General features: G+C 47.6%; 107 protein-coding genes, 1 pseudogene and 2 riboswitches (2 of these 110 running past the window's edge). Of the genes and pseudogenes, 27 read left to right on the top strand and 81 right to left on the bottom strand.

Annotated features, from left to right (window positions below):
• Both MHB82_RS22875 and MHB82_RS22880 read right to left on the bottom strand, forming a co-directional pair.
• On the bottom strand, nt 1-736 hold the 5' portion of the coding sequence (locus tag MHB82_RS22875) for an MFS transporter (protein ID WP_110757225.1). 473 nt of this gene lie to the left of the window's left edge; the window shows 736 of its 1,209 coding nt (coding positions 1-736); its start codon is at nt 734-736; the stop codon falls past the left edge of the window.
• A gap of 86 nt (nt 737-822) precedes the next feature.
• Nucleotides 823-1,857 carry an ROK family protein gene (locus MHB82_RS22880; RefSeq protein ID WP_341175921.1) on the bottom strand — a complete coding sequence of 345 codons (1,035 nt, stop codon included), beginning with the start codon at nt 1,855-1,857 and terminating at the stop codon, nt 823-825.
• A gap of 184 nt (nt 1,858-2,041) precedes the next feature.
• On the opposite strand from MHB82_RS22880, the gene MHB82_RS22885 reads away from it, so the two are divergent.
• The 4 genes from MHB82_RS22885 (at nt 2,042) to MHB82_RS22900 (ending at nt 5,278) form a co-directional block, all read left to right on the top strand.
• A complete protein-coding gene (locus tag MHB82_RS22885) occupies nt 2,042-2,383 on the top strand; it encodes a hypothetical protein (RefSeq protein ID WP_110757196.1) in 342 nt (113 codons plus the stop codon).
• A 119-nt stretch (nt 2,384-2,502) separates the two neighbouring features.
• The gene (locus tag MHB82_RS22890) at nt 2,503-3,117 is read left to right on the top strand and encodes a TetR/AcrR family transcriptional regulator (RefSeq protein WP_341175922.1); all 615 of its coding nucleotides are present in this window, start codon (nt 2,503-2,505) and stop codon (nt 3,115-3,117) included.
• 159 nt (nt 3,118-3,276) lie between these two features.
• Nucleotides 3,277-4,602, top strand: a complete 1,326-nt coding sequence (locus tag MHB82_RS22895; RefSeq protein ID WP_095359678.1) for an amidohydrolase family protein — start codon at nt 3,277-3,279, stop codon at nt 4,600-4,602.
• A gap of 16 nt (nt 4,603-4,618) precedes the next feature.
• Nucleotides 4,619-5,278, top strand: a complete 660-nt coding sequence (locus MHB82_RS22900) for a DUF554 family protein (protein ID WP_341175923.1) — start codon at nt 4,619-4,621, stop codon at nt 5,276-5,278.
• A 307-nt stretch (nt 5,279-5,585) separates the two neighbouring features.
• Here the strand turns inward: MHB82_RS22900 and MHB82_RS22905 are convergent, their stop codons facing one another.
• On the bottom strand, nt 5,586-9,116 hold the full coding sequence (locus MHB82_RS22905; RefSeq protein ID WP_341175924.1) for an S-layer homology domain-containing protein: 3,531 nt from the start codon (nt 9,114-9,116) through the stop codon (nt 5,586-5,588).
• A gap of 727 nt (nt 9,117-9,843) precedes the next feature.
• On the opposite strand from MHB82_RS22905, the gene MHB82_RS22910 reads away from it, so the two are divergent.
• Entirely contained in the window at nt 9,844-11,148 is a 1,305-nt protein-coding gene (locus MHB82_RS22910; RefSeq protein WP_341175925.1) for a right-handed parallel beta-helix repeat-containing protein, read from the top strand.
• Nucleotides 11,149-11,267: 119 nt separating this feature from the next.
• On the opposite strand, the gene MHB82_RS22915 is transcribed toward MHB82_RS22910, so the two are convergent.
• Nucleotides 11,268-11,726: a MarR family winged helix-turn-helix transcriptional regulator gene (locus MHB82_RS22915; protein ID WP_341175926.1), complete on the bottom strand. Its 459-nt coding sequence runs from the start codon at nt 11,724-11,726 to the stop codon at nt 11,268-11,270.
• A gap of 147 nt (nt 11,727-11,873) precedes the next feature.
• Between MHB82_RS22915 and MHB82_RS22920 the strand changes: the two genes are divergently transcribed.
• Nucleotides 11,874-12,752 carry an SDR family NAD(P)-dependent oxidoreductase gene (locus MHB82_RS22920; RefSeq protein ID WP_341175927.1) on the top strand — a complete coding sequence of 293 codons (879 nt, stop codon included), beginning with the start codon at nt 11,874-11,876 and terminating at the stop codon, nt 12,750-12,752.
• A 90-nt stretch (nt 12,753-12,842) separates the two neighbouring features.
• On the opposite strand, the gene MHB82_RS22925 is transcribed toward MHB82_RS22920, so the two are convergent.
• Together MHB82_RS22925 and MHB82_RS22930 are read right to left on the bottom strand one after the other, a co-directional pair.
• Entirely contained in the window at nt 12,843-13,373 is a 531-nt protein-coding gene (locus MHB82_RS22925) for a hypothetical protein (RefSeq protein WP_095359683.1), read from the bottom strand.
• Nucleotides 13,374-13,539: 166 nt separating this feature from the next.
• Nucleotides 13,540-14,367: a sugar phosphate isomerase/epimerase family protein gene (locus MHB82_RS22930; protein ID WP_341175928.1), complete on the bottom strand. Its 828-nt coding sequence runs from the start codon at nt 14,365-14,367 to the stop codon at nt 13,540-13,542.
• 196 nt (nt 14,368-14,563) lie between these two features.
• Here MHB82_RS22930 and MHB82_RS22935 point away from each other — a divergent pair, with 196 nt between their 5' ends.
• Entirely contained in the window at nt 14,564-15,268 is a 705-nt protein-coding gene (locus MHB82_RS22935; protein WP_341175929.1) for a hypothetical protein, read from the top strand.
• A gap of 133 nt (nt 15,269-15,401) precedes the next feature.
• On the opposite strand, the gene MHB82_RS22940 is transcribed toward MHB82_RS22935, so the two are convergent.
• The 8 genes from MHB82_RS22940 to MHB82_RS22975 all read right to left on the bottom strand — a co-directional run bounded on the left by MHB82_RS22940 (nt 15,402) and on the right by MHB82_RS22975 (nt 22,867).
• Complete coding sequence (locus tag MHB82_RS22940; protein ID WP_341175930.1) at nt 15,402-16,721, bottom strand: LLM class flavin-dependent oxidoreductase; 1,320 nt, start codon at nt 16,719-16,721, stop codon at nt 15,402-15,404.
• A 2-nt stretch (nt 16,722-16,723) separates the two neighbouring features.
• Entirely contained in the window at nt 16,724-17,956 is a 1,233-nt protein-coding gene (locus tag MHB82_RS22945) for an MFS transporter (RefSeq protein ID WP_341175931.1), read from the bottom strand.
• A gap of 140 nt (nt 17,957-18,096) precedes the next feature.
• On the bottom strand, nt 18,097-18,537 hold the full coding sequence (locus tag MHB82_RS22950) for a GNAT family N-acetyltransferase (RefSeq protein WP_341175932.1): 441 nt from the start codon (nt 18,535-18,537) through the stop codon (nt 18,097-18,099).
• A gap of 69 nt (nt 18,538-18,606) precedes the next feature.
• Nucleotides 18,607-18,936 carry a GRAM domain-containing protein gene (locus tag MHB82_RS22955; RefSeq protein WP_127538729.1) on the bottom strand — a complete coding sequence of 110 codons (330 nt, stop codon included), beginning with the start codon at nt 18,934-18,936 and terminating at the stop codon, nt 18,607-18,609.
• 201 nt (nt 18,937-19,137) lie between these two features.
• Entirely contained in the window at nt 19,138-19,956 is an 819-nt protein-coding gene (locus tag MHB82_RS22960; protein WP_341175933.1) for a purine-nucleoside phosphorylase, read from the bottom strand.
• Nucleotides 19,957-20,083: 127 nt separating this feature from the next.
• A complete protein-coding gene (locus MHB82_RS22965) occupies nt 20,084-20,473 on the bottom strand; it encodes an immunity protein TriTu family protein (protein ID WP_341175934.1) in 390 nt (129 codons plus the stop codon).
• A gap of 62 nt (nt 20,474-20,535) precedes the next feature.
• Nucleotides 20,536-20,706, bottom strand: a complete 171-nt coding sequence (locus tag MHB82_RS22970; protein ID WP_176476059.1) for a hypothetical protein — start codon at nt 20,704-20,706, stop codon at nt 20,536-20,538.
• Nucleotides 20,707-20,797: 91 nt separating this feature from the next.
• A complete protein-coding gene (locus tag MHB82_RS22975) occupies nt 20,798-22,867 on the bottom strand; it encodes a helix-turn-helix domain-containing protein (protein ID WP_341175935.1) in 2,070 nt (689 codons plus the stop codon).
• Between the two features lie 147 nt (nt 22,868-23,014).
• On the opposite strand from MHB82_RS22975, the gene MHB82_RS22980 reads away from it, so the two are divergent.
• The 4 genes from MHB82_RS22980 (at nt 23,015) to sdaAA (ending at nt 27,398) form a co-directional block, all read left to right on the top strand.
• Complete coding sequence (locus MHB82_RS22980; RefSeq protein ID WP_341175936.1) at nt 23,015-24,253, top strand: MFS transporter; 1,239 nt, start codon at nt 23,015-23,017, stop codon at nt 24,251-24,253.
• Nucleotides 24,254-24,356: 103 nt separating this feature from the next.
• Nucleotides 24,357-25,799: a M20 family metallopeptidase gene (locus MHB82_RS22985; RefSeq protein ID WP_341175937.1), complete on the top strand. Its 1,443-nt coding sequence runs from the start codon at nt 24,357-24,359 to the stop codon at nt 25,797-25,799.
• 4 nt (nt 25,800-25,803) lie between these two features.
• Complete coding sequence (sdaAB, locus tag MHB82_RS22990) at nt 25,804-26,472, top strand: L-serine ammonia-lyase, iron-sulfur-dependent subunit beta (RefSeq protein ID WP_095359692.1); 669 nt, start codon at nt 25,804-25,806, stop codon at nt 26,470-26,472.
• Between the two features lie 50 nt (nt 26,473-26,522).
• Nucleotides 26,523-27,398 (top strand): L-serine ammonia-lyase, iron-sulfur-dependent, subunit alpha, encoded by an 876-nt coding sequence (sdaAA, locus tag MHB82_RS22995; RefSeq protein ID WP_095359693.1) that lies wholly within the window; start codon nt 26,523-26,525, stop codon nt 27,396-27,398.
• A 156-nt stretch (nt 27,399-27,554) separates the two neighbouring features.
• Here the strand turns inward: sdaAA and MHB82_RS23000 are convergent, their stop codons facing one another.
• The 21 genes and pseudogenes from MHB82_RS23000 to MHB82_RS23100 all read right to left on the bottom strand — a co-directional run bounded on the left by MHB82_RS23000 (nt 27,555) and on the right by MHB82_RS23100 (nt 40,830).
• Complete coding sequence (locus tag MHB82_RS23000; protein ID WP_341175938.1) at nt 27,555-27,902, bottom strand: hypothetical protein; 348 nt, start codon at nt 27,900-27,902, stop codon at nt 27,555-27,557.
• 46 nt (nt 27,903-27,948) lie between these two features.
• Nucleotides 27,949-28,275 (bottom strand): hypothetical protein, encoded by a 327-nt coding sequence (locus tag MHB82_RS23005; RefSeq protein ID WP_341175939.1) that lies wholly within the window; start codon nt 28,273-28,275, stop codon nt 27,949-27,951.
• A gap of 117 nt (nt 28,276-28,392) precedes the next feature.
• The gene (locus tag MHB82_RS23010) at nt 28,393-29,268 is read right to left on the bottom strand and encodes an aminoglycoside phosphotransferase family protein (protein WP_341175940.1); all 876 of its coding nucleotides are present in this window, start codon (nt 29,266-29,268) and stop codon (nt 28,393-28,395) included.
• Nucleotides 29,269-29,360: 92 nt separating this feature from the next.
• Nucleotides 29,361-29,840: a DinB family protein gene (locus tag MHB82_RS23015; RefSeq protein WP_341175941.1), complete on the bottom strand. Its 480-nt coding sequence runs from the start codon at nt 29,838-29,840 to the stop codon at nt 29,361-29,363.
• 88 nt (nt 29,841-29,928) lie between these two features.
• Nucleotides 29,929-30,381, bottom strand: a complete 453-nt coding sequence (locus MHB82_RS23020) for a GNAT family N-acetyltransferase (RefSeq protein WP_341175942.1) — start codon at nt 30,379-30,381, stop codon at nt 29,929-29,931.
• Between the two features lie 530 nt (nt 30,382-30,911).
• Nucleotides 30,912-31,457, bottom strand: a complete 546-nt coding sequence (locus tag MHB82_RS23025) for a GrpB family protein (protein ID WP_341175943.1) — start codon at nt 31,455-31,457, stop codon at nt 30,912-30,914.
• A 148-nt stretch (nt 31,458-31,605) separates the two neighbouring features.
• Nucleotides 31,606-32,148: a DinB family protein gene (locus MHB82_RS23030; protein ID WP_341175944.1), complete on the bottom strand. Its 543-nt coding sequence runs from the start codon at nt 32,146-32,148 to the stop codon at nt 31,606-31,608.
• 61 nt (nt 32,149-32,209) lie between these two features.
• On the bottom strand, nt 32,210-32,632 hold the full coding sequence (locus MHB82_RS23035; protein ID WP_341175945.1) for a DUF1801 domain-containing protein: 423 nt from the start codon (nt 32,630-32,632) through the stop codon (nt 32,210-32,212).
• A 232-nt stretch (nt 32,633-32,864) separates the two neighbouring features.
• Complete coding sequence (locus MHB82_RS23040; RefSeq protein WP_095359703.1) at nt 32,865-33,347, bottom strand: hypothetical protein; 483 nt, start codon at nt 33,345-33,347, stop codon at nt 32,865-32,867.
• Between the two features lie 34 nt (nt 33,348-33,381).
• Nucleotides 33,382-33,903: a DinB family protein gene (locus MHB82_RS23045; protein WP_437126847.1), complete on the bottom strand. Its 522-nt coding sequence runs from the start codon at nt 33,901-33,903 to the stop codon at nt 33,382-33,384.
• 150 nt (nt 33,904-34,053) lie between these two features.
• Nucleotides 34,054-34,293, bottom strand: coding sequence for a DUF3977 family protein (locus MHB82_RS23050; protein WP_095359705.1), 240 nt, complete (start codon nt 34,291-34,293; stop codon nt 34,054-34,056).
• 101 nt (nt 34,294-34,394) lie between these two features.
• Entirely contained in the window at nt 34,395-35,309 is a 915-nt protein-coding gene (locus MHB82_RS23055) for a GNAT family N-acetyltransferase (protein WP_341175947.1), read from the bottom strand.
• A 45-nt stretch (nt 35,310-35,354) separates the two neighbouring features.
• On the bottom strand, nt 35,355-35,831 hold the full coding sequence (locus tag MHB82_RS23060) for a GNAT family N-acetyltransferase (RefSeq protein WP_341175948.1): 477 nt from the start codon (nt 35,829-35,831) through the stop codon (nt 35,355-35,357).
• Nucleotides 35,832-35,852: 21 nt separating this feature from the next.
• The gene (locus tag MHB82_RS23065) at nt 35,853-36,338 is read right to left on the bottom strand and encodes a DinB family protein (protein WP_095359707.1); all 486 of its coding nucleotides are present in this window, start codon (nt 36,336-36,338) and stop codon (nt 35,853-35,855) included.
• Between the two features lie 29 nt (nt 36,339-36,367).
• On the bottom strand, nt 36,368-36,733 hold the full coding sequence (locus MHB82_RS23070; protein ID WP_146239896.1) for a hypothetical protein: 366 nt from the start codon (nt 36,731-36,733) through the stop codon (nt 36,368-36,370).
• A 107-nt stretch (nt 36,734-36,840) separates the two neighbouring features.
• Nucleotides 36,841-37,368: pseudogene (locus tag MHB82_RS23075) on the bottom strand (histidine phosphatase family protein); the annotation flags it as partial.
• A 51-nt stretch (nt 37,369-37,419) separates the two neighbouring features.
• Nucleotides 37,420-37,863, bottom strand: a complete 444-nt coding sequence (locus MHB82_RS23080) for an oxidoreductase (RefSeq protein WP_341175949.1) — start codon at nt 37,861-37,863, stop codon at nt 37,420-37,422.
• Nucleotides 37,864-37,954: 91 nt separating this feature from the next.
• Nucleotides 37,955-38,398, bottom strand: coding sequence for a GNAT family N-acetyltransferase (locus MHB82_RS23085; RefSeq protein ID WP_341175950.1), 444 nt, complete (start codon nt 38,396-38,398; stop codon nt 37,955-37,957).
• 56 nt (nt 38,399-38,454) lie between these two features.
• Nucleotides 38,455-38,883, bottom strand: coding sequence for a GNAT family N-acetyltransferase (locus MHB82_RS23090; RefSeq protein WP_341175951.1), 429 nt, complete (start codon nt 38,881-38,883; stop codon nt 38,455-38,457).
• 31 nt (nt 38,884-38,914) lie between these two features.
• Entirely contained in the window at nt 38,915-39,370 is a 456-nt protein-coding gene (locus MHB82_RS23095; RefSeq protein ID WP_341175952.1) for a GNAT family N-acetyltransferase, read from the bottom strand.
• A gap of 236 nt (nt 39,371-39,606) precedes the next feature.
• Entirely contained in the window at nt 39,607-40,830 is a 1,224-nt protein-coding gene (locus MHB82_RS23100) for an amidohydrolase family protein (protein ID WP_341175953.1), read from the bottom strand.
• 150 nt (nt 40,831-40,980) lie between these two features.
• Between MHB82_RS23100 and MHB82_RS23105 the strand changes: the two genes are divergently transcribed.
• Nucleotides 40,981-41,172 carry a hypothetical protein gene (locus tag MHB82_RS23105; protein WP_341175954.1) on the top strand — a complete coding sequence of 64 codons (192 nt, stop codon included), beginning with the start codon at nt 40,981-40,983 and terminating at the stop codon, nt 41,170-41,172.
• Nucleotides 41,173-41,209: 37 nt separating this feature from the next.
• On the opposite strand, the gene MHB82_RS23110 is transcribed toward MHB82_RS23105, so the two are convergent.
• Both MHB82_RS23110 and MHB82_RS23115 read right to left on the bottom strand, forming a co-directional pair.
• Entirely contained in the window at nt 41,210-41,764 is a 555-nt protein-coding gene (locus MHB82_RS23110; RefSeq protein ID WP_341175955.1) for a methylated-DNA--[protein]-cysteine S-methyltransferase, read from the bottom strand.
• A 65-nt stretch (nt 41,765-41,829) separates the two neighbouring features.
• Entirely contained in the window at nt 41,830-42,534 is a 705-nt protein-coding gene (locus MHB82_RS23115) for a DNA alkylation repair protein (RefSeq protein WP_341175956.1), read from the bottom strand.
• Nucleotides 42,535-42,734: 200 nt separating this feature from the next.
• On the opposite strand from MHB82_RS23115, the gene mgtE reads away from it, so the two are divergent.
• Nucleotides 42,735-44,111: a magnesium transporter gene (gene mgtE, locus MHB82_RS23120; RefSeq protein WP_341175957.1), complete on the top strand. Its 1,377-nt coding sequence runs from the start codon at nt 42,735-42,737 to the stop codon at nt 44,109-44,111.
• A gap of 152 nt (nt 44,112-44,263) precedes the next feature.
• Here mgtE and mmsB read toward each other — a convergent pair whose 3' ends face one another.
• From mmsB to MHB82_RS23150, 6 genes are all read right to left on the bottom strand, one after another.
• A complete protein-coding gene (gene mmsB / locus MHB82_RS23125) occupies nt 44,264-45,427 on the bottom strand; it encodes a multiple monosaccharide ABC transporter permease (protein ID WP_095359718.1) in 1,164 nt (387 codons plus the stop codon).
• Nucleotides 45,411-46,961 carry a multiple monosaccharide ABC transporter ATP-binding protein gene (mmsA, locus tag MHB82_RS23130; RefSeq protein WP_095359719.1) on the bottom strand — a complete coding sequence of 517 codons (1,551 nt, stop codon included), beginning with the start codon at nt 46,959-46,961 and terminating at the stop codon, nt 45,411-45,413. Before mmsA ends, mmsB begins: the two co-directional genes overlap by 17 nt.
• Before the next feature lie 21 nt (nt 46,962-46,982).
• Nucleotides 46,983-48,068: a multiple monosaccharide ABC transporter substrate-binding protein gene (chvE, locus tag MHB82_RS23135; protein WP_095359720.1), complete on the bottom strand. Its 1,086-nt coding sequence runs from the start codon at nt 48,066-48,068 to the stop codon at nt 46,983-46,985.
• 297 nt (nt 48,069-48,365) lie between these two features.
• A complete protein-coding gene (locus MHB82_RS23140) occupies nt 48,366-49,685 on the bottom strand; it encodes a response regulator transcription factor (protein WP_445671238.1) in 1,320 nt (439 codons plus the stop codon).
• Nucleotides 49,682-51,538, bottom strand: a complete 1,857-nt coding sequence (locus MHB82_RS23145) for a cache domain-containing sensor histidine kinase (RefSeq protein ID WP_095359849.1) — start codon at nt 51,536-51,538, stop codon at nt 49,682-49,684. Before MHB82_RS23145 ends, MHB82_RS23140 begins: the two co-directional genes overlap by 4 nt.
• An 88-nt stretch (nt 51,539-51,626) precedes the next feature.
• On the bottom strand, nt 51,627-52,634 hold the full coding sequence (locus tag MHB82_RS23150; RefSeq protein WP_341175958.1) for a substrate-binding domain-containing protein: 1,008 nt from the start codon (nt 52,632-52,634) through the stop codon (nt 51,627-51,629).
• Between the two features lie 207 nt (nt 52,635-52,841).
• On the opposite strand from MHB82_RS23150, the gene MHB82_RS23155 reads away from it, so the two are divergent.
• The 3 genes from MHB82_RS23155 (at nt 52,842) to MHB82_RS23165 (ending at nt 55,001) form a co-directional block, all read left to right on the top strand.
• Complete coding sequence (locus tag MHB82_RS23155) at nt 52,842-53,423, top strand: LysE family translocator (protein ID WP_341175959.1); 582 nt, start codon at nt 52,842-52,844, stop codon at nt 53,421-53,423.
• Between the two features lie 18 nt (nt 53,424-53,441).
• Complete coding sequence (locus MHB82_RS23160) at nt 53,442-54,218, top strand: AraC family ligand binding domain-containing protein (RefSeq protein ID WP_095359723.1); 777 nt, start codon at nt 53,442-53,444, stop codon at nt 54,216-54,218.
• 114 nt (nt 54,219-54,332) lie between these two features.
• Entirely contained in the window at nt 54,333-55,001 is a 669-nt protein-coding gene (locus MHB82_RS23165) for a phosphatase PAP2 family protein (protein ID WP_445671239.1), read from the top strand.
• A gap of 70 nt (nt 55,002-55,071) precedes the next feature.
• Here MHB82_RS23165 and MHB82_RS23170 read toward each other — a convergent pair whose 3' ends face one another.
• The 4 genes from MHB82_RS23170 to MHB82_RS23185 form a co-directional block, all read right to left on the bottom strand.
• Complete coding sequence (locus MHB82_RS23170) at nt 55,072-56,193, bottom strand: Ger(x)C family spore germination protein (protein WP_341175960.1); 1,122 nt, start codon at nt 56,191-56,193, stop codon at nt 55,072-55,074.
• A gap of 4 nt (nt 56,194-56,197) precedes the next feature.
• Nucleotides 56,198-57,697 (bottom strand): spore germination protein, encoded by a 1,500-nt coding sequence (locus MHB82_RS23175; protein WP_341175961.1) that lies wholly within the window; start codon nt 57,695-57,697, stop codon nt 56,198-56,200.
• A complete protein-coding gene (locus MHB82_RS23180; protein WP_341175962.1) occupies nt 57,694-58,836 on the bottom strand; it encodes a GerAB/ArcD/ProY family transporter in 1,143 nt (380 codons plus the stop codon). Before MHB82_RS23180 ends, MHB82_RS23175 begins: the two co-directional genes overlap by 4 nt.
• A gap of 189 nt (nt 58,837-59,025) precedes the next feature.
• The gene (locus MHB82_RS23185; protein WP_341175963.1) at nt 59,026-60,459 is read right to left on the bottom strand and encodes a glycoside hydrolase family 1 protein; all 1,434 of its coding nucleotides are present in this window, start codon (nt 60,457-60,459) and stop codon (nt 59,026-59,028) included.
• A gap of 90 nt (nt 60,460-60,549) precedes the next feature.
• On the opposite strand from MHB82_RS23185, the gene MHB82_RS23190 reads away from it, so the two are divergent.
• The 3 genes from MHB82_RS23190 to MHB82_RS23200 all read left to right on the top strand — a co-directional run bounded on the left by MHB82_RS23190 (nt 60,550) and on the right by MHB82_RS23200 (nt 63,075).
• Nucleotides 60,550-61,494 carry a helix-turn-helix transcriptional regulator gene (locus MHB82_RS23190; protein WP_341175964.1) on the top strand — a complete coding sequence of 315 codons (945 nt, stop codon included), beginning with the start codon at nt 60,550-60,552 and terminating at the stop codon, nt 61,492-61,494.
• Between the two features lie 72 nt (nt 61,495-61,566).
• On the top strand, nt 61,567-62,382 hold the full coding sequence (locus MHB82_RS23195) for a class I SAM-dependent methyltransferase (RefSeq protein ID WP_341175965.1): 816 nt from the start codon (nt 61,567-61,569) through the stop codon (nt 62,380-62,382).
• 51 nt (nt 62,383-62,433) lie between these two features.
• On the top strand, nt 62,434-63,075 hold the full coding sequence (locus tag MHB82_RS23200; protein WP_341175966.1) for an SMI1/KNR4 family protein: 642 nt from the start codon (nt 62,434-62,436) through the stop codon (nt 63,073-63,075).
• 62 nt (nt 63,076-63,137) lie between these two features.
• On the opposite strand, the gene MHB82_RS23205 is transcribed toward MHB82_RS23200, so the two are convergent.
• The 3 genes from MHB82_RS23205 to MHB82_RS23215 form a co-directional block, all read right to left on the bottom strand.
• Nucleotides 63,138-63,932 carry a hypothetical protein gene (locus MHB82_RS23205; RefSeq protein ID WP_341175967.1) on the bottom strand — a complete coding sequence of 265 codons (795 nt, stop codon included), beginning with the start codon at nt 63,930-63,932 and terminating at the stop codon, nt 63,138-63,140.
• Nucleotides 63,933-64,022: 90 nt separating this feature from the next.
• Nucleotides 64,023-64,439 carry a hypothetical protein gene (locus MHB82_RS23210; RefSeq protein ID WP_095359729.1) on the bottom strand — a complete coding sequence of 139 codons (417 nt, stop codon included), beginning with the start codon at nt 64,437-64,439 and terminating at the stop codon, nt 64,023-64,025.
• 276 nt (nt 64,440-64,715) lie between these two features.
• Nucleotides 64,716-65,996, bottom strand: a complete 1,281-nt coding sequence (locus MHB82_RS23215; protein ID WP_341176686.1) for an XRE family transcriptional regulator — start codon at nt 65,994-65,996, stop codon at nt 64,716-64,718.
• A 200-nt stretch (nt 65,997-66,196) separates the two neighbouring features.
• On the opposite strand from MHB82_RS23215, the gene fabV reads away from it, so the two are divergent.
• Nucleotides 66,197-67,387 (top strand): enoyl-ACP reductase FabV, encoded by a 1,191-nt coding sequence (gene fabV, locus MHB82_RS23220; RefSeq protein WP_095359732.1) that lies wholly within the window; start codon nt 66,197-66,199, stop codon nt 67,385-67,387.
• A 159-nt stretch (nt 67,388-67,546) separates the two neighbouring features.
• Here the strand turns inward: fabV and MHB82_RS23225 are convergent, their stop codons facing one another.
• From MHB82_RS23225 to MHB82_RS23235, 3 genes are all read right to left on the bottom strand, one after another.
• Nucleotides 67,547-68,794 carry a winged helix-turn-helix domain-containing protein gene (locus MHB82_RS23225; RefSeq protein ID WP_341175968.1) on the bottom strand — a complete coding sequence of 416 codons (1,248 nt, stop codon included), beginning with the start codon at nt 68,792-68,794 and terminating at the stop codon, nt 67,547-67,549.
• Between the two features lie 125 nt (nt 68,795-68,919).
• Nucleotides 68,920-69,150, bottom strand: a complete 231-nt coding sequence (locus MHB82_RS23230) for a hypothetical protein (RefSeq protein ID WP_095359734.1) — start codon at nt 69,148-69,150, stop codon at nt 68,920-68,922.
• Between the two features lie 136 nt (nt 69,151-69,286).
• Complete coding sequence (locus MHB82_RS23235; protein ID WP_095359735.1) at nt 69,287-69,883, bottom strand: restriction endonuclease; 597 nt, start codon at nt 69,881-69,883, stop codon at nt 69,287-69,289.
• A 257-nt stretch (nt 69,884-70,140) separates the two neighbouring features.
• On the opposite strand from MHB82_RS23235, the gene MHB82_RS23240 reads away from it, so the two are divergent.
• Nucleotides 70,141-71,391 (top strand): hypothetical protein, encoded by a 1,251-nt coding sequence (locus tag MHB82_RS23240; protein WP_341175969.1) that lies wholly within the window; start codon nt 70,141-70,143, stop codon nt 71,389-71,391.
• 80 nt (nt 71,392-71,471) lie between these two features.
• On the opposite strand, the gene msrA is transcribed toward MHB82_RS23240, so the two are convergent.
• From msrA to MHB82_RS23275, 7 genes are all read right to left on the bottom strand, one after another.
• Nucleotides 71,472-71,987 (bottom strand): peptide-methionine (S)-S-oxide reductase MsrA, encoded by a 516-nt coding sequence (msrA, locus tag MHB82_RS23245; RefSeq protein WP_341175970.1) that lies wholly within the window; start codon nt 71,985-71,987, stop codon nt 71,472-71,474.
• Nucleotides 71,988-72,191: 204 nt separating this feature from the next.
• The gene (locus tag MHB82_RS23250; protein ID WP_095359738.1) at nt 72,192-72,449 is read right to left on the bottom strand and encodes a GlsB/YeaQ/YmgE family stress response membrane protein; all 258 of its coding nucleotides are present in this window, start codon (nt 72,447-72,449) and stop codon (nt 72,192-72,194) included.
• Nucleotides 72,450-72,733: 284 nt separating this feature from the next.
• Nucleotides 72,734-74,038 (bottom strand): AAA family ATPase, encoded by a 1,305-nt coding sequence (locus MHB82_RS23255; protein WP_095359739.1) that lies wholly within the window; start codon nt 74,036-74,038, stop codon nt 72,734-72,736.
• Nucleotides 74,038-75,501, bottom strand: a complete 1,464-nt coding sequence (locus tag MHB82_RS23260; protein ID WP_341175971.1) for an RtcB family protein — start codon at nt 75,499-75,501, stop codon at nt 74,038-74,040. Before MHB82_RS23260 ends, MHB82_RS23255 begins: the two co-directional genes overlap by 1 nt.
• Before the next feature lie 72 nt (nt 75,502-75,573).
• Entirely contained in the window at nt 75,574-75,714 is a 141-nt protein-coding gene (locus MHB82_RS23265; RefSeq protein WP_341175972.1) for a hypothetical protein, read from the bottom strand.
• Nucleotides 75,715-76,046: 332 nt separating this feature from the next.
• Nucleotides 76,047-76,865, bottom strand: a complete 819-nt coding sequence (locus MHB82_RS23270; RefSeq protein ID WP_095359740.1) for a TerC family protein — start codon at nt 76,863-76,865, stop codon at nt 76,047-76,049.
• Between the two features lie 293 nt (nt 76,866-77,158).
• A complete protein-coding gene (locus tag MHB82_RS23275; protein ID WP_181429993.1) occupies nt 77,159-77,473 on the bottom strand; it encodes a DUF3817 domain-containing protein in 315 nt (104 codons plus the stop codon).
• Nucleotides 77,474-77,634: 161 nt separating this feature from the next.
• Between MHB82_RS23275 and MHB82_RS23280 the strand changes: the two genes are divergently transcribed.
• Nucleotides 77,635-78,729, top strand: a complete 1,095-nt coding sequence (locus tag MHB82_RS23280) for a glycosyltransferase family 4 protein (protein ID WP_341175973.1) — start codon at nt 77,635-77,637, stop codon at nt 78,727-78,729.
• Between the two features lie 56 nt (nt 78,730-78,785).
• Here the strand turns inward: MHB82_RS23280 and MHB82_RS23285 are convergent, their stop codons facing one another.
• The 12 genes from MHB82_RS23285 to MHB82_RS23340 all read right to left on the bottom strand — a co-directional run bounded on the left by MHB82_RS23285 (nt 78,786) and on the right by MHB82_RS23340 (nt 96,280).
• Nucleotides 78,786-79,148, bottom strand: coding sequence for a DNA-binding protein (locus MHB82_RS23285; protein ID WP_341175974.1), 363 nt, complete (start codon nt 79,146-79,148; stop codon nt 78,786-78,788).
• Between the two features lie 57 nt (nt 79,149-79,205).
• Nucleotides 79,206-80,171 (bottom strand): helix-turn-helix transcriptional regulator, encoded by a 966-nt coding sequence (locus MHB82_RS23290; protein ID WP_341175975.1) that lies wholly within the window; start codon nt 80,169-80,171, stop codon nt 79,206-79,208.
• 273 nt (nt 80,172-80,444) lie between these two features.
• Nucleotides 80,445-80,963, bottom strand: a complete 519-nt coding sequence (locus MHB82_RS23295) for a hypothetical protein (protein ID WP_341175976.1) — start codon at nt 80,961-80,963, stop codon at nt 80,445-80,447.
• A gap of 175 nt (nt 80,964-81,138) precedes the next feature.
• Nucleotides 81,139-81,774: a 50S ribosomal protein L25 gene (locus tag MHB82_RS23300; RefSeq protein WP_110822875.1), complete on the bottom strand. Its 636-nt coding sequence runs from the start codon at nt 81,772-81,774 to the stop codon at nt 81,139-81,141.
• 283 nt (nt 81,775-82,057) lie between these two features.
• The gene (gene pulA / locus MHB82_RS23305) at nt 82,058-84,934 is read right to left on the bottom strand and encodes a type I pullulanase (protein WP_341175977.1); all 2,877 of its coding nucleotides are present in this window, start codon (nt 84,932-84,934) and stop codon (nt 82,058-82,060) included.
• Between the two features lie 294 nt (nt 84,935-85,228).
• Nucleotides 85,229-87,298 carry a type I pullulanase gene (gene pulA, locus MHB82_RS23310; protein WP_341175978.1) on the bottom strand — a complete coding sequence of 690 codons (2,070 nt, stop codon included), beginning with the start codon at nt 87,296-87,298 and terminating at the stop codon, nt 85,229-85,231.
• A 172-nt stretch (nt 87,299-87,470) separates the two neighbouring features.
• Nucleotides 87,471-88,982 carry an extracellular solute-binding protein gene (locus tag MHB82_RS23315; RefSeq protein WP_095359749.1) on the bottom strand — a complete coding sequence of 504 codons (1,512 nt, stop codon included), beginning with the start codon at nt 88,980-88,982 and terminating at the stop codon, nt 87,471-87,473.
• Between the two features lie 96 nt (nt 88,983-89,078).
• Nucleotides 89,079-90,182, bottom strand: a complete 1,104-nt coding sequence (locus MHB82_RS23320) for a glycoside hydrolase family 88/105 protein (RefSeq protein WP_341175979.1) — start codon at nt 90,180-90,182, stop codon at nt 89,079-89,081.
• Between the two features lie 23 nt (nt 90,183-90,205).
• The gene (locus MHB82_RS23325; RefSeq protein WP_110822928.1) at nt 90,206-91,705 is read right to left on the bottom strand and encodes an extracellular solute-binding protein; all 1,500 of its coding nucleotides are present in this window, start codon (nt 91,703-91,705) and stop codon (nt 90,206-90,208) included.
• An 83-nt stretch (nt 91,706-91,788) separates the two neighbouring features.
• Nucleotides 91,789-92,661 (bottom strand): carbohydrate ABC transporter permease, encoded by an 873-nt coding sequence (locus MHB82_RS23330; protein WP_095359751.1) that lies wholly within the window; start codon nt 92,659-92,661, stop codon nt 91,789-91,791.
• 44 nt (nt 92,662-92,705) lie between these two features.
• On the bottom strand, nt 92,706-93,659 hold the full coding sequence (locus MHB82_RS23335; RefSeq protein ID WP_341175980.1) for an ABC transporter permease: 954 nt from the start codon (nt 93,657-93,659) through the stop codon (nt 92,706-92,708).
• Nucleotides 93,660-93,943: 284 nt separating this feature from the next.
• Nucleotides 93,944-96,280 carry a helix-turn-helix domain-containing protein gene (locus MHB82_RS23340; protein ID WP_341175981.1) on the bottom strand — a complete coding sequence of 779 codons (2,337 nt, stop codon included), beginning with the start codon at nt 96,278-96,280 and terminating at the stop codon, nt 93,944-93,946.
• Nucleotides 96,281-96,838: 558 nt separating this feature from the next.
• Here MHB82_RS23340 and MHB82_RS23345 point away from each other — a divergent pair.
• Nucleotides 96,839-98,848, top strand: coding sequence for an endonuclease MutS2 (locus MHB82_RS23345; RefSeq protein WP_341175982.1), 2,010 nt, complete (start codon nt 96,839-96,841; stop codon nt 98,846-98,848).
• Between the two features lie 53 nt (nt 98,849-98,901).
• Nucleotides 98,902-99,177, top strand: coding sequence for a cysteine-rich CWC family protein (locus MHB82_RS23350; RefSeq protein ID WP_341175983.1), 276 nt, complete (start codon nt 98,902-98,904; stop codon nt 99,175-99,177).
• A gap of 69 nt (nt 99,178-99,246) precedes the next feature.
• Here MHB82_RS23350 and MHB82_RS23355 read toward each other — a convergent pair whose 3' ends face one another.
• From MHB82_RS23355 to gcvH, 5 genes are all read right to left on the bottom strand, one after another.
• A complete protein-coding gene (locus tag MHB82_RS23355) occupies nt 99,247-100,392 on the bottom strand; it encodes a mannitol-1-phosphate 5-dehydrogenase (RefSeq protein WP_341175984.1) in 1,146 nt (381 codons plus the stop codon).
• A complete protein-coding gene (locus MHB82_RS23360; RefSeq protein WP_095359756.1) occupies nt 100,389-100,823 on the bottom strand; it encodes a PTS sugar transporter subunit IIA in 435 nt (144 codons plus the stop codon). Before MHB82_RS23360 ends, MHB82_RS23355 begins: the two co-directional genes overlap by 4 nt.
• Before the next feature lie 5 nt (nt 100,824-100,828).
• Complete coding sequence (locus MHB82_RS23365) at nt 100,829-102,925, bottom strand: BglG family transcription antiterminator (RefSeq protein WP_341175985.1); 2,097 nt, start codon at nt 102,923-102,925, stop codon at nt 100,829-100,831.
• A gap of 39 nt (nt 102,926-102,964) precedes the next feature.
• A complete protein-coding gene (locus MHB82_RS23370) occupies nt 102,965-104,425 on the bottom strand; it encodes a PTS mannitol transporter subunit IICB (RefSeq protein WP_341175986.1) in 1,461 nt (486 codons plus the stop codon).
• A 428-nt stretch (nt 104,426-104,853) separates the two neighbouring features.
• The gene (gene gcvH, locus MHB82_RS23375) at nt 104,854-105,246 is read right to left on the bottom strand and encodes a glycine cleavage system protein GcvH (RefSeq protein ID WP_341175987.1); all 393 of its coding nucleotides are present in this window, start codon (nt 105,244-105,246) and stop codon (nt 104,854-104,856) included.
• A 339-nt stretch (nt 105,247-105,585) separates the two neighbouring features.
• Nucleotides 105,586-105,709: riboswitch (glycine riboswitch) on the top strand.
• A 3-nt stretch (nt 105,710-105,712) separates the two neighbouring features.
• Nucleotides 105,713-105,815: riboswitch (glycine riboswitch) on the top strand.
• Between the two features lie 188 nt (nt 105,816-106,003).
• Between gcvH and gcvT the strand changes: the two genes are divergently transcribed.
• The 3 genes from gcvT (at nt 106,004) to gcvPB (ending at nt 110,042) form a co-directional block, all read left to right on the top strand.
• Nucleotides 106,004-107,140 (top strand): glycine cleavage system aminomethyltransferase GcvT, encoded by a 1,137-nt coding sequence (gene gcvT / locus MHB82_RS23380; RefSeq protein ID WP_341175988.1) that lies wholly within the window; start codon nt 106,004-106,006, stop codon nt 107,138-107,140.
• Nucleotides 107,137-108,492, top strand: a complete 1,356-nt coding sequence (gene gcvPA, locus MHB82_RS23385; protein WP_341175989.1) for an aminomethyl-transferring glycine dehydrogenase subunit GcvPA — start codon at nt 107,137-107,139, stop codon at nt 108,490-108,492. The genes gcvT and gcvPA overlap by 4 nt, the downstream gene beginning before the upstream one ends.
• 74 nt (nt 108,493-108,566) lie before the next feature.
• Nucleotides 108,567-110,042, top strand: coding sequence for an aminomethyl-transferring glycine dehydrogenase subunit GcvPB (gcvPB, locus tag MHB82_RS23390; protein ID WP_341176687.1), 1,476 nt, complete (start codon nt 108,567-108,569; stop codon nt 110,040-110,042).
• A 238-nt stretch (nt 110,043-110,280) separates the two neighbouring features.
• On the opposite strand, the gene ptsP is transcribed toward gcvPB, so the two are convergent.
• From ptsP to glcT, 4 genes are all read right to left on the bottom strand, one after another.
• A complete protein-coding gene (ptsP, locus tag MHB82_RS23395; protein WP_095289546.1) occupies nt 110,281-111,993 on the bottom strand; it encodes a phosphoenolpyruvate--protein phosphotransferase in 1,713 nt (570 codons plus the stop codon).
• On the bottom strand, nt 111,986-112,261 hold the full coding sequence (locus MHB82_RS23400; RefSeq protein ID WP_036617010.1) for an HPr family phosphocarrier protein: 276 nt from the start codon (nt 112,259-112,261) through the stop codon (nt 111,986-111,988). The genes ptsP and MHB82_RS23400 overlap by 8 nt, the downstream gene beginning before the upstream one ends.
• A 78-nt stretch (nt 112,262-112,339) precedes the next feature.
• Nucleotides 112,340-114,394 (bottom strand): glucose-specific PTS transporter subunit IIBC, encoded by a 2,055-nt coding sequence (gene ptsG, locus MHB82_RS23405; RefSeq protein WP_095359763.1) that lies wholly within the window; start codon nt 114,392-114,394, stop codon nt 112,340-112,342.
• Between the two features lie 287 nt (nt 114,395-114,681).
• On the bottom strand, nt 114,682-115,343 hold the 3' portion of the coding sequence (glcT, locus tag MHB82_RS23410) for a glucose PTS transporter transcription antiterminator GlcT (RefSeq protein WP_095359764.1). Its footprint extends 193 nt past the window's final position; 662 of the gene's 855 nt are visible here — the last part of the coding sequence; the start codon falls outside the window, past its right edge — the gene reads right to left on this strand; the stop codon is at nt 114,682-114,684.

Below are 115,343 nucleotides of genomic sequence, written 5' to 3' on the forward strand. Positions count from 1 at the left end.
TCCCCGAAGCTTTCACGGTGTCCCATGTATACGCCTTTTCCAGGAAGTTTACAAGCCAGCCGCCTACGGCCAGTTCAGATACCACGCCAAAAGAAAGAATCAGCACCATCATCCAGATGGCTGGATCACGTGTCAGCATTTTAAGGGAAACCCGGTCTTCATGCGGAAGATCATCTCCCGGAAACGTACTAAGCATTGCCGCAATAATAGGCAGTAGGCAGAGGGATAACATCGCCAGATACATGCCGCGCCAGTCCAGTTCATGCCCAAACACCGTCAGTGACATGACGCCCGTTGCCAGCAGCGGAGCTACGGTTGAACTGAGACCATAGAAGAAATGGGACAGGTTCATCATTGTCCCTGTATTTTTCACAAAAATCCGAGCACCCAGAATCGCGAGCGCAATCTCCAGCATGCCGTTACCGATGTACATGAAGAAATACGATGAAGCAAAGAGCGGATATGTATGGGATAAATAAATGAACACACCCGAGAGAATCATGGAGGCAAAGGAGATAATGCTAACCGCCTTGATGCCCCATTTGCGGACAAGGATAGCCGTGAACGAACATGCGATCAGATACCCCAGAGCGTTCAGGGATAACAACGTTCCGAGCTGCTTCTCGTCCAGATTGAAGTCGAATTGAATGCGCGGAATCGCAGGTCCTTTAATATTTTCCGATATGCCAAACACGATAAAACCAATAAAGATTGTCGCCAGCTGCATGGCATACATCTTATTAAACTTCTTCTTACTCGCTTGCTGCTCCAAAATGAGTACCTCCTGTTGTATAAGACAAATAACGATTCGTCACATATGATCTACCATTTTTTCTCGATTAACTGGATGCGGTAGGTTAAGCTCTCCAACGTGACAGCAACCAGGCCGGTAACATATTCACGCCGTGTGTCATTTTGAATCATGACTTGTGGCATGTGTTCCTGTGGTATGGTTTGCAGGCAACTCTGGATCAGATCGTGCTTCATGCCAGAGTCCATCGTATCTCCTGTAATGACGATCGCTGCCGGGTTAATAATGACAATGATGGATACCAGCGTTTTGACCACAAGCTGATGCAGTCCCTCCGGAGTTTGCAGCAGCTGAAGCTGTTCTTCGGATGTCACCCCAAAAGGCAGGTAGGATACCTCGCCGCTAAAATGCGTGTTCCCTTTCAACGGGTGACCGTCAATGATGAAACCTGCCCCGGGATAATGATTTTTCGGAAAAGTGACCACCGCAAAGTTCTTCTCTTCCTCAAAATGCTGCTCGTTGTACAGTCCGTACACCGTCAGATTCATGTCATTGTCAATGATAACTTCCACGTCATCGAATCGCTCCTTGAGCTTCGGCCCCAGCGGCTGACCTGCCAGGCCTGGCACATCGCAAATACCAATCATTCCGTTGTGTGCCACCCCCGGTATACCAATCCCGACCGCCTGCACATTGTTATACTTTTCAATCAAGGCTGCAATCAGATCCTCAACCGTAGCCACGGTAATCTCATCCAAAATAAGCGTCTGCTCATCCTTTATCTCACCGTTCAGATTAGCCTGAAGATGCGTGATCGAGTGAACACCGCCTTCTGTTCGAATAAACACGCATAGCACGCTGGCATAGTCAGCATTGAATTGATATCTGCTCGCAGGTCTCCCCCCGCTTGATTCGTCCGGGCCCAGATCGATAATCTCTCCCGTCTGGAGCAGCTCGTTCAGAATCGTGCCGCAGGTCGCCACACTGAGTTTTGTCAGGTTCGCAACGGAAGACTTCGTTCCCACGCCCGTTGATCTAAGTGTGTTCTTCACCAGTTCCACATTAATTCGCTTCACCTGCTGGGTGTTGTGTGATGTAGGCTGCATGTAGAATTCAACCCTCCTTTCAATTGATTATCATTCGAAGGAATGTTTTTAAAAGTATTTTAATAATTGAAGTTTAGGGGGACACACCGGGAAAGTCAATGCTTAATTGAAAGTAGGAACAATGTTAATGTTATAAAAGAGAGGGTTGATACACCATAGTATATTGTCAAAGGAGATACGGACTTTGAGGAAAAAGGGACGCTTTATGCTCATGATTATTTTGGTGGGCCTATTATTACTAAGTGAATTATTTATTTGGTCTTCGGGGAGAATCGGATTGATTAATACAGTAAGTAGAATGATTTCAGATGCACCTGTTATAGAAATACAAGGCAAGAGATTATCTTACCAAGGAACAGTGAGTTTTGAAGATACGCATAGTCTTGAACAATATGCATCCAGTGACGAGGGCAACGCCCTGTACAAAGCAATTGGTACTCCCGTACCTCCACCATGGATTTATGTTAAAAAAGATGGAAACGACTTTTTTCGATATAAAATTCCACAGATTCCTTGGCGCATGTGACTTTCCAACCCGATCACCGAACCGTATACTTCATGATTTTTTCGTCCCCATTGACAAACCCTCAAAATAGGAATAGCCTAATAACGAATCACTCATTCATTATTAAGGAGTCGTTCTCAATGGTGCAAGCCAAAAAAGACGAAGTCAGGAAAGAAATTGAATACGCAGCGCTCAAGGTGTTCTACGAGAAAGGCTTTGTGGAGGCCAAGATGAGCGACATTGCGAATGAAATCAATATTTCGGTAGGCAATATCTATACGTATTTCAAAAACAAAAAGGATCTGTTCTACGCGGTCGTGCCGCCCGATCTGGTGGATTATCTGAAAAAAGTGCTGGTTGATACCATTCACTTTGATAACCAAAACTTGTTTGAGGCGGAAACGGACAATGAAAGGAAATCGGCGCTGCTACAGGAACAGGTCGACGTATTACGCAAATACCGGAACCAGATCATCATCATTTTCGAAAAGAACAAAGGAACGATCTACATCAACGCCAAGAACGAGCTCGTTGAGACCATGATCGAAACCAAGAAGGCCTATCTCAAAAAGCAGTACAAGCATTATGAGATCGGAATGGAAGAAAACCTGATCATGCTCGATATCCTTGCACACAATGTGATCGACATGAACCTGGATTTGTTGAAACGGGACATGAGCGAGGACAGCCGCAAGCAGATTTTTGAAGCGTTATATGTATACCGGTTATACGGCATGAAGAGTTTGAGTGAATAAGCTATATGCCTAGCTGGCACAGCGTGCAGATCAGGTCAAAAAACGCACTTGGTCCGCACGCCAAAAAATGCCTAATCCAACCCCTCTTATTTTTTTAATTCAAAAATGAATTAGTAATTCAATTTTAAATTCGATGCTCATTTCAAGGAGGAACACCCAATGACGAAAACAGCTTATGCACTAAAGAACTGCCATCTGATTCATGGAGACCTTAATCACAATCTGGAGAAAAACATGACCGTCCTGGTCAATGAACATGGGCTGATTCAGGAGATTGGAAAATCAATTGAACTGGCCATTCCGAGCCACTATGAGGTTATCGACCTATCGGGAAAATATGTGATGCCTGGCTTGATCAACGCTCACGTCCATCTCTTTGCGGATGGTAAGCCCTTCAGCCTGTCTGTCAGCGAAGGCATGCTGCAATTCGCATATGATCGAATCCTGAACACGAAATTCGGCAAAAACGTTCTGAAAAAGCGAATGAAACGTAATGCGCTGACCGCACTCCACGCGGGTGTAACCACGATGCGTAGTGTCGGTGAATTCTTCTATACCGATGTAAAATTGCGGGATGAGATTAACAACGGTGAGTTCGTTGGCCCCAATTTGCTTGTCTCTGGATTTTTCCTAAGTGTGACGGGAGGACATGGTGCTCCTTTCCTGGCTCTGGTCGGCGACTCCCCTTGGGAAGCTCGCAGGAATGTACGCATCAATGTGAAGAACGGTGTCGATCTCATCAAAATTTGCGTGACGGGCGGCGTTACGGATGCCAAGATGGTCGGCGAAGCAGGCCGTTTGCAGATGACGGTGGAGGAAGTTGCCGCGATCTGCGATGAAGCCCACAAAATCGGATTGCGGGTGGCGGCTCACGTGGAAAGCACGGAAGGTGTCAGAGTCGCGTTAAAAGGCGGCGTCGATACCATTGAGCACGGCTCCGAGATGGATGATGAGATTATCAGCCTGTTCAAAAACAATCCAAGTGCCCTGAATGGCTATACTGCGCTTATTCCTACCTTTCTAGCTGCTTATCCATCTGCTCTGCTCGATACCTGCGTAACGAACGTGAGCGCAACCGTGAAAGAAAACGCCAGACTCGTGTATACATCCATGTTAAAAGGTGCCCAGCAGGCCATCGAAAACGGCATTACCATCGGTCTTGGCACCGATGCCGCCATGTCGTACGTGACTCACTATGACATGTGGAGAGAAATGGACTATTACATCAAACAGGCTAATTTAAGCAACAAGCAGCTGATCGATATGGTGACCCGAACCAACGCGAAGATCCTGGGTATTGAAGAGATTACAGGTACCGTCGATATCGGAAAACAGGCAGATCTGATCGTGCTGGACCAGAGTCCGCTGGAAAACATTGAAGCACTATCCGATGTACGGATGGTCATGGTCAAAGGAAATCTAATTCAAACACCATCTGTGACGAGAATACAGCAAGTAGACGATGTTCTAAACTCGGTTTGGTGAATTCAGGAGTGTAATCATGTTAGGAATATTAGTTAATTGCTTTTCCATTGTATTCGGAAGTACGCTGGGAGCGATAACCAAAAAGTTTGTAAATGACGGATATAAAGCCATCCTGTATCAAGTCATCGGGATCAGTGCAATCATCATTGGCATTAGCACAACCATCAACAGCATCACCACCAGCCAATATCAGGTCATGTTTGTTATTTTTCTTACGGTAGGCGGCATTATCGGTCAACTGATTAATTTCGATCAGATCTTGTCCAGAATCATGACCCGCTTCTCATCCAATGGACTGAATGAAGGATTGACGGTTGCCATCTCTTTACTATGCTTAGGGTCGATACCGATTCTCGGACCGCTGCAAAGTGCACTGCAGGGAGATAACACCTTTTTGCAGATCAACACCATTTTCTCGGGCATTACGGCCTTAATTCTGGCTTCTTACTTCGGCTTTGGCATCATGCTTTCGGCGATTATCTTATTTGTCATTGAAGCTCTGGTCTTCTTCTCGGCTGATTTTATCTCCATATACATGACGGCCAACATCATTAACGAAATCACGCTGATTGGCGGCATTCTGGCGCTCTGTACCGGATTGAACGTCCTGAAGATTACGGATATCAAAGTATTAAATCTGCTGCCGGCCTTATTTATTCCCATATTGGTGTTATAGATTGGTATGTATTATTTGATAGACAGCAGAACTTAAGAGGCTTATCCTGTTGGGTAAGTCTTTAACTGCTATCTAGGAGGAGTTCATAATAAAACTGCTAAAGATCTTATCGTTGTATGTGGCTTGTTTAATTGTGACTTACGTCATCATCGCCATTGGTACTGTTGGCCTTTATTTGGGCTCGGCCCTTGTACTTACTTTGCTTGTTTATATTGTGATTTTGCTCTTAAAGATACAGAAAAAATGAGGAGTACCACGAAAGTGGTATCCTCATTTTAATAAGCGTTCTTTACAGTTAATTTTATTTTTACACGTACATCGCGAGCAGCAATTTGTAAATCATGGCTGTCGCTTCCGCACGGGTCGTCATATTCTCCGCGCGAACCGTATGATCCGTATAACCATTAATAATATTAGCTTGTACAGCTGCATCCATGGCTTCCTGTGCCCAAGCTGGCGTTTGTGCTGCATCGGTGAAGCTTGGTTTGGCATTCTCACCGTTCGTTCCTGCCTGCACATCGCTCAACTTCAGTGCTTTTGCCATCATCACAGCCATCTCCGCACGAGTAATGGTGCGATCCGGCTTGAATGTATTATCACCATTGCCTGTCACTATACCGGCTTGCACGGCAGCTGCAATCTCGGACTTCGCCCATGCAGGTAGAGCTTCTTCATCAGCAAATGAAGTCGTGGACGCTACCGTTTGAAGAGCCAATGCTTTGCTAAGCAATGTCACAAACTCAGCTCTTGTGATCTCCTTGGACGGTTGGAATGTTCCATCTGCATACCCTTGGATGACGTTCATGCCCATCAGACGATCCGCATAATCAGATGCCCAGTGTCCATTCAGATCCGTCAGATCCGCAGGTGTGTAACTGGAGACAACAAAGGTACCCAGGTGATTCACATTCGCCGTAATGATTCCAGCAGCATTCGTTTCCCCGCCGACAAATACCCAGCTCTGACGAGCTTCGTTATAATAATAGATTGCTGGCTTCGTTCCACTTATCAAACCTGCCGGATCATAATTCAGACTCAACTCAGCCGAATGGTTTAACGTCCGTCCACCTGAGCGGCTAATCTGTACCGCCTGACCCAGCACGTTCAGCGAAGCTGTATTCTGCAGTTTGTCCTGTGCGATCACGGACAGCTGTAAAGTATCTTTTTCTCCAATAGCTCCAGCCGGAGCGTTGAATTCTACCACGTTTTTAATCCCCGTTTGGACAGGCTGATTCGCTTCCACCTCTACCTTCACTTCAGTGGATGAATCCGATCCAGTGTCCGGAGTGGTCGGTGTTGTAGGAACGGTAGGCGTTGTCGGTACACTTGGCGTACTTCCTCCGGAATTGCCACCGGAACTACCTCCATTACCGCCACCTGATCCACCGCCATTGTTCGAACTGGCTTGTACCGTAATGGTACGTGTGACTTCTTCTGCTGCATTGCCCGCAATATCTTTTACGTTATAACGAATCGTATAGATTCCGGCTGCTTGCGTGTTCACGGTGCCATCCATCTGCACGGAACCGCTGATGCCCACATTGTCGGATGCCAATGCTCCAGGCTCGTTGTAGCTCTCGCCCACATTCAGTGTCATCTGGCTGCTGCCTTGCAGCGTAATGACCGGAATTTCACGGTCGATTTTGATAACCACGGGTAAAGTATACTCACTGTTCAGATCGTCTGTAGCTCGGAACAACAGGCTGTGTTCTCCAGGCTCAGCAATCTCCAGAGGCGTATTCTCGGTATAAGGGTCATATGTTTGACCTCCATCACGGGACAGCTCAATGGTCGCCGAAGTGGCCGGTGCATATACCGCGCTCGTTACACTTACGTTTACAGACTGATTCGTCCATGTATCCGTATGGTACGACTGTCCGTCCATGGTGGTCATATTGCTTTTCAGTATCAGAACCTGATTATTGGTGCCCTCTACGATGACAGTGAAAATCTTAGTTTGAGTTTCGCTGCCGCGTTGTACAGTTGCCGTCAGTTCTAATCGTTCATTGTTATTCGGTTGTGTCAGCAGCTTGCCTTGATTATCGATCAATGCCGGATTGGAACTGGACCAGCTGATCGTCGTTCCATGCTTCCCTTCAACAGGAAGAGTGAGGTCGGAAGTAACTGCGTTCAGGTCTCCCAGATCAATCGCTTGGAGCGTGTCATTTACCGCCTGCACATCACTATAAGGTGCCGCGTTCACGAAGATCGGATTGGAGTAGAACCACAGATCCCGATAATTGCTGTCATTGATTTCGTTGAAACGCGTTACTGCATCCGCAGTCGTGTTCTTCGGATCCAGCTGTGGTTCGCCATTCACCGTCTCGCCCGGAACGTTCATCTCCAGATTCGTTCCGCGCAAGCGGAAATACTGATCTTGATCTGTCGCTTTAATTTTGTATGTGATGACATTGTAGCCTTCATCATCTGTCGTCCAGTCATTTGATGTGAAGGTAGCCAGCACGCGGGTGGAATCGTTGGTATCCTTGTTATATGCGGCTGTGCCCTTCTCGGCCTTGCCTGTCACATCCCCGGCGATCAGGTCAACGTGATCCACCACAGGTACCTGTCCAGCGGATATACCGCTGTTGATTGGTGTTTCATAGTTGTTGCTCGTGGTTGGGCTCTTGAAGCGGATCTTCAGCTCCACCTCATCACCCTGAGTCACGTTCAGATCCTCACCCATTTCAGCCTGAGCACCTGCTCCGGAAGCGGTGAAATCCAGGGCGTTAATCAGATCACCGAATACGGAAAAGGATTTTCCTGAACGAAGTCCTTCCAGCACAGCCTGCATCCCGCTGCCCTCAATCCACGCGTAAGTCTTGGCATATTCCCCAGGGAAGTAACCACTGGAATTCGTGCCAATCGTCTTGAAATGGTAATCCGAGTTACCATAGTTCCAGAAGTGGCGACCTTCTCCAAGCAGTGCGTCCCACAGTCCGCCTACCTTGGCCACCATGTAGTCTACACCACCATAAGTACGGTATTTGTACCCATCGTCTGCCGTCGGATTAGACACGTTGTAGGTTGTGTTATAACCGCCACGATCCGGTTCCATCTGGTTACCCAGCATACCTTCGATACCGAATACCACCTGTGGTGCCAGATCGTTGAAATCGCGGAAGTCCGCAATCGTATATTTATTTTTGCCACGCGAAGGATGGTTGATCATCGCATAGCTCGTTGTTGGATAGTTGGTTTTTAGCCATTCAATGGCAGTAAGTGCATCCTGATGTGTCGTATAGGCACGTCCACCTTCCTGATCCCAGGCCGCTACGTCTGCTGGATCGAACAGTTTTGGATCACGGTTCGTAAACCGATATTCGAATTCTTTTGCAGCTTCCAGAGCTTCGGTCGAATTCGGCTCATCTGTGAGAATCCCCACCCCAACGTGTTCATGCGTCGGCATGTCCCATTCGAAGCCGGAGAAGATCGTTTTGCCTGCATATTTGCCTTGCTCCTGTAGTGCCTTGATCTGTGGTACCTGATATTCATTCATCCCCACGGACATCGGAATGGAGCCACCTGGAATGTCTACTCCGTTGTGATCCCGCTTGGATAACCGCAAATGATCCGTCAGCGCGATCCAGTCCAGCCCATATTGTGTCAAACCCGCGTCCAGTACTTTCTCCAGCGAATTCTGTGCATCATCCGATTCAAAGGTATGTACGTGCAAATCCCCCGTTTGCCAAGAGCCTGCAGCCGTGCTGTTGACTGGCGTATTATCTCCCGCAGCTGCATGGGTAATCGCCGCAGGAAAAGCTCCCATGACCATCCCTGTAGCCAGGGGTATCAGCGTAAGCATCGCAAGCATTTTCTTTCCTTTTTTGTTGAACAACCTGATCCCTCCACCCGTTCTGTGTTGTTGTGCCGGGAGTAAATATATGAGACTTTGAGGGCAGGGTCAACGCGTTGAGAGCACCTATTAAAAATTTTACATAGAGCTGCATTCGTTTACGTTCTATTAAAGCTTTATTTTGCTGTATGCATATAATGTATGCTCTCTAAATCTCTCATTTTATGAGTCAGACTTGATAAAATGAGGCCAATCCTGCCTCTCGCAACGTTCAAAATTTGTTCACCATTCAGGAAACTTTCACCACTCTTGTGGATGATAGGAAGAGCTTTGTGAGTATTCCATGATAGATGGGATCAAGCTGAAGAATTATGTAAAAATCGTCCTGTGAACAGGATTCCAAACACTGTAATATATACGACCCATTTCAGAAATACTCATGAGCTCTACATCCCAAGGATACTCGGTTAATGCTCCCTTTTGACTTGAATTTTACATCTCCGGTTACGTAAAAAGATTGTTAATGGGATGTTAATTTCAATGGCAAATCTACTACATATGAAGAGGCAAAATTAATTCCAATAGAGGCTGACTTTCCCTATCACAATCTTTTTTATATCGCCATTACTTTATACCTAAAACGTACTGCAAAAGAATTATTTCATGATCGCTTTATAAAAATCCCTATACGGGAGACCGATAAAAATCATGCGCCATGGTTGCTAAGACGTCACCAAACCATTTATTGACCCAAAAGGAGAAAAGCATTGTGAGAAAACTCGGGAGTTTATTCATCATTTATTCCATGCTTACAGCCTTGTTTATGACAAGTTCTGTTATGGCAACTGGAGATACATTGGATTCAGGGAAAGAAGGAGCCATTGCTACAAGTGCGACGAGTTATTACGTCTCTCCGAACGGCAGTGACACCAATGCGGGAACGATACATGAGCCATTGAAGAGCTTGATGCAAGCCCAGTCCATGGCTTCGTCCGGCGATACGGTCTATATCCGCGGCGGAGTTTACGATGATTTTGAAATCGCCAAAACGGATAGTAATTATAATTACGTTCATGCCTTCAACAAAAATGGAATTACCTATGAAGCATACCCTGGTGAAAGACCTGTTTTTGACTTCAGTCATGTACCAACCAATTTACGTGTGGCTGCATTCTTTGTTGAAGACCGTACAACAGGAGTCACTTTCCAGGGATTCGATGTCACTGGTGTTAAAGTAGGTGAGCAGCCTCAATCGGAGGCATTCCGAATCAGAGGGCAAGCCGACTTCGTGAATATGGCCGCTTACGGAAATGAAGCAATTGGTTTTTACTATACGGGGAATGGAACAGGAACCGTTCTTAACTCTGATGCTTATGACAATATTGGCCCAACGGATGTATCTGCCGGGAATACAGATGGATTCGGAGCTCATGGTGGAGCGGTTTCGTTCATTAATTCTCGTGCATGGAATAACAGTGATGATGGATTCGACAGCATCAGTTCAAAGGGACCTGTGATGTACGATCATTGTTGGTCGTTTAACAACAGGGGCAACCAGAATGGCGTAGGCGACCAGAACGGATTCAAAGTCGGAGGATACGCCTATCGGACAACCGACATTCCAGATCCATTACCTGTACATACCGTCAGATATTCACTTGCAGTGAATAACGGAGCAAATGGTTTTTATGCGAATCATCAACCAGGACAATCCGCTAACTGGACCAATAACACGTCATACAGTAACAGCCGGGCCAATTATGATATGCTGGAGCGCGTTAGTCCGACGGATATCACCAACATTCCTGGTTACAGGGAAGTGTTACATAATAACATAGCCTTCATGGGGACAACCATTAAAAACGATAATCACCCTATCGAAAATGTGTCCAATAATTCTTGGACCATTGATGGTGGTCTTCAGCTCACCCCAGAGGATTTTGTAAGTCTGGATACGACTCAATTATCGGCAGCGAGAAAAACAGACGGCAGTTTACCTGATGTCACGTTCATGCTTCCTGTAGATACGAGTCCTTTATTCAAACATGGTTTAGGATACCTTGCCGACAAGTAAAACTCTGTTTTATCCTCGGTAGATCAAAAGGTGATGTCCAGTGGAAATGTGGATATCACCTTTTGATTTTTTTACCATGGCTATGTTTATATCAACACAATTTCACTACATACCCCACACTACCTCTCCAACCCGTTAAACTGCCGAAGCATGGTGGTGAAACGTCCCAGCTCTTCATCATCCCATCTGGATATACGCTCATAAAAGGCCAACTCCTTCTCCTTCAGCGCATTCACCGTCGACTGCTCGCCAAGCTCTGTCAGTGACAAGAGAATGCCGCGCCGATCATCAGGGTCCTGCTCCTTGCTCACATACCCCGATTTTTCAAGCTGCTTAATCAGACGACTTACCGAGCTGCGATCCATAGCAGTCGCTTCTGCCAAAGCTGCGGCACTTGTTGGACCATAAGAATATAACCACCGTACGAGGTGAAAAGCAGCAGGCTGCAGCGTCGCATCAAAACGCTCGGCAGACCGAACATTGAGTGCACGCGAAGCACTAATCAAGGCATGGATCTGCTCACCAAGCGCCAGTTCCAGGGTTTCTCTATCTTTTGTTTTGGCTGCATGTTTACTCATTTTTGTTGTTCCCCTCTCCTTCATTCATTAAAGCAGGCCTTCAGAATATATAGTTGACAAATATCAATTAATATTCAATTAATATATATAGTTGATTTATGTCAATTATATCTACCGACTCTGTTCGTGTCAAAGGGAGACTTCACTATGAAAACAACACAGCCTATTATCGTAATCACCGGAGCAACGAGCGGATTAGGGCAGCTTGCTGCCATCGAACTTGCCAAGCGTGGAGCGTCACTTGTACTCACAGCCCGAAGCGAAGAGCGCGCCGAGGCTACCAGAAACAGAATCAGGACAATCGTGCCCTCTGCCAATATCCACTTTTTCTTCGGAGACTTATCCTTGCTAAGTGATGTAAAACGTATTGGGCTTGAAATGGCAGCTGCGTATCCACGTATCGATGTACTTTTGAATAATGCCGGACTCCATGCGTTTGAGCAGAGAGTGACTTCTGAAGGGTTTGCCGAGATGATAGCCGTGAACTATTTGGCGCCTTGGCTGCTAACGCATACGTTGCGCAATTCCCTGATTCAGTCGGGTCATGCCCGCGTTGTGAACGTTGCATCCGAAGCCTCTCGGAATCACGGTCAACTGGTGCTGCCGGATGACTTGATGAATACCACTCCCTTTACTGCACGTGGTTCCTCTCCGATCTATGGCAAAACCAAACTGCTGAATATTATGTTTACTGGCGAACTAGCCAGACAATGGGTTGGGACCGGAGTTTGTGTGAATGCCTTGAATCCAGGTTTCAATGTCACTGGTCTTGGACGGGAGCTGTGGTTCGCGAATGTACTTGAGCGCATCTTAACGTTTCTGCACATCGGCGACCCGCGCCGGGGGGCGGACATCATGACTCGTTTGGTTGTAGAACCCAAGTTTGGGGAGGTTTCGGGAGGTTATTTCAATGTGGGCAGCGGAGCGGCTATTACGCCTATGGCTCCAGGCGGAGATATCGGAATGCAACACAAATTGTGGGTGGTGACGCATCAATTGATGAAGGAACGCGGCTTGCTTGATTAATATTGGCTCAGTGCTGGAGGAGAGGGGGCCTTGATCAGCCCCTTATCTTTTCGCTCCCTTGTTAATTCACTATCCGATTTTTGGAATTCACTATAGTTTATTTTGCTGTAACACGATCTCAGGGACGTGTTTAATCATGTCGTGGATGAATCCATCGTTTCCGTAAATGGCAATCACGACGTGCTCTTGCCGTGGCATTGGAATAATAATGGCTTGCTTCCCCTTAAAATAGTAACGATCCTTTCGCTCATCCCCATTATCATCTACATAGACCATGTTAACGAAATCCATATCATGACTGAGCGCTTTATCGTGGATCACAATACATACATATCGATCTACCGTTTCTACGGATATGCCCTCTTCGTCTTCATCCCATACATACTCGTTTGGTTGCATTACAAGCTTATTATCCGCTGTTTTGGTGAGGATAGATGCTTTGGCATGCTCTCCTTTTACATCAATTAACAGTGCAGAGTGGTCACTCACTATTTTTGTATCAGCGTATTGCAGATGATGAGTTTTGAGATAGCCTTGAACATCCTCTCTGGTAAGAGGTTCGCCACTCGAACCATTGGTGAGCATTAGCATAGATAACATCAATTCAAACAAAAACTTCATTTTATGTACTCCTTCTATTGTGAATATTCATATTAATTGCTCTAGTTACTAATTTCATCATGGACTGAGTGCTAAAATAAAAATGGACTGACGAATCCATTGATGCAATACTTGTGAATCCGCCAGTTTCTTGCAATACTTCCTACTCTTCATTATTCAAATCTGTTTATAGCGTTGCAAACACCTGATCAAAGCCTGCTTTCGACTTGGCAAACAGCTCGCTTGAATCGAGTGTTGATGCAGGCGCCAGAACTTCCTGGGCTACAACGCCCGTGTAACCAACAGCCTCCAGATTTTTCAGGAAACCCGTCAGATCAATGACTCCCTCGCCTGGATACAGGCGCTCATTATCAAGTAAATCTTCAATCGGCAGATCAGAGGCATCATTGATATGAACGTGAACAATCTGTTCCTTTTTCAATTGCAGCACCTCTTCCATACGCAAACCAAGTGTATGCCAATGATAGGAATCCACCAGCAAGCCTACATTGGGAGCATGAATGGTCTCGATCCAGTCCAGCGTATCCTCTACACTCCAAATAAACGGATTCTTCCACTGGGTCCGCAAATGATGGCAGCCTACAAACTCCAAGCCGAGCCGTATGCCATAAGCGCCCAGGATATCTGCGCAGAGTCTCAATCGTCTGGTAGCCGCCGCCATGAATGAAGCAGCAGGCAGATCAGTCGAGGGAAGAACATAGGTGCAGCAATTGAAACAATTCAGCGAAGCAGAGGCTTCAGCCATTTCAACCAGAGATTTGAGTCCTTCACGAAATTGCTCTTCTGAGTTTCTCCAGTCCACGGTGAAATCCGATGAACCGATGATAATATTGTTGCTTTCCAATAGGTGTGCGGCTTGCTCCTTGCCGTATTGTTGAACTAATGAGAGCGGATTCAAATCTACGGACTGGAAGCCATATTTGGCCGCATTCGTAATAAATTGTTCATCAGACTCGATCTTCCCCAAACCCGCTTTCGTTAATCCTCTAATCATCCCAATCTCCTCCTGTGACTTGTCTAATAGGCAACAACTGCTGCACCCTCTCAAGCTCAAATTCAGGGTATAAATTCATAATAACAGCAGCTCCAAAAAAAGAAACCAGTAAGTCCCATTCTTTTATGGCACAAACCCTACGCAACCCTTTCCCTGAATCAGCGTAATAGAAAAAAGTGGAAAGGGAGGTGATACGATGACGAAATGGCTCAAGAAAATCCAGTCTCCCACCCTCATTTTCTTCTCATGCGTTGTGGTTGCGTCTGTGATCGTTGGCTTCCTATCCAAGCCTTATTTCACGGAACACATATTCTATGCAGACATTAACAAGTATTTATTGGATCGCCAAGAAGAAAACCAGTTGATATATCGCAGTAGAACGGCTGATTCCATTCAGGTGCTAGTGGAGCAGCAGAAGCGCACTGTATTCATCGATGATCAGAAATATATCATTACAGAACTCAGTTCCAAACCTAATGCAAAATATAGCGTGTTATACCCCAAAGGAAACACCTATGAGGTTCAGGACCATGGCGGTGTATTAAGTAGTTTTGATGAAGAAGGCAATATCATTACTTCCATCGCTTTTTACGTTAACAACCAGAGAATACTTGGCGAGGACGAGGAACGATTTTCACCGGATACAATCGTGACTGCTGCTTACCCGGTATACCATCACGCGCAAGGTGAGCCTGTCTACTTTTTTCTCGCATTCGCCTGTTTGATATTTGGATGGTGCAGCTTCTACTACCGGAGGTTTCAGGATATCCTCTTCCTCATCTCCCTTCGTTGGATCTGGGTGAATGACCCCGAACCTAGCGACTTTTACTACTTGATGACCAGTATTGGCGGCATTGTTGTGATGATGGGATCCGTTTGGATTGCTTTCAAAGCATTCTGACCAAGCGGATTTGCATACACAAAAGCGGTGATGACGTTGAAGATACGTCACTACCGCTCTTTTTTATCCCCCCTATTAACGAGACTTCGGTCAAGTTTGTCAAACATGAGTATCTATCATCAAATTACTCCATTTAGTTCACACGTTCCAACGTGTACCGATTACGCGGAATTTTAAGCCCCAAGTTCTCCCGAAGCGTCTCATGCTCATATTCCGTTCTGAACAGTCCTCGTTCCTGCAGAACAGGGACAACCAGATCCACGAAATCCGCCAGTCCATTCGGCACAACCGTACGGATATTGAATCCGTCTGCGGCTCCTTCAAACCACTCCTGGATCTGGTCGGCGATCTGGTCGGGTGTTCCAATGAAAGAGGTTCGCGGCGTTGATGCTCTTAGCGCGACTTGGCGGAGGGTCAGCCCCTCTTCTCTTGCCTGCTGCTTGATCTTGTCCGTTGTACTGCGGAAACTGTTGCTGCCCACGTCACCAATCTCAGGGAAAGGCTCGTCAAGCGGATACTGAGAAAAGTCATAATGGTCAAAATAACGCCCCAAATAATTCAGCGCGTGGTCAATACTGACCAGTCCGGCAATTTCCTGATACTTTTGCTCTGCCTCTTCCGCCGTTCTGCCCACAATTGGACCGATACCCGGGAAGATCAGAATATCTTCAGCCTGACGTCCATATGCTACCGCTCTTGCCTTAACATCCCAGTAAAACTCCCTTGCTTCCTCGAACGTTTCATGTCCCGTATATACAGCATCTGCCGATCTCGCTGCCAGATCTTTGCCGGATTCGGATGAACCTGCCTGAAAAATGACCGGATAACCCTGTTTCGAACGTGCCACATTGAGCGGTCCCTGTACCGAGAAATGGTTCCCTTTGTGATTCAGCGTATGCAGCTTGGAAGGGTCGAAAAAGACACCATTCTCCTTGTCCCCGACAAATGCATCATCCTCCCAGGAATCCCACAGCCCTTTGACCACATTCAGGTGCTCTTCGGCAATTTCATAGCGCAGCGCATGGTTTGGATGTTTGCCTTTGCCGAAGTTAAGTGCCGATCCTTCCAGTGGGGAAGTGACTACGTTCCAGCCCGACCGACCTCCGCTGATCTGATCCAGTGAAGCAAATTGCCTCGCTACCGTAAACGGTTCGCTGTAGGAAGTTGATAATGTCGCAACCAGTCCAATATTGGAAGTGGCTCCTGCCAGCACAGACAACAGGGTCAATGGCTCGAAGCGATTCAGAAAATGAGGATTGGATTTTTCGTTAATATAGAGACCGTCAGCAATAAATAGGAGATCGAACTTGCCTTCCTCCGCTTTACGCGCCTGTTTTTTGTAAAAATCAAGGTTAACACTGGCATTAATCGGAATGTCAGGGTGTCGCCAGAAGGAAATACTATTCCCGACTCCGTTCAGATTGGCACCCAATTTCAATTGTCGTTTCGTCATATTCAAGTCCTCCCTATGTTTTCGTGGATAATCCGATCACTCTTGTTCATTTGCTTCATATCACTTGCCTTTACCACCCAGGCTGCCCCGAGAAGTACGATCCCTGTAAGGAGAAAAATGAAAGGAATACCGGGCCATCCCCCAAGAAAGCCGCCAATCAAAGGACCAAGCACAATACCGAATTGGCTTGCCGTCTGACTGAGACTAACTGCCCTGCCCCGAAAATCATGCTCCGCATATTTGATAATTAATGCATTGAGAGCCGGGTAGACCGCAGCGAAGAACAGACCATAGATAAATCGCAAACTTCCAAAATACACGAGATTATACGCGGTTAGCTGAAGAAGACTGCCAATGCCGCCACCGATCAGCCCGATAAACAAGGTTTTTTCATACCCGATCCTGCCACCAATCTTTCCCCATCTGGGTCCCATAATGACTGTAGCTACGCCGATGGCTGAGAATACGATACCTGCACTGAGTGTCGCATGGCTGACATCTCCGCCGATCTGAACAACATACAGCGTAAGCACCGGTTCGATAATGAGCACGGACGTGGAGACGAGTAAAATAAGTCCATAGATCCGCATTAAACCGGGAGTGGATGCCGCTCTCTTCAGATCTCCCAGAATGCTGGTGGAAGCTACTTTATGGGATCTGCGCGACTCTTTTACGCCAAGAACCAGCAGAGCCGATAACAGTGTAATGATCCCGGAGGCAATGAAGCATCCCCGCAGCCCAATCCATTGACTGAGCACACCTCCAGCAAGAGGCCCAAGAATTCCGCCTGCTGCAGTGGATGTAGAGATGACACCCAGCGCGTAGCCGACATGTTTCTCCGGCGTATTCGTGCCAACCAATGTGATGGAGGCCGGATTGAATCCTGCCATGAGTCCCTGAAAGACCCGAACAGCGATGAAGGTGTAAGGATCCTGAACAAAATAGTTGGCAGAATGGGCAATCGCCAGCCCAACACCTGAACGGATCAGCATCAGCTTGCTGCCGTATTTGTCAGCCAGTGATCCCCAGAAGGGCGCACATAGTCCGCTGATCAGAAAGCTGATCGATATCGAGACACCGGACCAGGCCTCAAGCCCACTCTCAATTCCGAGATCATTTTGCAGAAACAGAGGAAAGAACGGCACGGACAAGGTGTACGACATATGATTGAAAAAAAGCCCCCACCACAGAATATACAGATTACGCTTCCAATCCGGCATATCGGTATTCTCCATAGTATATAATTCCTATAAAATAAGTAGGTTATTATCCATATTAGGATAAGGATGCATGAAAGTATAATAGAAAAGTTCAATAGACCCATTCAAGAATTAAATGAATGGATCTGTTAGATGCTGCTATTTGACCATAACAATTACTGCACTTGAACGGACATGAACACATCCACCTCATCTTCACTGTCCAAAACAAACCCAAAACGTTCATACAATCGCCGAGCCGGACTGCCCTGCAATACATTTAAAGTAACACGCCTGCCCCGGACCTCATCCCGTTTCAGCAGCATGTTCAGCACTTGACTTCCTATTCGCCGACCCTGATAGTCGGGATGGATATAGAAATGTTCCAGTAACATCTCCTCTAACTTGGGCTTCAGCGCTACACACCCCACCAGTTCACCCTCGACCTCGATGATCCATGTATACTCAGGGTCAAATGTGTTCCGGAAACGTTCCCGAACCTTCACCTCATCGTACCTTCCCAATCTGGTCAGATCATCATATAGAACCAAAGCTCGCAACTCAGCAAGCCGCTCCACATCTTCCTGCACAGCTTGATGCATCGTTAGTTGGTTCATTATTGCGACCTCCGTATTCATTACTTCAACTACCTGTTTCTTCGCATATGTACTACCGCTTGCTGACTTCTACATCAATTCATTATCCATTTTCTTGGCACGTATAATCTCGCGAATAATCTTCGAACGGTTCCAAACGACAAATTTGAAGACAAGTCCATCCTCCATCGTAATGGAAATACCATTAGGAATGATTCCCCATGTCTTTCGTTTCTCAATCTTGGTCATGCCCCAGATCTCTAGTTGAAGCCATTCGGTCTGAATATTCAGGCCATGTGGGATAAAGACCAATCGTTCATTGGTAAGGAACAGCTTCCCCCCAACGCCTTCAAATCCCCTTAACCAGTTCGCATTGATGCGTTCAAAAATGACGTATTCCGTTGAACCCAACTCTTCCATTGCTGTCAGTCTCCTTTGATCAGCCGATCTTAATTATTCTACCAGTTTGAATCTCTCTTATTATAGGTCGTTTCTGGCCGTTTAGGAATATTTTTGCACATCATTATGATCAAAAAAAGCATAGTCCACCGGATATCATCCGTCATGAACAATGCTTTTTTCTCTGTTGCTATTGCTATAAAAAGGAGAAGCCTCTCCTCCCTACATCTCTTGCAGAATGCCTTTAACCAGCCCGATAAAGGTCGTCTTCACTTGTGCAGCCACTTCGATGACTTCATCATGACTGAGCGGCTGATCCAGAATGCCGCAGGCCATGTTGGTCAGACAGGAAATGCCGAGCACTTTCATGCCGCCATGAATGGCTACGATCGCTTCAGGAACCGTAGACATTCCTACAGCATCCGCGCCCATTGTCCGAATCATGCGAATCTCGGCTGGTGTCTCATAAGCAGGACCACTCCACCACGCATACACCCCTTGCTGCAGGCTGACCTTCTGCTCTTCTGCAACCTTAATTGCAATACTGCGCAACTCGCGGCTATATACCTGGGACACGTCAGGGAAACGTACACCCAGTTCGGCGTTATTAGGTCCCATCAGGGGATTGTTGCCTACCAGGTTAATGTGATCCGTAATGAGCATCAGCTGACCTGGCTGGAAGCTTGTGTTGATCGCACCGCAGGCATTGGTAATGATCAATTGCTCGACACCCAGCGCCTTCATGATGCGAACCGGAAACGTCACTTCATCCAGCGTGAAACCTTCATAATAATGAAGACGTCCCTTCATGGCTACGACCGTTTGGCCCATTAGTTCACCAATGACCAGCTCGTTAGCGTGACCAACAGCTTCAGATTGTGCAAAATACGGAATATCCGTATAGGGAATAACTGTAGCATTCTCGATCTCGTCCGCAAGTGCTCCAAGTCCGGAACCGAGGATCATGCCTACGGCAGGCTTGGTGTTGATTCGGTTTAATATGTAATCTCTAGCTTCTTGAATATGTTCAGATTGATGCATGAATGGTTTCCTCCTGATAATCTGTATTGGGGATTAGTATAACTATACCTCAAGTGTAATGAACAATGGACATGATGTAAATGGAAGTCAGCAGCCATTACATCTGGACACCCTCACGCTGTATACGTTAAGGATTAACACCCGTCTGTAACACTTGGATATATACTTGCAAAAGCTTACCAAAATCAGGAGTTTCATCTTCAATCCGCTCTATATACTTCCACAAGATCAATTCTTCCGTTTCGATATTTATTACCTCGTATTCCATTTGTCCGGACTCCCAGACGGTTACTTGGCCCATGGCGAACCCTGATTCATGAACAAACCCGGTCGAGGGGTCGGGAATATACTGTTCATTCACATGGCCATGGTTCACTGGTTCGGTGGTAATATGAAGCCTTTGCAGCTGGCCGGCCTTTTGTTCGGCCCATTGTCTGAATTTTTTTTGAAGCAACGTGATATGCACCTCCCAAACGACTGGCATGGCCAAGATTCTACTGGTTTCCTTTCTAGTCATTATGCTTCACCTGTGCACACAAAAAACGACCCCCAGCCAGAGAGTCGGTTGATTCATGGTATTTAATTCAGTGTATGTGTGGTTCTGCTTTTTAAAATATCCATCCCCATCATCAGCAGCAGCATCAGTGTGGCGAACATCAACGGCTTGTTAAGGGTGCCCTCAGCAAAAATAAAATAGGTAAATGTGACATTTCCCATAAATGCAATCAGGTAATTGCGGATGTGATTCATCTTCCCACCCTCATTTCGGGACTTTATTTGAAAAACGCCTAATTCTATGCTTAACGCTATCACATTTTACCAAATAAATCCAGATGCTCATTCAAGATGAGCGGTATGTCTGCCGCAGATAACAGGCCAGCTGCAGATGAAGCAGGTGCTCCTGGTTACTCAAGGACATGCCCAGAATCTCTTCAATTTTGCGAATCCGCTGATACAGTGTATTGATATGAATATGAAGCGTGGCTGCCGTCTGGGCGGCAGATCCTCCGGAAGCCATATATGTCATTAGCGTTTCCTCCAGTCCGCCGGTCTGCCCTTTGGCAGGTCGTAGCGGCTCAAAGATCTCTGCCATAAACGTATTCAGATCCTCCGCAGATTGCCGGATGAACAATCGGTTGACACCAATATCCGTATACCGAATAGTTCCCCGTTCTCCCCTTGTCTTCTGATACGCCAGTGCCTTATCCGCTTCCTGGAATCCCGTATTAATCGCGTCCACGCCTGAACGGATTGAACTTAAGCCTCCGAATAATTTCACCTGATTTCGACTCTCCCAATCCTTCACCAGGGAGCTGAACTGCTGCTCCAGCTTACCGGGTTTAACCGCATCGGTCACGATCAGCAGCAAAGTAATTCGCCTCTCATCCCCAAACGCAACAGGCAGCGTTCCGCTTGGCATTTTCTCTCTCAGATAAGCAATCAGCTGAACGGATAATGGACTATATGTGGATGGGTTCAACCGATCCGCAAACTCCAAAAGGCCCACTACGATGGATGTTGAAGGACCAATCCCGATCTCCCCTGACTTCTGCCAGTAATCCTCCGAGTCCTGACTAAGTCTCAGTTCATTGAAGAATTGCTGTGTTTTCTTGAAGTAAAATTCAGCCAGAGACTGCTTGCGCATCAGTTCAAGAGCCAGAATGGAGCTCCCCTGCTCCAGCGCAATTAACTGCAATGGTTCCAGCGGAGTATTCATTTGCATGATCAGATAACCGAGACATTGATTAGCCGAAGCAATCGGGTACAAATATTGAAATACCTGGCTTTCTTCCCCCTTGATACATGTCAAATAATCAGGATGATGCAAGGATTCATACAGATTGCGCAGTTTCTCCATATCCCAATCATTCAGGACGCTGCTCCGTTTGGGAATCCATTCATTATCAATAAAATCGATAAATACGATTGGCACGCCAATGATACGTGTCAATTCGTTAACGATGGATACCGCACCTTTATTTTGGAGGGACAGCCGCATTAAGGATGAGTGAATCTCGTCTCGTTTGATGAGCGTTTCGTTCCGTTTGCTCAGATCCTCATAGAGCTGGGCATTCGTGATGGCAATGGAAACCTGATCGGCAAAGCTCTGCAGCAGTCGTACATCCGATTCCGTGAATATGGGGACCCTACCTTTTTGATAGACGATTAACACGCAATCCGGCTCGCCTCCCACCTTGATCGGCACCGAAATGATTGACCCGATATTCTGAAAGTCGTATGCCGAATTCAAATGATACTTGTTGTCAGGGGTCATGTTGCCAAAATCATCTTCCACTGTGGAGAAACTGTTGTATAGTTTGGGAGTGCCTCGCTTGAACGTATTTCCAATAATGCCTTCGCCCGGCTTCAGCTTCATTTTCAGCATGTCCTCGCCCATTTCGCCAGCTCTCGCCTTAACCTTCAGTGCATCAATTGCAGGATCGTATCTCCATAACACCCCGATACATTCATAAGGAATGACTGATAGCGCACTCACCAAAATCCTGCCCAACAGCTCATTCAAATCTAACAGCTGAGTCACATCACGGATACTGTTCATGATTTCGTTCAAGGCACGTTCATGCTTGCTGGCCACAGCCTCCGTATAATACGGGTAGAGTAATGAGGATAGCGTAACTAAATCTTCCGCAGAACAGTGCCAGTTCTTAAAAACACGAATTGCCACACATATATTATTGCTATATGGCAGAAAAACTAACACAACGTCATCTGATTCTTGTTCTACTTTGGGGTGTTGAAGAGGGAGACTTTCAGCAAAACAAGGTGGTATACTTTCCTTTTTGCCAATGGCTTCATTCAGCACCCAATCTTCCCAATTACTGCTGATCCAAACCTCATAATCGCATTTCCCCAACCGTTCTCTCAGGATTTCATGTAAGATTCCATTCAACAGAGCCGCCCCCAAGTCAATGTAGGTTTTCACATAAAACTACAATTTATTATACATATATATACATTGTGTTGGTACCCTCTCATCCTGTAACTTTATATCAACACAGAAATCAAGTTAACAATTGATGAGAAAGAAGGTAACACAATGTCCAAAATCATGCAAAGCAAACATTTTAAGTACATTGTTCTCGCTCTCTTGTTTCTCGGCTGGTGCCTAGGCAACCTCGATCGCTTCGTCATCAACTATGCCATTGTGGGAATAACTCAGGACCTGGGTCTGGGTGCTTCCGCACAAGGAATCATCCTCAGCAGCTTTTTCCTCGGGTATGCCATTATGCAAATCCCAGGCGGAGCACTCGCCGACCGTTTCGGCTACCGTAAGGTCATTCTTGTTTCCTTGTTCTCCTGGTCCATATTCACCATTCTGACCGGGTCCGCCTGGTCATTACTTTCTCTTATCTTCGTTCGTTTCCTGTTTGGTATCGGTGAAGGCAGCTTCTTCCCCTCTGGTTCCAAAGCTATCGCCACCAACTTCCCGGTCAATCAGCGAAGTGGAGCCATGTCGATCATGCTGGCGTCCGCTGCAATTATGGGAGTTGTCACTCCTATTATGACTGGACATGCCCTTGTGACCATTGGCTGGCGCAACCTGTTTTACATCATCGGTGCGGCGGGCATCCTCATCACGGCGCTCATGTTCTTTTTATTAAAAGAACCTGCTAAATCGGCTCTTACTGCTTCTGCTTCAGGCCAACAACCGAAAACATCACTTAAAGACGTGCTAAAAACGCCTATGATCTGGAACTTGTTCATCAGCTACTTCAGTATTTATGCCGTCAACTGGGGACTCCAATCCTGGATGCCAACGTACATGGTCAATGTCCGGGGACTGGATATGACGGAAATGGGACTGCTTGCAGCCATCCCGGCGGTCGTCAGCATTTTCACCATGCTCCTCAGTGGCTATGTGCTCGACCGTATCCCGGCTGGCAAAGATCGGATTATCGCTTCCGTATTCGGTGTACTTGTTGCCTTCTTCCTGTACCTCATGGGCTCCTCGGGAAGCATTGCCACATTTATTACGTACATGACAATCGTAACGGCCATGGCTGGGTTTATTTCCACACTCATCATCTCAAAATCCCTTAAAACCATGCCCGAATCTGTAGTCGCAACGGCTAATGGATTCATTAACACAGGTGCACAGCTTGCCGGTTTCCTGACACCGATGCTGATTGGATTTCTGGTAGAGGCTTCAGGAGGATCTTATGCAACGGCCTTCATCATGTTGATCGCCTTCGCCCTCATCTGCTCCCTTTCGTTATTCTTCTCGCGTCGTTCGAAACAAGACAGTAGTTCCGAAATGCAGGCAACGGCCGTTTAAAGATGCAGCTTAGCTTAGTAACCTTTTTCTCGATAAAATATCATGCCATAACAAACAAACCATTTCGTGTTCACCATAAAATACATGTAAAGAGGTGTATCCCATGACAACAACGATAGATCTAACCCAATATATATCCGACGCCATTGAAGGAAAACGCGAGCTGTTTACCCAAGCCAGTGACCGAATCTGGGAATTTGCAGAGACAAGGTTCGATGAATTTCAATCCGCAGAGCTGCTGATCGAATTGCTTGAATCCGAAGGCTTCACGATCGACAAAGGTGTTGCCGGACTGGAGACCGGATTCATCGCCTCCTATGGTTCGGGGCTGCCGGTTATTGCCTTACTGGGCGAATATGACGCACTTGCTGATCTCAGCCAGGAAGCAGGCATCAGCACATATCAGCCCGTTCAGCCGCGTGGTAACGGTCATGGCTGCGGACATAACCTGCTCGGAATAGGCGCTGTGGCTGCAGCAGTCGCAGTCAAAGACTATCTTCAGGAACATCCGGATACCCAAGGAACTGTGCGTTTCTATGGATGCCCGGCCGAGGAAAGCGGGTATGGTAAAACGTATCTTGCTCGCGAGGGCTACTTTAAGGATGTGGATGCTGCACTCTCCTGGCACCCTCACTCCATGAATGCCGTTATGCATGGAAGCTCCAATGCAGTCATTCACGGCACGTTTACGTTTAAAGGCATTAGTGCTCATGCTGCTGCCGCTCCCCACCTGGGTAGAAGCGCTCTCGATGCCGTTGAGCTGATGAACATCGGTTCCAATTATATGCGGGAGCACATGATTGATCAGGCCCGAATTCACTACGCCATTACCAACTCGGGCGGTTTGGCACCCAATGTCGTGCAGGCGGAAGCCGAGGTCACTTATCTCGTACGAGCACCGAAAAGCGCTCAGGTACGGAGTCTGTTTGAACGTCTGGTGAAGGTCGCAGAAGGAGCCGCCCTGATGACGGAAACCACGATGGATTTTAAATATGAAGGCGCATGCGCCAACCTGATTCCGAACAGCACGCTTGAGAAAGTGATGCATCAGCATCTCGTGGCTTTCGGTGCACCCGAATATGCAGAGGAAGAATACCATTATGCCAAAGCCATCTATGATACGCTGCCTCTCCCAAATCAGCAGGAAGCTGGCGCGTTAGTTGGTCCTGAACTGGCCCCTCTTCTGGCTGAACGACCGCTGCCGAACTTTATTGCTCCTTATTCAGATGAGAAGGAGACCTTCATGGGTGGATCAACCGATGTAGCCGATGTCAGCTGGAATGTGCCAACTGCGCAGTGTATTACAACCACGATGGCCTTTGGCACGCCGCTTCATGCCTGGCAAACCGTTGCCCAGGGCAAGAGTAGTTTTGCTCACAAGGGCATGCTGCTCGCTGCCAAAGCGATGGCAGCTACGGCCATTGAATCCATTTTGCATCCAGAGATCGTCAAGGAAGCACAACAGGAGTTGCTGGACAGACTCGGCGGAGAAGTGTACGACTGCCTCGTTCCCGCAGATGTGCGGCCTCCCAAACGGGGAGAATGAGACTGTGAGGTTCAAAGACGTATTTTCCATTATCGGTCCAGCCATGGTTGGACCGTCAAGCTCCCACACTGCAGGAGCAGCACGGATTGGACGCACGGCTAGACAACTGTTTGGCGAATGCCCTTCCCATGCAGAAATCATCATGTTTGGCTCTTTTGCCGCAACGTACAAAGGACATGGTACCGACACCGCCATCGTTGGCGGTCTTCTGGATATGGACACGGATGATCCCGGATTGCCCGAGGCTTTTGCCCATGCAGACATGGCAGGCATGCAAACTGTCATCCGTCCGGGAACAGGTCTGTATCCGCATCCGAACACGACAGAGATTGTACTGACCAACGCAGCGGGAACTCGGACATTAAACATGATCGGTACGTCAATAGGCGGAGGGAATATCGAAATTGTCCGGATTAACGGATACAACTTGAAGCTGACGGCTCTCTATCCTACACTCATCATTCGTCATAGCGATGAACCAGGTGTCATTGCTGTCGTCACCAGCCTGCTTGTAGATAATCGCATTAATATCGGACACATGTCCGTGGATCGTAAGAGCCGGCGAGGTGAAGCCATGATGGTGCTCGAATGTGATGGCCGAATTGCCCCCGCCGTGGTCAGGCAGATTGAGGTGATTCCGGAAGTCCAGGAAGTCACGCTGCTCCATCTTTAATTTGAATATTGGAACTGATTTCCGCTTAATCGATAAAGGAGCCTACGCCAATGAACTTTCGAACACTAAAACAACTTGCCGAACTGGCGGAGACCCGCAATCTTTCCCTCGGCCAGCTTATGCTGGAAGAGCAATGTCATGAATCAGGCGAAGACACGGGTACCGTCTTCGGCCAGATGCAAGAGTATTATGAGATTATGAAAAGTGCCGTGCATCAAGGTCTTCACACCGATACCACTTCCAAAAGCGGCTTAACTGGAGGAGACGCCCGTAAATTGATGGCTTTTCGTGCAGATGGACAGTCCATGCTCGGTGACCATGCCAGTCTGTCGATGAGTTACGCACTTGCGGTATCCGAGGTCAATGCCTCGATGGGTCGAATTATTGCTACACCGACAGCGGGTTCCTGCGGCATTATTCCCGGGGTATTTATCAGCAGCCAGGAGCGATTCGGCTGGACCGATGAACAGATGGTCTACGGCCTATTCGCCTCCGGGGCAATCGGCTATGTCATTGCCAACAATTCGTTCATCTCTGGTGCGGAAGGCGGGTGTCAGGCGGAAGTGGGGTCAGCCATCGGGATGGCAGCTGGAGCGCTGGTGGATATCCGGGGCGGGTCCCCTTCCCAGGCCATCCACGCCGTTGGGCTTGCGCTGAAGAATACCCTTGGTCTGATCTGCGATCCGGTAGCAGGGCTTGTCGAGATTCCGTGCATCGTACGGAACGGGTTTGGTGCCATTACTGCTCTCGGAGCCGCCGATATGGCGCTGGCCGGAGTCCGCAGTGTAATCCCTTCCGATGAGGTGGTACAGGTCATGCTTGAGGTTGGATCGGCCATGCCTGAATCATTACGCGAAACGGCAGGCGGCGGCCTTGCCCAAACGCCAACAGGCCGCAAAATCACACGGGATTTGCAGCATAAATAAAGATCAGGCATGTCATTTACACTCAGAGAGACGGTCAGAACGCCTCTCAAGGTAAATGCATGCCTGTTTTTTTGTTTGACGTATATGATGTATTTCAACCAATGAACAGCTCGTACATTCTTCAGTTAAGTTCTGTTGAACTAAAGGGGGCTACAGCTATAGCTTGTCCACCTGCAGCAGCGTAACCTGTTTTACGGTACACGCAGGACTGATTTGCTCTTCGGATAACACGTTCAGCTTGATCAAGCTTTTCAGCTTATGACTATCTACCTTGGACAGCAGTCGCCAAATATCCGGATCAGGCAGTGCGGCATACAGCTTCTGGTCATCATATTCCTTGCGGTGCTGAAGCACCGTTTTCACCGTATAACCGCCAACCTGTGTCTCATATACCCCTTGTTCGGCACAATATGCCACAATCTCATCTCGAAGTACAGATAATTGCTGCTCAATTTCTTTTTGCTGCTGTTTCAGTTGAAAATAGGTTTGCACCTTATGTTCCATGACCTATCACGCTCCTCTATACCATAGATATGCAGGAAACGATCGTTTAGGACAGGCTATTCATGATTAGCCGCCACGGTGTATCTCCATTTTCTTGAGGATGCATATAAATAACAATCGCGATATGTAAGGTAATAACGATTACCCAAATAGAACGTTTAAGCACCCATGCAAATTTCCTTTTTGCACCAATCAATCTTGTAACGAAGATGGCAACCATTAATATGATTGAGTTCACTATATAAGTGAAAGGGATGGTTATTATTCTCCCCAAACCTGTAGCAGGAAAATAATGAATCATGATTTGAATGGAGATTACCGTCGGTAGTATTCCAGCCATAAAAATAAGCATGGATTTCATCTGTTTACTCATGCATTTTTCCAAACACGTGCATACTTATTCATAGATTTTGAATCTTCTGTAGACAAGTTTAAGTCACCAAAATGTTTGTGCATGTCTGTATCCGTTCTATCAACTTCCTTTGGCATCTTATCTCCATTGCAATAGTTCCTCATGCAAATATGGATTATGGATGGAAATCCTATGAACTCGCTGCATTACCTTCGGTCCCAGGGGCACATCGCCGACGCGGCTTAACAGAATCCAACGTAGACAAGCAATGGCCTCAAATACTTTCTCATCCTCCAACGAGTAACTGGCTATGCGCCTGAATTCAGCACAATACGACTCGCCATAACTCTCGCCACTGTAGATCGTAATAAGGAAAACAGACCATGCAACATCGTACCTCGGGTCGCCCAGCTGTCCGTTCGTCCAGTCGATAATGGTGTAGTCGTCCTCCATTTCAAGAATGTTACCCAGATTATAATCCCCATGGATTAAGCAATCCTGCCTGAGCTGGACGCGTTGAAGAAGGTGCGACAGATGAGTGTTTATGTCTTCGTAGAGCTCTATGGAAGGAAAGAAATAACCAACAAAATCATACCTGGATATGTACGCTCCATTTTCTCCTGTACCTGCTTCATTCAACGGATAACGATGGACCTCCATTAAATTTTGAGCCAAATGTGCCAACTTGGAAGATGTTAATTCAGTCACAGGCACGCCATCATAGCTCGTTAACAGTACTTGATTATGCTCCTCATCCCTGCCCCAGCCATAAGGTGTGGAGACACGGATACCATTATGGAGTAGTTTGGATAACAGCTTATATTGGTTGCCGACATTCGGTTTGGAATCCTTGTTCCATATCTTCAGAACATACGGCTGATCATCAAGTACGATTTTCATCACATCTGCTTCCAGTCCAGGTGACAAAGGAATAACCTCGTATCCCCCTTTCATCATAAGCCTTAGACTTTCATCCAATTGGATCCAATTCATACGGCTAAGTTCGATGGTCATCACTTCCTCCTCTTCAGAACATGGCCCTATCCCCAGTAAAATAGATCGTTCTCATCATTTTTTAGTCGGTCATCGGTCTACCCGATCCGGGGTCAGTCAGGGGTAATCAGACCTTTACCAATCACATTGGCAGACACCGGTTCCTTGCCCAATTCTCTGGCCCATACCGACAATTGTCCCATATGGTGAATTTCATGAGCGATGACGTGGCGCATCACTTCTCCCCATGAATCAATTACAACTTTTCCATTTGGTAGATGATCGATATGAGCTTTCTTTTCCATGCTCGTGTCCCACCCCAAAACAAATGCCTCTACATCGGGACGCAGCTTGCGATCGAATTGTCGCACCGCTTCAAGGCTCTTGTAGTGTTCAAAATCTTCCGCTCCATCCGGCTTACCCTGCAGAATCTGAAGCCAACTCCATTCCACATCAATGATGTGAAAAAATGTCTGCAAGATGCTCCCTACCCCGCCTGTACGAGTCCGCAGCAATTCTTCAAGCGGTAGGTCCTCACACCACGCATACCACTGTTCGCGCACCATCCAGTTATAACGAAAAAAAGTTTCCATTTCCATTCCTCCTTTTTCGGTTGTGTTCTTTATCTACTCTTCTGAACGGCTCAATCTCTTTTCATACTGATTTATTACATAATTTCCATTAATTCAAACTCTTCCTAAACGTAACGCGCGAATAGCCTGCTTGAAAATAATCCTTCTCAAACTTCGATACCGAGTAACCAATCGATTTATAAAATACTAGTGTATCTTCATTATCAGGATGGCCGAGGGTGTGCAGCATAACTTCAGTTACTCCTTTTTCTTGAATCGCTTCACATACATGGTCCAGAAGAGTTTTCCCGATTCCCTTTCTCAGATGCCTGGGTGATACAACAACACCTACGATTTCATACGATTTTTCATCATTGTTATACATAAACCCGGCATGTCCTACAATCTGGTTCATCTCAACTGCAACCCAGTATTCCGAATTACTGGAATGATTGAAATAGCTCGCCCATCGTTCTGGATAGAGGTTAATGATAAAAGCGGGAAACTGTAACGCATATTCCTCCATTAATCGCTTAACAAATTCCGGATCCTGTGGTTCCAACCGTCGGTAAGATATCACAACCATCACCCTTTTATAAAATGGATCAATTCCTAATACCATGTTGACTACAGCTGCTTTTTACGAGCCTTGAAAAGAGCCTCCAAAGCAAGATCGACCAGCACAAAGATAATCGCTGCAAGTACACCAAACAAGGTTAAGATAATAGTTTCTCTATACCTCAAAATATCTTCTCCAGCACCCATCAACAGATAAAATATTTACATGCCAACGAACCCAGCGCATGCGTAACTCAGTAATTTTACAATTAGGTAGAGTACATGATTAGTAAATCTGATTTTGTTCACCAAGAAGTCTACTACGATCGACAAAGGTAAGCCTATCAAAAAGATCAACGGAGCTGCATATATAGGGTACACTGCAATATAAAAACCAAAATCATAGGTTTCACTCATGGATAACAAGCTTGCAGCTAAACTAAACAAGATTACGGTTAAAAGTGAAGTTAACAGCTTTCTACCCAGGTTCATTTCACCACTCCAATATGGGTATCCACAATTAATACAAGGTACTTATACGTCCGAATCCGCCGGTTTCCAGCCTACTTCCTGAGACCACAGATGGGCTTCCTGCAAGATCTCCCACACTACAGGCCCTTTGCCCTCCACATACTTCGAACGTTGTTCCTTGTATAAACTCATGAGCCTGTGCTTTTCCTCCGCATACTTCAGGCAATCCAGTGGATGTTCTCGTAAATAATCCCTAAACAGCAATGTCATCTGCTCCGAAAAACTCCCTGCTTGCCTAACGTGTACATGCGTTCGTCTATTCCCAGGTGCTTCGCGAAAATATCTTTTGCTCTGATCCGGATTATCCTCCCTAAATACAAAGCCGACCCTTTCAATATCCAACTGGAAATCCGGTAAGTTATCAAGATGCAACACCGAAATTTGAATGTCAATAATGGGTTTGGCGTCTAAACCGGTGATAGAAGTTGATCCGACGTGGTCGATGCGAAGAGCTTTTTCTCCTAATGCCTCCCTCAATCTGGATCCCGTCTCTAGAAACAACGACCTCCATGCCGGGTCATGCGTTGCAATTCTCCATTGCTCTTCCATACAGGACCTCAACCTCGTTTCGATATGTATTGGCTATATCATAAATAACAATTTCTATCGCCCTTTTGTTGTTCATTATCGAGTGTTTCTTGTTCCTTCATGTAATGAGATTGAGAGTGCTTCTTCCCAATTACGTTTATCAATAGCTTCAATAGAAATTGGTATCATTTAAGGTCCTTCCCTTAAACCACTTTCTTAGTTGATTAATATGAGCTTGATGGTAACGATTATGGTCAGCCATATGCCATATTCCCCAGCGTAGTGTGGCTTGTTTTTCATGGTCATGTCCAAAAGTAACAACACGGTCCAAATCAGTATCTGTTAATTGCTCACATGTCTCTTTCAGCTCAGTTATTACTCCCTCATATTGAGAGATAAGCCTGTCCCTTGACACTCCACTCACCATCGGAAGGTTATTATTTTCATCGATCATCGGGCCGTATTGTTCTCTCAATGATTGGGGCAGTGGTACTCCCTTGAACCTGTAAACCCAGTTTAGATCAACGTATAGGATATGTTTTATTAACTGAGCCGTACTGTTGAGGTTATGATCGGGTCCCTTGTAGTCTACTTCCTCCTGTGACATTCCTTCTGTAATGGTTTGAAGTCGCTGGCTATTCTCTCTCACTGCTGAATATAGCATCCCAACTACAGGTGACATATTGGCTTGGCTTTGCAGGTCATGCAGCATATTATTTTTCCTCCTTGCCTTGTTCATAGCAGCATGTTGTAGGTAATTCCATGGAATATAACTACGGATTCGGATAGGTCTCTTGTAAGAACTTAACCGACTGGTTGATTAGAGCTTTCAAAATATCCACATGAATGTCTGCGACTTTATTAATATACACGCATGCTTTACCTGTCGTATGTTTCCCCAGGTCCTTTAATAGTGATTCTCGTTCTGTATCTCCGGTTGCAAAATATAAGCTGATTTTCGCTTTTCGGGGTGAGAAACCTACCAGCGGGGCATCGCCTTCATGTCCTGAATCATATTTATAATGATACGCACCAAATCCAATAATGCTCGGTCCCCACATCTTGGCTTCATAACCTGTTGTTTCAGCAAAAATATCCAGCAACGTATAAGCATCCTCACGTTTCTTTGGATGATCCACGCTCTCAATAAACTCAATAACGCTATTGTCTGTCTCTTTTGTTTTTTGCTTGTACATCATGATTCACTCCTTTTCAACCTGATTGGCAGATTGGATCTGTCCAGCTTCTCGCAGCTGATGATTCAGTTCATCCAATGATTTTTGCAGTGATTCCATTCTCCTCAACCCTGCGTATTGATTACTAATTATGCCTGCAAAACCAATAACCACGACTATAATGAGATAAAGCAATGGAATCCCTCCGTAGTGAATTATCGTTAATAGAACTATCAATGAGTTCAATAGATCATTAATTCGTTAAGTCTTTTATTTTCATTGAAAGACTCTCCCAGTCACTACTATATCCAACATTTGTCCCCCAACCTGCTGACCTTAGATCATCTCCTAATTGGATTAGCTCGTTAATTCCGTCATTGTCCAACTTGGTATTTGGAAATCCTGTAAATGTGGGGAATTTAGCAAAGTACTTATACAATGTCCACAAGTCATTTTCTTGGGATTCCGTAATCAATCCAGCATTCTTACCTGTAACCATTAGTTGATTGATACCTTCTGTAACATCCTCAATCTTCTCAAGAACTGTATTTTCGTCGTTCCACTTATTATCAACTTGGTAATCAATTGTACTCTCCAATTGAACTAAATCACCCTGAAGTCCAAAGGATAAACCCGAATAGATTTCTCTCAGGTGACTTTCCTTCCAAAATACATACGTGATCAAAATAATGTTGAATATGATGGAAACAACAATAATGATATTTTTGGTCTTCATTGATTCCCCTCTCAATTAAAAATACTTAGCTACCTTAAGCATCAAGAGTTCTCTTTCTGATCATTCTGATTTGGCCTCTGTGATTGATCTCATCCTCGAAAACATGAAACCACATAAAATAATAATTGGCCGATTTGTTATACCAAAATTCCTCTTCCTTGCTTAACCAGTCGTCATCTACGCTCTGAAAGAATTGAAGTGTTCTCCTTCTTACCTGGTCCATTTTCGTAAAATAAAAGGTGATATCATTGCCTTTGATCTTTTCCTGTCCTTCCTTCCCTAACTGAAGCGCCGGGCCCCATACCAATAATTCCTCTTCGTTCAGCTGCCGATTCTCAAACGTCGCCACCTGATAAGCGTATTCGACCCCCGCAAAGTGCAGCAGCAATGCTCCAATCGAGTTACTTTCCGAATCCAGCAAAAAATCCAGTTGATCGATGGATAGATCTTTGACTTCTTCAATCGTTGTATATCTGGCATAGTTCATCATTGAAATCAAGCGACTAATCTGAGGAGAATAACCCGGTATGTCACTTATCAGATAAATGTTATCCATGTTCATGATTTATGTTCCCTCCACTTTAGGTATGTACGACTTGGCTCATGATAAAATTCACAGCATCTTTCAAATGATCTGCAATATACCGTCTCTGTCACAGCCTATTACCATTTATCAGGGTTAAACTTTCTGTACATGGTTCCCGAATCAATATCCAAAAAAGCCAAGAATGATTTTTACCTTCTTCACCTTTTTATTCATAAATTTAATTCCCTCTTTTGTATCAATGATCATTACCTTTTTTCCGATCCATACTCTAACGTACACTGACTTAAGACTGAAGGGTTTAGTAAATCCCTTGACCTCGTTTTCCGTACCGTCTTCGTGTTCGAATTCCGTTCGGATGAACCAACGGTTTCCATATCCGATCTCTCTAAACTTTTTCACTGCATGCTCCTTTTCTAGACCACTCAGTTTAATCTTTGATTACAACCGCAGCTGCCGAAACAATATGTTTAGGTGGGGTCATCTTCTCCAGACCTTTCATTTTAATTTGATTCCGCAGGAATAATCATCTGTTGTACTTCTTGTACTCCAGGAATAAACCCGAGGTTATAATACACGGATTCCGCATCGTTTCCTTCCATGACATACAACCGAAGGATGGGATATTTTCCTTTCAGGATTGTCAAGGCTCTCTGCAGCATGTATGTTGCAATCCCTCTCCCTCTATGCGATGGGATGACACCAATACTATAGACTGCTGCCTCCGTGTCCTGTAAACAAATCCGGCAATTGGCGACAAGCTTCCCCGTATTTTTGTCATAAACAAGTGTAGACGCTTCCGTAAGGGTCTCATTGGTTAGAGCCGGATCTTCATCAGGTATGAACTGTTCCAACGAAGACTTATTTCTTCTTAACGCCTCAAAACCTCCTACAAAGCTTGCGAAGTCGCAATGAGCTATTTCATTTTCATTTGTAAATCGCTTGGTGCCTGTTTCATCTTCTATAATTTGAGGACTCTGGATGATCAGATCGTCGTCCCAACTCACGTCGTATAGTTCAGTGGGACGCTGCATCCAGCGGCATCTGAACTCCACTGGCCAAAATCCGGCTTTGGCAAATAAATGAACCTGGTCCGGAAGAATCTCAAAAGCTTTAATGGCCTGGGTTCGATCAGACCAGCTGACAAGAATCTTTTTCAGAAGCTTCAGTACCTCAAATGATTGATTAAACGGTGGAATGAAAAATAAGTGATATATATTATTGGGTTCCATCCGTACCCCGCCAATTTTTGATTCTCCCTGGTAGATCCAATACGCATTATTTCGGTTAGCATTGAATCGCTCTTCTCTAAAAAAACCAACAAAGCGCATATTATAATAGACCGAGCAATATACTCCCCACTCTTCCGGGTCAGCCTTACGAATAGAATATTCACTGGATAAATCATACGTTTCCATGTTTTCAGACCATTCAGCTACCTGCACTCGTCATTCCCCCACTTTCTATGCCTTGAATTCTTGTATTCTTCTGCCGTCATGCACTCGATCTGAGAAGTTTCCTTGTGTGAACTCGTGTATGACCTTATTCCAAAAGTGCTGTGCGGGCACATTGCTTTCAAGCTGGTGTACTTCCCAGTGCCCCTTATGCATATCAAATAGTTGTTTAGCTACCGCCGTGCCTATGCCTTCTTTTCTGTATTTCTTCATAATAAAAAACTCCGCAATGGAGAAGTACTTTCGCTCTGATTCTATGCATCTGACTAACACAAAACCGATATAGTTATCCTCTTGTTTGATGATATATGGAAATCGATGATCCACTTCGACCCAATAGTCTTCCAAATAAGGATAGGGCCTAAATAGACCATCATCTTCCACATCACAATCGATAAATTCAGAGAAATCATAAATATAGAATTGCATGAGATTTTGTATGATACCCTTATATTCCTTGGATGCTTGAATTAATTCATAATTCATATCGTGGTTACCACCTCACCTTTACTTAGCTATGTGCAGCGTCTTCTTAAAGGCTTCAATCTGCTTTTTATGATGTTTATCATGCGATATGAATGCCCTTACATACTTCTTAATACTGAATTTCTTCTTGTCTCCATCCTTATATTCTCGTGTATATTCTTCTTCGTTCAATCCCGTAATATCATGGATTATGTTCATTCGCTTTTCTACAAATTCTTCAACAATCGTATTCTTCGATCTGGTCTTTGAGTATTCCATCGCATTTGCATTAAATTCATCAAAGTTCAGATGCTTTACGGTCAATGGTTCGCCCTGTTTGATTTTATAGATAGCTTCCTCATAGAAATATTGATCCCACATCATCATATGCGCGATAACGTCTTTCAAAGTCCATTTGCCTTCAGCTATTGGCGTATTCCAAACCTGCTCAGATAGACTTTCCAACTCTCTCACATAAGAAGTAAACGACTTGAATTCCTCAATCATTTCATCCGTAGTTTTAGCCATGATTATATCGCTCCTATAAATGATTTTGTTCACCTTACTTTAAGATCGAATTCCTCGGTTTGACCGTTCCATTCTACGCGAAAGCTCACACTGGAATCTGTCTGAGGGATTGCTCCGTTACCTGCTGTATAGCCAACAAAATATACGTCCTCTGCATTCTTATTAGCAGATGTCGTTCCCCATCCCGATCCAGCAGTGGTATCGTAACTGTATTTGATTTCTCCATACGGCTTCGTACCGTCTCCAATATATTTGAAAACCAGTTGTCTTTTATGATTGTCTTCCCCTATTTTTTGGAGAGATATAAGGTTTGCTGCCCAATTGTCAGCTGAGCCCTTGTATTCATTTAGAAACTCCAGCTCGGAGACCTCTATATCATAAATATCATTAGCCATTAATCCAGAATAGACAGAAGACTTCGAGTAACCGCCACTGAGCAAAATGCCCAATAACGCCAAAATTATAGTTGCATTTTTCAGGCTGCATTACTCCTTCCTTGCTTTTAAGCATTTGATCTAAAGTTGTATACGTTGTACCTTCCATTATCGGAAGAGTATTTTAATAGATTCCCATCCTCGGGTTCACCTATGAAATAGGCTCCGATACAACCTGTAGTACATCTGTGTCCAGAAATTAGTATGTTTACATCACTCGTCCTGTGTTCCGCCTCAAGTTCAATCATGAATTGATACACTCTCTTCATAAAACCGTTTATATCCTCGATACCCTCATATACTTCAGGGTCAGGTATAGGACCAGCCATGCTCACTTCCTCTCTATGCCGGAGATCTGCTTCACCGAGATCAAAAACATCAAGTCTTGGGTCAATCACAGCCTTCATACCACTTACAATCTCTGCAGTTTGAATAGCCCTTTCTTGGGGAGAGGAAAAAATATAATCAAACTTTACATTCATCATTTCATCTCTCAAACTCTCAGCTTGCTGGATTCCGTAATGGTTTAATGGCAAACCTCGTCTGCCTTGGAGTCTCCCTTCCTTATTCAGATCGGTCTGCCCATGCCTAAGAACTTAGATCATGTCACCAAGCCTCCTTTGCCACCATTGAATCAAACTATATCTTCACATTTCTACCATTCCAAATGTATTCTGAATAGCTCTCTCATAGTTTTCCCACACAAAATAAAATGGACCTATGTTTAGTGGTTGGTTCTTGTGCTCCAGAATAAAGTCCTTCCAAATAACTACATCCTCATCCCGATCCACTTTCACAGAGATATAACCGCACTCTTCGTCCCCGCACAAAGGGCATACTAAAATGGGATATCTATAATACAGATACTCATGGGGTTCCTTTAACAAAAAGTATTGAATCATTTGTCTTTGATTTTCTTCAGTTCCCCATCCCAGTGCTGGTACCAGATCGTGCCTCTTAAGCATCTGATATAGAGACTTTCCATCGATAATCAGATCTGCGAATGTTGTGTTTTTATTCCCATCCTGAGATGGATCTAATTCATCATACCGACTGGAAGGTTGAGTTTCTAAAACATTTATTGTAGTCATTACTAGATTCTCCTTGTTGTTTATCCTGCTGATAACTTATAAATAAAATAACGCTTTTCCAATTGTAATAGTTATTACATTCCCAAAAAATCTACAGCCTTTTCTTCAGAAAATACTGAACGATGCCCTCTGGATATTCATCGATGACTCCAAACACTTCATAGCCCATCTTCTGATAGAACTCTGGAGCCTGGTAGGAAAACGTGCTGGTGTGAGCAAGTTTGCACCCCATACTTGAGGCTATGCTTTCCGCTTGCAAGAGGAGAGACTTCCCACTCCCGTGATTTCTATATTCCTCGTCGATCCAAAAGTTATCAATATATAATGTCTCGCAGTATGTAGCACAGAAGATTCCACCTACAGCCTGGCCTTCCATATCCCTCAGAAATAGATTGATTCTTTTGCCTGGCTTCTTTAATAAACCTTTCGTTTCTCTTACATTGTAGTTATATAAACGATCACAAATGGCTTTGTAGTCTTCCTCATGCTCTTCATATACAATCTGTAATTCAACATCTTGCTTCGGGCTATTCATCGATCTATAACCTCATTTCATTCGTTAGATTTGTTTGCTCACTGGGTTCGTTCATCTTATAGGTATTTCTTAAATGCTTTGCTTGACCCTCCATCGTACCCTAGTTTTTCATAAAAATGATGTGCCTCGATTCTGGATGCTCCACTGGTTAGAAATATTTTCAAACAATTTTTCTGTATACATATATTTTCGATAGCCTTCATCAGTTCTGAACCGTATCCCCTGCTCTGAACATGCTCTGTAATAATGACTCGTTCGACTACTCCAAACGGTCTATTCTCTACCAGGGCATCCAGACAAATATGTAAGTGCGCTGTACCCATGACCTTTTGATCAATTTCACATACAAGCAAGAAACTGTTAGGATTATTTTGAATCTCCTCAATCCGTTCTCCCAACACTTTTGTATTCAAGTTGTTTGGCAATAATTCTTTGTACAAACATTCAATAGCCTGCGCATCTCTTGGTTCTGCTTCTCTGATCATCACGCTCACGCTCCTTATGTTCTAAAAATAATTAATTCAGCTGATAACTCAATATAATGTCTCCATTGTCTTCAACTTCGCCTGTGTCCAGGAATCCAGAAGCTTTATATAGCGTGTTAGCCACAACGTTATGCGGTACATGAGACACTCTGATCTGTTGACAATCAGCTCTGCTTTTTAGTTTGTTAATCACTTCTCTAATAGCTTGTTTGGCATAGCCTCTTCCTTGGTATCTCTCATCAATCATAAATCGCAAAATCCAGTAATATCCATCACTATAGATTTCATTGTCAAATAGAATGAAACCCACCATCTGATCCTCCGCATAGATTCCGTATGGCTTGGAAGTAGTCTCCTTGATTGCATGAATGAGCGAGTCCGAATTCGTAGCGACCAGGTTCATTTGCTCATCCCGTGGTTTAAGGTTAATGCATTCCAATTCGTTTTCTTTCGTTATCAACCTTAGCGTGATGTTCTCTACTGACATGAGGGCCTCCCCTTAATCATTTATCATCGTTTTACCATAATCCATATGTATACTTGAACTTGAACGAGCCAGTCCTATAATTTATCCAATGCATATACATCTGGAAAACTAAATCCATCATAACCCAAATCATGGTATATGCGAATAATTACTTCCTTTTTCAAAAGAATCTAATTTCTTTTAACATCACGAAAAACCACGGTTTCCCGTGGCTTCACATGATTTCTGCATTTCCCTTATACAGTTCCACTTACCCTCTGCCCCTTGTACCAAACCGCCTGCCGGGCAGATTTGCGGGCAACGGCTTCCGCCGAGCAGCTTGCCTGAACCAGTACAAAGCTCGCCGCATCGCCTACTTTAGGCCAGACTTGATTCCCTTCCGAATCCAGCGGTGTAACTCCACCCGTGATGAATCCAAGAGACTGGGACAACGAACGTTCATCATTGTATCCATACAATTCGGCGAAGCGCCCTGCTTTCTCCAGTTGATCCCCACTGCCAAAAGGTGACCAATGATCGGTCAGGCTGTCTGTGGCCAGCTTCACGTTGACCCCCACGCGATGCAGCATCGGAAGGGGCATAACCATTTTGCCGATGGGTACCGTTGAAGCCACGCTCATGCCGAGAGAGGACATACGCTTCGCCATATCCTCCGCCTCCTGCTGCTCCGCTTGAGCGAACCAGAACGCATGACTCACCGTGACCTTCCCTTGAAGTCCTGCCTCTTCCGTCAGGTCAGCGAGTCGCTGCAGCGTTTGCTTGCCCGGCTCATTGCGATCATGCAGATGGATATCAATCCCCGCCTGATGCTGCACAGCCAGATCTACCATGGCATGCAGCGATTTCTCGATATGCTCGTCCACTGTATGAGGATCAAGTCCACCCACAATTGTAGCCCCTTCTTGCATGGCTTGGCGCATTAACTCCACCGAATTGGAGCGAATCAGCCCATGCTGCGGAAATGCCACAATCTCCGAGGAGAGTTTGCCTGAGAAAGTTTCCAGTGCCTGTCTGGTGGCCTCAAGCCGTTTCAATCCACTGACGGGCTCAATGTTGCAATGGCTGCGTACATGAGTGGACCCATAGCCCTGAATCAGATGCAGTATACTCTCCGCTTGACGTTTCGCATCCGGCAGCAGCTTGGGCAGCAGCACCTTCTCTTCTTCAATCCGTTCGAAAATGCTGGATATGCGCCTTACGGCTTGCCAAGGTCCATCGTAATACGTTTTATCCAGGTGGATATGTGCTTCTTCGAACGATGGCAGCAGCAGCTGCCCTTTACCATCATATTGAGGCAGATCCGTCTGAAGTTCCGCTCCCTCATCCTTAATCTCAGTAATGATTCCGTTCTCCACCCGGAGATGAGCCTTCTTCGTCTGTGTTCCCGTTACCTGGCCCTCTTCCGTAACATAACCTTGCTCCATCGTTACGTTGGTCAACCAATATGCCTGATTTAACATGTCATCCCTCTTTCCACGAAGTGTGCCGTGCATGGTATCGATCATCTGCTCTATGGTACCATAGGGGTGAACGAGGCAAAAATATGTAAAACGTTGGTGTTCCATACGAGGATCGTTTGGATCTGACTAGCGGAAAGGTGTACACTCAACATGCGCAAATGGCTTCATATCCTTGCAAGTGCAATCGCAATCACACTTTTTATGATGCTGTACTATTCAGTAACCGGAACGTCCCTTTCAAAAGTGCATTGGGGTTCGTACACGGTGATCCTCCTACTTGTTCTAGTTATTCCACAGACGCTCGGAACGATAATCAGAGAACGCAAAAACAGGCACAACTAAGTGCCTGCACCCTATCCATCGACAAAACCACTGCTCTTCAAAAATGAAACCTCTCATGCCCGCCATCCGTCACGCCTTCAATCCGCTCTAAGTCTAGCAGTCTGCGCTTCAACTCCAAGCCTCCGCGGAATCCGGTCAGTTTGCGGTTGGCACCGATAATGCGGTGACATGGTAACAGAAGGGGAATGGGATTCGCACCGTTCGCCGCCCCAACTGCACGAACCGCCGTAGGTCTGCCGATTGCAACCGCAATGTCGCCGTATGTGCGAACTTCACCATAAGGGACACGTCCCAGCTCCTTCCACACCTGCTGCTGGAATGCTGTGCCAATCAGATCAAGTGGAATCTCATCCGTATAACGAATTTGCTCCCCTGCAAAGTAAGCTTGCAGCCAGTCCACCATGCCTGTCCCCTTTATGGCTTGTTCATCTTCTGCCAGCTCTGCTCCCGGGGCAATCCGGGCAATCCAGCTGCTCCAGTCCTCTAACGTTTCATTCGGCATGACAATACGGCAGATCCCTAGTTCCGTAGCGATCAACACCCACGGACGTCCGTCCAGCTCCAAGGCAGACCATATGATCTTTTTTCGCATGTGTCCACGCTCCTCCCTATTGAGTATTTCATTTCGTTTCTTTCTATATAAAGAAGGTTCCGCTGCTAAACACGAACAGATCTCTTGGTCTTCCGCTTCATGCTGCGAATCATCTGCTTGGTCTCCGGATCCACGCGATAGGACTCCGTTATTTTCTGCAGAGCTTTATTGTAGGTGAAATCATCGAGCGTATTGTTTTTCAAATAGTGCATCGTCACTTCCGGCTGCTTCACATAGGCCATCGATATTGCCCATGCTACCGCCATTTTGACGTAGTACGCTTCATGTTTAATCTGATCCAATGAGACCAGAACCCGATCAATGTATGTCTCATCCAGATAAAAGTTCAATAGCATGACCACGCCAAAACGTATCTCGTACTCCTGATCCGACTTCAGATAAGGTTGCAGGAAATTCCACACGGATTCTGCATGTGCCCTCGTATATTTCAATCCGGCGCAGAAGCTGTCACATATCGACCAGTTATCAATCTTGGGAACAAAAGCGGCGACATGCTCCAGCCATTCATCCAGATCCGCCTGGACATGACCAATAACCATAGCCTGCAGCATCACTTCTTCGAAATAGTCATCGTCAGCCGTCTTCAGGTACGCACGCCAGTCCCCTGCAGCGAGCTTTTTCGCCATCTTTCGTAACGTAGGCAATCGAACACCCATCAGATTCGTAATATTGGGAATCAATGCAGCCGAGAATTTTTGGTACTCCGGTTCGGCCAGACTGAGCAGCTGTGTTCTGATCTCTGTTTCCACTCGTGCAAGTCCTCCTCATCAGTTACTTGTACAACTTGTACAACCAGTATATCTCCGCAGCGCCTATTTGTAAGCCCGTTCCGAATGGTTGAGCAAGATTTCAATAGCGCAGTTCATGCTTCACTCATCCCATTTGCTGTTTACCTCGCTTACATTGCGTTTAAAAATACGGAGCCCCGCCTCTAGAAAGGAGTCTTGATATGAACAAGAACGGACCTCAATCGCCTAACAATAATTCAATCGAAGAAATTACCGAGCTGCTGGTTCAATATGTACAAACCCAAGACCTCCCCGAATTTTATAAAGCGATAAAAGAACTGCATCCCTACGATCTTACGCTCATCTACCAAAAGTTTCCTGAACAGGAAACGAAGCGGTTGCTGCTGCTGTTCAAGCCAGATGTTCTCGCCGATATGGCCGAGTCGCTCAAGCTTCATGACCAGATTAAGCTGTTCGAACAGCTAGGGCCGGAACGTACGCTTGAGGTCATGCAGCAGATGGACAAGAGTGATCTGATCAAGTTCCTGCATGATTTGCCTGCCAAACGCAGGGAACACCTGTTGTCGAACATGCATCTCGACCATTCTGCCATTATCCGCTCCGTGCTGAACTATCCGCCGGAGACGGCTGGCCGGATCATGACCGACCGTTACCGCACTCTTCTGGCGCATGAGACTGCGAAGGAAGCGATAAGGGAATCCCAGGGCACTCCTCCTATACCGACTGCGAGCTATCTGTACGTTACGGATGATGAAGGCAAACTCGTTGGAGTGGTCAGTCACCGATCCCTGCTTCAGGCGGGCGACAAGACCCGGGTAGAGGAGCTGATGACCAAGCGCGTCATTTATGCGACTGTGGACATGGACCAGGAAGAAGCGGCGCAGCTGCTGCAGCGTTATGAATTTATCGCCTTACCCGTCGTTGATGAGAACCACAGACTCTGTGGGGTCATTCAGATGGATGATGTCATTGATATCATCATGCATGAAGCCAGTGAAGACTTGGCCAAGATGGGTGGCGGCGGCAAGGATATTGATTTTGATACCAAACCACTCGTGGCGGTCAAGCGCAGACTCCCCTGGCTCATCCTGTTACTATTCATCGGACTCATCTCAGGCAGCATTGTGGACTTTTTCGAGGATACGCTGAATCAGGTGGTTGCTCTCGCATTTTTCATGCCCATGATCGCCGGTATGACCGGAAATACGGGAACACAGTCCCTGGCTGTCGTCGTTCGCGGTCTCATTGGTCGCAAGCTTGACAAATCCACCGTACTGGCGTTGATTGGCCGGGAAATCAAGGTAGGTACCCTGATTGGACTCGTATGCGGAGTCATGATTACAGTCATCGCCTACTTCTGGCAGGGGGACTGGCTGCTCGGCACAATTATTGGCGTGTCACTCTTCTTTACACTCGTGATCGGTACACTGACAGGTACATGTATCCCCCTATTGTTAAGTCGCTTCAAGGTTGATCCCGCCGTTGCCTCCGGACCCTTGATCACTACGCTTAACGATATATTGTCGCTGTTTATTTACTTCGGTATCGCAACCCGGTTTTTGGATGCACTCATGTAAAAACGGCTGTGCCTGACATACGGAAAACAGACCCACTATGAAGGATAGCGGGTCTGTTTATGTCTTTCCAAATGAATGAACATTTTGCATCTAATCATAAGTGACATCCAAGCTTTAAGATATCGATTGAAATGATCTATTTTTCTATCAATCTAAGCCGATCTCTTATTTTTGTTATAGATATCGAAGGCTACGGCAAGCAGAAGCACCAGACCTTTAATTCCCTGCTGCCAGTCAATGCCCAGTCCAATGAGGGACATCCCGTTATTCAGTACCCCCATAACCAAGCCGCCGATGATCGCTCCAAACACGGTTCCAATACCTCCGGAAGCTGAAGCTCCACCGATAAAGCAGGCAGCAATTGCATCCAGTTCGAAGTTGGTACCCGCTCTTGGGGTAGCCGCATTCAGACGAGCAGCGAAGATGAGACCGGATACAGCAGCGAGCACACCCATGTTTACAAATACCCAGAACGTTACTTTTTTAGTTTTGACTCCGGATAGTCCTGCGGCCTTTTCATTTCCACCAAGTGCGTACACATGACGTCCCATTACCGTACGGTTCATGACAAAGGAGTAAACGACGATCAGCACAAACAGCAGGATCAGGATATTCGGAATTCCGGCGTAACTAGCGAGTACGAATGTGAACAGGTTCGTTACCGCAGCCACCACAATTAGTTTGAGCAGGAAAAGTCCCTGCGACACTACCGCGAATCCGTATTTCCGCTGGGAGCGGCGTTCCCGCAGTTCATTTACGATATACCAGATTGTAAGTGCAATCCCTACAAGGATCGAGATGAGACCGAAACCTGAGAATTGGATATCAGGCAGGAATCCGGAGCTTATCTTTTGGAATCCCCCCGGAAAAGGAGAGATGGACTGACCCTCCAGCACAATCATCGTCAAGCCGCGGAAGAGCAGCATGCCCGCAAGGGTTACGATAAAGGCCGGAATCCGCACATACGCGATCCAGAAGCCCTGCCAGGCCCCGATTAACGCCCCCACCAGCAAAGAAGCGATCACCGCCAGCCAGGCTGGAAGCTGCCAGTCAACCATCATAATGGCCGCCACTGCACCGACAAAGGCTGCAACAGATCCGACCGACAGATCAATATGTCCGGTAATGATGACCAGTACCATCCCGATGGCGAGCACCAGGATATAGCTGTTCTGCAGAATTAGATTCGTAATATTGATCGGCTTCAGCAAGAGTCCGCCAGTCAGCACCTCGAACAATATCATAATGACAACCAGTGCGATAATCATGCCGTATTGGCGTATATTGTTTTTGAACAGTTTAGTTAGCATTTCCATGCTTCTCGCCTCCAGACTTCGTCATATATCTCATCAACGTTTCCTGCGTCGCTTCCTCGCGGCTGACTTCACCCGTGATGCGCCCGGCATTCATGACATAAATCCGGTCACACAGGCCCAGAACCTCAGGAAGCTCGGATGAGATGACCAGCACGCCCTTGCCCTCAGCAGCAAGCCGGTGAATAATCGTATAGATCTCGAATTTCGCGCCCACATCGATTCCGCGGGTCGGTTCATCCAGAATGAGAATATCCGGTCCGGCAAATATCCATTTGCTCAGCACCACTTTCTGCTGGTTCCCCCCGCTCAGATTGCCGGTTTTCTGAAGGATGCTTGGGGCCTTGATATTCATGCTTTTCTTCATCTCTTCGGCAACCAGCACTTCTTCACGTTCATTCACAACGGCGTTTTTGGTCAGCTTGCCCAGGCCGGTCAGTGAGATATTGCGTTTGATATCATCCATAAGAATGAGCCCGTATTCCTTCCGATCCTCTGTCACGTAGGCAAAACCATTCTGAATCGCCTCCGTAACACTGTTGTTCTGAATCGGTTGACCATCCTTGATGAGCTGGCCCGATATGTTGCGTCCATAGGATTTGCCAAATATGCTCATGGCCAGCTCTGTACGTCCCGCACCCATCAGACCGGCTATGCCGACGATTTCACCACGCCGAATGTTCATGTTGACCCGGTCCAGCACTTTGCGATCAGCATGATGCTCGTGATAAACCGTCCAGTCCTTCACTTCCAAAATGACGTTACCAATATCCGCATGACGCTCGGGATAGCGGCTTGTCAGATCACGGCCCACCATACCGCTGATAATCCGGTCCTCGGTGACGTTATCCTTCCTCATGTCCAGCGTCTCGATGGTCTTGCCATCCCTCAATATCGTGACGGAATCCGATACCTTGGACACCTCGTTCAGCTTATGGGAAATCAGGATGCACGCAATTCCCTGCTTCTTGAACTCCAGCATTAATTGGAGCAGGTTCTCACTATCGTCCTCATTCAGCGCTGCGGTCGGTTCATCCAGGATGAGCAGACGAACCTTTTTGGAGAGTGCTTTTGCAATTTCAACCAGCTGCTGCTTCCCTACACCGATGTTGGATACAAGGGTGTTCGGATTTTCACTCAGGCCCACTTTGGAGAGCAACTCACGTGTGCCGACCAATGTTTCTTTCCAGTCAATGATGCCTTTGCTGGCACGCTCGTTGCCCAGGTAGATGTTCTCGGCAATGGATAGGTAAGGGATCAGTGCGAGCTCCTGATGGATAATGACGATTCCCAGATCCTCGCTCTGCTTGATGCTTTTGAACTCGCATGTTTTCCCTTGGAACAAAATATCCCCTTCGTACGTTCCATGTGGATATACACCGCTAAGCACTTTCATCAGTGTGGATTTACCTGCACCGTTCTCACCGCACAGGGAATGAATTTCACCTTCCCGGATCTTGAGATTGACGTTTTCCAGTGCTTTGACGCCAGGAAAGGTTTTGGTGATGCCCTTCATTTCCAATATGATTCCGGTCATGGGACTTGCTCCTTTCCATTATTATTTCAGTCCGATTTCTTCTTTGGTGTAATAATTGGTGCCGACAATGTCCTTCTCCACATTGGTCCGGTCCACGGAGATCGGATCCAGCAAATAGGCCGGAATTATTTTAATACCGTTGTTATATGATTTTTCGTCATTCACTTCTGCTTGTTTCCCTTGTAAAATGCTATTGGCCATCTCTACCGTCTGCTCCGCGAGCTTGCGTGTATCCTTGAATACCGTCTGTGTCTGCTCACCGGCAACAATGGATTTGATGGAGGCCAGCTCCGCGTCCTGCCCAGTAATAACAGGCAGAGGCTTACTCTCTGATCCGTATCCGACACCTTTCAGCGACGAGATGATGCCGATGCTGATTCCGTCGTACGGGGACAACACTGCATCCAGGTTATCTCCGGAGTAATAGGCACTTAGCAAGTTATCCATCCTCGACTGGGCGAGTGCTCCATCCCAGCGCAAGGTCGCAATCTGTGCCATTGTGGTTTGGTTGCTCCGTACCACAAGCTTGCCGGAATCAATATAGGGTTTCAGTACAGACATTGCACCGTCGAAGAAGAAATACGCATTGTTGTCATCGGGTGAGCCGCCAAACAGCTCGATGTTGAATGGTCCTTTGCCTTCCTTGAGGCCAAGCTTCTGCTCAATGTAGGAAGCCTGCAGCACCCCAACCTTGAAGTTGTCGAACGTCGCATAATACGTGAGATAGGGTGTATTCCGGATAAGGCGGTCGTATGATATAACTTGAATGCCCTCATCGTGAGCCTTCTTGATTACATCCGTCAGTGTATTGCCATCCACGGATGCAATGACCATCACATCCACTCCCTTGGTAATCATGTTCTCAATCTGTGAAATCTGATTTTCGACCACGTCCTCAGCGTACTGCAGATCCGTCTTATACCCTTGTTCCTGAAATAGACGGACCATGTTCTCTCCGTCGCCGACCCAGCGCTCGGACGATTTCGTTGGCATGGAGATGCCTACATATCCTTTTTCCTTGCTGCCTGTTCCGCTCTCAGCCAGATTGCAGGCCGATAACATCAAGGTCATCACCAGAAGCCAGATCATCACTGCTCCTTTTTTCATATCAAGTTCCCCTTTCCTCAAATCATGCGCATCTGGATGAATTATAAGATAACGCTTACAATGTTGAAATGAACTTCTATTGCCTTCTGTTTTTGCCTGATCCCATCGTAGCATTGTGAGGTTTGAACGGTCTTTGCAGCTTTTAAACCTTTTTTATAAAAATTTAACTTTTGTCTAATCAGGAGGAGTGCAGCATCCCTTTCTTTGAATCCCGTTCATCACTGGACAAAAAAAAGAGCTGATCCGCTTCTCCGAAAGAAGCAGAGCAACTCCGTGGTATTGGTCATACTAATGATGCTACACCCGGTCTGCGGAGGCACTCTGCCCTGTGCCCCCATCCTTCCGATACTGTGCGGGTGAAATGCCCATCACTTTCTTGAACGCCGTGCTGAAATAGTGCTGGGTATCGTAACCGACCCGTTCTGCAATGCTGTGGATAGGCAGTGCCGTTGAATCCAGCAGCTGTACTGCTTTGCGGATGCGGGCATGTGTGACCAGGGTTACGAATGTATCGTTTAACTCTTTCTTGAGCACCCGGCTGAGATATACCGAGGAGACTTGCAGACGCGAAGCGAGCGATTCCAGTGTCAATTCCCGATCCGCGTACCCTTCATGAATGATCTGCCGAGCTCTGCGCACCAGCGGAGATAAGCGGGCTTCCCCATAGATAAGCTCACGGCATAACCGGTAAGCACTCGGGACTTCCTCCAATGCACCTGTATTCTGCTCCACATGAGCATGAACAGCAATATTCAGACAGGTACTAATTTGCTGTTCAATGGTGCAATCCAGTTCTTCCGGAGCTGTCTGCCATAGACAGAAGCCAATTAATCCATTCGGGTCCCGGAAGAGGACATGGGGAAGATCTCCCAGCAGCTCACCGATAATATTTTCTACGGCAAAAAGAAACAATTGACGATCATTCTCTCGCATAAGGGACTGCCGTGCTTCGGCCGCAGGCCAGCGGACGACCCCGATCTGAACAGGCGGATCCGATGGCAGGCGCAGGAACGCAAGCTGCTCTGTCAGATCTTTTCCTTCCGCCCGTCCTTCCAGCCACTCCAGACAAAAACGCTGCCGCAGCAGCGGAATATTGCGTTCGATCTGGTCGGCAGCCTGCTTGACGTAGGCCGTACGTCTGCGTTCTTCATCCATCCGCTGTTTCAGGCGCATAAGTGCAGTGTGCAGCCGCTCTGCATCTACCGGCTTAAGAATGTAATCCTCCACGCCAAGCCGCACAGCCTCTTGGGCATAAGCGAATTCATCATGCCCGGAGATGATGAGGCAGCGGCAATCCGGACACTCGTCCTGAAGGCGACGGATCAGATCAATGCCGTTCAGAAATGGCATGTTCATATCCACTAGAATGATATCAATACCGAACTGGACAGCCAGCTCCAGTGCTTCCTCGCCGTCCTCCGCTTCACAGACAACCTCCATGCCAAGCGCTTCCCAGTCAATGGCATCCCGAATGCCTTCGCGAATAATCGGTTCATCATCTGCGATCAGCACTTGGTAACGCGGGGCCGACTGCAATGTCTGGGCTGCAGCCACTGATGCTGCTGTACTCTCCGTCTCTGGTTCTGTCCAAGCTGCTTGGATCATTGCTTCCTTCATTGACTATCCCGCCTTCCTTCAGTATCGAATTGCAACGCTTGTGGAAGTTCTTTCATCAACGGCTGAGTGATGGTCACACAAGTCCCTTCACCTTCCCGACTATTCAAACTGATCCCATATTCTTCTCCAAAAGAAAGCCGAAGGCGTGCCTGTACATTCAGCATGCCATAGCTTTTGCCGCCCTGACCGGCTTCCTGTGTTTCCATGCTTTCCAGGGGCGTACCGAGCAGTTGCGCCATCTCGTGCAGCCGCTCGCTGGACATCCCGGCGCCATCATCCTGTACCGTCAGATACAGCTTATGATCTTGTACTTTGGCTTCAATTCGAATCTTACCCGGACCTCGTCTGCCCTTAATCCCGTGATAAATGGCATTTTCCACAATAGGCTGCAGCACCAGCTTAAGCACGAACAGCTCCTTCAGCTCCTCCGGAATCACCAACTCACATTGAAGTCGGTTCCGATACCGCGTTTGCTGAATTTGCAGATAACTGGATATATGTTCCACCTCGGATTGCAAGGGAATGAAATCATTGCCTTTGCTTAGCCCGATACGAAACAGTCTAGACAGGGCACCTACCATCTCGGATACATCGTCCACACCTTTCCTCTGTGCCATCCAATGGATCGTATCCAGGGTGTTATATAAAAAATGAGGTTTAATATGCTCCTGCAGGCTTCGCATTTCAGCATCCCGTTTTTGCCGCTCCCGTAATTCATTAAGGGACATGAGCTGCCTGATCTGTGCCAGCATTCGGTTAAAACTTCTGCCCAGCATGCCGATTTCATCAGCCCGGTCGCTCCAGCGGCCGGATCTGAGATTTCCCGTTTCCGCCCTGCGCATATAAGACATTAACCGGAAAATCGGTTGAGCGATGGAACTGGAGAACCGAAGGGAAGCGCTCAGACCAAAGAGACAGACCACGAACACAAAACTGACGACGTAAAACTGAATCTGGCGGACTTCAGCTATCGATTCCCTTGCCGGGAATACCCCTACAGTTCTCCATCCTGTGAACGAGGAAGACTGGTACATGAACAACAATTCCTTCCCCTCTGCTTCAGCGTTAAATATTCCGCTATCCCCGGATGGGAACCAGGCTGATGGAATCTGCTCAACAAGTGGGTTGTCCGGCATATAGACACTTCGCCCTTCTGCATCGGTCACCATCACATATCCGGATTTCCCCAGCGTCACATCCCTGGCGGCCTGAGATACGGTACGCAGTTTCAGGTCGATCATAATGACACCGAGCACACGTCCTGATGTTTCATCCGTGATGGAACGTGCAACAGACACAATTTCACTATCCTTATACCGAACATGTGTCGTGATGTTACGCTGTCTCGGTTGACCCAGAACCGTAAAAATGCCGGCATTCCGGGATGCACCTTGGTACCATTCCTCCTGAACCAGGCTCTGATTGGTTTTCGGGTACATCTCGTTGCTAATGTAGTCTCCATTTCCATTCACGAGGACAATTCCTGCTATCTCCGGATACAATGTCGTGAATCCCTGCAAAAACTGCTTGATCCCATACAGTTGATCCTGATCTGTGGACTGGTTCGAATCGCCACTGGATACGGCTGCTCCTGTATGACCGTCAAACTCCGTTTTCCCTTCCATGAACGCACGGATATCCGGGTCAAACGCGATCAGATAGGTCATGTTTTGCAAATTCTCCATCTTGCTGTCAAGTGCTTCATTGACTTTGCCGATCAGCTGCATCGTGTGTCCCTCAACCTGTCTTTCAACAATCTTTTCCACAGTCCAGTTCACCAGCAGTCCGAGTCCCACTGAAGGAACGATCGCAAAGAGCAAAAAGAGCAGCATCAGCTGATAGCGCAGCGGCATATTACGCAAACGCAGCCTCTGCAATCCGCTCTTCATTCGGAAACGAATTTTCTTCCAGCCGAGGGGCATTCGAGAACGATGTTCTGTTTTATTTGGCATAGTAATCATCTACATTCGATCGTGTCACGACAGAGATTCCGGTATCCACCCTAACCGGCAGCGGTGCATTTTCATCGGAAGAAGACGGTGCAGGTACGGTCAGTTGGTGGTGTAAATGAAACAGGTATTGAAGGGACCAGTAGCCCATGTTCCAGGTTCCCTGTGCGATCGTTGCAGAGATTGTGCCGCTCTTGATCATGTCCAATGTAGCTTTATTGGTATCAAAGGATATGATCTGCAGTGGGTAACCTGCATCCCCATTCTGAACCGCTTCACCAACGCCAGCTGCTCCTGTCGCTTCGGTTACAAAAATACCACCGAGCTCCGGATATGTCTTCATCATTCTAAGAGCTTCATCTCTCGATTTCATTGCATCTCCGTGCCCGTCCGCGACTTCCACAACCTTCATGGAAGGGTATCGATCACGGATGGTATCGCGGAACCCTTCCGTTCGTTCCTCATGATTTTGCTGTCCCGGCATGGTCAGAACGGCGACTTCTCCCTCCCGGCCCAGAAGCTCGGCCATTTTGTCCGCAGCAGTCACCCCTGCTTGGTAATTGTCCGTGCCGAGAAAAGAATATGCCCTGCTGTCCGGGGCATCCGCATCAAACAAAACCACCGGAATACCTGCACCCAATGCTTTGTTAATCACAGGAATAAGCGATTGCGGGTCAATGGCGGAGATAGCGATGCCTGCCGGTTTCCTTGCAATCGCTTGCTCAATGATCGTCGTCTGTTCCTTCGGGTCATATCGGGTAGCTCCACGATACTCCACAGTTACTCCGAGCGCATCCCCCGCATCCTCGAAGCCTTTGAGCACACTTTTCCAATATTCCAAGCCCGACTGAAATGTGATCATGATGTATGTTTCACCAATATCTCCACGCAGTCCCTTGGCTTCCCAAGAGCCATTCGCTTCGCTTGAGTATTCATACCTGAGTACGTACAGTGCAAAAGCCGAGATAAGCAAAATGTAGACCAGCAATGTCTTTTTCAACTTCGTTTTCACATCCTTGAGATCTGTCCACTTGCGTTTCGCTTAAATTGTAAACGCAAACACGCAAAAAAGAAACCGCTTTCCTCTCCAACCAAAGTATCTTCATATTTTCGATCTCAGGTTGTGCTGCTGCAATAATGTACTATCGGTTCAACCATCCCCGCAGTATGATCATGAAACTACAACCCGGGGAGGCACTATGAAACGATGAATCTTACATCTTTTTTAATTTATTGCATTGTGGTTACCTTTACGCCAGGACCCAGCAATATAGTCATTTTATCTTCCGTCCAGCACGCGGGAGCACGCAAAACCATGCATTATGTTTGGGGAGCCACCGTGGCATTTGGGTTGCTGCTTACCGCATCGGCTTTCCTCAATCATCTCCTTGCCGGTATCTTGCCCAGTCTTCTTCATGTGATGCAGATCGTTGGCAGCCTGTATATGCTGTACCTCGCCTATCAGATCTACAAGATGGGATCTTCCGAGGAGGCACCGAAGCAAGCAACCGGCTTTGTGAGCGGTTTAATCATGCAGTTTGTGAATCCGAAGGTAATTCTGTTCACGTTCACCGTCATCCCCAGCTATGTGCTGCCCTATTATGACACCTCGCTGTCAACAGTGCTGTTTGTCTGTCTCATCACATTGATTGGATTTTTGGCCTTTACCAGCTGGGTTGTTTTTGGCTCTGTGTTCAGGCAATTTTTGCATGATCATCAAAAAGCTTTTAGTATCGTGATGGCTCTCTTTTTGGTATACTCAGCCATTATGGTATCGGGAATCATCTAGATTGGAGGTATGCATGGAGTGGAGCTATTTAATTATAAGAAGTCGTCTGATGTCCTGGCCCTTTCGGCCAGTTTTACGGATTTTACGTATAAGAAGCACTGTCACGAGGAATATGCGGTTGGTGTGACGCTGCGCGGTATCCAGCAGTACCATCTGGACGGTCATTATCAGGCTTCTCACCAGAACGGTGTTATGCTGTTTAATCGGGAGCAGTCCCATGATGGCAGTTCTTACGACAAGGCTGGCATCGACTACGTCATGTTGTATCTGAAGCCAGATGTGGTAGAAGACATTCTGGGCAAAAAGGAATTGCGCTTCTCCACTCCCATTGTCTATGATCCTCAGCTGGCACGAAGTATTCTCATGCTGAACCATGCCGTTCAGAGCGGGCAGGATGAAGCCAAATGCAGTGAACTGCTCTTCAGCCTCGTACATCTGCTGTCCCGGTCGGAAATCGATACTCCCATTCCCGGACCTGGTGACGGGCTTGTCCGAAAGGCCAAAGAAATGATGTTCAGCAGGTTTGATGATGTGCTGAAACTAGATGATCTCTGTACCGAGTTTAATATGTCCAAGTTTCAGTTTATCCGTGAATTCAAGTCACATGCCGGCATATCACCCTACCAGTTCTTCCTGAACTGCAAGGTTGAACATGCCCGGCAGGCCATAGAGAAGCATAAGGATGTCTACTCCGCGGTAGCCGAATGCGGATTCGTCGATCTTACGCATTTGAACAGACATTTTAAGCGAGTCTTCGGCGTTACCGCGTATGAATATATGCTTCAACTGAACTGAGTCATTAACCTTTTTGTTCAAGCAATATTTAAGGTGAAATGATAGCATAATATCAATATCGTATGGCTGGCGGCCCAACATATGAAATTCAGACATCCTGGAGGAACATGACATTTGAACCAGCAAGGGAAAAAGGCCTTCTCTATCCCACTGCTCCTTGCAGCATTGAGCCTTACCGTATTTGCACTGATTGCCCTGTCTATCAGTGATAACCAGATCCACCGGTTTGATGATAACCTGATTGGATGGATACAAGGAATGGAAGCGCCCGGAATGACCAAGTGGATGCAGGTGTTCACCTGGATTGGCAGCGGATTGCCTGTGATCATCATAACGATCATCTCCATGGTGGTCTTATATCTTTTCCTGGGGCACAGACGGGAACTTCTGTTTTTGGCAGCGGTTATTGCTGGCTCCGCCTTGCTAAACACCCTGTTGAAACTGGCGTTTCAGCGTGCAAGACCCACCATTCACCGCATTATCGAAGCGAGCGGATACAGCTTCCCGAGCGGACACTCGATGGCAGCATTCAGCCTATATGGCGGACTGGCGTTTCTGATCTGGAAGCACATTCCTACAGCGATAGGGCGAGTGCTGATGATCATCGTGAGTGCAGCCTTTATTTTGACCATTGGCATGAGTCGGATTTATCTGGGTGTACACTACCCCAGTGATGTTGCCGGAGGTTACTTTCTGAGCGGCAGCTGGCTGGCCATTTGCATTTGGTTTTATCAGCGTTATGTCGAGCGGCTCTCCCTGCTTCGTTCCAAACCTCTGACATAGAACATCAAAATTAAAACATATGAAAGACCCGCCACCCTCAGAGCTGAGGTTAGAGCGGGTTTTCCTGTTTTTATTCCTGAATACCATCCTGGACGAGAGTTAGCTCAACGTGAGACCGAATATCCATCAAGCCATAATCCTTGTAGAACGTTTCATTGTCCCAGTGGCGGGTACGACTTCTCACATACTCTCCAAACCCGAACGGATCCACATTTTCTCTCTGGCACTTGCGGATCAGTTGATTGATTTTAGATTCCATATGCCTTTTCATCTCTGCTTCAAGCTCCTTCATCTCCTTACCGGATAACAGAAAATCATTCCGCGAAGCTTTGATTACGGAAGCGCTGATGTGAATCTTCGAATCAAGCGCTGCTGCTGGCGTGTCTGAAACCATCTGATGCTTCACGGAGGAAGATAAAATTTTGATTAGGGCATCATTGTCTGTTGTATTAGCCGCTTGCTTCTGTGCCCCCTCAACCTCATTAATTTGTGCAAGAAACTTGCCATTCTTGGCATCCTCCGTAAGCAGCTTCAAACAAAGCCCCTCTTCATCGCTCAGCTGAAGTACAGCCTTTTCCCCTTTAAAAACCACCAGTCCATCCAGCATAATTTTATCCTGTTCGTTCAAACGAAGCCGAGGGAGATAGATATCCTGTCCTTTGCTGAAATATTGGAACAAAGCCTGATGCAGACTGAAGTGAGGCAGATTGGCAAAATTGCCGTTTTGCTCGATTAATTTCATCAGATACAGAGGATCATGAGCGGGAATGGATGCCTTAATGATATCCAGCGCCTTTCCTTCCGCTACGGCAAACTGCATGCGTCTGGACACCCGGGTATTATGAGCCAACACGCGCAGAATATCGCCTATCCCATGTTTCGCATAGTCCTCACCCAGCACCATCATTCTTAATTGGCCATACTCAATAGGCTCTTTCGCCTGCATATTCATTCTTGGCATGACATCGAAGCTGTTGCTTGAATCGATCTCCAGCAGTTCTACATCACTCTTGTCCTTCTCGGTATATTCACCGATGAGCACGCTGTTGTGAATTTTTTTATCTTGTAGATCGTATGCGGAGGTCAGGACGAGGCTGATCTCATTCACAATACTCGTATCCTGGCAGGAACTGAACAGCAGCATCCCCATTACGCACATTACGGCTAGGATGCATTTGGATCGACGTTTCATCCTCTCACTCCTCATCCAATTGATTCGTATGCTGAACCCTTCCCGGCTTGTAGCGGATGAAAGAGAGCGGCCTTAGATAGCTCGGCCTCTTATCCGTCTGTTGATAGGAAGCACGAATCAGGCTGTCTTTCAGATCCCTGAACCGCATCGGATAAAAAGGAGCCATATAAGGCGACCCCAGCGACTTTAATCGCGACAGATGGACAAGGAGGAAGCAGAGTCCGATCGCGATCCCGAATGCGCCCCAGATGGCAGCCAGTATAATGATCGGAAATCGCAGAAAACGAATGGCATTGGACATTTTATAGATCGGTGTCACAAATGAAGCCAGTGCAGACAAGGATACGATGATGATCAGTACGTTGCTCGTAAGTGCGGCCTCTACGGCAGCCTGCCCAAGAATGATCCCGCCAACAATACCCAGTGTTTGTCCGATCCGGTTCGGCAATCTGGCTCCTGCTTCACGCAAGAATTCAATCGTCGTCTCCAGAAATATAGCTTCTACAAAAGGGGGAAACGGTACATTTTGTCTGGATGAGATCAATTTTCCAAGCAACTCCTTGGGTATGACTTCATAGTGAAAGGTCATTAATGCCACATAGAGGGCTGAGGCAAACAGCGAGAAAATGACTCCAAAAATGCGAATCAGGCGAAAAAAAGATCCGAGCGCCCACGGCAGATAATAATCTTCCGGCGAGACAAAAAAATCAAACAACGTGGATGGCCCTGTAATAAAACTTGGCGAGCCTTCGCTGATGACCGCAACCTGCCCGGTGATCAGGGCATAGATGACTCTGTCCCTCCGTTCCGTCGTTGTAAACAAGGGGAACGGAGTAAATGAATTATCTGCGATCAGTTGATCCAACTGTGACGTATCCAAGACAGCATCAAAGTCGATTCCCTTCAGTCTGTCCTCCATCCGGCTGACGTTCTCGGGATGAGCAATACCATCCATATACAGGATGGCCACTTGGGATTGGGACAAGGAGCCTAGTGTCATTTCCTTGATGATCAGATTAGGTGTCCGCAGCTGTGTACGGATCAGATGCAGGTTAACCGGCAATGCCTCGACGAATCCGACCTTGGGTCCGATCACGCTAAATTCATTTTCCGTGTCGTTATCACTTCGTATCCCTTCCTTGCCTGGCATGGGAACCAGGATTGCTTCATGAGTCTGTCCGCACTGCCGAATTAGCAGGCTGCCTTGAAGAAGGGATTTGACCATTTCCTCGTCTTGATCGGTAAGGCTCGTTTCCTCTATGGGGATATGCGAGAGCACATCATGCAAATTCACTTCGTCGCTTGTAGGCATGCGTTCCTGCAAGGAGTGGATGGCTACTTCAAGGAGATGGCTGTCCACAAGCGTTTTATAGTAGCAGATTTCAAGGGCCAGTCCGGAGACGGTCATCGTACTTATGATAAAATCATCCGAGCGACGGCATGGATCGAGCGGGTCATGAGATGTACTGGACATCTGTTGGTTGTCACTGGCAGGTGAATTCATGCTTCCTCTCCTTTGGGCTGGTCCGGCATATCCTGATGTCCAGTAGAGCCCCCCAGATTCTTGCGGATCAGGGAGATGATAAACAAAAGCGGGACATATAACAAAATCAATATTTCGCCCGTTCTGGTGTATATCTCGGTGACCATATCAATATCCACAGTGTCTTTAACAACAAACAAAAGAATAGCAAAAAGGACGATGGCGAGTTTCAGTCCAAGACTAGGTTTGATTGATCTCTCCAGTTTCAAACAATGACATGCTGCCCAAAGTCCCAACGTGATGATGGACAGAACTTTTAGCAGCCAAAAAGATAACACCAGATACTCCATCCGCTGGATCAAAGGCATTTCAATAATGCTGATCAGGCTCAAGGTAGGCCACAAATGTTCCTTCATCTGTCCATGATTGAAGTACATAAAGGAATAGATAAAGAAAACCAGATACACTATAGTTGCAGTAGCCAAGGCAAGATAAGCCCATTTGAGCGATCGTCCTGGCGTCTTGATGCATGGATAAACAACCAGCAGAACGCCGCAGCCGATAAATTCATGAAGCATATCCCGCGTGGACAACCATAGGGATGTGACATCATGATCCAGCACAGGAAGAAGGTTTCGTGGATGAAGATAGGAAGAGACCAGGAATGTCTGCGGGAAGACAAATACTAGGACGAAGAGGGTGCCCCAGAGGCACATCCCGGTGACGGACTGGATGCCGCCCGACACACAGTAATAGACAAGCAGCAGAACCACGATGCCCAGCAGCCAGTTATTTTCTGTGGGAAGAATCCACAGCTGGATTATATGAATATAGGAGCGATAGGCTACAAAAGCACCCAGCAGAAAATATAAAATAAAGATCCAATTTAGGACTGAACCCGCGATCCGGCCCCAATACCTTCGATTGATGTGAACGAGAGAGGAGTGACCGGGGGATTGGCGTGACAACAGGACAAACATCATTTTAAGGATGATGGAGATCATGACAGCGGCGGCCAAAATGCTGATCCATCCATCTTTCTCCGCGCTGCGCAGCATTTTATATTGAAAATTCATCAAACCCACCCCAACCAAACTTACATAGAGCACAAAATACAGATGAATGGGTGACATGCTGTAGCGATTCCCGGAAGTGTTCACAGAGCTCTCCCCTTTTCTGAACGATCATATGAATCTGCTGAAAAAATCACATCTAGCGTTTTACCTTCACATATGCTCGGTCTCTGAGTTAAGTATGTAAAATATTCGAGATTTTATTCAAAAGCAAATACCCGCCTACTCCCATAGAGGGAACAAGCGGGTACGACATCTCTTTTTATCATCAATCCATTATAGTTCTTCGCCATTGGATTCAATGACTTTTTTGTACCAGTGGAAGCTCTTCTTCGGCGTTCTGCTAAGGTCGCCATTTCCATCATTATCCTTGTTGACATGAATGAAGCCATAACGCTTCTTCATCTCTCCGGTCGATGCGCTGACCAGGTCAATACATCCCCACATCGTGTAGGCAATGAGCTCCACTCCATCCGCGACTGCTTCTTTCATTTGCTCAATATGACCTCTCAAATAATCAATGCGATAGTCATCCTGAATGGTGCCATCTTCTTCTACCACATCGACTGCACCCAGACCGTTCTCAACGACCATCAATGGCACCTGATAGCGATCATAGAGATGATTCAGCGTGTAACGCAATCCTTTCGGATCGATCTGCCAGCCCCAGTCGGAAGCTTCCAGATACGGATTTTTGATCCCGCCCAGCAGGTTGCCTTCGGCTCTCTCCAAGGACTCGTCCGCACTTTCCACCAAGGACATATAATAGCTGAAGGAGTAGAAGTCCACGCAGCCTTCACGCAGGGTTTGCTCATCTTCTGGCTGCATTTCGATCTGAATATCCTGCTCTGCGAAGAAACGTTTGGCGAAACCAGGGTATGCCCCCCTGACTTGCACGTCCCCACAGATCATATTGGAAATCTGATCCTTCTTCTGCGCAAGCAAAATGTCGTCCGGATTACACGTGTTCGGATAGGTTGTCATAAACGCAACCATGCAGCCGATTTGGAAATCGGGGTTAATCTCATGTCCCAGCTTGACGGCCTTCGCACTCGCCACGAACTGATGATGCAGAGCCTGGAAGCGGGTTTGCGGATCGTCGATGCCGTCTGTCAATGTTTCTTTTCCTTCAAACAGAATACCCGCTGCCATATATGCGCCCATCGGCATGGTCAGACAGTTGATCTCGTTGAATGTCAGCCAATATTTCACCTGATCCTTATAGCGGTTGAAGAGGGTTGTACAATAACGGAGGTAACAATCAATCACTTCACGCGAAGCCCATCCGTTGTATTTTTGCGTCAAACCAAATGGTGTCTCATAGTGAGAGATGGTTACCAACGGTTCAATGTTATATTTCTTCAATTCGGCAAAAACTTGATCATAGAACTGCAATCCCTCTTCGTTGGGCTCCAGATCGTAACCGTTCGGATAGATCCGGGACCAGTTAATGGACATGCGGAACATTTTGAAGCCCATCTCTGCCATCATGGCAATATCTTCTTTGTAATGTCCGTAAAAGTCTACAGCCTCATGGCTCGGGTAATACGTGCCCTCTTCAAGTACTGGCGTAATCCGCCGCGGAGTTGTATGGGTTCCGCCTGTCATCATATCGGATGTGCTTGGGCCTTTGCCGCCCTGGTTCCATCCACCTTCGAATTGATTGGCAGCTGTTGCGCCGCCCCAGTAAAATCCATCTTTCATTTTCATGACAAGTCCTCCTATGAATGAGCTGCTTAACACTGTAATACCAGTGTAGCATCCATACCCTGACACCTATTGTCATGGTATAATCATGACATGGAAAATAACCGATTATTCCGAATGCTGCTCCTATTACTCGAGAAGAAGAAAGCCACCGCGCCCGAACTCGCCCGCTTGTTTGAAATCTCGGTACGAACGGTTTACCGTGACATCGACCGGCTGAGCGCAGCGGGAATTCCCGTCTACACCACCACTGGCAAGCACGGTGGCATCCATCTGATGGACAATTATGTGATGGACAAGTCCCTGCTGTCTGAAGAAGATCAGAACGAAATATTGCTTGGCCTGTACAGTATCAGTGCCATTCCACACCTGAACAGTGTTCATATGCTCAAACGGCTGACTGCCTTGTTTGATCACAAACTGGATTGGATTGAATTCGATTTCTCCCCGTGGGGCAATATCCCTGTACAGGAAAGAGAAATGTTCAACTTAGTGAAGCAGGCCATACTGACCAAACAAGGGATGACATTCAACTATATTGACTCTGACGGAGAAGCAAGTGTGGAGACCATTGCACCCGTCAAACTCATTTTCAAAAATAGTACATGGTATATCGAAGGACAGGACGAAAGCCTGCCGTATTCTACCGAGAAAAAGACATTCAAGATGAAACGGATCTCCGAGCTCCGTTTGCTGCCAAGGCTCCAAGAACATGGATCAGCCTCTTCTACAGCCGATGTGGAAAAGACACCTGTTAACGCTCCCTTATCCCTGGATCTCTTATTTTCAAGTTCCATTGCTTATCGGGCGCTTGATTTCTTCGAACCCTCCCGGATCAATAAACAGCCGGATGGTAGCCTTCGGGTGACGTTGGAAATTCATGAAGGAGAGCGGCTATATTCGTTTCTGATGTCATTTGGTGCTGAACTGACCGTTCTCGAACCTCCACATGTCAGACATGAACTGCTCCGCCGATATCAACAGGCTGTCAAACACGTGCAAGCATTCAATCCTGACGGCTTCAAGCCCGATGAATGATATAATAGAATCGCCAAGAACTTGAATTCATCAATTCATTGCAAGCGCCCATTTTGTAGAGGAGGTTTAACCATGCAAGACATCAGACGCAACAATGTGGAACGTTTCAAAGGCTTCGGTACGTTATATGACCAGAATCGCCCGGCTGCACCCGCAGAAGTCGTGGAAATTCTGAACACCTATCTCGGTACCAAACCAAGATTGGTTGCAGATGTGGGCTGCGGCACCGGATTATCCTCATGGATCTGGCTGAATGAAGCTGAACGCATTATTGGCGTAGAACCTAGCGATGACATGCGAGCAGTGGCGGAGGCTAAATGGGAGGCTGCGGGCAAACCGGATCATCTGCGATTTGTACCAGGCTTATCTCATGAACTGGGGCTGCCAGACGGCAGTGTGGATATTGTAACGTGCTCCCAATCGTTCCACTGGATGGAGCCTGAGTCCACACTGCGTGAATTCGCACGTGTGCTGCGACCAGGAGGCATATTTGCCGCCTATGATTGTGACTGGCCGCCTATCCTCGATTGGCAGCTGGAGCAGGCATATCAGCAGTTGATATACGAAGCCGATCATCAAGCCTCCAGTCTGGAAGCACAGGAAAACCAGGCTCATAAATGGAGCAAGGACGGACATCTGCAGCAAATAAGCCAATCGGGCCTGTTCCGCTATGTCCGTGAGATCGTGTTCCATCACCATGAGACGTTTGATGCAGATCGTTATGTCAATTTGGCCCTCAGCCAGGGCGGCTTGCAGACAGCGCTGAAGCTTGGAGCGGACGAACTATTAACGGCCGCGGAAGAATTCAGAGCGCTCGCAAACCGGATATTTGACGGGCAAACGAGAAAGGTCATGTTTTCTTATCGCATGCGACTGGGTATCATCTGATCATTTCATCATTCCAATTATACAGATTCAAACCGGGAAGAAAGGCAGTGAATGGATTTGAAAGAGTCGAACATCTTGCTGCAAGAACGGGCTTATATTGAACAATGCCTGGATAACTATTTCAATACCCCTCATCAAGACATCCTGATGTCCCTTCCTGCCAAAACAGAGGATGAGGATTATGGTGTTCCTATGGATATGCAGGATGGTACAGTAGATGACGAAGGCTGGGTTCGCTGGAGAATGCTGGCTTCTATGGTGACGGAGGATGAGATTCGCGATCTGGAACAGTCCTGTGGATTGCCCGTTCCCGTCCCGCCGCTATATCGTGCATATCTGAGCACAAGATATGTCATGAATGTCTATCTGCGTTTCGATGATTTTGTCCTAGGTCTGCCGGATTTACCCTCCGATCGTCCATTACGTCGCTTACAGGATTTATGGGTAGCCTGGAAACCACTAATCGCCGAAGGGTACATTCCACTCGCTACATACGAAGATGACGCCGGACCGGTATGCTGGGACATTCGCAAACCCGATGGTGACCATGATTATGCTGTCGTTTGGTTCGATCATGAACTGCTGGTGCATGATGAATTGCCTAGTCGCGAACAGCTTGAAGGCTGGGCTGTACCTCTATTCCCATCATTCCGGGATATGCTCAGCCCACTCGCGTCCAGCCACGATTCATAACATTGAGCTATTCAAAAAAGACGGTTCCTCCTCTGTGGAGAGAACCGTCTTAGGCATATGGATCACGATGAGAACAAATGGCTTAACTGCTCCTCCTGCACATTCAATGCAAGTACCAGCTTGGATGGATCCTGCTTGGAATAGATGACGTTAATGATGTGACCCTGCTGAACCTGAGAGAGGGCGGAGGGCAAAATATCCTTTTGCGTTGTCACTTGAAACGTCTCCCCATTCGGTGGGTTCACACTGAGCGTGAGCTGAAGCTTGATCTTGCCTGTTCCCGAATTCCCCAGCGGGGTGACGTCGAGAATTTTGGCCATGGCTTTCTCCCCCGTACGAGCAATATCTATCATATCTGGAGAAACGCCCTCCTGGATCATCTTCTCGTTAAGCAGTTCCTGCAGGTCCGCTTGCGATAGCTGTCCTTTCAGATCAATCCCCACCTTACGTTCATCCTTCTCGGAAACGACCAGCGGAACAAAACCTCCTGGCTGAAACTGTGCCAGCGCTGTAAGGGGGACGACCGTCTTTAATTCAGTGTCATATTTCTCCCGGCCTTTGCGCGATACAGTCAGGCTGAGCCGTACTTCTGGCTGTTCATTAATATACGTGCCTGTCTGCTGAACACTTCGAATGACGCCCACAGCAGGCAGTCCTGACTTTACCCGACCCACGCCGAAGATGTTACTTAGAATGGTCGGAATGAAGATTAATCCAAAGCCTGCAAAGATCGCCGGTTTATACCACCAGGCCTGCATGATAATAAAGGGATCATTCCAGAGCTGCTGTGCCAGAAATGGCGAAAATCCCACCCCGAATACGGTCAACACACCAATCATTCTCAATATACCTGTCATATCCCCCACTCCTTCATCTCTATCTATCGTTGTTATAAGAATAAATACAAACTGTCTCTATCCGTACTGCTTAATCCTTGGGGTGAACACTTAACCTGTCAACAATCCCATATAAATCAGTTCTGACGGATTCGCAGGATTTTGACCTAATCCAACCCGGTCTCCTACCCGGGGAATCTGCATCTTAGATACTAGCGTTTCCAACGTTCGCTGATACTGTCTGCCACTCGTCTCAGTTACATCCAATACGAGCACCACAATGGGATCAAAGTTGATCAGCTTGCCTGTATCGGTTATTTTGACGACCGTAGCCGTGGCTGTTAAGGGAAGTGAACCCGTCGCCGCCAGTTGTGCCTGTTTCGCCGAATCCAGACTCTGATTGATTGCTTCCCGGTGCTGCTTGGGTACGAAGCCTTTCATCATCAGGCCGGTCAGTCCTTTGTTCATCATTCGATCTGCTTTTGCAATGGCGTCTTCCTGTTTGTTCTTTTTGCTAAACCATCCCATCCGAAACACCTCATTTGTTTGTTTTTTGTTATATATTAATTATAAACAGGAGAGCCTCGCCTTGAATATACTTCTGACTGCATACAAAATAAACGCCAAATCCGTAAATTCAATCGCGATATTATGGCTGATTTTTATGTTATATCATTTAATTAGCAAAAAAAGAGCCGAGTATCGGCCCTTTAATTGGCTCCAGAATCTTTTGTTTTGTAGAAAATGGACCACCGCTGAACAAAAAATGTGATCCAAGCATGAATTTCAAGCCGATTCAGTCCCTTATTTTTTGCGCAGCAGATAAACCAGCTTCTTATAATACATCGCTGCCTCTTTATACCTGCGCTGATCCTCGGATACCACGGCGAGCCCCTCATATAACGGTTCCAGTCTCATTGCATGCTGTGTCGATTCGAAATAGGGGAGGCATGCGAGCGCCCGTTCCATAAACGCTTCACGATTCCCATGTGCCAGGGCCAGATGACTCTGATAAAACGTTCCACTCATCTGTTGATCCTCTGTTATTGCACATTTCAGCAGTTGATCCACACTTTGCGCAAGCATGCCCCAATGTTTGCGGCCAAGTGCCACCTCACAGCGATACACACAGGTGAGCGGCTTCATCGCCTGCTGTGTTTCCTCCGGTTCCTGGATTAGCAGCGTCTCAAATCGCTCAATCTCCGTCTGAGCCTTGTCTAACTCACCCGTCATGGTCAGCATGACAATCCGATTGTTTGCAATTGCAGTAACGAGATCTCCCTGATTCCCGGCATACACCAGGTTGGCTTCTGCCATCGTAAGAGCCGAGAGGGCTTCCTGTACAAGCCCCATGGCAAAGCAATAACCGCTATATGCAACATATAAACCTGACAAGCGGTGGAATAGACGCTGATCATACACATGCCGCATCGTTAGTTCAAAGACCTGTTTAGCCTCTTCATATTGTTTGACCTGAATATAGGCTTCCATTTTAATATTTTGTACCGACAGCCAAAATTCACTTCCAGGGAGAGCCAGCTCACTGAGCCTTGTTGCGTGAGTCAACACGTCGACGTATGCAAGCTTGGAACGATAATATTGCACTTTGTAATACAAGAGGGCTTTCGCCAGCGGACGGGGCAGATCCACATCATCCGGACGACCGTATTTCTCCAAATAATAATTCAAATAGGAAGTATGTATGTATTCATGAGCGGCTGCGTCGTTCAGCTGCTGGTAATACACTGCTTTCATAAGAGCGGTCGTCAGTTCAACCGTCAGCGCATCATCCCGGTCTTCCAGCGCATGCACAGTGTCTTCCGGTATGGCTGAAGCCGGCATGGACAGCTGTGCAAAAATAGCCTCTGCCCGTTCCAGCGTCTCCTCACTCTGATCCGCTGCGTGCAGCAGGTAAGATGGCTTGACTGCCAGGCGTGAAGCAATGGCTTCAGCCAAGTCCTCGGGAAGCGGATAACGATCCGCCAGTATATTCGCAAAATGAGCTTGTGTCACCAGACCTTCAACAAGGTCCTTGCGGGTAATTTGCTTTCTTTTGCTTAGAAATTCAATCCGTTCCTTCAGCATGGGCGTGTGTTCCTTTCGATTCATTGCTGTAAATGCTATGAACTATCATCGCAAAATCAGGGAATCAATGCCACCCTTTTGACGAATTCAAATGAAACGGTTTCCGTTTCGGTGACAATTGTTTTACAATAAGGTGGTATGCAATGGAGAATATGGACTAACTATTGACACATGAGTTGATAATGAAAGGATGCCAATGAATGATTATTAAACCAAGAACACGTGGTTTTATTTGTACGACTTCCCATCCTGTAGGTTGTGCCGCACAGGTGCAAGAACAGATTGAATACGTGAAATCCCAGCCGGCGCTGAAGGGGCCACGTAATGTGCTCGTTATCGGTGCTTCTACCGGATACGGACTCGCATCACGTATTGTCTCTGCGTTTGGTGCAGGAGCGAATACCATCGGTATTTACCGCCCAAGCAGCTCGACGGACAAGCGCACCGCTTCGGCAGGCTGGTACAATTCTGCTGCATTTGAGAAGGCCGCGGAAGAAGCAGGTCTGAAATCGTACAGCATTACTGGAGATGCATTTGCAAACGAAACGAGAGAAAAAGCGGTTGAGCTGATCCGCAGCGAATTCGGCCAAGTTGATCTTGTGGTCTACAGCGTGGCGTCCGCACGGCGCACTGATCCAAACACCGGGGAAGTTTCCAACTCCGTGCTGAAACCAATCGGACAATCGTACACGAACAAAACGGTCAATTTCCATACGGGCGAAATCACTTCCGTTACCCTGGAGCCTGCAACCGAAGAAGAGATTCGCCAAACGGTAACGGTAATGGGCGGCGAAGACTGGGAACTATGGATGGATGCACTGCAGCAAGGCGGCGTGCTCGCTGACGACGCAACGACGATTGCGTTCTCCTATATCGGTCCTGAACTGACACAAGCCATCTATCGTGAAGGCTCCATTGGTCAGGCCAAGGATCATCTGGAGGCGACGGCACACAAGCTGAATGATCGCATGAGTGCGACAGGTGGACGTGCATATGTGACTGTAGCGAAAGCACTTGTCACCCAGTCCAGTTCCGCGATTCCTGTTGTACCGCTGTACATCTCTGCCTTATACAAAGTCATGAAGGAAAAAGGACTGCACGAAGGCTGTATCGAGCAATTGCAGCGTCTGTTCGCTGATCGCCTGTATGCTGGAGGGGACGTTCCAACAGACGAACAAGGACGCATTCGAATTGACGATTGGGAGATGAGAGAGGATGTGCAGGATGAAGTCGCGAAGCTCTGGAATGAGCTGACTACAGACAACATCTACGATCTGTCAGATCTCGAAGGGTACCGTCGCGAGTTCTTCCAGCTGTTTGGTTTTGAAACCGATGGCGTGGACTACGAAGCTGACGTGGATCCCAATGTGGAAGTACCGCATCTACGCTAATCGCTATTCTGAGATAACGCAAAGCGGGTACGTACATCAAACGAAATGATATAAACGTAAAGGAGAGCCTAGGGGCTCTCCTTTTGTTATGTTCAGAATTATAGAGTGAATGATTTATCTTTTTACAAAAGCCTCATATTCCCTTCATGCATCAGAGGATCAGAGAGACTTCAATCCTTTTTTTAGAGCTGCAGGTACCGTCTTTTCTACCTTGATGGACTGCGCTCCATGCATGGTTGCGAAGAAGGCAAGTCCATCCCGAAAATCGGACATCCATTCTTCCACGGGGGGAGCGCTCTCCTCCATGGATAACAAACGGACCGTGAGTGTTCCCGTTTTACGATCCAGTCTGGGATCCATCCGTCCGATCAGCCGATCCCCGTGAAGAATGGGCATGGCGTAATAGCCATACGTCCGTTTCGCTTCTGGCGTATAGATCTCCCACTTATAATGAAAATCAAACAAATCCACAATCCGTTCCCTTCTCCAGAGCAGGTTATCCAATGGGGGTAAGAAACGGACCGGACCTGATGCCTCATAATGTGTCTCGTCCTGCTGCATTCTCAGCAGCAGTTCTTCATCCTCTGTCCGGATGTAGTAGGGTGTCACGACCCCCTCAATCTCCAGCGGGATCATTCGTCCATCGGCCACACGTGCAGCGATTTGCGCACGCCGCTCAGCTGCGGACCATTTAAGCCATCCGAGTCTGGCATCACGGGTATCCACTACCCGATAAGCATGGATGTATTTATCCAAAAGTGCTTGCTGTTGTATATGCGCCTCCTGTTCGGCACTAAGGCCAGGCCTCTGTTGAACCAGATCCGGTTCAGTGATCTGGAAGTATCGTTCATTGCCCTGCCTTGCAACGACCCGGATGGCGGCAGTATCCAGCAGCAGGTTCAGTGCAAGACTTGTATCCTTGGTCTTCGGTGCATCCGGACGATCCCAATAACCACTGACTCGTTCAACCGCACGAAATGCTTTGGAGGGTAGCGGTCCTTCCTCTGCAAGACGCTGCAGGACATGCTGTACGGTTATCTCCAGACCCTGCAGGGATGGATTAAGCCGTTCCCTTAATCTTGCACGCACAGGTTCGAAGTACGCGTAGTCCTCCATCGGGATGACACATGCGGCATTGGCAAAATACTCGAATACCTTGTGCTCACGAAGCAATGTATGTAAATATGCAGGATCGTACCCCGGATCACGTGCACCCAGTACTAAATGCTGATTGCCGGTCACTGCTGCGACCGGATCGATCTGCACGCAGCCTAACGTACGAATCAGACGCATAACCTGATCCGGCCCGGACGATCCCGATTCTGCTGGCCAACGTTCCAGCAGCAATTGTGTATGCAGCAAAAAGCGCCGAACAGCTGCCTTTGTCGTGCGCAGGGTTGTAGTCATGATGGATCATTCGTCCTTTCTCACAGGATTCATGGTTCGCATTTACGATTTTACAGTTTGTCCTATTTTTCCATTTTATCAGTCTTCAAAGAAGCAATCCAACCAAAGCATTAAGTAAACATTCATTAAGCGCCCTTGCCGCACGTCCGGTGGACAAAATAAAAAGAAGCACCACCATCCTGGATGATCCGCTTCTTGTGTTTGACCTTTTGCAGTTTTTCTTGTTTGGTTGGCATGAGTCGAACATGTTGGGATAATGCACCATAATTTTCGTTTACTCTTCGGCTCTGTTCGGGACAATATTGTCCTGAGCGCTCTGCTCTGCGTAATGCTTTTTGTGTTTGGGTACGTGCCATAATGGATATACACTCTCCTTTGGTTGAATACACTCAATATATCATGTGCAGGCATGCAAGTGAAGGTGAACCCTGCCTAATTTCTTCGTAAAAAGGCCCCATCGGGGCCTGATAAATGTACTTCTAATTTAAGACTTTAGCGTGTAGTTCGTTTTCGTCTTGATTGCCACGTTTCTACCGGTTCCTGATCATCTTCTTCAATGAGCTCCATGGCTTCTTCCACTCTTCTCGACTTGAACAGGACAATCAGATCCATCAAATCTTCGCGGTCCAGCAGCTTCACACCGTTGACCGCAGCCAGGGTCCGGCAGGCTTCCGTGTACCTCGCTGAAGTCAGAACAATTGAGCGGTCTGCTTCATAATAACGCATCGAGGTGTAAATCTCCTGCACGGCACTCAAACCAACCGGATGATTCGCTCCATATCGTTTGGCCTGAATCACATTCCGTCTGCCCAGCCGGTCCGTAAACACAAGATCCGCTCCGAAGTCACGGCTGCTGGTCGTCTTGTGAACTTCTTCGTATCCGAGCTGTTGAAACAAATGAAAGAGATACAGCTCAAACTCCGAACCATCTTCCATTTTATCGATGTCCTTGATTGAGATCTTGCGAGGGTTGGCTTCACTGCGTATACGCTGTCCCCGCCGGATGATTCGCCGAATTACCCAGGCCAGCAGCAGCAATACAACGATCGATCCAATGACCCAAGGGGTTAAGTTGTCATTCCAATTCATGTCTGTTCTCCTTGTACATTCCTCTGTCTGATCGTGCCTAGGTTAGAATCAACCATGATTACCGCACTTAATATAACAAACTTCTACCCGGTTCGGAAGAAGATGAATTCCCTGTAACCGTTACACTTCATCAAACATAGATAATAGGATACATCACGGATAAAAGGTTACAGTCTCTCAGGTTGAATTCAAACTGGCTTAAATGGTAGAATTCAACAATCGGTTCTATTTTGAACTGAAGAAAGGTGGTTTATAACTTGCTTACATTAAACAAACGCAATACCAAAACATGGGCAGCCCTGCTACTCAGCGGCGTGCTCCTCTTCAGTATGAATTCAACGGGCTATGCCGCAGTACAGAGTGAGCCGCTTACCAAACCTGCTTGGACTTCACCTTCACTGATGCAAACCCAAGTTAACACGGAGAAAGACGTCCTGGTCAAGGAGATCAACGCTGTCCCTGCCAAAAACCTGGTATACGTACATTCCTCCCAGCCTGTGACCAAGACAAGCAGTGCCACAACGCTGGCCTGGCAGCTGGATACACTTCAGGCCCTGGATGCGACAACTGGCAAAGTGAAATGGAATTATATTTTTCATGAGAAAAGCGGACCGTATACGACCTACTCCAATTCAATATACACGAGTTACGGCACTGCCTATGTATATATGGAATATTCGGATGGAACCAAGAAAGTATACTCATTTAATACATCCGGTAAAACGAATTGGGTCAGAACGGTAAATGCTCCTTCCGATCTGTATCTACTCAATGACGAAACCTTGCTAGTCGCTTCCAGTTCAGTTCGAACGGCAATCTCGCTCTATGACAAGAAGGGCAAGCTGATTACCGAGAAGACGATTAATGGTGCTGTGCTCCAGGCAGGCAGTGACCGCATTGTGGTAGATGCGAGCAAACGAATCAAAGTCGGCAGTTACTGGCAGCCTGCAGCGAATCCCAAAGTGGAGATCTATGATCGTTCGCTCACCCGCCTGTCCTTCTATCAATTCCCGAGCAATGCAAACACGCAGGGAGACGGCGGTGGCGAGTCACTTGCCATACTGAACGATGGCTCCGTCATCATGCGTGCCAACTTCGAGAACACGGGCAACAAACTCATGGGCTTCGGGACAGATGGCAAGCTTGCTTGGGGACGCAGCATTCCAGGTAATGCCTTCGTTCAGACAGCAGGCGACGGATATACCCTGTTTACAGGTTCCAAGCTGGAACTGTACAACATGAAAGGCAAAGTAACCGAGCGTACGTTCAAGGATCAACAGCCTGTGCTGATGCAAGTGAAGCGGACACAGGATGGACAGTATCAACTTGATTTTGCCAAAACCGGTTATATTGTGGATCCCAAAACCCTGGAAGACGTGCATGTGTACACAACCAGCGCTTCGGTTCCTTCTATTATAAGCCCTTCAACGTATGTCAATGATGTCCTCTATACCATTCAGAATGATACACTATCCAAACATGTGCTTAAGTCCATGTCCACAAAATAATTCATCAGCCTAGATTAAAAAAAGCCGGGTCGACTCCAAAAGGAGCCTGCCCGGCTTTTGCAATATGATCTTACATTCTCTTAATTCCAGTTTGCTTCAATAAATTCATCCCGTCCGGACTGGGCACGGTCTTCCTTGTAATGCTTCTCATTTTTCTTATGGTAATCCTGATGATAATCCTCGGCCGGGTAAAATACAACCGCATCCCGGATTTCTGTCACAATGGGCTGGTCAAATCGTCCACTTGCGGTCAGTTCCTGCTTGGACTGCTCAGCCAGTTCACGCTGTCGCTCATTGTGTACAAAGATCGCTGTACGATACTGGGTTCCGCGATCCTGGAACTGACCTCTGTCATCGGTTGGGTCAATCTGCGGCCAGTAAAGCTCCAGCAGCCGCTCATAGGGAAACAGCTCCGGATCGAATGTGATTTCAACCACCTCAACGTGTCCGGTTTCCCCTGTTTTGACCTGCTCATATGTGGGATGTTCAACGTGACCGCCTGTATACCCGGATACAATTCCGTGAATGCCTGGCTGTTCTTCAAATGGTGTAACCATACACCAGAAACATCCCCCGGCAAATGTCGCTTTTTCCATGGTCTCTCTCTCCTTCATGCACTCATCTATTATTAGGAAACCTTGCTTGTCACCCAAACCAAGGTTTCGTTATGAACCGCTGCCTATATATCTTAAAACAAAAAGAGGTTGATGGAAAGCCATTCATATGGCTTCTCATCAACCTCTTCATTATAAACGGGAAACACTATTTATTTCCCATGGATTCGTAGTGCAATAACATCGTTACCCGCGACTACGACCCATTGAACGGAAGATCAAGCTTACGATTGCTACAAGTACGATGGCACCAATTAATGCCGGTACGATGTAGAATCCGCCCATTTCAGGACCCATCTCTCCGAAGACCACGCCGCCTAACCATCCACCGATGAAACCAGCGATAATGTTACCGATAACACCACCTGGGATGTCACGACCAACGATCAGACCTGCCAACCATCCAATAATACCACCGATAATTAATGACCATAACCAACCCATACTACTCACCTCAATTAAAAGTTTTTGTTGTTGTCTGTCTACTATTAACCGCTACAGAAGCATTTAAACAACTGAATTAAAAATTGTTGTATATTACCTTTTATTCATATGCTTCATATCCGCACGACAAGCCTGTCTCAGCAAGGAAACAACTCATTTTTGCTTTCCGTTCGACCTTTAATAGCTTCAACGGCTTAAGTGTACCTCCCGAAGGTCATTGTATGTAGGAGCAGACAACCGTAGTATATCCAATTGAGATGTATAATATTTGGTGGTGTATGATATTAATAAAAACCGGCACGTCCCTTTCCTGGCTGAGTCAGCCAGTTATGCTTATGGCTCTTGTCCAGCTCTCCCCGCATGGACTGAATAACTTGTACAAAGTCTGTCTGGCCATTCTGATGCCATTCGAGTGCAGCACTGACATATAACTCACCGAGCTGTGCAAGGGAGAATGTATCGGTGAGCCGAGCAGCTTCCTGCGTTCCTTCTTCGCCGGCAAAGACCTGAAATCCCCGCTGCTGCAAGTATTGCAGTCGCAATGCTTCATCTGGCAGCGGAATTTCATAAGCCCGATCAAACCGTCCGGCACGGTTCATGAGACCTGGATCTATTTTCTCCGGATAATTCGTTGTACCGATCAGAAAAATACCTTCTTTGGATGTTGCTCCATCCAGTGTATTGAGAAAGAAGGAGCGCACTTCGTCCGGCATCGAATCAATATCTTCAATGATCAACACCATAGGAGCCAGGCGTTTGGCTGCCTCGAATACTTCCCGAACGGACTCACTGTTGGTATACTCGGTAATTTGCCAGTATGCAGCTGGACCCGGAATGCTGCCCGCAATGGATTTGACCAAGGTTGTTTTCCCGTTGCCAGGGTGACCATACAGCAGAATCCCCCGTTTATAGGGTATATCATATTCCCGGTAGAAGGAGCGATCCGCTTCGAAGAACTGATCCAGCGAGCGGAAAATATCCTGCTTAATTTGGGGCGAAAGGACCACATCGTCTCTTCCCACTGAGCGGGTGATGGATTCGACATGGCGTTCACTTCCATTGCGGGCATCGGTATACACCGTAACCTTTTTCATATTTTGCTGACGTTCCCGTTCACGTACACTGCCCAGAAACTGCTTGAGTTCTTCCTCACCTACCGCGAATACAAAGTCCTCATTGTAGATACCATTATCCCGGAAAAAGGGAATACGGACGAGTGCAACCCCCCATTTGGGATACGCAAACACGTTGTTCCGAATGGAATAATGCACTCCGTATGTAGGCACATCACCATCATCTTCATAATGCAGGGTACGGAGCTCCAGATCCTCGAAAATACGGGCAACCAGCTCCACTTCGTTATTGTCGCTCAGCAAATCCTCCTTCAGCAGCTCCCAGTATTCGTTGTTCGGATCATCACTGGCAAACAGTTCATAACGAACCCCGTACTTGCTGCTTAATGCTTCAATAATGCCCCGGATCAGGCGTGCATATGTCGCATAGCCTTGGATTCGGATCTGGTCGTCCTGTGTTTGGTCATAAGCATAGATAGCTCGGGTTTGAGTTACTTTTTCATTTGGTATGATCATTATTTCGCTCCTTTCACAGCTGCAAGCGGTTTGCATTTGGCTACAACCTGAGCCAGGCCTGCACCGGTAACACTATCAATAATTTCATCGACATTTTTATATGCCTGTGGCGATTCATCTATAATCGATTCGAGTGATCGCTGATTCACCACAATTTCATCTTCTGTACCAACGCCAAGTGCGGATGCAAAATCTTCTACCGTAACCAGACGCTTGGTTGCAGTACGTGAACGAATGCGCCCTGCCCCGTGGCAGATCGAATAATAGTTATCTTCGCCCTGCGGCTGACCTACCATGATATACGAGGCTGTCCCCATCGATCCTGGAATAAGCGCAGGATGACCTGTAGCCATATAAGGTTTCGGATTATCCGGGTGCCCGGCAGGCAGCGCACGCGTTGCCCCTTTGCGATGGACGAATACGCTGCCTTCTTTTGCATGAGATTCCTCCCAGGCATAGTTGTGCATCAGATCATACAATGTGCGGAATTCACATTTGGGTCCGAACACTTCCCGGAATGCCTCCCGAATAGCAAAAGCGATCAGATGCCGGTTAACCACAGCATAATTCAAAGCGGAATACATCATGTTGACGTAATGACGGCCTTCAGCGTGTTCCAACGGAGCAAAAACCAGTCTCGGGTCCGATGTACCAAGCCCGTTTCGCTGCATCACTTTGGCAATGGCAGACGAGCTGGTCTGGCTCACATGTCCGCCCCAGGCACGGGAACCTGAATGAATCATGACGACAATTTGACCATCAACCAATCCCCAGGCTTCCGCGATCTCACGATTTTCCTCTGCAATTTCAATAGACTGGATTTCGGCGAAATGATTGCCCCCGCCCAAGGTGCCCAGCTGACGGTGTGCACGGTGCCATGTCATATCCGGAACAAGATTCAGCACTTCCTCATCGTAGGCAAATTTGCTGCTTTCCACATGGGTGATGGATGTCGACTTTTTCGGCATGTAACTGTCCGGAATATATTTTTTGGGCAAGCCGTGCAAGCCTTTGCGAACAATGTGTTCGAGCCTTATATCCGAGAAATGCCCCCGCTGACTAGCCTCCATTGGCAGTACTTTTTCAATGGCCTTGACCAATTTGCGGCGCAATTTTACATCTTTCAGATCGTCCCTGTGCAGATTGGTCATATGCACCCGCATCCCGCAGCCGATATCACTGCCGACAATGGATGGAGACACGTAACCCGTCTTCGCGTCCCATACAGCTGTAGTGCCGATGCAGGTTCCCACACCCACATGTACATCAGGGGTATAACTCATATAGGAAATGCCGGGAATTTGCAGATTGTTGTTAGCCATTTCAAACACTTTATAGTCCAGAGAGGAAAACAATTGCTGTGCGGCATATACCGTCAAGTCTCCTGCTGGCAATTTCACTTCATGCCGATATCCCCCAGGGAATTCGTTTTGACTCGTAAATAAATTGGGTTCTGTATTCATAAATGTGATTTTTCCTTCCTGTTCTTCATCTTTTAGTTGTTTTCAAAATAAGCAATGTTTGTATCGCATCGTTCATGTCCGCTTCAGTCGATACAACAAAAAAGAAGCCATGGACGCATCCGCCCATGACTTCTTCATGACAATAACAGAGAACAGAACGGCATGAAGATGCCTACCTATGTTCTCCATCGCTATATAAGCCGAGATTGACATATCTATGCCTGCATAATGAACAGTGAAAAGATATGCCGATTCTCCTATGTCGCCCGTAAGAGGCCAAAGAGACGATGAGCTGGATATGCAGTTGTATCTATACGACTTGGTGTCTGTGTCAATCGAACATCATAACCAACCATCATGTCTTTCGGCCTCCCTTCGTAAATGATAAGTCTTATATTAATAGGACTCGTTTCGATATGTCAACCCTTTTCTTGGAAAATAAACCGTTTGGCATGAATACGCATATACTAAAAAATCAGGGGTCTGTATCCATACAGCCCCTGATTTTTACGACAACATATGTTGTTTGCGTTAAGCTTACACGCTTAGTTTCCTGCTTGTTTTTCCAACTCTTCAATCGGATTTTCATCTTCTTTGGCTGGTACTTTGGACGACAGGAACCAACCGCATACCGCAATAGTAATCAATACGATATAGAATCCGAATTTCCAAATTTTATTTTCCGGGAAATGTTCATCCAGAACACCAAGTGAAGGATGCGCTAGCGTAATGACTGCCAGCTTAACCCCTACCCAACCTACGATAACGAAGGCAGCCACTTCAAGTCCCGGACGGGAATGAAGCAATTTAACGAAGAAGGAAGCTGCAAAACGCATAATGACGAGACCAATAAATCCGCCCAGGAAGATGACGATAAACTGTCCACCGTCCAACCCGCCAATTGGAGGCAATCCACTTGGTGGCAACGCCACAGCCAGTGCTACGGCTGCGAGAATGGAGTCGACCGCAAAAGCGATATCCGCTACTTCGACCTTGAAAACCGTCATCCAGAAACCGGATTGTTTCTTAACTTTCTTCGGTGCATCATCGGCCGCTTCGTCTGTCTTGTTGCGGCTGCCCATAACTTTCTTGGCAATGTGGTTAATCGAGATGTAGAGAAGATACAGTGCTCCGATCGCCTGAACCTGCCACACATCGACGAGGAACGAGATCAGGAACAAGGAACCTAACCTGAAGATGAAGGCTCCGAGCAAACCGTAGAATAGCGCCTTTTTGCGCTTCTCATCCGGTAAATGCTTAACCATAATCGCAAGCACCAAAGCATTATCTGCTGCCAGCAATCCTTCCAGGACTACTAGGACGATTAGTACCCATCCATACTCCAATAATAATGACAAATCCAAATTTGACTCCTCCTTAGTATCCTTATGATGTACAAAAAAAGGACCTTTACCATCGCTGGTAAAGATCCTTTTTATCCATAAAAAGAGACCTTTACCCAGCATGAAAACTTGGTAAAGGTCTCGCTAACAACAAATTGCTGCCAATAAAGCCGGGGATGTGATCCCGAATTGACGACTTTACTGTGAAAGCTACTCCCCTTTAACATCAGGAATATGCAGTTTTAGTTGGTGCATTTCTTACAGTTCAAATAACCTGTTCTCATCATATTCACAACACTACATAAAGTCAAGCTTTATTTAACAGTACCTTGACCCTGATCCATTTTGCGAAAAATGAAAAAATCATAAACGAAGTTGCCCAGAGGGATAAACGATATGAAAAATAAAGCGATCGGACGGCGTAAACGCCACTTTTGCGTCGTATACAGACTAACCATAAACAACATATACATCAGAAACAGAAAACCGTACAGATTGCCAAACCATGTGACCGATTGAGGTAAAATCCCTGCATTTTTCAAGGGGAATGCAACAAACAGCAATAATACATATGAAAGCCCCTGTAGCCACAGCAGTAATCGGAAGCGGCCCAGTGTTGAATGTAACATCATGTTCCTCCTGTTTCTATCCACGTAACGAGTAATTTGCAACCTGTTCATTATATCACAAATACCTATTTCTTCGGTACTGCCGAGGCGCCAAACGCTTCGCAAAAGCATAAGATGTGACGAAGATTCGATACGCGTATGGGACAAGGAGGAGCCGCCCAATGAAAATAGCGATGGTCGCACCGGAGAAACTACCTGTGCCTGGAAACGGTTCAGTTGAAATAAGCATTCTGGGTATCGCTCGCGAACTTGCACTGCGTCATGAAGTAACAATTATTAGCCGCGAAATGCCTGGTCTTCCAGCCAAAGAGCAGCTTGAGGGCATTACGATCCGCCGTGTTCCATCCAGCAGTCCTGATCGATATATTCAGGCGGTCATTCGGCTCTTAAAGGAAAATTCGTTTGATCTGATCCAGGTGGATAACAGGCCACGCTGCTTAGCACGTATCAAACGAAGCCTGCCTGACACCCCTGCAGTTCTGTTCCTTCACTCCCTGACCTTCGCTCAGCCTGGACCAGCAAGATTAGCGTTGTTACGACAAGCTGACTGCATCGCTGTCAACAGTTTGTCGCTCAGAGACAGATTAGGGCGCAGGTTCCCTTCGGTGAAACATCTGATGAATGTTATCCCTCTGGGTGCCGATCTGACCCGCTTCGTTCCAGCGCTAAGTGATGGAACAAACTCCAGGCCGTCAGAGCGTTCACAACCCTTTTCCGTGCTGTATGTCGGCAGACTGATTCCAGGCAAAGGTGTGGACATTCTGATTCGCGCAGTAGCACTTGTGCAGCAGAAGGTTGATGTACAGCTGATTATTGCAGGCAAGGGGCCGCAGGTCTATGTGCGCAAGCTGCGTCTGCTAGCTCGAAAACTCGGGATACGATCATCTTTTCTCGGACAGATTGCCCATGAACAAATACACCACTTGTACCGGGCCGCTGATTGCCTGGTCTGCCCGTCTCAAATGCACGAAGCCTTCGGGTTAGTTAACGTTGAAGCGATGGCTTCAGGTCTGCCTGTGATCGCTTCAGACAATGGTGGCATTCGAGAAATTATTGAGTCCGGCAGCAGCGGTTATCTGGTTTCTCCATATGACAAACCTCAGCCATTTGCTGCTTGCCTTCAGAAGCTTGCCCGGGATCCGAAGCTAGCCGCATCTCTTGGCAAGGCTGGGCGAGCAATTGCCGTGAACCAGTTTGGCTGGTCTCGAACGGCCATGCATCTCGAAGCAGCTTATACAAGACTTATCCGCCAATGAGCATAAATTGGACAGAAGTCATAACAAAGCTGCCCCCATTGCTGCGAGGGACTGGTTTATGCTTTTTCCCGTGACTGCCAGCTTGTGATCCATGACTCCATTTGGGGGATGGGGACATGTACCATTTCAATGAGCTCAACAATAATCATGTCTTTCATGGCAAACCGGACCTTCGCACAGGTCTGCTGGTGAAAAACATCATAAAATCCAGAGCCTGCCCAGCACCCGTGAGGAACACTGACTGGGTCGTTCACGATATATCCCACGGTACCTATTGGTGGAATAACAACCTTGATCGCCTGATGATCTGTACGATTATTGGGATCTTTAACCAAAAATACGGTATCATCTATATTTAATGCCTGGATACCATGATAATGCTCCATTCGATCCATGGCTGCAAATAAGTTGCTGCTCATAACATGTTCTTCTCCTTTTCCTTCATTCCAAGTTTCAAGTTAAAATAACAAATCAAATTATTCATCTCCCTCATAGTGCTTCAACCATTGAGTCAGTTGTTTGCGAATCTCTGTTCGAAATTCTCGGGGCTCAAGAACCTCCGCTTGAGGGCCAAATTGATATAACCACATCAGGAACTCACGACTGCTGTTTAGTGTGACTTCGAATAACAATCCGCCATCGGGCAGATCCGTCATACGTGGACGAACAAACATTTCTTCTTCTTTTATGTAGGGTGCCATTCTTTCTGTAAATCTCACCTTGAAATGAATATGTTCGTCCCCTCGATCAACAGACCACGTATTTTTCATATACTGCGCTATGTTGAAATCCGCTTTGTCGAAGTGGGTACCTGACTGATTCACCTCCAGAAATCGGCTAATGCGAAACAATCGCACCTTTTGCACCAGATGGCAATACCCGACGAGATAAAAGCGCTGATCGCGTGGAATAAGATAATAGGGATCAATGTCACGGACCGTAATATCATTGTTGGTCAGTGTACGATACCGGGTACGTATGGTTTCCTGATTAAGAATAGCTTCAATAATCGGGATAAGCAGATTGGGGTCTTTTCCTTCCTCCCGGTATGCAGGCGTTCCCATGCGTATGATACCTGCAATGTTTTCCACGATATCACTGTTTCTTGATTTTAACTTGGTATGGACCGACATCACTTTGTCAAAAGCCGCATCGAATTCAGCCGGCAATTGGGAAGTATCCAGGACAGACGGAAGCATGGAGAAGACCATGGCCTCCTGCTCCGTGAAATCGAGTGGATACAAGGCGAAATTCCCAATAAACCGATAACCCTTGCCGTAGCCTTCGTTCATGATAGGGGCAACCCTGTCCAAAATCCGGAGATCGCGATAGATCGTGCGTACAGTTGTATCACATTTCGCAGCCAACTCCTTGGCTGAGATTCCGGGATACGCTTGTATAGCCTGAAGTATACGCAGCAGACGAATTAATTTCTCTGTCATGTAGTTTCTCCCCTTCGATATTTTTATCGGCAAGGAAAACTAGTTCCTTTAGTACATCTATAAATCTTTAGTCCCATTCATTATTTCGCAAATTCACCAATTATGTATAGTTCAATTGCACTTTTTCTCCTTTATTAATATACAATTTCTGACTATCTTGCGTAAAATATTAGATACAAGCCCTTATACCTAAGTCTCTAAGCCTATTTAACAATTCTAATAAAATGACAAAAAAGCCCCGTCTCGTGGGAAGAGACAGGGCTTTACGGATGATTAATTATGCAGCTGGACTAATTTTTTCAGCACGTTCACCAAATGTTCACATAATTCCGGAATATCTCCCATTTGGTCTTCATTCACGTTTCGATCAAAATACACATGACTTGAAACGTTATACCTGATGGGTTCCTCTCCGTACACAAAATGAATGTCCTGTACCAAGCGCTGACCTGGCCAGCTCACTTGTATGATGGAGCGAATTGCGGGACATAGCCTATCAGGCTCAGGAGTCTCCTGGCTAAACCGAAGTTCTAGCCGACATCCCGGCTGGCTGCCGGGTGACTCCAATATTTCGGCAGCTAGCGCTTCTAGAGAGCTTTGGAGTATAATCTCCCCTTTGACCTCAGAATGCTCCCTTAGAACGAACTGCAGCACGAACTCTCTGGACATACTCGCCATCTCCAGGCTGTCTTTCCGGTTAGATATGTGAATGATCTCATCAAGATTGTCGAGATCATATAGATAGTTCTCGAAACCGACCTTGAGATTGTCGTACACGGTTGGATCAAACATGAACTTGCCTACTTTCCTAAGAACTTATATTGACCTGTTTGCCAATATGACCTTGATCAGCTTCTGATCAGTGTATCACTTGTATCTATTATAACCATCTCTACGATTGCAAAAAAGCCCGGTCATGATGACCGGGCTTCGTCTGGGGTAGGGGAGCTAAACTCCCACACCCCTATTATTCGTCTGCTGCCTTCTCTTCCTCTGCAGCCACAGGTTCTGCCTCATCAGCAGAAGCTGTTGGCTCTTCCTCAGCCGCTTGTGGTGGCATAACGGATGCGATAATGGAATCGGGTGACGTAATAAGTGTCAAGCCCTTATCCAGTTTGATATCTTCTGCTGTCAGGCGATCACCAATGTCCAGCCCGCTGACATCCACCTCAATGGAAGACGGCAGGTCGGCTGGAAGTCCTTCGACTTCCAATTCGGTTTCCTGCGTCTGGAACACGCCGCCGGCTTTGGAGCCCGCAGCCGTACCTTGGAAATCGATCGGCACACTTACGCTGATCGGTTTATTTTTGGATATTTGCAAGAAGTCCACGTGCAGCAGACGTCCATTGCGCTCCTGCTGATCCTTAATCAGCACAGGAACGGTTTTGCCGCCCTCCAGATTGAGGTTGAACATCTCGGAACGACCTGTACGCGCGACCTTGAGCATCTCTTTTTCATCCACATGTATGGAGGCCCCTTCAAACTCAGGACCATAAACGACAGCCGGAACACGTCCGCCTTGTCTTAACAGGCGCAATGCCGCACCTTTCTTTTCAGTTCGTGGAGTTGCAGTAAGTTGAGCCATTTTTCCGTTGGATTTCATGATTGAACATCCTCCTTCAAGGGATCCCTACTTTGTTTGGTGTTGGGAAGCATTCGGCTTCTCTCATAGACCAAATGGGTCTTCTTTTTCTGCGGCCAAATCTGGGGCCATATCTATATATACCCCAATGAACGTGTTTCTCAAACATTGGCTTGTACAATTCATCCCTTTTTCACAACACAATCCAAGCTCTGCGCACAAAAAAAGACAGCCGGAAATCCCCTCCGACTGCCTGCTGCTTCTAGGTTTATCTACAGCTACTATACGGACCTAACAAGAGGATTCAAGCACTGGTACGGTTATCCTCTTCATCACTCTCGCGTATAACCTGCATTTGGTCTGTACCGCTCTGCACAACAATCTGCACATCCCCGTCTTCTGGCACAATATCTACATATCGGTCTCCACAGGTGTCCTTGGCCTGCCACTCATTCAGCCGAATAATAAGCCCCAGATGGTGCAGGCCTGGAGCCACGCGAATACGGGCCTCTGCGGCATTGCCCACTCGTTCAAGGGGTACCGCTCCATCTGCCATTCCTGTGCCCCATACCCAAACATCCCATCCCTCGTACTGTTGATCCTCCCGTTCATAACGAAGCGTAACCAGACGTGAGACATGCTTGTGGACTTTGATTGTCGCCGTAGACTGTATGCTGCCTGCCATGGCTGTAATTTGCGCTGTCCCTGGGGACAAGGCACGAACGATTCCAGCCGTACTGACCGTTACAATATCCGAATTGGAGGAATGCCAGCGTATGGCGGTGCCTTGAAGCGGCTGCCCAAATTGATCCAGCACCAATGTGCGGAAGCGACTGATTCGTGTCGTATACAGAACCGTTTCACCGACAAGCTCAATTCGTTCAGCATGACGATGATCGACCTGCAAGAGGCTTGTAGCAAAGATATGACCACATTGAACCGTTATCGTTGCTTCACCTGTCTCTTTTGCATGGATCGTTCCATCCGGATCGATCTGGATCAGCTGCGGCTCCGAAGAACGCCACAGGACTTCGCAATTCTCTACTACATTACCGAGACGGTCACGCACAATCGCCCGCAGCCCCGCCGTCTCACCTGGGCTATACACCTGCCGTGGAGCATTAATTTCAATTGTAGCCGGTTCCGTTCCGCCAACATGTTCGATATCATACAGCACCATTAACGACCAGCGCTCTATAGGAGCAATGCCGCTAATCGTCCCAATCGAGTCTGTACCTGCCTGATGATCGTTAACGACCACATGCCAGTCACCTTCCGGCAAATGAATCTGCTGCTGGTACGCTGTCGCATTATAGGCCACGATAATTCGATTCCAGGTGTCCTGATTGGCTCCATCCTGCAGCATGAATATGACGACATTACCGTCAGCACGTAGAATGCGAAGGTGATTCCTGATCTGGTCTGCGCTGATCATGCGGAAGGCAGGATGAGTACGGCGCAGATGTATTAAACCCCGGTAATAGTCAAAGACAGGTCTGAAGCGGGATTTGTTCGCCCACTGGATGGCGTTAACCGCATCTCCGCTGCGGTAACTGTTGTGATCTCCCGCTTTTGATCTCAGGAGCTCATCCCCTGCATGCAGAAAAGGTATTCCCTGAGAGGTTAGCAATATTCCGGAGGCTAGCAGCGAGCGGCGAACCATCTCATGGTTAAGCACATCATCAGCATCCACATACCGATAGGGATCTGCTGCCTTTACCGCCGATTCTGCACTCCCTCCCTCCACCGGTTGCCCGTCTCTCCATGCTGGGAAACCCAATTCATGTCTGAGATTCATCGTGGTTGCGATTTTGTCCCACAGGTTCAGGTTGTCATGGGCCGTGACATAATTGACGGTCTCCACAGGCGACGATGTAAAGTCATCGATAGCTCCGGAAATTCCCTTAAGCAGCTCATGCTCCAGGCCATCTGCTCCGGTTACATACCCTTTCCCGCTGCCATCACTGTCCCCTTTGATCGCACTGCGGAAATGATCATTGAATACTGCAAATCCCTGGCCCCGTTGGGTACCTTTCAGGGTTTTGCGATCCAGTGGTGAGTCTCCGCCTGTCCACGGCTCCCCATAAATTAGCATGGCTGGATCAATCTGCTCACGCAGCTCACGGGTCAATTCGTTCATTGTATCGGTGTCAATCAGACCCATGAGATCGAAACGGAAACCATCCACATGATATTCCTCAGCCCAGTACAGAAGAGAGTCTATAATATATTTTCGCACCATTGGGCGCTCTGTAGCCAGTTCATTGCCTACACCCGATCCATTACTCAGTGTGCCGTCTGTCCGATAGCGGTAAAAATAACCGGGTACAATCCGTTCAAACGGACCTTCGTCCACACCATACGTATGATTGTAGACCACATCAAGCACAACACGTATACCCTGGCGATGCAGAGACTGCACCAAGGCTTTGAACTCACGAATTCGCACGGCTGGATCCCGCGGATCTGTAGCATAGGAGCCTTCCGGGACGTTATAGTGCTGTGGATCATAACCCCAATTATAGGGTGCTCTGAACGTTGTGCCTTCTTCAGCGGATTCCAGTTCATTTACCGTCTGATAATCCGCCACAGGCAGAAGATGCACATGGGTAACCCCAAGTTCGGCAAGATGATCCACACCGATACGATGGCCTGCCCTGTCGGTCAGTCCGGAAGCGGTGAAGGCCAGGAATTTCCCTTTATACGGAATGTCCGCATGGGGATCGGAGGAGAAATCGCGCACATGCAATTCGTAAATGACGGCGTCAACCGGCCGCTGAAAAACAGGCTTCACGTCCAGCTCCCAATCCGGTGGATGCGTTGTATCGAGATCAATAATGGCCGTCCGCTGCCCATTGGGCGACACGGCGCGTGCATAAGGATCTACCACTACTTCTGTGCGTTGATCATCGTGTGTAATGCGGTACATGTAATAAAATCCTGCCCAATCGCCTGCCAGCTTCACGCTCCATATGCCGTCTTCATCACGGGTCATGTCGCTTGTCTGCCCGCCAACATGTTCCGTTACCCATCCACTTGCATTGTAGCTGCCCTCATCTTCAAAAACCAATATAGAAACCTGCTGGGCCGTTGGGGCCCACAGCTTGAATGTACTGGAAGCACGAGTATATGTTAAGCCAAGATCGTTGCCTTCGTAACGAAAAGATGTCCATTCCGGCATCGTTCCCACCGCCTTTATATCCATTGATTTCGTGTTGTCCCGATGGTACGGAGTGGGACGTCATTTGTCAACCCGGGGTTGTCTGTACTCAACATATCGGTTGAACAGAGGCTTTCATGAAGTCACTCGCTTGATATTGGTCAAACTCTTGCAGCAATCGCTTTCAAAATACAGCATATGTAAACAAACGCTGTAGATTGACAGCATTTGTACCTGTCTGATCAAAAAAACAAAAATAAAGCACCCTTCTCTCCGTAGCGGAAAAGGGTACTTTACTACAGTACGCAAAAAAATTTAATTATTGGCATACATGACCATTAGGGATATAGGCGGTACGCTGACTTCCCCATCGTTGACGGTGCGCAGTGGTTCAAGACCTGCTTGTCCCTGCTCTACAACAATATTCCACATTCCGGAAGGAATAGGGAGGATTCGACTTTCCTTTGCCGCGTTGTAGATCACGATAATCCGATCCCAGGAATCCCCGGCAGCCGTGCCTGATAGCTCATAGGCAAGCAGGCTTTTATCTTTTTTTAACAGAGTTACATGTTGATCAATGTCGCCCCGGGTTCTCAACCGGAAGGCTGCATGTTCAAGGCGAAGACGAATCAGTCCGCGGTAATAATCGAACACCGGCTTGAACCGCTGTTTATGTTCCCAACGAATCGCATTGACGGCATCACCACTCTGATGACTGTTGGCATCGCCGTATTTGCTGCGCAAAAACTCATCCCCGGCCGCAAGCAGGGGAATTCCTTGGGATGTGAGCACAATGCCATTCGCAAGCAAGCAGTGCCGAACGGTTTCATTCTCCAGCACACGATTCGGATCAATCTGCATATACGGATTCGCATGCTGTACTGCCTGCTCTACACTGTCATATCCACGAACGTGTCCCTCATCATCATAGGAGATAAACCCAAGCTGCTCTTCCAGTCCTTGTGTATGCACAACCTTGTCCCACAGATTCAGATTATCGTGAACCGTTACGTAATTCACCGTCTCGGATGGACTGGCCGTAAAATCGGTAATCGCTCCCCTTACACCCGTCCAGATATCCTCTTCCTTTCCCTCCGCACCTGTCGCGAATCCTTTCTCTGCTCCATCACTGTCCCCTTTGATCGCTCCACGATAATTATCGTTGAATACGGCTAATCCGTCTCTTTTCTGATCTCCCTTGAGGGTCATTCGTTCCCCTAGTGGGGATTCCATTGCCGCCCACGGCTCACCGTACAATAGGATGGATGGAGATACATGTTCATGCAGTTCCGCAGCAAGTTCCCTCATGGTTGTCGTATCAATCAATCCCATCAGGTCAAACCGGAACCCGTCAATATGGTATTCCTCTGCCCAGTAACGTACCGATTCCCGGATAAACTTGCGTACCATGGGACGTTCTGAGGCTACCTCATTCCCAGTCCCTGAACCGTTGCTGTATGTGCCGTCCGCATTCTGACGATAGTAATACCCCGGTACCAGCTTCTCAAACGAACTTTCGGCCGTATTAAACGTGTGGTTATACACCACATCCATAATCACTCCGATACCTCTCTGATGAAGGGCTAGCACCAAAGCCTTGAGCTCTCGGATGCGTGTACCAGGCTCATCTGCATGTGTGGCATAAGAGCCTTCGGGAACGTTGTAATGCAGCGGATCATACCCCCAATTATAGCTGGAATCCTTGGAATCACCGTAAGCACTGTCTCCAGCCTTGGATTCGTCCACGGTGGCAAAATCAAACACGGGCAGCAGGTGCACATGGGTAATCCCAAGCTCGGCCAAATGATCAATCCCCAGTGTATTGCCTTCGGAATCGCGCAGTCCTGTTTCCGTAAAAGCCAGATACTTGCCTTTGTTCACCATGCCTGATGAAGGGTGAATTGAAAAATCCCGCACATGCAGCTCGTACAATACGGCATCCACCGGACTCTTCAGCTCTGGACGAACATCCCGGCTCCACCCTTGGGGATCTGTCTCTTCCAGCCTGATAACAACTCCCATTTCACCATTCATGGTAACTGCCCTTGCATAGGGATCCACTGCTGTCTCCTGTCGTCCCCCCTTGAAGGTGGCCCGGTACATATACCGATAACCATTCCATTCTCCATCCAGCTTCAACAACCAGATGCCCTGCTGCTGTCTTTCCATTAGGAATTCCTTTGGCTCGGCAGATTGTTCCCCGGTTCCTCCCTGTCCTTCTGGAAGCTCTGCAGTGGTTGTCGGGTAGATCAGCACGTGCATCTGAACGGCATCTGGCGCCCATACTTTGAATTGGCAGAATTGGGCGCCGATCGTTACCCCCAGATCTTTTCCCTCGTATGTATCATTTGCAGCTATGTCTTGCTTGTCATGTTCTTCAATCATGATGTCTTTCCCCTCTCGGCCTGAGTATAAATGGATGTGAAAAAGAATGTTCCTTTCTTTTATACCCGTTCTGCTGCCCAACCATAATCCTGTGATAGAAAAAGAAGCCATGCTTCACGTCCATTCACGTAAAACACAGCTTCTTCGGGCACACGTATACTATGCGTTTTCTTTATTTCCCGTTCAGTTCGGCGTAGGATGCCTCCAGCTCAGAGATCAGCTGATCTCCTCCGGCTTTTCGCCAGTTAGCCACTTCCTGCTCCCAGCCTGCATCGTCAATCTTACCCATAATGTACTTCGTCTGTGCATCCCAGATCATCTGATCCAGTTCCTGACCCCGCTCGGTGTAGATGGCCGATGACAGTGTCAGCGCAGGATTCGGAATGGCATACTGCTCATTCTCGCGTGCCATCTTGGTGCCTTTCATGCCAATCGGGACATCAACCAATTCAGCCACGTTGTATCCTTCAACACTTAACAAATTGTCACGGTACGGCTTCACTTCGCGTTGATAAGCATCAAAGTCCTTGAGTTCGGTTTTACCGTCCGCTGTCTTGGTGTAGTGCACATCGAGCAGCCCGCGAAGCTGCAGCGTACTCAGCTCCTCATCCATCAGCTGATCGAGGAATGTGAGCACTTTTTTCAATTGCTCCTCATCCGGGACGGCGGCCTTCGGGATCACCAGCATGCCATAGTTCCCCGGTTCCCCGGCGATGCGTATACCATCTGTTCCCTGGAACGGAGCTACATCGATCACCCCATCCGGAGCGTTAGGCGTCAGCCGCTGCTGGGATGACTTGCCGTTCTGTGCCACGCCGTTCAGCTTCATGCCAATCAGGCCAGAGTCCATTTTTTTGTCCGCATCCGATGGATCGAGAGCAGGGAAATCACTGTTGATCAGCCCTTCGCTGAACAGTCGCTTGAACAGCTTCATGGTGTCCACATATTCAGTGGTCAGGAATTCCGGCGTTAATTTGCCCGCATCATCCACCCCCCACTTGTTCACACCCCCGATACTCACGGCAATCCGGGTCAGCGGAGAAGACACGCCTTCGTTATACTTCTTGAAGAGCAGCGCACCATACGTATCTTCCTTGCCGTTCCCGTCGGGATCATCCTTACGCATGGAACGCATCACTTCATACCAGTCATCCAGTGTCTTCGGCACATCCAGCTTCAACTTGTCAAACCAATCCTTGCGGTAAACAATGGCCGTTCTTCCGATATCGCGGAAGTTCGGAATGCCGTAAATTTTGCCCTCAATCTTGATATTGTTAAAATAGGCCTCGGATTGGGCAGACAGATTTTTATAATCCTTCAGGTAGGGTCCCAGCTCCCAGAACAGTCCCGTTTTGGCTGCATTGAACGTGGTCGGCACGTAATTTACACGCATAATCGTCGGCATCTCTCCGGAAGCAACCATGACGTTCACCTTGTCATCAAAAGCCGACTGTGGAATCCACTGAACATTGACATCGGTATTCGTATACTCCTCAATCTTTTGCTCCACCCCATTTTCCTTCGCGGGCACATCGCCTACCTGCATCAAAGAGATGGAAATGGGAAACTTGCCTTCCCCGGCGGCTGGAGCCTTTTCTCCTCCACAACCTGCAAGCAGTCCGGCGGACATTGCGCCAATGACAACAAATCCACCTATACGGGACACCCGACCTTTTGGACTCATGAACCATCTCTCCCTTTTATATTATCGTTACTACCAGCATTAGGCTCGCCTGAATGAATGCGCTATCATAATTCTGTCTGAAGAAAAGAACCAGCGTTAAGCCAGTTCCATCTCCACACCTGCCAGAATAAACGGGGCAACCGATTTCGGATCATTGATTCGGATCGACTCGGTTACATAATATTCGTACGACCCGTCACGATACGGACTTCCCCCAAGACCTGCACCGCCATTGCACTGGGTCAGCGACAGTACACCTTCACGATCGGTTTGCAGCAAGTGCTGGAGCAGCCCCTGATATCCTTTATTTGCAATCTCCTTGAACTTGCCGCTCAGGTAACCTTTACGTACACCTTTGGCCAGCGCATATACAAACATCGATGTACCCGACGCTTCCAGATAATTGCGCTCACGCCCCGGCTGGTCCAGCAGATGAGGCCATAGCCCTGTCTGTTGATCCTGTACATGCACAAGTGCGTTTGCCACGCGTTCAAAAATGCCGACAATCTGGCCGCGCTGTTCATGATCTACAGGCAGATGATCCAGTGTATCCACCACGGCCATCACATACCACCCCATGGCCCGGCTCCAGACATGAGGAGAACAGCCGGTTTCGCCCGAACTCCAGCGCTGCTCCCTGCTTTCATCCCAGGCATGATACAGCAAACCGCTGCGTGGATCACGGGTATGCTTCTCCACCAGCAGCAGCTGCAGAGCCGCCCGGTCAAACCACTTTTCTTCGCCCGTTACTGCCCCATACTGCGTGAGAAATGGAGTCGCCATATACAATCCATCTAGCCACATCTGAAAAGGATAGATCTTCTTGTGCCAGAAACCGCCTTCGCTGGTTCGTGGCTGCCCTTTGAGCTGAACCATGAGCAGGTCTGCTGCCTTGCGGTATTTCGCTTCACCTGTTTGATCCATTAGGAAGAATAAGGATTTCCCCTGATTAATCTGGTCCAGATTGTACTCCTCAACGGTATACGAGCGTATCGTGCCATCCTCCTGAATAAAGTGATCCATCAGCTCCCGGATGTAGTCGTAATACTTGGCTTCCCCCGTACGATGATACAGTTCTTCCAGCGCATTCAGCAGGCAGCCGTTCTCATAATGCCAGGTGGGGTACAGCAGATGATTGCGGTAACTTTCCATGAACTGATCGGCCATTCGTACCGGTGTGAACTGCAAGGTTTCCTTCATCGATGCCCTCCGCATCCGCTCGCTTATTGAGCCTGTTTTTTGTAGTCTTCAGCATATTCCTCGCGAATCTTCGTTCCGCCCGCATTAGCCCAGTTCTCAATCTCCTGTTTCCAGCCATTTTCATCAATCTTGCCCATGATGTATTTGGTTTGCGCATCGGCAATCATCTGATCCAGATCAGCCCCGCGATCACCATAGGTCGGTGAGTATAACGTAAGCGCAGGATTCGGAACGGCATGTTCGGCCAGCTCTTTGGCAAGCTCGGTTCCTTTTACCCCCAGCTCGGTATCCTTCAATTTTGGCACATTGTAACCTTCAACGTATGGCAGATTATCACGATATGGTTTCACCTCACGCTGGAACGCATCGAAGTCGCTCATTTCCACTTCATCCTCGCCCACTTTGGTGTAATGTTTGTCTTCTATTCCACGCATGAGCAGTGTTGCCATCTCCGGTTCCATCAACTTATCCAAAAAGCTCAGCAGGCTTTTCAGCTCCTCTTCGGATTTCACTGTCGCTTTAGGAAAGGCCAATATGCCGGAGTTACCTGTCTGGCCCGCAACACGGTCGCCGTTCGCTCCAAGCAAACCTGCAATGTCTACAACCCCATCCGGGTCATTCTTGGAAAGACGCTCCTGCTGACTCTTACCGTTCTGCGCTACGCCGACACGCATGCCGACAACGCCGGAGTCGTACTTTTTCTCCGCTTCCGTGGAATCAAACACAGCAAAGTCCTGATTCAGCAGCTTCTCATCATACAACCGTTTCAGCAGATCCAGCACCTGCATGTATTCCGGCGTCATGAACTCCGGTGTGAAGCTGCCGTCATCCTCAACCTTCCACTTGTTCGGTGCACCGAAGCTTACGCCAAGACGCGTTGTGAAGGAATATTGATCTTCGTTGTATTTTTTGAACAGCATCAGTCCAAACGTGTTATCCTGCCCATCTCCATCCGGGTCGGAAGTTGCCAGGGTTTTGATCGTTTCATACCATTCATCCGGCGTGGTCGGTACCTTGAGATTCAGCTTATCGAACCAGTCTTTGCGGTAAATGACTGTCGCCCGTGCAATATCAGAGAACACCGGCACGCCATAGATTTTTCCGTCTACCTTGATGTTGTTGAAGAAGCGCTCGTTCTGGGCGGACAGATTTTTATAATCCTTGAGCAGGGGACCGATCTCCCAAAACACATCGTTGCGCATGGCACTTGTGACTGTCGGGTTGTACTGCACTTTAACGATCTTCGGCATATCGCTGGAAGCGATCATGACATTAATTTTGTCATTGTACGCCGAAGCGGGAATCCACTGAATATCCAGTTTCGTGTTGGTAAAGGCTTCGATTTTTTGCTGAACCTCATTTCCTTTACCCGGCACATCACCTACCTGTGCAATCGCAATGGAGATGTTCTGTACGCCACCTTCGGCAGCCTGACCCTCGTCTGATCCGCATCCAGCCAGCAATCCCGTTACCAGTGCAAGTGTGCTCAGAACAGCCAGAGCTTTCTTTTTTGTTCCTCTCATCAAATGAAAACCTCCCCTTTTATACATTGCTGATTCCGCATGCTGCATGTTGTATTCTGCAACCATCCATTCAATTACCAATCTCAACCTTTCACAGACCCCAGCATCACTCCCTTGGCAAAATGCTTTTGCAGGAATGGATACACAAGCATGATTGGAATCGTTGAGAATACAATGACAGCCATGCGAATGGTCAGCGGCTGAATCTCCGTCTCCTCAATACTCGTGTCACCAATCCGGCTCTGAGCCAGAATGACAATCTCACGAAGCCATACTTGAACCGGCCACTTCTCGCTGTCATTGATGTAGATGACGGCGTTGAAGAAGCTGTTCCAGTGCGCGACTGCATAGAACAGGGAGAACGTGGCCATCGCCGGCATCGACAATGGCAGTACAATACGGAACAGAACGCCGACATCATTACAGCCGTCTATTTTGGCAGCATCCTCCAGTTCATCCGGAATGGCCTGGAAAAAGTTCTTGAGTACGATCAGGTTGAACGCACTGATGGCGGTCGGCAGCATCAGGGACCATAACGTATCGGTCAGATGCAGCGACTTAACCACGAAATAGGTGGGAATCATGCCTCCGCTGAACAGCATGGTGAACAATACACCGAGCAGAATTGGCTGCCGTCCTCGCAGATATCTTCTGGATAGCGGATACGCCATGAGCGACGTGAATAACAAGTTAATTAATGTACCGACCACAGTAATGTAGATCGAGACTCCGAGACTGCGAATCAGTGTATCTGTCGAGAAAATATAACGATAGGCCGCAAGGGAGAATTCTTTGGGGAAAAGGATGAATCCTCCCTTCGCCACCTCATGCGGGCTGGTAAACGAGACAGCCAGAATGTAGATAAACGGAATGACGGTCACGATTCCGATCAACAGCAGCAAACCATGATTGATGATATCGAAGATTCGGTTGCCCCACGTTTTATCCTGTTGCATCTTAATGTTCACTCCTGTCTGGTGAAGACGTCTGCTTACTCATGTTAGTAGACGCCTTCCTCCCCGAATTTTTTGGCCAGCTTGTTGGCACCCAATACAAGCGCCAGTCCAACAACCGACTTGAACAAACCGACAGCGGCACTGTAGCTGTACTGTGCCTGCGTCAGACCTTTGGTGTATACGTAGGTATCGAATACCTCACCCACATCCCGGTTGGTCGGCGTTAGCATCAGGAAAATCTGTTCAAATCCTGTATCCAGGAAGTTGCCCAGACGAAGAATGAGCAAAATCACGATCGTACTGCGGATGGCAGGCAGCGTAATATGCCATGTCTGGCGCCAGCGGTTGGCTCCATCAATTCGTGCAGCTTCATAGAGCTGCGTGTCTACACCGGAAAGTGCCGCGAGGAAAATAATCGTGCCCCAGCCCATCTCTTTCCATATGGATTGTCCGACAATCATGGATCGGAACCAGCCAGGCTCCAGCAGGAACGCAATCTTTTGCCCCGTCAAACTGTACAGCAATTCGTTGATGGCGCCGCCCTCCGTGGTAAACAGCATATAGAACACACCGACGACCACAACCCACGATACAAAGTGCGGAACATAGACCAGCGTCTGTACAAAACGCTTGAAACGCTCACGGCGCACTTCATTCAGCATCAGTGCCAGTACGATAGGCAGTGGGAAGAAGAAGACCAGATTATAGATCGCCAGCAAAAACGTGTTCCGGAACAGGGTCCAGAACTGCGGTTCCCCGAAGAAACGCTGAAAATGCTTAAGTCCTACCCAGTCACTCCCCAAAATGCCTTTGTACGGTGTGTAATCCTGAAAAGCCATCGTAATGCCATACATGGGTATATATTTGAAAATAACAAAGTAAAGCACTCCCGGTATCAGCATGATGTAGAGCCACCGGTTTTTGATAACGTCCCTCCACAGCAGGTTTTTGTCACTGCGGGCAGCGGGCCGTGTCCGAGCCGTCGTTTCGGCTTTCATAGTGTTTTCCTCCCCACATTGGAAACGATTACAAAAGTTCAATTCCTGAACTCATGCCTTCATTGTGGAGGATAAACGGATCACTGGCTATCGTCCGGTTTTAGCTTCTTGTTTTTCCTTGCCAGGCAAGGGTTTACGACACTTCCCCCGTTGGAATATCAGGCGTGAATGCACTCGTTTTAACCTCTATAATCCGGTCTTAACCCGGGACGATGGAGCGTGGTCAGCAGGGTATACAAGCATAAAAAAGCCTGCCCGCCATGGCAGGCAGAGCAGGCTTTGTTTTACCGCTGCTGTTCCCGGTACTTGCCGGGAGTTGTTCCCGTAATTTTACGAAACGTTCGGATAAACGCAGTGGGGTTGGTGTAATTTAGTTTCTCGGCAATTTCCGATATTTTGAGGTTGGTTGTCTGAAGCCAGGTCTTGGCTTTTTCCATTCGATACTCTGCCAGATATTCAGTGAAATTCACGCCAGCTTCCTTCTTGAACACCCGGCTTAAATAAACAGGATGAAAATTCAGCTCTTCCGCACAGGCTTCCAATGACAGTTCACGGTCATAGCGTTCCTCAATCAATCGGATCATCCGCCGGGCAATGTTCATATACTGCGATTCTTCCTGCTCCCGCCAGAAACGAATGACGGGTACAAATAACCGTTTACGGAACCAGTTCGTCATTTCATCAAGGGTGGAAAGCTTCAGCAGCTGAGCCATGGATGCCTTCTCGCCAAGTACTTCCGCCACATCCCCTCCCTGTTCCTGCACAAGCTGGTACACACGGGACAGAAGCTGAACCATAATGACGGGATATTCACTAAAATGCAGTTTCTTGTCGGCGAGCAGCCCCAGATACTGTGTAAAATACATATCGGTTTTCTCCTCATCGCCTTGTTTCAAGGCAGAGGCCAGCTGATCCTCGATCATTCTGAGCTGTGTATATAAGGCTGCCTCGGTCTGGCCTCGCGGCTGGATATCTTCATAATGCAAAATGATACGGCTTCCCAGACTCACCCTGCCCTGCAGCGCCTCTCGGCTCTCCTGATACGCTCTTGGTGTATCTCCGATGGCAAAATAGGAACGGCTTATGCCGATACTTACGGGAAGATTGAGATAGGTGACTACGCGTTCCCTGATCCATTCCGCCTGGGTGTGCATCCATTCCTTGAGCTGCAGCTCATCATTCAGCCTTGTAGCCAGAACCGTCACTTGTGCATCATCGATCATAACCGGGGTGAAGCGCAATTCCGCAGGCAGAAGCTCTCCAACGATGTTGTTGACGGCAAACAACAGCAGGTCCCTGTCCTGTTCTTCGTACCTGGTTCCTTCGAGCGTATCAATCTGCAGCGTTAGCACACCAAGGCTCGACCAGTCTGCCGGAAAATCATAACGTTCACCCTGATACCTGAAATCCTCTTCCGAGATTTTGCCGGTCAGCAGTTTGGTCATGAAAAATTCCTCCAGATGAACATGCTGTCCCTTCATCTGTTCCCGCAGCGATTTTTCCGAGCTGAACAGCGTGGATAAACGTTCCTCAATATAAATAAATTCATCCTGACGGCGGCCCGTCTGCAAAACCGGAGAATCCAGTCCCTTCGTAAACTGCAGCAGTCTGGAGATGGGGGAATACATCCGGCGGCTGCCATAGATGGCAAACAATCCGGTCACGCATAACATGACAAGCGTAGCCACCCCGGTCACAAGAGCAATTTTCTGCGACTGGGCAGTGATCTGTCCAAGAGATACCACTGATACATACAGCCACCCATTGAGTGGTGATTTTCTGTAGCTTACAGCCACCGGGTTTCCTTCCACTTCAGCGTTAAAAAAGCCTTCTGCCTGATTGCTCGTTTGCACCTTCGCCTGAATCTCCTCATTCAAGGCAGCATATTTCTCCTCCTGCCCATTCTCGTTCAGAAAAAAGTTCTGATCCCGGTCCAGTACATACATATCTCCGGTGTTCGGATTTTGGCTCAGAAACGTGCTAATCTCCGCATCTGCGATGTCAATCACGAGAAATCCCTTTGGGCTATTATTCGTCGGCACCATAGGAATTTTGAATACCATACTGACCACGTCATCCGATGAAATGAGTGTGGGCATCTGCTCCTGTGAATCTTCGGCTATTCCAGCCGAAGCCGGTATGCTTTCCGTAGACAAATGATCATTCTGAGTCACCCAGAACAGACTGTTCGTATAGGTGAGATAAGAGCCAATGCGGTCCCGAATACTGAAATCATCCAATTTTCCAAATGATCTCATGGAGACCACCCAGTCCTGATCCAGGTTAACCAGATAGGCCTGATCTATATTTGTAACCGCTTGCAGGTTGTTAAACCCGGACGTGAGATCACGTATTTCCTGAAACTCGGAGCTGTCCAGCGGCTTCTTCATGGCTTGCAGCACCAAGGGAGAATTCACATACTGGATGGATGACAATTGCAGGCTGCGTAAAACTTGTTCTACCCGCATTTGGGTTTGATGCAAAATCTGCAGATTGCTCTCACGTACTTTTTGTTCAATATCACGCGAAGCGATCGAATAGGAAACGGAACCGATGACGATGACTGGAAGGGCTCCGAGAATCATGGTAAAACAGAGCAAACGCAGCAAATATTTAGGCAATGTGAGCATCCTCCTTTATATAGAATCTGCATATTTGAATGCCTGATGGAATGTAAATCCATATGTATAATATCGCTTTCATTGGATTAATTTACTATTGTTATTTTAAAACTCAATCTTATCCAAGTCCACTATTTATTCTTAAGATTGACTTTGGGGCCGTTTCCAGTTTATAGTGGAGGCATATTCCTCAATTCGAAGGAGAGATTTTGATGTCGGTGAGCGTTCTTAACTAATCAAGTTTCATATTCAGGAGTCTGGCCTTTCATGTGCGCTTGTGCCTTATGGCATACGTGTATTTCTTGATGCGCCATAACCCTGTACTTAGTTAAGAACAGCGGATATCATAAATCGCCTCCGGGATTGTACTTGTCCGGGTCTATTTCCGCGCTGTGTTCAGCGTGGATTTTTTTGTATAGACCTATCATGGACTCTGCTTTCCCCTACATGAAGGGCGGAGAATGACGTTTGTTCATTCTCCGCCCTTTTTGCGTTTTCAGGAATAGATTCTGAGTTACCACCGAAGTTACAAATTCAAAATCCAAGGAGAGATCAAGCATGAATGAAAACACAATGAATACACTGGGCTATCATCAAATTCAAAACAACGTCGCTTCCTGCGCACTTTCTTATCTGGGCAAACGTTACGCGAAAGAAATGAAACCCATGGTGGACCCCGGGCTGATCCAGATGCGCCTCGCCGAAACAGAAGAGGCCTCTGCTCTCATCCGTTATGGCGCCAGTGTTCCCATCCCTTCGCTTGATGGTATGGAGACCATTATGGATCTGCTCGGTACCGGTTATCTGTTTAGTGAACGGGACTTCACTCAACTTGCGCAGTTTCTGCGAAGCTGTGCACAATTAATGAAATACATGGAGGGCAAATCCCAAGCAGCTCCTACGGTAAGCCGGTATGCTTCATCCATGATGCGGATGGAATCCCTGTTAAGCGAGATCGAACGCTGCATTTACAGCGGCCGAATTCAGGATCAGGCGAGCAAGGAACTGACGCGTATCCGGAAAAAGATGACCGTGAACGAGGAACGAATGAAGCGCAAGCTGGATTCTCTCGTAAGCAAGCATCGGTCCATTATGCAGGAGAACGTAATCAGCCAGCGCGGCGGAAGAACGGTATTACCCATCAAGAAAGAATTCCGCAAGCAGGTGAAAGGCAGCGTCCTGGATGAATCAGGGAGCGGGCAAACCGTCTATATCGAACCCGCGGAACTGGTGGGACTGCAGATGGAACTCGCTTCACTGCAAGCTGAAGAATCCAGAGAAGAAATGAAAATCCTGGGTGATTTAACGTCGCTCGCAGAATCCTATAACCGCGAGATTGCGCTGAATACCGAGACGGTAGGTATCCTTGATTTCCTGTTTGCCAAAGCGAAATACGCGGCAACCATGGATGGACGTACGGTCCAGGTAAATACATCGGGCCGAATTACGCTTCAGCAGGCGCGTCATCCTCTGATGGGCGCCTCCATGATTCCGCTTGATTTTGCCATCGGAAGGGATTATTCCTCACTTATCATTACAGGGCCGAATACAGGTGGTAAAACGGTAGCGCTCAAAACATTGGGGTTGCTCACCCTGATGATGCAGTCCGGTCTGCTCGTTCCTGTGGGTGAAGGCGGCGAGATGGCCGTATATCATGAAGTGGCTGTCGATATCGGAGACGGACAGAGTTTGGAACAGGCACTCAGCACCTTCTCGGCACATATCCGCAACATGATCCGCATCCTCGAGCAGGCGAATTCATCCACCCTTGTCCTGATTGATGAGATGGCCTCCGGGACGGACCCTGGAGAGGGGGTTGGTCTTTCCATCGCCATGCTGGAGGAACTGCACAGCCGCGGCGCAACCGTGGTGGCTACCACTCACTTTGGGGAAATCAAGCATTTTGCTGCTGCCGCGCGAGGATTTGAAAATGCACGGATGGAATTTGATACGGTTACACTGCAGCCCCTTTACCGTTTGCGTATCGGTGAAGCAGGTGAGAGTTACGCCTATTCCATCGCCTTGAAGCTGGGGATGCCACAGCGCATTATTGATCGTTCCCAGTCCATATCGGATCAGGGCATATCGAAGAGTCCTATCAACAGCATGAGCTCCATCATGCCAATAGTGAAACCAATACCAACTGAGAGTTCTGTTCTTGAGCCATTTCCGAACTCTACAGCTGTACAGAAGACGGAGAAGAAAGTACATTCTCCTGCAGCGTCTGAAGCTGGAAATCCAGCCCTGCAGGTAGAAGATACAAAATCGGTTCCCCCAGCGAAAAAATTCCGAAAAGGGGATCGTGTATATGCAGCCTATCTGAACCAGTCAGGAATCGTCTGTGACGTGGAAGACAGTCGTGGAAATATCGGGGTAATGCTGCGCGGGCGGAAAGTCAAAATTCACAAGAAACGCCTTACACTTCATATATCTGCAGATGAGTTGTATCCAGGCGATGACTATGATCTGGATATTGTGCTGGAGACCAAGGAGAATCGGAAGAAGCGCAAATTAATGGGACGCAAACATGTCGAAGGGCTGACCATTGAATTGCCACCTGAAGAATAGGGCCAGCCCTGTTATACTATGAGGTATGACGATATAGAGAAAGTAGGCATACCATGGGCGGAAATTTCAATTCCAATTCACAGGCCAAGACGACGAACACAAGTGCCTCCCCGGTCAATGTGCTTGTATGCCCATTATGCGGAGAGGCCAATGGCTGCTCCTATGCGGCTGGCCGTCCCCATTCCGAATGCTGGTGCAATCATGCCGAGTTTCCTGAAGGTGTATTTGACCTCATACCGGCAGAGCAGCGGCGTAAATCGTGCATCTGTCAGCGATGTCTGGAGACGTACAAAAATCAGACAGAACACAAACAAGAGCCTCACAGTTAACTCCTGTGAGGCTCTTGTTTTGCGATCGGGTATCATAACACGGCACGCAATCGCTATATAAGTTGTTTCTTAAATTTGATGATAATGTTCTACTGCCTGCTTGAGCACAGGGTGCTGCTCATCCATGGCTGTGTAGTGACTAAGTGCTGCAGCAATTCCCTTTTGTTTGATCATATTTTGTAGCTCTGCTGCCTCCGGATCATCCTGTACATCGAATTTGCAGGCTGCCGCCATGCCTCTTGCCAGGTTCGTCGTGCCCATTCCATAGTCATGTGCCTGTAGCGCTGGACGAACCAGACGGTCGTTGGGCGACAGCTTCCGCAGCGGCGAACGACCTACCCGAGTGACTTCATCGGTGAGATGCGGATTTACAAACCGCTCCAGAATTTTATTTATATACTTCTGATGATCTTCGGGGTCGAAACCAAACCGTTTCACAAGAACCTCACCCGTTTCCTGCAGTGCACCGTAGACAAGGGATTTCAATTTGTCGTCCGCAATCGCCTTCTGAATCGTATCATACCCATTCACGTAACCGAGATATGCAGCGCAGCAATGTCCCGTATTGACGGTAAACAGCTTCCGCTCGATATAAGGCTCAAGGTCATCCACATAGAGTACACCTTTAATCGGAAGGAACGCAGGGGCCATCTGTGAACGATCCACAACCCACTCATAAAAAGGTTCAACCTGAACGTGAAGCGAGTCTTCGTGATGCTGTATGGGAACAATCCGGTCTACTGCGGAGTCAGGGAAATACACATATTGATCAGCAAGAGCCTTAACGGGTTCTTCCAACAGAGCATACACATGCTCTTTCAGCTGTGTGCTGGCCCCAATGGCATTTTCACATGCAATGATGTGAAGTGGTTTCTGTACCGAACCTGAATTCAATCTTGCCTCAAGCCCCTTGGCGATGCCTGGTGCAATATGTTTCAGGATGCCCACTCCGACTGCGGTCGTAACGAGATCTGCCTCTGCAACGTTCCGGGCAACCGTCTCCAGCTGCCTTCCATCAATGGCATTGACCCCTTTGACCGTTTCCATATCTTTTGTTTCGTTGGCCAATTCGACCGTATACTGTCCACGCTCCTGTAATGCCTTAACCAGCTCCTGGTTCACATCCGAGAAGATGACATTATATCCTGCCCGTGACAGGATCAATCCGATGAAACCGCGTCCGATATTACCTGCTCCGAAATGTAGGGCCCTCATAGTTCCATTTCACTTTCGAGAATGGTAATGATCTCTTCCGCCGTTTTGGCATAACGAAGTGCTTCCATGTTCTCATCTTCCGCACAAATGACCGCAATGCTGGTCAGAATCTCCATGTGCTCACCGCCCTGAGCAGCGATACCGATCACCATGTAGGCTTTTTCATCCCCAAAATCTACACCTTGCGGGAACTGAATCACTGAAATGCCTGTGGACAGAATGAACGATTTGGATTCTTTGGTTCCGTGTGGAATGGCAAGTCCATTGCCCACATATGTCGATACGATCTCCTCGCGCTCAAGCATCTTGTCGATATAATCGGCAGTAATATGTCCTGCATCTTTCAGAATCTGTCCTGCCATGCGAATAGCCTCATATTTGTCCTGTGCCGTTGCGTTCATAACCACTTTGTCTGTTGTAAGTATGCTCATGTTTATTAACCTCCAATTTCGGTTTTACTTCGATAAAATCCAACCAATTCCCGGGACAGATAATGAATAAGATCATCCCGGATTCCCTTTTCCAGCAGTGTAATCATCTCATCCTGCAGTAACAATGCGCTGATCTCGCTTAGCACCTCCAGGCTCTCCCGGGATAGCTCCCTCGGCCCAACCATCAGAAGGATATGGCTGATGCCAACCTGGTCCTCCGTCGTCACAAGCAGCGGCTCTGATAATTGAAACAGGCTGATGGACGGCCTATATATGCCATCACTGCGGGTATGAAACAGCGCGAGTGATGTATCGGGAATTTTCTGGCTGCCCACCTTCTCCCGCGCTTCAAGCAGCCTGGCGATTTCTTCTGGATCCTTAAGCACCCCGTATTCCTGCAGTACCTTGCACATGGCAAATGCCGTTTCATAGAAGCCCATCTTACGGTTATCCAGTGGAAACACCTGAAACTTGCCTGTGATCCTAACGATTTCAATAAGTGTGGCATCAAGCCCCGCTGGATCAGCATGGCGGTCAGGTGCCTTTCCACTGGCTTTACTCTCTCCATACTTAACTTGTACCCGCTGCAGCGTCGTATTTTGAATGTACAGACGCAAACGTTCACTTTCTTCCGCTGTTAACAAGGGACTTACCTTGTAATACTGATGCGGTTCCATCGGCAGATCGACTGTGGATAAAATGAGGTCATAATCCTCTTCGGGGATCCGAGCCGCCTCATACCATGATGCACTGTCAACGATCCGGATCTCCGGAATCTCTTTGGACAACCGGCTGGAAAGCATACGGGATGAGCCAATTCCGCTTGTGCACACGATAATGGCCCGAATCTCGCGCTTCAGCACACGCAATCGCTCGATGGAAGCGCCAAAATGCATGACCAGGAATCCAATTTCCTCATCCGGCACGTCCGTATCCGGCCATGCGTCATGCACTGCGTTCTTCACATCCCCGAACAACGAATCGTAATCCTTGCGAATCTGCTGAAGCAGTGGATTACGTATGCTTTGCCTGCCTCCAATCCGCTCCATCACCGGCTGCATATGCGCAATCAGCCCTTCCCGCAGAAGACGATCTTCCTGAAATGCATAACCCGTTCTCCCCTGCATCTGATCCATCAGGGAACGAACCATGTCCAGCAATACCAGATCGTCAACAGGCAGTAAGCGTGTGGAGTGAATAAGCTGCTCGGTTTCAATTAATAATTTGTGCAAATAGCTCTGTTCTTCCTTGGCAAACGAGATGCCAAGCTGATCGGAGAGCACGCTGCATAGTCTCGCAGCCATGTATTCAGGCACGCTCTGATCTCCAGTAGAAGGGTAAACCGCTTTTTTATCCGAAGAAGGAATACGTCCGACGATAAACCCCTTGCGAATGCGCACCAGCGCAACGGACAGTTGAATAAGCAATTTGGTATACTGTCGCTCGGGAATATTTTCGAGCCAGTCAATATCCGGCTGCCATAACGCATTCTCGACCGTCAGTACATCACGATGACCAATCATGCCCAGCAGCTTCTGGTTCACCTTGGAAATTCCCTGGTCAGGTTGCCTTCCGAACAGATCAGATTCATCCAGATATTCAAGCGCAAGTCCTGCGATTGCTGCGCGATAGGCCGTTTCACTGCCATTGATCTTCACTCCGTAACCTCGCCTGCGAACGAGCTTCAGGCCCGCTTGACGAATCCGGGGTTCCAGTTCATCCAGATCATTGCTCACGGTCGAGACTGTTACTCTCAGATCCGATGCGAGCGCAAGCAGTTTTACAGGCTCCGCCTCATCCAGCAAAATACAAAGCATGAAGAGTTTACGCTCTTCGGGCGTAAACTCCACATATTCGTTCAGCTCCAGCTGCTCACGCAGTGAAGCCAAATCATCGGAACCAGGGTCTATTCGGACCCCGGTTCCTGATTTTTTTTCCAATTTCATGCCAAAGGGTTCAAGCCACTTCTCAATCATCTGAAGCTCCCGATGGACGGTTCGTGTACTGACTTTGACTGCAATTGCAATGTCGCCGGCGGTTACTTCCTGCGGATGCTCCAACAGGAACTCCACAATTTCACGCTGTCTTTTCGTAATACTCATATCTCAAGCCTCCGGCTCAGGGAAAACGATCGCAACCTGTTATTTCAGGCGTTCAACGAGCGCATCGTATTCCGGGCTTTTTAGGAAGTTGTCGATGGATATATGTTCTGCGTTCGGTGCCACGCTGCGGGCACGGTCCGTCAATGTCTTCTGCGTAATAACAACGTCTGCGTCCTGCGGGATATCACTGATTGCCGTGTTGGTTACCGCAACGTCAATCCCTTCAGCTTTCATCTTCTTGCGGAGAATGGAAGCCCCCATGGCACTTGAACCCATACCTGCATCACAGGAGAAGACGATTTTCTTCACATCGGTTTTTGCTTTCACAGTTGAAGAAGCCAAATCCGCGGCTCTGTCTGCTTCACGATTATCTGCTGTAACAGCAGCATTCGCTGTATTGCCCTGGCTCTTCATGTCTTTCATGCGATTCGCTGCAGACTCCAGATCTTCTTCTTTTTGCTTACCTGTTTTCAGCAGCAGTGCTGCAACCAGGAAGGAAACGATAGCGGCCACAGCCACCCCGGCGAGCATCGGCAGATATCCACCTTTTGGCGTTAACAGGGAATATGCAATGATACTACCCGGTGAAGGTGCTGAAACCAGTCCTGCTCCGGTAAGCATGAAGGTTGCTGTACCTGCCACGCCACCTGCGATTGCCGCAAGAATCAGAATCGGTCTCATCAGAATGTAAGGGAAATAAATTTCATGAATTCCCCCGAAGAAGTGGATGATAACCGCACCCGGTGCGGAAGATCTTGCTGTTCCACGACCGAAGAAGCAGTAAGCCAGCAGGATACCAAGTCCGGGACCCGGGTTCGATTCAAGCATGTATAATACGGATTGACCCAATTCTCTCGCTTGATCTGTTGCAATCGGTGTTAGAATGCCGTGGTTGATTGCATTGTTCAGGAACAATACCTTCCCTGGTTCAATGATCAGGTTGACGAGTGGGAGCAATCCCAGATTCATCAGCCCCTGTACACCAGCCGATAATACGGTGCTAATTCCTTCTACAGCAGGTCCGATACCCAGCAGTGCAATGATCGCCAGGATACCACCGATAATACCGGCTGAGAAGTTATTAACCAACATCTCGAACCCTGCCTTGATCTTGCCTTCGACGGCTTTATCAAACTTTTTGATGATCCATGCAGCCAGTGGTCCGGCAATCATGGCACCCAGGAACATCGGAATGTCACTGCCGACGATAACCCCTATAGTCATGATGGCACCAACGACACCACCACGCTGGCCATGCACCATCGTACCTCCAGTGTAACCGATAAGCAGCGGCAGCAAATATTTGATCATCGGATCTACTAACAGTGCCAGATCCGCGTTAGGGAACCAGCCCTTTTCAATAAAGAGTGCCGTAATTAATCCCCAGGCAATAAATGCACCCATATTCGGCATAACCATACCACTCAGGAATCGGCCAAAACGCTGAACGCCTACCCGGAGACCGCCTTTGGAATTGGACGTTTGGTCCAAGTTACTCATTGTATTATCCTCCTCGGATCAAGTAGTTATCATTTATGAAAGGGGTATCATTCCTCCCCTGCTGTTATCCTAAGCCAGATTGGTCTCCGGTTCAACGAAATGAAAGCGTACTTTCGTCATGATCATTGATGACAACATTGTGTTTATGTAATCGTTTTTATGGTGATGAGAGGGTTCTAACCATTGATATACTTAGCTTTTTTCGTGTGTGACTTATATCATTTACGGTGTTGGATTCTATAATATAGCTTGTGCGTTTCAGCCTTATTCCATCCTGTTCAAGTACCTCATCTGGCAACAATCCTGTCTTTCAGAACACGAAAAAGCCTGCATGAGCTTTAAGGCTCACACAGACTCTGAAGACGTGCACGACCGTCCAATGTATAAAAAATCATAGATTAATAAAGGTTATTTAGTGCAAATATATTCTACTCCTCGGTTTGCTTACGATATGCATCAGCATTCATAAGTTTAGACAACGCTGCTGTCAAATCACCTTCAACACGAATCTCGATCATCCAGCCTTCTTCGTAAGGCGAACTGTTGACGAGTTCAGGTGCATCCTGCAGTGCTTCATTCACGGCAATAATGGAACCACTTACCGGAGAAAACAAATCTGAAACCGTCTTAACGGATTCAATCGTACCAATACTTTCTTCCGCTTTTACATCCGATTCAAGGTCAGGCAATTCCACAAACACAATGTCACCCAGCTGATGCTGCGCGAACTCGGTAATGCCGATCCGTACAGTATCCTCCCCTACGGTTTGCACCCACTCGTGCTCTTCACTGTACAGGAAATCACTTTTCAATTCGCTCATCGATATCCGCCTCGCTTTTCATTAATGAGTGCATGCGTCCTTCGGCCAACCTTTTTCCCAGAACATAGCGTAAGATATTTTTGAATGAAATGTCAAGATACCTCACAAATTATTTGATTTTTGATGATTACAGCCTGTAACGCAAACACCCTCACTCTACATATAATGGGTAATATTAGAATAGTAAGCGCACTCTTTTTATATACACGAACAATAATAATAAACTAATAAATATTATTCGGTTTTTTATTAATTTTCGTGATATCGTTCTTGACATCGATAGTGGATTCACGTTTTAATGAGAGAGTAAATGTTAATTGTTGTGTGCATCACCCGCGGATGAATGTAAAGGGAGAGATTACCCGTGACGCCCAACTCTTGGATGCATGCGGTAACGCCGAAGGAGTAAACCACCCGACAAGCGGGAGGTGAATCTCTCAGGCAAAAGGACTTTTACGGGACGCAACTCTGGAGAGCATCTATTCGCCCTGTATGGGGCGTTTTGATCACCCAAGGGGAAACCTGCTGCAACTTATTGGCGGGGTAACTCTCAGGTACCAAGGACAGAGCCTAAGAATACAGCGTGCTTCTGGCATGCCGGTTCTTTGGCCTGTCCTTTTCCTTTTTCCCAAAAAAACGAAAGTCAGGATCGAGCCGGCGCTGTCATCAGCGCAGCCTTAATCATACTTATCCAAGAAAAGAACGCATCATTCATGTTATACACTCGGCCCGGTAGCGGCCATAACGAGGTGATTTGATGTCCAATTTGCTTAGAACTCCACTCTATCCACTTTATCAGCAATATGAAGGTGTACGGTGCATCGATTTTGGCGGCTGGGAGCTTCCGGTGCAATTCAGCGGGATTCAGAAGGAACATGAAGCGGTGCGCGAACGGGCTGGACTGTTCGATGTATCCCACATGGGTGAATTCACGGTGCAGGGTGAACAGGCCGAAGCATTTTTGCAGAAACTGACGACCAACGACGTGACCACCCTGGTCCCCGGCCAGGCACAATACACGTTAATGTGTTACCCGGACGGTGGCGTAGTGGACGATCTGCTCGTATACAAGCTGGAAGATCAGCATTATATGCTCGTCGTGAATGCCTCCAATATCGACAATGACTGGGCATGGCTGCAGGAGCACATGGTCCCTGGGGTGAGCATGACGAATGACTCCGCGGAAACAGCTCTCCTGGCTCTACAGGGCCCGCTTGCTGCAGACACCATCGGAAAAGTTACTGATACCGACGTATCCATAATCGAGCCTTTTCGTTTTGTACAGAATGCTGAGGTCTGTGGTGTAAAACTGCTGCTGTCCCGCACCGGTTATACCGGAGAAGACGGCTTCGAACTATACGTACAGGCAGATCAGGCCCCTAAGGTCTGGAACGGATTGATGGAGGCGGGTGCTGACCACGGACTGGTTCCGGCTGGACTTGGTGCCCGGGATACACTTCGATTCGAAGCGAAGCTGCCCCTCTACGGACAGGAATTGTCGCCGACCATTTCACCGCTGGAAGCAGGCGTTGGCATGTTTGTGAAGCTGAATGCCGGACCTTTTATCGGACACGAAGCGCTATTGCAGCAAAAGAATGATGGACCTGCCCGCAAACTGGTCGGCATTGAAGTGCTGGAACGCGGGATTCCACGTCCCCACTATCCTATCTACGCAGAAGGCGTGCAGATCGGGGAAGTAACAACCGGTACACAGTCCCCTACGCTGAAGCGCAATCTGGGGCTCGCCCTAATTAATAGCCAATATGCTGCACTCGGCACCCCGCTCGAGATTGAGATTCGCGGCAAAAAGCTGAAAGCCGAAGTTGTGAAGACCCCTTTTCATAAACGGACACGTACGTCAAAGACACCTACCCAAGGAGCTGAGCAAGCATGAGCAAGCACCGCTACATTCCCATGACTGAACAGGATCAGAGCGCCATGCTCGCAACCATCGGTGTGGACACGATTGAAGATCTGTTCCAGGACATTCCGCAGGAGATTCGTTATCAAGGCGAGCTGCCTGTTTCCTCCAAACTGGATGAATACACACTGACACGTCATATGTCTAAGCAAGCCGGCGCGAATGCCAATTTTGAGACACACGCCAGTTTCCTGGGTGCAGGCATTTACGATCATCACATCCCTTCCGTTATTAATCATGTCATTTCCCGTTCCGAGTTCTATACTGCCTATACGCCATATCAGCCCGAAATCAGTCAGGGCGAGCTCCAGGCGATCTTCGAATTCCAATCGTATATCTGTGAACTGACTGGAATGGCTGTAGCCAATGCGAGTATGTATGATGGTGCGACCGCATTTGCAGAAGCAGGGAATCTGGCCGCTGCGGCAACACGCCGCAAACAGCTAATCGTATCTCGTACCGTTCATCCCGAAGCCCGTCAAGTGTTAAAGGCTTATGCACACGGTCTGAATTTGGAGATTGTCGAGGTTGGTTATCAGAACGGGGTGACCGATTGGGATGCCCTTCAAGCGGCCGTATCGGATGATACCGCAGCCGTCATGATCCAGAGCCCGAACTTCTTCGGTGCCGTGGAAAATGTAAAACAGGCTGCAGACCTCGCGCATGCGCACAAGGGTCTGCTTGTAGTCAGCGCAAATCCGCTGGCGCTTGGTATGCTCGAAGCTCCAGGCAAGCTGGGTGCCGACATCGTTGTCGGTGATGCACAGCCGCTTGGCATCTCCGCTTCGCTCGGTGGTCCTACATGTGGATATTTCGCTGTATCCCAGGCTCATATGCGCCGGATTCCCGGCCGAATTGTTGGCCAGACAACGGATCGCAACGGCAAACGTGGTTTTGTACTGACACTCCAAGCACGTGAACAGCATATCCGCCGCGAAAAGGCGACTTCCAACATTTGCTCCAACCAGGCATTGCTTGCCCTAAGCGCTTCGGTGTATATGTCTACCATGGGAAGACAGGGCATGATTGATGTGGCTGATCTGAATTTGCAAAAGAGTCATTATGCTCTTCAAGCACTGACAGCAATTCCTGAAGTCAGCCTGACCTTTAATGCACCTACCTTCAATGAGTTTGTCATCCAGCTGCCTGAAGGGACAGACATCGATGCCCTTCAGTTGAAGCTGCTGGATGCCGGTTTCATCGGTGGATATGAACTAGGACGGGATTACCCGGAGCTTGCCGGACATATGCTGGTCGCTGTTACGGAACGTCGCAGCAAGGAAGAGATTGACGAATTCGCACGTGTATTGGAGGGATCGCTGTGACTCAGGAAATAACAACCATCCAAGGACAGCCGGAAACGGCAGCTCCTTCGCAAGCCGAAACCAGCACGCAACAAATGACACAAGCAGCATCGCCTGCTCCAGAGCAATCGCTGATCTTTGAACTGAGCAGCCCGGGGCGTGTCGCTTACTCCCTGCCCGAATGCGATGTTCCGCGTCAAGATCCCGCCAGCTTGATTCCCCGGGAAATGCTGCGTTCGGAAGCAGCTGCACTGCCTGAGGTATTTGAAGTGGATGTCATTCGTCACTATACTGCCCTTTCTCGCCGGAACTTCGGGGTAGATAATGGATTCTATCCACTCGGCTCTTGTACAATGAAGTACAATCCGAAGATTAACGAAGATGTAGCTCGCTACAATGGATTTGCTAAAATCCATCCGTATCAGCATGAATCCAGTATTCAAGGTGCACTTGAACTTCTGTATACGTTGCAAAATGACCTTGCAGGTCTGACTGGCATGGACGCGGTGACCCTGCAACCAGCTGCTGGTGCACATGGTGAATGGACCGGCCTCATGATGATTCGTGCCTATCACGAAGGTCGTGGTGAACAGCGGACCAAAGTCATTGTTCCGGATTCTTCACACGGCACCAACCCGGCAAGTGCAACCGTGGCTGGCTTTGAGACGGTAACCATTCCATCCCGTGCGGACGGTCTGGTCGATCTGGATGCACTGCGTGCGGCCGTAGGTTCCGATACCGCAGCCTTGATGCTGACCAACCCAAATACCCTGGGATTGTTTGAAAAGGACATTCAGGAGATTGCCTCCATCGTGCATGAAGCTGGTGGCCTTCTCTATTATGACGGAGCCAACTCCAATGCCATTATGGGTATTACCCGTCCTGGGGACATGGGCTTTGATGTCGTGCATCTGAACTTGCACAAAACGATGAGTACTCCGCATGGCGGAGGTGGTCCTGGTGCGGGACCCGTCGGCGTAAAAAATCGTCTGATTCGGTTCCTGCCGAAACCGATGGTGATCAAGAACGAACAGGGACAATACGCCCTGGATCGGGAAGGAGATCAATCGATTGGTCGGGTCAAAGCGTATTACGGCAACTTCGGTATCTTGGTACGTGCCTATGCCTACATTCGTACGTATGGACCTGAAGGCTTGCGCCGGGTATCCGAATGTGCCGTACTCAATGCAAACTATATGATGGCACGTCTTGCACCTTATTACGAAATTCCGTACCCAGGGGTATGTAAGCATGAATTTGTCATGTCTGGCCGGGGGCTGAAGCAATATGGTGTAAGAACATTGGATGTAGCCAAACGGCTGCTTGATTTCGGATATCATCCGCCAACCGTCTACTTCCCGCTCAACGTAGAGGAATGTATCATGATTGAACCAACGGAAACAGAAAGCAAAGAAACGCTGGATGGCTTTATCGATACGATGATTCGCATTGCCAAGGAAGCAGAAGAGACACCTGAACTGGTACTCAATGCCCCCTATGGCACGCCGGTTACCCGTCTGGATGAGACCACAGCAGCACGTAAACCTGTATTGAACTGCGCGTGCAGTTAATACCCAGCCATTCAACTAAACGGCTCCAGCTGATATTTCAACGTCAGCTGAAGCCGTTTTTTAATTGCAGATGTCGCACGCCCGAACGCTCTCTATCTCATTCCATATAATCCTAAATTAGCCCGCAAAAAAAGCCGGCATCCGCAGTTCGCAGATACCGGCAATATCGCTGCATTCCTGCAGCCCATTCATCGGAAAAAGAAAAGACCTTAAAATCCGGAGGAAAACCCTCGCAAACTTACGCTTTGATGCTTTGAACCAATTCAACCACTTGCTCAGCAGTTTGCATGTCCAGCGCTTTAGCAGCCAGTTCCTGCATGTCCGCACGGGACAGCTTGGTGATCTGGCTACGAGCTGGCAGGATGGATGTTGCGCTCATGCTGAACTCATCCAGTCCGAGACCAAGCAGCAATGGAATTGCTGTTTCGTCTCCCGCCATCTCTCCACACATGCCAACCCATTTACCTTCGCGATGTGCTGCATCGATGACCATTTTCACCAGACGCAGAATAGCAGGGTTGTATGGTTGGTACAGATAGGATACACGCTCGTTCATACGGTCAGCAGCCATGGTGTATTGAATCAGATCGTTCGTTCCGATACTGAAGAAATCAACCTCTTTGGCGAATTGATCCGCAAGAACCGCAGTCGAAGGAATTTCGACCATGATACCCAGTTGAATGCTGTCGGAAACAGCAATCCCTTCAGCTACCAGCTTCTCCTTCTCTTCGAGCAGGACCGCTTTCGCTTCACGGAATTCACCCAGTGTTGCGATCATTGGGAACATGACACGCAGGTTGCCATGTACGCTTGCACGCAGCAATGCACGCAATTGTGTACGGAAAATATCCAGACGGTCCAGACACAGACGAACTGCACGGAAACCAAGGAATGGATTCATTTCTTTTGGCAGATCCAGATATGGAAGCTCTTTGTCTCCACCGATATCGAGTGTACGAACAACGACAGGTTTGCCTTCCATTTTTTCGAGTACAGCTTTGTAAGCATTGTACTGAATATCCTCGGAAGGAAGTTTGTCTCTGCCCATATACAAGAACTCGGTACGGTACAGGCCTACAGCCTCTCCACCGTTCTCCAGAACACCAGTAACGTCATTCGGCGTACCAATGTTAGCTGCCAGTTCCACATGAACGTTATCCACCGTTACAGTTGGTTCGTCACGCAGTTTTCTCCACTCGGCACGTTGTGCATCATATTGTTCCTGTTTGGAACGATACTCCGCAATTACCTCATCTGTTGGGTTAACCAGAACATGACCGTCCAAGCCATCAACGATAATCATATCGCCTTGTTTGGCTTGAGCCAGAATGTCTTTGGTTCCCACAACAGCCGGGATTTCAAGAGAACGAGCCATGATTGCAGAGTGGGAAGTACGTCCGCCAATGTTGGTTGCAAAACCTTTTACATATTGACGGTTCAATTGAGCTGTATCGGAAGGCGTCAGATCCTCCGCCAGCACAATCACTTCCTCGCTGATCTCAGCCGGACTCATGAAGTCGATACCAAGCAAGTGATTCAGCACACGTTTGGTTACGTCACGCATATCTGCAGCGCGTTCCTGCAGGTAAGCACTCTTCATGTTCTCGAACATGGAGATGAATTGCGATGCCGTTTCGTTGAGTGCAAATTCTGCATTCACTTTTTCATCAGCAATTTTTGCTTTTACCGGATCAATCAGTTCCGGGTCATTCAGAATGAGCAAATGGGAAGCAAAGATTTCAGCCTTTTTCTCGCCAAGCTCTTGTAAAGTACGCTCTTTGATCGCCTCAAGCTCAGACTGGGACTTGCCCAGTGCTGAGTCGAGTTTTGCGATCTCTGCGTCAACGTCGTTGATTTGGCGTTTTTCTACAGAGTAATCAGGATGCTCCAAGATAAACGCCTTGGCGATAGCAATACCCGCCGAAGCCGCGATCCCGGAAACATTAAGCATTAATTTCGCCCAGCCCTTCGTTAACCATAACGTCAGTCAGAGCTTGAAGAGCTTCAGCTTCGCCTTCGCCTTCAACGATGATGCTGATCGTGTCACCTTGTTCCAGACCGAGGGACAGAACGCCCAGGATGGATTTCAGTGTTACTTTTTTACCATTAGCTTCTGCAAAGGATTCTGCACCTTTGAATTTGTTAGCTGTATTAACCAAGGCTGTCGCCGGACGTGCGTGGATACCATCTTCGTCTGTAATTCTGAATGTTTGTTGCATTACAATCATCTCACTTTCAAGTAGTTTATTTTAGGCATTGCATATATTTACACTTGCTTGCCATTGTCGGAACACTTCTTATTTTATCTCAATGATTGGCTGATCGCCAATTTTCAGTACTCCACTCTTCTTCAGGGTCACCGTGGAGCCTTCGGGCAAGTTGGTGAAAATCACTGGCGAGATGATAGAAGGAGCGTTAGCTTTCACATACTCCAAGTCCACTTCCATAATCGGTTGACCGGCCGATACCAGATCACCTTCCTGCACAAGCACGTTGAAACCTTGACCTTTCAATTTCACCGTGTTGACACCTATATGAACCAGTACTTCTTTGCCGCCGTCAGACATGATACCGACAGCATGTTTGCTAGGGAATACGTTAAACACTTTACCGTACACAGGCGAAGTAATCTTGCCATCATGCGGCAGCACAGCGAAACCGTCACCTGTCATTTTCTCGGCAAAGACCGGATCAGGTACGTTAGTGATATCCATCAATTCACCGTTAACCGGCATGACGATATCTTCGGCAATAATGCGTTCGCCTTCTGCTCCCGCCGCCTTCTCCTCTTCAGGAGCAGGTGTAACATCAGCAGCTGGTGCTGGTGCCGGGGTGCGTCCTGCAATGATGTCCTGCATTTGGGACTTGATTGTATCTGAACGTGTACCGAAAATGGCCTGTACATTATTACCCACTTCAAGCACGCCAGATGCACCTAATTGTTTCAAACGATCTTTATTTACATTGGATTTCTCATTTACTTCAATCCGCAAACGAGTGATACATGCATCCAGGTGTTTGATATTCTGCTGTCCACCGAAGGCTTCCAGAATATTGTGTGGCAGATCGTCTGTTGAACCTGATCCTCCACCCGAGTTTGTTTCAGGTGTTGCATCTTCGCGACCTGGTGTTTTGAGGTTGAACTTGCGAATGATCATTCGGAATCCGAAGTAGTAGATCACGGCAAGAATCAAACCGACGATAATAACGTCCCACCATGGTGTGCGGTTCGGGATGATCCCGAAAATCAGGAAGTCAATGAATCCACCGGAGAACGTCATCCCGATTTTGACACCCAGAATTTGCATTGTCATGAAAGACAAACCTGCGAAGATACAGTGTACTGCAAACAGGACTGGCGCCACAAACAGGAACGAGAATTCAAGTGGCTCTGTAATCCCGGTAAGGAACGAGGTCAGCGCAGCTGAACCCATGATCCCTGCAACATACTTTTTGTGCTCCGGTCTTGCTTCATGGTACATCGCAAGTGCCGCAGCCGGCAAACCGAACATCATGAACGGGAATTTACCCACTTGGAAGGTTCCCGCCGTGAGGTTTACACCATCACGCAATTGGTTGAAGAAGATCTGCTGGTCCCCACGAATAACGTCTCCAGCCTTGTTCACATACTCACCGAATTCAAACCAGAATGGAGAGTAGAAAATGTGGTGGAGTCCAAACGGAATAAGGGACCGTTCCACAACTCCGAAAATGAATGCCGAGAGCGTCGGACTCGTATCTACCATGAAATGAGATACAGCATTCAGTCCATTTTGAATCGGTGGCCAGATGACCACCAGCAGTAACCCGAGCAAAAGGGAAACAACCGAAGTGATAATCGGAACAAAACGTTTACCTGCAAAGAATCCAAGGTAAGACGGCAGTTCGATTTTGAAGAACCGATTGTAACACAGTGCTGCGGCTATACCAATGATGATACCTCCGAACACACCTGTACTCAGTGTAGGAATACCCAAAATACTGGCATAACCTGGTACTTCGCCGATCATTGCCGGCGTTACACCAACTGCAGTACCCAAAGTGACATTCATCACCAGATAACCAATGATGGCCGCAAGACCTGCCACACCTTCGCCTCCGGCCAGCCCAACGGCTACACCTACGGCAAAGAGCAATGCCAGATTGTCAAATACGATCTGACCTGCGTTCATCATGATTGTTGCAATTGAGTTCACCCATGGGGTATCCAGCGCCGTTACATATTGCAAAAAGTCCGGATTCACCAGCATGTTACCGATTCCGAGCAATAAGCCCGCTGCTGGTAGAATAGCTACAGGAAGCATAAGAGCTTTACCTACTCTTTGCAAGACGCCAAAAAGCTTTTTAAACATCGCGTCGTATTCACCCTTTCGTTAGATCTGTATGTCGTGATGCAAGCAAGGGAAATCAAAAAAGGCATAAGCTAATAAAGCGAATTGTACCAACCTTCGGGTATAGCATACCCTGTATAAGGTAAGAACAATCACACTCTAGAAACTCATGCCTGATCGAGTCAGTAACACGTCGCTTATGTTTTTTTCAGTTGCTTGATTACGGACACCATTGTAGCATCACTTCAAAAACAGTGCAAGCCTTTACACTAAAATTCTCAGGAAGCCATTCCATACGTGGAAAAATTTCACTTGTTCTCTTCTTCTTTCCTTTGATACAGCCGTTGAAGATGAATAGTCAGATACCCCACCTCTGCAGGATAGACAGGAAGATTCAATCTTTTCTCCATGACTTTGGTCAGCTTCCATGCAAGCGAGTACATTTCGGGATACTCCAACTTGAGCAAGGAATCGAGCTTATGAAGTTCTTCCACCTTGTCCCCTCGACGCACACGTTCCAATGCAAAGCGAAGATGCGTAAGCAGGCGCGAATAGTCCAGCGACTCCGTTTCAAACGAATATTCCAACTGATCCGAGACGATTCCTACCAGGTCGGTAATCAGCTGTGAATGTTCGCGTACTTGGGATATGTTTTGGTTGGTCATGGCACTGTAGATATGCAGCGCTATAAATCCAATTTCGTCCATGCCCAAGTCGACACCGAGCTTCTCCTTAATGAGGCGAACGGCGTAATCTCCCATCCGATATTCTTCCGGATAGATCTCACGAGTTTCATATAGAAACGGATTTTGGATGACAATGCCCTGTTCTTTGCGCTTAAGTGCAAAAGAAATATGATCAGTCAATGCAATATGAATATGTTCATTGAGCGGAACATCCGTACGCTCTGCAATATACGTAATGCATTCGTTAATAATCTCGATCAATGCCTCATCCACTTGCGGAAGAA

The organism is Paenibacillus sp. FSL K6-2862 (assembly GCF_038005125.1).
Classification (GTDB): domain Bacteria; phylum Bacillota; class Bacilli; order Paenibacillales; family Paenibacillaceae; genus Paenibacillus; species Paenibacillus illinoisensis_A.

Excerpts from the sequence above, each read along its gene's own strand:
- MHB82_RS23325 (WP_110822928.1), bottom strand. The coding sequence starts at position 91,705 with ATGAGAGGAACAAAAAAGAAAGCTCTGGCTGTTCTGAGCACACTTGCA.
- MHB82_RS23330 (WP_095359751.1), bottom strand. The coding sequence starts at position 92,661 with ATGCAACAGGATAAAACGTGGGGCAACCGAATCTTCGATATCATCAAT.
- MHB82_RS23100 (WP_341175953.1), bottom strand. The coding sequence starts at position 40,830 with ATGTTAAATCAGGCATATTGGTTGACCAACGTAACGATGGAGCAAGGT.
- MHB82_RS23400 (WP_036617010.1), bottom strand. The coding sequence starts at position 112,261 with ATGCAACAAACATTCAGAATTACAGACGAAGATGGTATCCACGCACGT.
- pulA (WP_341175977.1), bottom strand. The coding sequence starts at position 84,934 with ATGCCGGAATGGACATCTTTTCGTTACGAAGGCAACGATCTTGGCTTA.
- MHB82_RS23200 (WP_341175966.1), top strand. The coding sequence starts at position 62,434 with ATGGATTTGAAAGAGTCGAACATCTTGCTGCAAGAACGGGCTTATATT.
- MHB82_RS22880 (WP_341175921.1), bottom strand. The coding sequence starts at position 1,857 with ATGCAGCCTACATCACACAACACCCAGCAGGTGAAGCGAATTAATGTG.
- MHB82_RS23350 (WP_341175983.1), top strand. The coding sequence starts at position 98,902 with ATGGGCGGAAATTTCAATTCCAATTCACAGGCCAAGACGACGAACACA.
- MHB82_RS23175 (WP_341175961.1), bottom strand. The coding sequence starts at position 57,697 with ATGAATTCACCTGCCAGTGACAACCAACAGATGTCCAGTACATCTCAT.
- MHB82_RS23085 (WP_341175950.1), bottom strand. The coding sequence starts at position 38,398 with ATGAATAGCCCGAAGCAAGATGTTGAATTACAGATTGTATATGAAGAG.
- MHB82_RS23080 (WP_341175949.1), bottom strand. The coding sequence starts at position 37,863 with ATGACTACAATAAATGTTTTAGAAACTCAACCTTCCAGTCGGTATGAT.
- gcvT (WP_341175988.1), top strand. The coding sequence starts at position 106,004 with ATGTCCAATTTGCTTAGAACTCCACTCTATCCACTTTATCAGCAATAT.
- MHB82_RS23280 (WP_341175973.1), top strand. The coding sequence starts at position 77,635 with ATGAAAATAGCGATGGTCGCACCGGAGAAACTACCTGTGCCTGGAAAC.
- MHB82_RS23215 (WP_341176686.1), bottom strand. The coding sequence starts at position 65,996 with ATGCTGAAGGAACGGATTGAATTTCTAAGCAAAAGAAAGCAAATTACC.
- MHB82_RS23315 (WP_095359749.1), bottom strand. The coding sequence starts at position 88,982 with ATGAGTCCAAAAGGTCGGGTGTCCCGTATAGGTGGATTTGTTGTCATT.
- MHB82_RS23105 (WP_341175954.1), top strand. The coding sequence starts at position 40,981 with ATGCGCAAATGGCTTCATATCCTTGCAAGTGCAATCGCAATCACACTT.
- MHB82_RS23170 (WP_341175960.1), bottom strand. The coding sequence starts at position 56,193 with ATGAAACGTCGATCCAAATGCATCCTAGCCGTAATGTGCGTAATGGGG.
- MHB82_RS23290 (WP_341175975.1), bottom strand. The coding sequence starts at position 80,171 with ATGACAGAGAAATTAATTCGTCTGCTGCGTATACTTCAGGCTATACAA.
- MHB82_RS23065 (WP_095359707.1), bottom strand. The coding sequence starts at position 36,338 with ATGGCTAAAACTACGGATGAAATGATTGAGGAATTCAAGTCGTTTACT.
- MHB82_RS23000 (WP_341175938.1), bottom strand. The coding sequence starts at position 27,902 with ATGGAACATAAGGTGCAAACCTATTTTCAACTGAAACAGCAGCAAAAA.
- MHB82_RS22985 (WP_341175937.1), top strand. The coding sequence starts at position 24,357 with ATGACAACAACGATAGATCTAACCCAATATATATCCGACGCCATTGAA.
- MHB82_RS23275 (WP_181429993.1), bottom strand. The coding sequence starts at position 77,473 with ATGTTACATTCAACACTGGGCCGCTTCCGATTACTGCTGTGGCTACAG.
- MHB82_RS23335 (WP_341175980.1), bottom strand. The coding sequence starts at position 93,659 with ATGAAAGCCGAAACGACGGCTCGGACACGGCCCGCTGCCCGCAGTGAC.
- sdaAA (WP_095359693.1), top strand. The coding sequence starts at position 26,523 with ATGAACTTTCGAACACTAAAACAACTTGCCGAACTGGCGGAGACCCGC.
- MHB82_RS23045 (WP_437126847.1), bottom strand. The coding sequence starts at position 33,903 with ATGGATAACATTTATCTGATAAGTGACATACCGGGTTATTCTCCTCAG.
- MHB82_RS23015 (WP_341175941.1), bottom strand. The coding sequence starts at position 29,840 with ATGGAAACTTTTTTTCGTTATAACTGGATGGTGCGCGAACAGTGGTAT.
- MHB82_RS23355 (WP_341175984.1), bottom strand. The coding sequence starts at position 100,392 with ATGAGGGCCCTACATTTCGGAGCAGGTAATATCGGACGCGGTTTCATC.
- MHB82_RS22970 (WP_176476059.1), bottom strand. The coding sequence starts at position 20,706 with ATGAATCACATCCGCAATTACCTGATTGCATTTATGGGAAATGTCACA.
- MHB82_RS23295 (WP_341175976.1), bottom strand. The coding sequence starts at position 80,963 with ATGTTTGATCCAACCGTGTACGACAATCTCAAGGTCGGTTTCGAGAAC.
- MHB82_RS23255 (WP_095359739.1), bottom strand. The coding sequence starts at position 74,038 with ATGATCATACCAAATGAAAAAGTAACTCAAACCCGAGCTATCTATGCT.
- gcvPA (WP_341175989.1), top strand. The coding sequence starts at position 107,137 with ATGAGCAAGCACCGCTACATTCCCATGACTGAACAGGATCAGAGCGCC.
- MHB82_RS23345 (WP_341175982.1), top strand. The coding sequence starts at position 96,839 with ATGAATGAAAACACAATGAATACACTGGGCTATCATCAAATTCAAAAC.
- MHB82_RS22965 (WP_341175934.1), bottom strand. The coding sequence starts at position 20,473 with ATGACTAGAAAGGAAACCAGTAGAATCTTGGCCATGCCAGTCGTTTGG.
- MHB82_RS22945 (WP_341175931.1), bottom strand. The coding sequence starts at position 17,956 with ATGGAGAATACCGATATGCCGGATTGGAAGCGTAATCTGTATATTCTG.
- MHB82_RS23140 (WP_445671238.1), bottom strand. The coding sequence starts at position 49,685 with ATGAAGGAAGCAATGATCCAAGCAGCTTGGACAGAACCAGAGACGGAG.
- MHB82_RS23300 (WP_110822875.1), bottom strand. The coding sequence starts at position 81,774 with ATGAAATCCAACGGAAAAATGGCTCAACTTACTGCAACTCCACGAACT.
- msrA (WP_341175970.1), bottom strand. The coding sequence starts at position 71,987 with ATGGAAAAAGCGACATTTGCCGGGGGATGTTTCTGGTGTATGGTTACA.
- mgtE (WP_341175957.1), top strand. The coding sequence starts at position 42,735 with ATGAACAAGAACGGACCTCAATCGCCTAACAATAATTCAATCGAAGAA.
- MHB82_RS23190 (WP_341175964.1), top strand. The coding sequence starts at position 60,550 with ATGGAAAATAACCGATTATTCCGAATGCTGCTCCTATTACTCGAGAAG.
- MHB82_RS23010 (WP_341175940.1), bottom strand. The coding sequence starts at position 29,268 with ATGACCATCGAACTTAGCCGTATGAATTGGATCCAATTGGATGAAAGT.
- MHB82_RS23030 (WP_341175944.1), bottom strand. The coding sequence starts at position 32,148 with ATGCTGCATGACCTGCAAAGCCAAGCCAATATGTCACCTGTAGTTGGG.
- chvE (WP_095359720.1), bottom strand. The coding sequence starts at position 48,068 with ATGAAAAAAGGAGCAGTGATGATCTGGCTTCTGGTGATGACCTTGATG.
- MHB82_RS23055 (WP_341175947.1), bottom strand. The coding sequence starts at position 35,309 with ATGGAAACGTATGATTTATCCAGTGAATATTCTATTCGTAAGGCTGAC.
- mmsA (WP_095359719.1), bottom strand. The coding sequence starts at position 46,961 with ATGACCGGAATCATATTGGAAATGAAGGGCATCACCAAAACCTTTCCT.
- MHB82_RS22935 (WP_341175929.1), top strand. The coding sequence starts at position 14,564 with ATGACGAAATGGCTCAAGAAAATCCAGTCTCCCACCCTCATTTTCTTC.
- MHB82_RS23320 (WP_341175979.1), bottom strand. The coding sequence starts at position 90,182 with ATGAAGGAAACCTTGCAGTTCACACCGGTACGAATGGCCGATCAGTTC.
- MHB82_RS23155 (WP_341175959.1), top strand. The coding sequence starts at position 52,842 with ATGAATCTTACATCTTTTTTAATTTATTGCATTGTGGTTACCTTTACG.
- MHB82_RS23110 (WP_341175955.1), bottom strand. The coding sequence starts at position 41,764 with ATGCGAAAAAAGATCATATGGTCTGCCTTGGAGCTGGACGGACGTCCG.
- MHB82_RS23070 (WP_146239896.1), bottom strand. The coding sequence starts at position 36,733 with ATGGCTAATGATATTTATGATATAGAGGTCTCCGAGCTGGAGTTTCTA.
- MHB82_RS23285 (WP_341175974.1), bottom strand. The coding sequence starts at position 79,148 with ATGAGCAGCAACTTATTTGCAGCCATGGATCGAATGGAGCATTATCAT.
- MHB82_RS23005 (WP_341175939.1), bottom strand. The coding sequence starts at position 28,275 with ATGAGTAAACAGATGAAATCCATGCTTATTTTTATGGCTGGAATACTA.
- ptsP (WP_095289546.1), bottom strand. The coding sequence starts at position 111,993 with ATGCTTAATGTTTCCGGGATCGCGGCTTCGGCGGGTATTGCTATCGCC.
- MHB82_RS22950 (WP_341175932.1), bottom strand. The coding sequence starts at position 18,537 with ATGAACCAACTAACGATGCATCAAGCTGTGCAGGAAGATGTGGAGCGG.
- MHB82_RS23090 (WP_341175951.1), bottom strand. The coding sequence starts at position 38,883 with ATGATCAGAGAAGCAGAACCAAGAGATGCGCAGGCTATTGAATGTTTG.
- MHB82_RS22890 (WP_341175922.1), top strand. The coding sequence starts at position 2,503 with ATGGTGCAAGCCAAAAAAGACGAAGTCAGGAAAGAAATTGAATACGCA.
- MHB82_RS23225 (WP_341175968.1), bottom strand. The coding sequence starts at position 68,794 with ATGACTACAACCCTGCGCACGACAAAGGCAGCTGTTCGGCGCTTTTTG.
- MHB82_RS22980 (WP_341175936.1), top strand. The coding sequence starts at position 23,015 with ATGTCCAAAATCATGCAAAGCAAACATTTTAAGTACATTGTTCTCGCT.
- fabV (WP_095359732.1), top strand. The coding sequence starts at position 66,197 with ATGATTATTAAACCAAGAACACGTGGTTTTATTTGTACGACTTCCCAT.
- MHB82_RS23095 (WP_341175952.1), bottom strand. The coding sequence starts at position 39,370 with ATGTCAGTAGAGAACATCACGCTAAGGTTGATAACGAAAGAAAACGAA.
- MHB82_RS23205 (WP_341175967.1), bottom strand. The coding sequence starts at position 63,932 with ATGACAGGTATATTGAGAATGATTGGTGTGTTGACCGTATTCGGGGTG.
- MHB82_RS22955 (WP_127538729.1), bottom strand. The coding sequence starts at position 18,936 with ATGGAAGAGTTGGGTTCAACGGAATACGTCATTTTTGAACGCATCAAT.
- MHB82_RS23235 (WP_095359735.1), bottom strand. The coding sequence starts at position 69,883 with ATGAATTGGAATGACAACTTAACCCCTTGGGTCATTGGATCGATCGTT.
- MHB82_RS23230 (WP_095359734.1), bottom strand. The coding sequence starts at position 69,150 with ATGGCACGTACCCAAACACAAAAAGCATTACGCAGAGCAGAGCGCTCA.
- MHB82_RS22895 (WP_095359678.1), top strand. The coding sequence starts at position 3,277 with ATGACGAAAACAGCTTATGCACTAAAGAACTGCCATCTGATTCATGGA.
- pulA (WP_341175978.1), bottom strand. The coding sequence starts at position 87,298 with ATGATTGAAGAACATGACAAGCAAGACATAGCTGCAAATGATACATAC.
- MHB82_RS23060 (WP_341175948.1), bottom strand. The coding sequence starts at position 35,831 with ATGAATTATGAATTAATTCAAGCATCCAAGGAATATAAGGGTATCATA.
- MHB82_RS22915 (WP_341175926.1), bottom strand. The coding sequence starts at position 11,726 with ATGAGTAAACATGCAGCCAAAACAAAAGATAGAGAAACCCTGGAACTG.
- ptsG (WP_095359763.1), bottom strand. The coding sequence starts at position 114,394 with ATGTTTAAAAAGCTTTTTGGCGTCTTGCAAAGAGTAGGTAAAGCTCTT.
- MHB82_RS23360 (WP_095359756.1), bottom strand. The coding sequence starts at position 100,823 with ATGAGCATACTTACAACAGACAAAGTGGTTATGAACGCAACGGCACAG.
- MHB82_RS22960 (WP_341175933.1), bottom strand. The coding sequence starts at position 19,956 with ATGCATCAATCTGAACATATTCAAGAAGCTAGAGATTACATATTAAAC.
- MHB82_RS23185 (WP_341175963.1), bottom strand. The coding sequence starts at position 60,459 with ATGAAAATGAAAGATGGATTTTACTGGGGCGGCGCAACAGCTGCCAAT.
- MHB82_RS22900 (WP_341175923.1), top strand. The coding sequence starts at position 4,619 with ATGTTAGGAATATTAGTTAATTGCTTTTCCATTGTATTCGGAAGTACG.
- MHB82_RS22925 (WP_095359683.1), bottom strand. The coding sequence starts at position 13,373 with ATGAAGTTTTTGTTTGAATTGATGTTATCTATGCTAATGCTCACCAAT.
- MHB82_RS23040 (WP_095359703.1), bottom strand. The coding sequence starts at position 33,347 with ATGAAGACCAAAAATATCATTATTGTTGTTTCCATCATATTCAACATT.
- gcvPB (WP_341176687.1), top strand. The coding sequence starts at position 108,567 with ATGACACAAGCAGCATCGCCTGCTCCAGAGCAATCGCTGATCTTTGAA.
- MHB82_RS23365 (WP_341175985.1), bottom strand. The coding sequence starts at position 102,925 with ATGAGTATTACGAAAAGACAGCGTGAAATTGTGGAGTTCCTGTTGGAG.
- MHB82_RS23265 (WP_341175972.1), bottom strand. The coding sequence starts at position 75,714 with ATGTCAATCTCGGCTTATATAGCGATGGAGAACATAGGTAGGCATCTT.
- MHB82_RS23260 (WP_341175971.1), bottom strand. The coding sequence starts at position 75,501 with ATGAATACAGAACCCAATTTATTTACGAGTCAAAACGAATTCCCTGGG.
- MHB82_RS23025 (WP_341175943.1), bottom strand. The coding sequence starts at position 31,457 with ATGGAAGAGCAATGGAGAATTGCAACGCATGACCCGGCATGGAGGTCG.
- MHB82_RS22930 (WP_341175928.1), bottom strand. The coding sequence starts at position 14,367 with ATGATTAGAGGATTAACGAAAGCGGGTTTGGGGAAGATCGAGTCTGAT.
- MHB82_RS23145 (WP_095359849.1), bottom strand. The coding sequence starts at position 51,538 with ATGCCGCTGCGCTATCAGCTGATGCTGCTCTTTTTGCTCTTTGCGATC.
- MHB82_RS23250 (WP_095359738.1), bottom strand. The coding sequence starts at position 72,449 with ATGGGTTGGTTATGGTCATTAATTATCGGTGGTATTATTGGATGGTTG.
- MHB82_RS23370 (WP_341175986.1), bottom strand. The coding sequence starts at position 104,425 with ATGAGTAACTTGGACCAAACGTCCAATTCCAAAGGCGGTCTCCGGGTA.
- MHB82_RS22940 (WP_341175930.1), bottom strand. The coding sequence starts at position 16,721 with ATGACGAAACGACAATTGAAATTGGGTGCCAATCTGAACGGAGTCGGG.
- MHB82_RS23035 (WP_341175945.1), bottom strand. The coding sequence starts at position 32,632 with ATGTACAAGCAAAAAACAAAAGAGACAGACAATAGCGTTATTGAGTTT.
- mmsB (WP_095359718.1), bottom strand. The coding sequence starts at position 45,427 with ATGGAAATGCTAACTAAACTGTTCAAAAACAATATACGCCAATACGGC.
- gcvH (WP_341175987.1), bottom strand. The coding sequence starts at position 105,246 with ATGAGCGAATTGAAAAGTGATTTCCTGTACAGTGAAGAGCACGAGTGG.
- MHB82_RS23195 (WP_341175965.1), top strand. The coding sequence starts at position 61,567 with ATGCAAGACATCAGACGCAACAATGTGGAACGTTTCAAAGGCTTCGGT.
- MHB82_RS22920 (WP_341175927.1), top strand. The coding sequence starts at position 11,874 with ATGAAAACAACACAGCCTATTATCGTAATCACCGGAGCAACGAGCGGA.
- MHB82_RS23210 (WP_095359729.1), bottom strand. The coding sequence starts at position 64,439 with ATGGGATGGTTTAGCAAAAAGAACAAACAGGAAGACGCCATTGCAAAA.